The organism is Staphylococcus sp. FSL W8-0304 (assembly GCF_038006565.1).
Classification (GTDB): domain Bacteria; phylum Bacillota; class Bacilli; order Staphylococcales; family Staphylococcaceae; genus Staphylococcus; species Staphylococcus epidermidis.
In genome coordinates this window covers 1,326,446-1,441,788 of sequence record NZ_JBBOVL010000001.1, presented here as the reverse complement: position 1 = coordinate 1,441,788, position 115,343 = coordinate 1,326,446, and the positions used below count along the sequence as shown (strand labels likewise).

General features: G+C 32.0%; 83 protein-coding genes, 1 other RNA gene, 2 pseudogenes and 1 riboswitch (1 of these 87 cut by a window edge). Of the genes and pseudogenes, 11 read left to right on the top strand and 75 right to left on the bottom strand.

Annotated elements, in window-relative coordinates; translation table 11 throughout:
- The 26 genes from NST35_RS06745 to NST35_RS06620 form a co-directional block, all read right to left on the bottom strand.
- Nucleotides 1-108, bottom strand: partial view of a 2-oxoglutarate dehydrogenase E1 component gene (locus tag NST35_RS06745; protein ID WP_002457655.1) — the beginning only. The gene continues 2,697 nt to the left of window position 1, outside the view; 108 of the gene's 2,805 nt are visible here — the first part of the coding sequence; it begins with the start codon at nucleotides 106-108; the stop codon falls past the left edge of the window.
- 411 nt (nucleotides 109-519) lie between these two features.
- Nucleotides 520-1,890 carry a HAMP domain-containing sensor histidine kinase gene (locus NST35_RS06740; protein WP_340747281.1) on the bottom strand — a complete coding sequence of 457 codons (1,371 nt, stop codon included), beginning with the start codon at nucleotides 1,888-1,890 and terminating at the stop codon, nucleotides 520-522.
- Nucleotides 1,887-2,546 carry a response regulator transcription factor gene (locus NST35_RS06735; protein WP_002446427.1) on the bottom strand — a complete coding sequence of 220 codons (660 nt, stop codon included), beginning with the start codon at nucleotides 2,544-2,546 and terminating at the stop codon, nucleotides 1,887-1,889. The genes NST35_RS06740 and NST35_RS06735 overlap by 4 nt, the downstream gene beginning before the upstream one ends.
- 559 nt (nucleotides 2,547-3,105) lie before the next feature.
- Nucleotides 3,106-3,873 (bottom strand): DeoR/GlpR family DNA-binding transcription regulator, encoded by a 768-nt coding sequence (locus NST35_RS06730; protein ID WP_002457656.1) that lies wholly within the window; start codon nucleotides 3,871-3,873, stop codon nucleotides 3,106-3,108.
- A 6-nt stretch (nucleotides 3,874-3,879) separates the two neighbouring features.
- On the bottom strand, nucleotides 3,880-5,205 hold the full coding sequence (locus NST35_RS06725) for an MATE family efflux transporter (protein WP_002457657.1): 1,326 nt from the start codon (nucleotides 5,203-5,205) through the stop codon (nucleotides 3,880-3,882).
- The gene (locus tag NST35_RS06720) at nucleotides 5,192-6,046 is read right to left on the bottom strand and encodes a metallophosphoesterase family protein (protein ID WP_002446430.1); all 855 of its coding nucleotides are present in this window, start codon (nucleotides 6,044-6,046) and stop codon (nucleotides 5,192-5,194) included. The genes NST35_RS06725 and NST35_RS06720 overlap by 14 nt, the downstream gene beginning before the upstream one ends.
- Nucleotides 6,047-6,059: 13 nt before the next feature.
- Nucleotides 6,060-6,956: a carbohydrate ABC transporter permease gene (locus NST35_RS06715; RefSeq protein WP_002457658.1), complete on the bottom strand. Its 897-nt coding sequence runs from the start codon at nucleotides 6,954-6,956 to the stop codon at nucleotides 6,060-6,062.
- Between the two features lie 15 nt (nucleotides 6,957-6,971).
- Nucleotides 6,972-8,660 carry an extracellular solute-binding protein gene (locus NST35_RS06710; RefSeq protein WP_002457659.1) on the bottom strand — a complete coding sequence of 563 codons (1,689 nt, stop codon included), beginning with the start codon at nucleotides 8,658-8,660 and terminating at the stop codon, nucleotides 6,972-6,974.
- An 11-nt stretch (nucleotides 8,661-8,671) separates the two neighbouring features.
- Nucleotides 8,672-9,628 (bottom strand): ABC transporter permease, encoded by a 957-nt coding sequence (locus NST35_RS06705; protein ID WP_002470606.1) that lies wholly within the window; start codon nucleotides 9,626-9,628, stop codon nucleotides 8,672-8,674.
- Nucleotides 9,625-10,716 (bottom strand): ABC transporter ATP-binding protein, encoded by a 1,092-nt coding sequence (locus NST35_RS06700; RefSeq protein ID WP_002457660.1) that lies wholly within the window; start codon nucleotides 10,714-10,716, stop codon nucleotides 9,625-9,627. Before NST35_RS06700 ends, NST35_RS06705 begins: the two co-directional genes overlap by 4 nt.
- A 350-nt stretch (nucleotides 10,717-11,066) precedes the next feature.
- On the bottom strand, nucleotides 11,067-11,681 hold the full coding sequence (locus NST35_RS06695; RefSeq protein WP_340747280.1) for a phosphatase PAP2 family protein: 615 nt from the start codon (nucleotides 11,679-11,681) through the stop codon (nucleotides 11,067-11,069).
- Between the two features lie 12 nt (nucleotides 11,682-11,693).
- A complete protein-coding gene (locus tag NST35_RS06690; protein WP_002457662.1) occupies nucleotides 11,694-12,767 on the bottom strand; it encodes an undecaprenyldiphospho-muramoylpentapeptide beta-N-acetylglucosaminyltransferase in 1,074 nt (357 codons plus the stop codon).
- A gap of 17 nt (nucleotides 12,768-12,784) precedes the next feature.
- Nucleotides 12,785-13,288, bottom strand: a complete 504-nt coding sequence (locus tag NST35_RS06685) for a GNAT family N-acetyltransferase (RefSeq protein WP_002446437.1) — start codon at nucleotides 13,286-13,288, stop codon at nucleotides 12,785-12,787.
- Between the two features lie 334 nt (nucleotides 13,289-13,622).
- Entirely contained in the window at nucleotides 13,623-15,098 is a 1,476-nt protein-coding gene (locus NST35_RS06680; RefSeq protein ID WP_002457663.1) for a S41 family peptidase, read from the bottom strand.
- 345 nt (nucleotides 15,099-15,443) lie between these two features.
- A complete protein-coding gene (locus NST35_RS06675) occupies nucleotides 15,444-15,668 on the bottom strand; it encodes a YozE family protein (protein ID WP_001831241.1) in 225 nt (74 codons plus the stop codon).
- A complete protein-coding gene (locus tag NST35_RS06670; RefSeq protein ID WP_002457664.1) occupies nucleotides 15,668-16,168 on the bottom strand; it encodes a PTS sugar transporter subunit IIA in 501 nt (166 codons plus the stop codon). The genes NST35_RS06675 and NST35_RS06670 overlap by 1 nt, the downstream gene beginning before the upstream one ends.
- A gap of 12 nt (nucleotides 16,169-16,180) precedes the next feature.
- Nucleotides 16,181-16,609: a peptide-methionine (R)-S-oxide reductase MsrB gene (gene msrB, locus NST35_RS06665; protein WP_002446440.1), complete on the bottom strand. Its 429-nt coding sequence runs from the start codon at nucleotides 16,607-16,609 to the stop codon at nucleotides 16,181-16,183.
- Entirely contained in the window at nucleotides 16,602-17,129 is a 528-nt protein-coding gene (msrA, locus tag NST35_RS06660) for a peptide-methionine (S)-S-oxide reductase MsrA (RefSeq protein WP_002457665.1), read from the bottom strand. The genes msrB and msrA overlap by 8 nt, the downstream gene beginning before the upstream one ends.
- Nucleotides 17,130-17,231: 102 nt before the next feature.
- A complete protein-coding gene (fakB2, locus tag NST35_RS06655) occupies nucleotides 17,232-18,080 on the bottom strand; it encodes a fatty acid kinase binding subunit FakB2 (protein ID WP_002500978.1) in 849 nt (282 codons plus the stop codon).
- Between the two features lie 9 nt (nucleotides 18,081-18,089).
- On the bottom strand, nucleotides 18,090-18,575 hold the full coding sequence (dfrC, locus tag NST35_RS06650; protein WP_002457667.1) for a trimethoprim-sensitive dihydrofolate reductase DfrC: 486 nt from the start codon (nucleotides 18,573-18,575) through the stop codon (nucleotides 18,090-18,092).
- A 41-nt stretch (nucleotides 18,576-18,616) separates the two neighbouring features.
- Nucleotides 18,617-19,573, bottom strand: a complete 957-nt coding sequence (locus NST35_RS06645) for a thymidylate synthase (RefSeq protein ID WP_002457668.1) — start codon at nucleotides 19,571-19,573, stop codon at nucleotides 18,617-18,619.
- A gap of 320 nt (nucleotides 19,574-19,893) precedes the next feature.
- Complete coding sequence (locus tag NST35_RS06640) at nucleotides 19,894-20,556, bottom strand: ABC transporter ATP-binding protein (RefSeq protein ID WP_002457669.1); 663 nt, start codon at nucleotides 20,554-20,556, stop codon at nucleotides 19,894-19,896.
- A gap of 15 nt (nucleotides 20,557-20,571) precedes the next feature.
- Entirely contained in the window at nucleotides 20,572-21,621 is a 1,050-nt protein-coding gene (locus NST35_RS06635) for an ABC transporter permease (protein ID WP_002446446.1), read from the bottom strand.
- Between the two features lie 201 nt (nucleotides 21,622-21,822).
- A complete protein-coding gene (gene brxA, locus NST35_RS06630) occupies nucleotides 21,823-22,260 on the bottom strand; it encodes a bacilliredoxin BrxA (protein ID WP_002457670.1) in 438 nt (145 codons plus the stop codon).
- Nucleotides 22,261-22,311: 51 nt separating this feature from the next.
- Nucleotides 22,312-22,572, bottom strand: coding sequence for a NifU N-terminal domain-containing protein (locus NST35_RS06625; protein WP_001831110.1), 261 nt, complete (start codon nucleotides 22,570-22,572; stop codon nucleotides 22,312-22,314).
- Between the two features lie 11 nt (nucleotides 22,573-22,583).
- Nucleotides 22,584-22,778: a zinc-finger domain-containing protein gene (locus tag NST35_RS06620; protein ID WP_002446447.1), complete on the bottom strand. Its 195-nt coding sequence runs from the start codon at nucleotides 22,776-22,778 to the stop codon at nucleotides 22,584-22,586.
- A gap of 250 nt (nucleotides 22,779-23,028) precedes the next feature.
- Between NST35_RS06620 and NST35_RS06615 the strand changes: the two genes are divergently transcribed.
- Both NST35_RS06615 and NST35_RS06610 read left to right on the top strand, forming a co-directional pair.
- Nucleotides 23,029-23,733 (top strand): queuosine precursor transporter, encoded by a 705-nt coding sequence (locus NST35_RS06615; RefSeq protein WP_002457671.1) that lies wholly within the window; start codon nucleotides 23,029-23,031, stop codon nucleotides 23,731-23,733.
- 325 nt (nucleotides 23,734-24,058) lie between these two features.
- Nucleotides 24,059-24,454, top strand: coding sequence for a ribonuclease HI family protein (locus NST35_RS06610; RefSeq protein ID WP_002446449.1), 396 nt, complete (start codon nucleotides 24,059-24,061; stop codon nucleotides 24,452-24,454).
- 172 nt (nucleotides 24,455-24,626) lie between these two features.
- On the opposite strand, the pseudogene ebh reads toward NST35_RS06610, so the two are convergent.
- The 9 genes and pseudogenes from ebh to NST35_RS06565 form a co-directional block, all read right to left on the bottom strand.
- Nucleotides 24,627-55,075 (bottom strand): annotated as a pseudogene (gene ebh / locus NST35_RS06605) (hyperosmolarity resistance protein Ebh).
- 343 nt (nucleotides 55,076-55,418) lie between these two features.
- Nucleotides 55,419-56,297, bottom strand: a complete 879-nt coding sequence (locus NST35_RS06600) for a 5'-3' exonuclease (protein ID WP_002457673.1) — start codon at nucleotides 56,295-56,297, stop codon at nucleotides 55,419-55,421.
- An 18-nt stretch (nucleotides 56,298-56,315) separates the two neighbouring features.
- The gene (locus tag NST35_RS06595; protein WP_002457674.1) at nucleotides 56,316-59,753 is read right to left on the bottom strand and encodes a dynamin family protein; all 3,438 of its coding nucleotides are present in this window, start codon (nucleotides 59,751-59,753) and stop codon (nucleotides 56,316-56,318) included.
- A gap of 376 nt (nucleotides 59,754-60,129) precedes the next feature.
- Entirely contained in the window at nucleotides 60,130-60,768 is a 639-nt protein-coding gene (locus tag NST35_RS06590) for an SDR family oxidoreductase (protein WP_001831317.1), read from the bottom strand.
- Between the two features lie 167 nt (nucleotides 60,769-60,935).
- A complete protein-coding gene (locus NST35_RS06585) occupies nucleotides 60,936-62,072 on the bottom strand; it encodes a THUMP domain-containing class I SAM-dependent RNA methyltransferase (RefSeq protein ID WP_002446454.1) in 1,137 nt (378 codons plus the stop codon).
- A 190-nt stretch (nucleotides 62,073-62,262) separates the two neighbouring features.
- An RNA gene (gene rnpB / locus NST35_RS06580) (RNase P RNA component class B) lies at nucleotides 62,263-62,646 on the bottom strand.
- 68 nt (nucleotides 62,647-62,714) lie between these two features.
- A complete protein-coding gene (gene gpsB, locus NST35_RS06575) occupies nucleotides 62,715-63,053 on the bottom strand; it encodes a cell division regulator GpsB (protein WP_001831034.1) in 339 nt (112 codons plus the stop codon).
- Between the two features lie 13 nt (nucleotides 63,054-63,066).
- A complete protein-coding gene (locus NST35_RS06570; protein ID WP_002457675.1) occupies nucleotides 63,067-63,633 on the bottom strand; it encodes a DUF1273 domain-containing protein in 567 nt (188 codons plus the stop codon).
- A gap of 11 nt (nucleotides 63,634-63,644) precedes the next feature.
- Nucleotides 63,645-63,977, bottom strand: a complete 333-nt coding sequence (locus tag NST35_RS06565) for a YppE family protein (RefSeq protein WP_002457676.1) — start codon at nucleotides 63,975-63,977, stop codon at nucleotides 63,645-63,647.
- A gap of 343 nt (nucleotides 63,978-64,320) precedes the next feature.
- Here NST35_RS06565 and recU point away from each other — a divergent pair, with 343 nt between their 5' ends.
- Complete coding sequence (recU, locus tag NST35_RS06560; protein ID WP_002457677.1) at nucleotides 64,321-64,947, top strand: Holliday junction resolvase RecU; 627 nt, start codon at nucleotides 64,321-64,323, stop codon at nucleotides 64,945-64,947.
- Complete coding sequence (locus NST35_RS06555; RefSeq protein ID WP_002457678.1) at nucleotides 64,944-67,175, top strand: transglycosylase domain-containing protein; 2,232 nt, start codon at nucleotides 64,944-64,946, stop codon at nucleotides 67,173-67,175. Before recU ends, NST35_RS06555 begins: the two co-directional genes overlap by 4 nt.
- Before the next feature lie 184 nt (nucleotides 67,176-67,359).
- Here NST35_RS06555 and NST35_RS06550 read toward each other — a convergent pair whose 3' ends face one another.
- The 25 genes and pseudogenes from NST35_RS06550 to cmk form a co-directional block, all read right to left on the bottom strand.
- A complete protein-coding gene (locus NST35_RS06550) occupies nucleotides 67,360-67,692 on the bottom strand; it encodes a YpoC family protein (protein ID WP_002457679.1) in 333 nt (110 codons plus the stop codon).
- A gap of 4 nt (nucleotides 67,693-67,696) precedes the next feature.
- Entirely contained in the window at nucleotides 67,697-68,356 is a 660-nt protein-coding gene (gene nth, locus NST35_RS06545; RefSeq protein ID WP_002446458.1) for an endonuclease III, read from the bottom strand.
- Nucleotides 68,346-69,032 (bottom strand): DnaD domain-containing protein, encoded by a 687-nt coding sequence (locus NST35_RS06540; RefSeq protein WP_002446459.1) that lies wholly within the window; start codon nucleotides 69,030-69,032, stop codon nucleotides 68,346-68,348. The genes nth and NST35_RS06540 overlap by 11 nt, the downstream gene beginning before the upstream one ends.
- 93 nt (nucleotides 69,033-69,125) lie before the next feature.
- Nucleotides 69,126-70,419, bottom strand: a pseudogene (asnS, locus tag NST35_RS06535) (asparagine--tRNA ligase).
- Between the two features lie 120 nt (nucleotides 70,420-70,539).
- Complete coding sequence (locus NST35_RS06530) at nucleotides 70,540-73,248, bottom strand: helicase C-terminal domain-containing protein (RefSeq protein WP_002457680.1); 2,709 nt, start codon at nucleotides 73,246-73,248, stop codon at nucleotides 70,540-70,542.
- A gap of 24 nt (nucleotides 73,249-73,272) precedes the next feature.
- Complete coding sequence (locus NST35_RS06525; protein ID WP_002475196.1) at nucleotides 73,273-74,244, bottom strand: biotin--[acetyl-CoA-carboxylase] ligase; 972 nt, start codon at nucleotides 74,242-74,244, stop codon at nucleotides 73,273-73,275.
- A complete protein-coding gene (locus tag NST35_RS06520) occupies nucleotides 74,231-75,433 on the bottom strand; it encodes a CCA tRNA nucleotidyltransferase (protein ID WP_002457681.1) in 1,203 nt (400 codons plus the stop codon). The genes NST35_RS06525 and NST35_RS06520 overlap by 14 nt, the downstream gene beginning before the upstream one ends.
- The gene (gene bshA / locus NST35_RS06515; protein WP_002457682.1) at nucleotides 75,423-76,565 is read right to left on the bottom strand and encodes an N-acetyl-alpha-D-glucosaminyl L-malate synthase BshA; all 1,143 of its coding nucleotides are present in this window, start codon (nucleotides 76,563-76,565) and stop codon (nucleotides 75,423-75,425) included. Before bshA ends, NST35_RS06520 begins: the two co-directional genes overlap by 11 nt.
- 21 nt (nucleotides 76,566-76,586) lie before the next feature.
- A complete protein-coding gene (locus NST35_RS06510; RefSeq protein WP_001832769.1) occupies nucleotides 76,587-76,904 on the bottom strand; it encodes a nucleotide pyrophosphohydrolase in 318 nt (105 codons plus the stop codon).
- Between the two features lie 179 nt (nucleotides 76,905-77,083).
- A complete protein-coding gene (locus tag NST35_RS06505) occupies nucleotides 77,084-77,779 on the bottom strand; it encodes a zinc metallopeptidase (protein ID WP_002446466.1) in 696 nt (231 codons plus the stop codon).
- Nucleotides 77,780-77,823: 44 nt separating this feature from the next.
- Entirely contained in the window at nucleotides 77,824-78,417 is a 594-nt protein-coding gene (locus tag NST35_RS06500) for a DUF1405 domain-containing protein (protein ID WP_002446467.1), read from the bottom strand.
- Between the two features lie 11 nt (nucleotides 78,418-78,428).
- Nucleotides 78,429-78,992 (bottom strand): YpiB family protein, encoded by a 564-nt coding sequence (locus NST35_RS06495; RefSeq protein WP_002446468.1) that lies wholly within the window; start codon nucleotides 78,990-78,992, stop codon nucleotides 78,429-78,431.
- A gap of 13 nt (nucleotides 78,993-79,005) precedes the next feature.
- Entirely contained in the window at nucleotides 79,006-80,250 is a 1,245-nt protein-coding gene (locus tag NST35_RS06490) for a tetratricopeptide repeat protein (RefSeq protein WP_002446469.1), read from the bottom strand.
- A 3-nt stretch (nucleotides 80,251-80,253) separates the two neighbouring features.
- Nucleotides 80,254-81,555, bottom strand: a complete 1,302-nt coding sequence (aroA, locus tag NST35_RS06485) for a 3-phosphoshikimate 1-carboxyvinyltransferase (protein ID WP_002457684.1) — start codon at nucleotides 81,553-81,555, stop codon at nucleotides 80,254-80,256.
- A 9-nt stretch (nucleotides 81,556-81,564) separates the two neighbouring features.
- A complete protein-coding gene (aroB, locus tag NST35_RS06480) occupies nucleotides 81,565-82,629 on the bottom strand; it encodes a 3-dehydroquinate synthase (protein WP_002457685.1) in 1,065 nt (354 codons plus the stop codon).
- A gap of 27 nt (nucleotides 82,630-82,656) precedes the next feature.
- Nucleotides 82,657-83,823 carry a chorismate synthase gene (aroC, locus tag NST35_RS06475; protein WP_002446472.1) on the bottom strand — a complete coding sequence of 389 codons (1,167 nt, stop codon included), beginning with the start codon at nucleotides 83,821-83,823 and terminating at the stop codon, nucleotides 82,657-82,659.
- A 481-nt stretch (nucleotides 83,824-84,304) separates the two neighbouring features.
- On the bottom strand, nucleotides 84,305-84,754 hold the full coding sequence (ndk, locus tag NST35_RS06470; protein WP_002457686.1) for a nucleoside-diphosphate kinase: 450 nt from the start codon (nucleotides 84,752-84,754) through the stop codon (nucleotides 84,305-84,307).
- A gap of 139 nt (nucleotides 84,755-84,893) precedes the next feature.
- The gene (locus NST35_RS06465; RefSeq protein WP_002457687.1) at nucleotides 84,894-85,853 is read right to left on the bottom strand and encodes a polyprenyl synthetase family protein; all 960 of its coding nucleotides are present in this window, start codon (nucleotides 85,851-85,853) and stop codon (nucleotides 84,894-84,896) included.
- Between the two features lies 1 nt (nucleotide 85,854).
- Nucleotides 85,855-86,580 carry a demethylmenaquinone methyltransferase gene (locus tag NST35_RS06460; protein WP_002457688.1) on the bottom strand — a complete coding sequence of 242 codons (726 nt, stop codon included), beginning with the start codon at nucleotides 86,578-86,580 and terminating at the stop codon, nucleotides 85,855-85,857.
- 5 nt (nucleotides 86,581-86,585) lie between these two features.
- On the bottom strand, nucleotides 86,586-87,152 hold the full coding sequence (locus NST35_RS06455) for a hypothetical protein (protein ID WP_002457689.1): 567 nt from the start codon (nucleotides 87,150-87,152) through the stop codon (nucleotides 86,586-86,588).
- A 475-nt stretch (nucleotides 87,153-87,627) separates the two neighbouring features.
- Nucleotides 87,628-87,900, bottom strand: a complete 273-nt coding sequence (locus NST35_RS06450) for an HU family DNA-binding protein (protein WP_001043863.1) — start codon at nucleotides 87,898-87,900, stop codon at nucleotides 87,628-87,630.
- 170 nt (nucleotides 87,901-88,070) lie between these two features.
- Nucleotides 88,071-89,069 (bottom strand): NAD(P)H-dependent glycerol-3-phosphate dehydrogenase, encoded by a 999-nt coding sequence (locus tag NST35_RS06445; protein WP_340747279.1) that lies wholly within the window; start codon nucleotides 89,067-89,069, stop codon nucleotides 88,071-88,073.
- Nucleotides 89,070-89,089: 20 nt separating this feature from the next.
- Nucleotides 89,090-90,400 carry a ribosome biogenesis GTPase Der gene (gene der, locus NST35_RS06440; protein WP_002457690.1) on the bottom strand — a complete coding sequence of 437 codons (1,311 nt, stop codon included), beginning with the start codon at nucleotides 90,398-90,400 and terminating at the stop codon, nucleotides 89,090-89,092.
- A 215-nt stretch (nucleotides 90,401-90,615) separates the two neighbouring features.
- A complete protein-coding gene (gene rpsA / locus NST35_RS06435; protein ID WP_002446479.1) occupies nucleotides 90,616-91,794 on the bottom strand; it encodes a 30S ribosomal protein S1 in 1,179 nt (392 codons plus the stop codon).
- Between the two features lie 483 nt (nucleotides 91,795-92,277).
- Complete coding sequence (gene cmk, locus NST35_RS06430; protein ID WP_002457691.1) at nucleotides 92,278-92,925, bottom strand: (d)CMP kinase; 648 nt, start codon at nucleotides 92,923-92,925, stop codon at nucleotides 92,278-92,280.
- A gap of 78 nt (nucleotides 92,926-93,003) precedes the next feature.
- On the opposite strand from cmk, the gene NST35_RS06425 reads away from it, so the two are divergent.
- On the top strand, nucleotides 93,004-93,972 hold the full coding sequence (locus NST35_RS06425; protein ID WP_002457692.1) for an asparaginase: 969 nt from the start codon (nucleotides 93,004-93,006) through the stop codon (nucleotides 93,970-93,972).
- A gap of 212 nt (nucleotides 93,973-94,184) precedes the next feature.
- Here NST35_RS06425 and ypdA read toward each other — a convergent pair whose 3' ends face one another.
- From ypdA to NST35_RS06405, 4 genes are all read right to left on the bottom strand, one after another.
- A complete protein-coding gene (gene ypdA / locus NST35_RS06420; RefSeq protein ID WP_001831121.1) occupies nucleotides 94,185-95,171 on the bottom strand; it encodes a bacillithiol disulfide reductase YpdA in 987 nt (328 codons plus the stop codon).
- 132 nt (nucleotides 95,172-95,303) lie between these two features.
- A complete protein-coding gene (ebpS, locus tag NST35_RS06415) occupies nucleotides 95,304-96,710 on the bottom strand; it encodes an elastin-binding protein EbpS (protein ID WP_002457693.1) in 1,407 nt (468 codons plus the stop codon).
- A 143-nt stretch (nucleotides 96,711-96,853) separates the two neighbouring features.
- Complete coding sequence (locus NST35_RS06410) at nucleotides 96,854-98,233, bottom strand: RecQ family ATP-dependent DNA helicase (protein ID WP_002457694.1); 1,380 nt, start codon at nucleotides 98,231-98,233, stop codon at nucleotides 96,854-96,856.
- Nucleotides 98,220-99,182, bottom strand: coding sequence for a helix-turn-helix domain-containing protein (locus NST35_RS06405; RefSeq protein ID WP_002457695.1), 963 nt, complete (start codon nucleotides 99,180-99,182; stop codon nucleotides 98,220-98,222). The genes NST35_RS06410 and NST35_RS06405 overlap by 14 nt, the downstream gene beginning before the upstream one ends.
- Nucleotides 99,183-99,290: 108 nt before the next feature.
- Here NST35_RS06405 and NST35_RS06400 point away from each other — a divergent pair, with 108 nt between their 5' ends.
- Nucleotides 99,291-99,539 (top strand): ferredoxin, encoded by a 249-nt coding sequence (locus NST35_RS06400; RefSeq protein WP_001831262.1) that lies wholly within the window; start codon nucleotides 99,291-99,293, stop codon nucleotides 99,537-99,539.
- Nucleotides 99,540-99,937: 398 nt separating this feature from the next.
- On the opposite strand, the gene NST35_RS06395 is transcribed toward NST35_RS06400, so the two are convergent.
- From NST35_RS06395 to NST35_RS06370, 6 genes are all read right to left on the bottom strand, one after another.
- Nucleotides 99,938-100,477, bottom strand: coding sequence for an ECF transporter S component (locus NST35_RS06395; RefSeq protein WP_002457696.1), 540 nt, complete (start codon nucleotides 100,475-100,477; stop codon nucleotides 99,938-99,940).
- A gap of 62 nt (nucleotides 100,478-100,539) precedes the next feature.
- Nucleotides 100,540-100,675: riboswitch (FMN riboswitch) on the bottom strand.
- Between the two features lie 392 nt (nucleotides 100,676-101,067).
- On the bottom strand, nucleotides 101,068-102,828 hold the full coding sequence (locus tag NST35_RS06390) for an ATP-binding protein (RefSeq protein WP_002457697.1): 1,761 nt from the start codon (nucleotides 102,826-102,828) through the stop codon (nucleotides 101,068-101,070).
- Nucleotides 102,812-103,537: a response regulator transcription factor gene (locus NST35_RS06385; RefSeq protein WP_002446487.1), complete on the bottom strand. Its 726-nt coding sequence runs from the start codon at nucleotides 103,535-103,537 to the stop codon at nucleotides 102,812-102,814. Before NST35_RS06385 ends, NST35_RS06390 begins: the two co-directional genes overlap by 17 nt.
- A gap of 133 nt (nucleotides 103,538-103,670) precedes the next feature.
- Nucleotides 103,671-104,408, bottom strand: a complete 738-nt coding sequence (locus tag NST35_RS06380; protein ID WP_002457698.1) for a pseudouridine synthase — start codon at nucleotides 104,406-104,408, stop codon at nucleotides 103,671-103,673.
- Nucleotides 104,401-104,943, bottom strand: a complete 543-nt coding sequence (gene scpB, locus NST35_RS06375; protein WP_002500992.1) for an SMC-Scp complex subunit ScpB — start codon at nucleotides 104,941-104,943, stop codon at nucleotides 104,401-104,403. Before scpB ends, NST35_RS06380 begins: the two co-directional genes overlap by 8 nt.
- On the bottom strand, nucleotides 104,936-105,667 hold the full coding sequence (locus tag NST35_RS06370) for a segregation and condensation protein A (protein ID WP_002457699.1): 732 nt from the start codon (nucleotides 105,665-105,667) through the stop codon (nucleotides 104,936-104,938). Before NST35_RS06370 ends, scpB begins: the two co-directional genes overlap by 8 nt.
- Nucleotides 105,668-105,764: 97 nt before the next feature.
- Here NST35_RS06370 and NST35_RS06365 point away from each other — a divergent pair, with 97 nt between their 5' ends.
- Nucleotides 105,765-106,289 carry a DUF309 domain-containing protein gene (locus NST35_RS06365; RefSeq protein ID WP_020362153.1) on the top strand — a complete coding sequence of 175 codons (525 nt, stop codon included), beginning with the start codon at nucleotides 105,765-105,767 and terminating at the stop codon, nucleotides 106,287-106,289.
- Between the two features lie 52 nt (nucleotides 106,290-106,341).
- Here the strand turns inward: NST35_RS06365 and xerD are convergent, their stop codons facing one another.
- The 3 genes from xerD to NST35_RS06350 form a co-directional block, all read right to left on the bottom strand.
- A complete protein-coding gene (gene xerD, locus NST35_RS06360) occupies nucleotides 106,342-107,229 on the bottom strand; it encodes a site-specific tyrosine recombinase XerD (protein WP_340747278.1) in 888 nt (295 codons plus the stop codon).
- A 42-nt stretch (nucleotides 107,230-107,271) separates the two neighbouring features.
- Entirely contained in the window at nucleotides 107,272-107,721 is a 450-nt protein-coding gene (gene fur, locus NST35_RS06355) for a ferric iron uptake transcriptional regulator (protein ID WP_001831103.1), read from the bottom strand.
- Nucleotides 107,722-107,825: 104 nt separating this feature from the next.
- Nucleotides 107,826-108,368, bottom strand: a complete 543-nt coding sequence (locus NST35_RS06350; protein ID WP_002457702.1) for an NUDIX hydrolase — start codon at nucleotides 108,366-108,368, stop codon at nucleotides 107,826-107,828.
- 82 nt (nucleotides 108,369-108,450) lie between these two features.
- Here NST35_RS06350 and NST35_RS06345 point away from each other — a divergent pair, with 82 nt between their 5' ends.
- Nucleotides 108,451-109,359, top strand: a complete 909-nt coding sequence (locus NST35_RS06345; protein ID WP_002457703.1) for an aldo/keto reductase — start codon at nucleotides 108,451-108,453, stop codon at nucleotides 109,357-109,359.
- Nucleotides 109,360-109,571: 212 nt separating this feature from the next.
- Here NST35_RS06345 and NST35_RS06340 read toward each other — a convergent pair whose 3' ends face one another.
- Complete coding sequence (locus tag NST35_RS06340; protein WP_002457704.1) at nucleotides 109,572-110,330, bottom strand: SDR family NAD(P)-dependent oxidoreductase; 759 nt, start codon at nucleotides 110,328-110,330, stop codon at nucleotides 109,572-109,574.
- 161 nt (nucleotides 110,331-110,491) lie between these two features.
- On the opposite strand from NST35_RS06340, the gene proC reads away from it, so the two are divergent.
- Nucleotides 110,492-111,307 carry a pyrroline-5-carboxylate reductase gene (gene proC / locus NST35_RS06335; protein WP_001831307.1) on the top strand — a complete coding sequence of 272 codons (816 nt, stop codon included), beginning with the start codon at nucleotides 110,492-110,494 and terminating at the stop codon, nucleotides 111,305-111,307.
- A 49-nt stretch (nucleotides 111,308-111,356) separates the two neighbouring features.
- Here the strand turns inward: proC and rnz are convergent, their stop codons facing one another.
- Nucleotides 111,357-112,277: a ribonuclease Z gene (gene rnz / locus NST35_RS06330; protein ID WP_002446497.1), complete on the bottom strand. Its 921-nt coding sequence runs from the start codon at nucleotides 112,275-112,277 to the stop codon at nucleotides 111,357-111,359.
- Nucleotides 112,278-112,701: 424 nt separating this feature from the next.
- On the opposite strand from rnz, the gene zwf reads away from it, so the two are divergent.
- Nucleotides 112,702-114,186 (top strand): glucose-6-phosphate dehydrogenase, encoded by a 1,485-nt coding sequence (gene zwf / locus NST35_RS06325; protein ID WP_002446498.1) that lies wholly within the window; start codon nucleotides 112,702-112,704, stop codon nucleotides 114,184-114,186.
- 201 nt (nucleotides 114,187-114,387) lie between these two features.
- The gene (locus tag NST35_RS06320) at nucleotides 114,388-115,269 is read left to right on the top strand and encodes an AraC family transcriptional regulator (protein ID WP_002457705.1); all 882 of its coding nucleotides are present in this window, start codon (nucleotides 114,388-114,390) and stop codon (nucleotides 115,267-115,269) included.
- Nucleotides 115,270-115,343: the final 74 nt, after the last annotated feature.

Below are 115,343 nucleotides of genomic sequence, written 5' to 3'. Positions count from 1 at the left end.
TACGGATGATGGATCTTGTAGATAATCATCATACAAATCTAGCATAAGGCCAAGATTTGCACCGAAGTTTACAGGAGCCTCTGTAAATTCTTTCTTGTTCTTAGTCATTTAACACCCTCCACAAAAATGATGAAACGCTTACATGGTTATCATAGCATTATTTCATATATTGTTAAAGTACATTTACCTATTATTATACAAAATAGGAGCAAGACAGAATTTACTCCAAATTCATAGTCTCACTCCCGTATGATCGCTATCTCCGTCTATCAAGTTTAGATTGTCAAGTCTATAGTAAGAGAACCTTTGTGAAGAAGTTCCTTTCATTAGTATGACATGATATAGCTATTCTAATCAGCATCTTAGTATAATGTCCGTAATCTTTATTTATAATGATAGGTGTCAATGGATTTAATCATTTATAGTACTAGTTTAAGGATTGTTAATATCTAAGCCTGTAATAATTTATTTGTCCCTTGTTTGATCGTAATCATTCGTTACTTAAATAATACTATTTATTTAATTTAGTACTGGAAAACTGATTTTGAAAGTCGTGTAATTTTGTAGTTCACTTTCAACCTGAATCATACCACCGTTAAGTTGTACAATTTTTTCAGCTATTGATAGTCCTAATCCATTGCCTCCTTGACTACGTGCACGTGATTTATCTACACGATAAAATCGATCAAAGATAAATTCTAAGTCAGCTTTTGGTATACCCATACCATGATCAGTAATATCAATCATAATCATTTTATTTTTTAGTTGAGTAACAATTTTAATGTGCTTATGTTCAGTATCGTATTTCATTGCATTATCAATAAATATGAGTAAGAGTTGTTCAAACTGATGACGGTTAATTTTTAATTGGATAGGTTTAGTAGCAAGATGTGTTTCAAAGGTATAATCTGGATGTAGGTGTTGCAGTGACTTCACACGTGACTGAATCTCGCTATTTATGTCTACATTTTCACATTCCAAAACATTATGATTGACTCTATCTTTGGTAAGTAAAAGTAGTTCTTCGACAAGTTTTGTTATTCGATTCACTTCCTCAATTGAAATATTCAAAGATTCTTCCAAAACTGCTGGATCTTTTTTTCCCCAACGTTGAATTAAATTGAGATGACCTTGAATAATCTGCAGTGGCGTTCTTAATTCATGTGAAGCATCCTCAACAAATTGACGTTGCTGATTAAAAGATTCTTCTATTTGATACATCATTTCATTAAAGGTATCAATTAAATTGTCTGTTTCTTCATAATTTGTAGTTAATTCAAGTTTATTTTGAAAACCATCTCTTCTAATTTGATTCATTTTATTGGACATTGTAACTATTGGTTTAGTAATTTGCGAAGAAAAGATATAACTCACGCCGGCAGTTATAATGGTTGCAATTAATCCAAAAGCAAGTGCAACGATATAAAGTGATTTAACGAGATTATCATAATTTTGAAGAGAATGGACTAATACACTGTATCCAGAAAATTCCTTCGAACGTATAGGTTCAGTTATTACTAAGTAATTAATACCGTGGCTTCTATGAATATGTATACGTTCAGGATGTTTGAAATCAATTTTGTTATCATAAGCAAGTGCATTATCATTTGATGTTTGAATTAACTTTCTACCCTTATCATCATAAATCAATATTTCTTGAAAATTTTCTAAGGATGCATTTAAATCCAATGCAGATATATCACTTAAAGATTTTGAATGGAACAGATTGGCGATATCATTTGAACTTCTTTCAGCTTCGTCAATTTCACTACTTCGTAAAGTATCTTTTAAAAAGAAAATAATAATTAAGCAGAAAAGTAATATTGTCGTGAAGGTAATGAGCGTCGTAATAAGCATCCATTTATATTTTAATTTTTGACGCTTAATCATCGAATCACATACCCTACGCCACGTACAGTTTCTATGGATTTTTCTTTATTAAAAGGTTTGAGTTTATTACGTAAATAACGAATATAAACATCAACGACATTCGTTTCTACTTCACTATTATACCCCCATACGTGATCGAGAATTTGTTCACGTTGCATGACGTGGTTACGATTTTCAGCTAAAACATATAGTAAATCGTATTCTGTTTTAGTTAATTCTAATTGATGGCCATTAACAGTAACTTTAAAGGCATCTTTATCAATGATAATACCATTGATATCTAAAACATCTTTATCTGGCTGTCTGCGCAATACCGCTCTTATTCTTGCCAGCAATTCTTCTATATCAAAGGGTTTTACAATGTAGTCATCTGCCCCATAGTCCAACCCAGCTACTTTATCATATGTCTCGCTTTTCGCAGTAATGATGATAATTGGAGTAGTTGTTTTTTGACGAATTTGTCTACAAATTTCTAGACCATTTATGTTTGGAAGCATTAAGTCTAAAATATATAAATCATAGGGCTTAGATAATGCTTTGTCCAAACCTGCCTTTCCATCATTCTCTATATCAACAGTATAATTTTCATGAGTTAACTCAAGCTCTATAAATCTAGCAAGATTTTGCTCATCTTCTACGATTAAAATATTTGTCATATTTGCACCTCACGCTACATCTTAAACAATTAACTCGTATTTCTAAAGATGTAATTCAAAATTGTAAATGATTTGTTATGAAACTAGTATCATTTTACCATGAACCACCTTAATAGATAGTCGAATAAGTAGACTGTCTTTAGAAAAAGTCACTCTAGCATTATCATTATATTTAAATTAAATCGAAAAAATGTATATATTTCTAATTGACAATCATTATCAATCATGTATAATGTTAATTGAAAATGATTATCAATACCAATTGAAAAACATTCCCCCCACATACAAGTTGTTCTTTTGGATTGGTCATTTTCAACTATCCCCTTTTATATGCCCGTAAAAGACTAACGTTAAGATAGGACGTTTCAATAAAAGCAGTAGACCTTTGACACTTGAGGTCTGCTGTTTTTTAGTGCCACTGCAACGAAAAAATATTCATTGCTAGTGGCACTTATACTTGGGCAAAGCCTCAGGTGTTACCATTCGTAAAATTAAATAAAGCCTGAGGCGTCTTCTTTTATTTAAAAAAGACGAAGTCTCAGGCTTCATTTTCTATAAGTTAAATCTGTAACCAATGCTTCTGATTAAAATATTCTATATTCTGAGGTTTAGCATAATCAGAAATCATATAATCAATTTCGCTAAAACCATCAATACGATACGACGCATGCGCATCTCGCTTACTACTATCCGCTAAGAGATAACTCAGTTGACTTTTTTGAATCATAATGTGACTTGCATGCGCTTCTTCCAGATCAAATTCATAACAATCACTCGTATCAAACGAACCACATGAAATAAAAGCTTTATCAAATTTAAAACGTTGTAATAACTCATTCGTCATATGCCCGCGCACAACATCTTGTTCAGTATTCGTCTTTCCAGCAAGCATAATTACTTCTGCTTGAATTCGTTGCTCCTCTATAGCACGATTCAATTCATCTGCAATCTTCAGAGAATTCGTCACAATCGTGGTCTGAGTAATATCATTGAGATATTGAGGAATTCGCCCTGTTGTGGTTCCACCATCGATGACAATAATTTCTCCAGACTGTATTTGCAAAGCAGCTTTCTTAGCAATACGCTCTTTTACTTGTGATTGTTTCTGCCACTTATTCGCATATGATTTCTCTTTATTAATATGATTGTATTGTATCGCACCTCCATGTGTACGTGTAATCAATTTATCGTTTTCTAAGGTTTCTAAATCCTTTCTCACGGTTTCAGGCGTAACTTGTAAGAATATAGCTAAATCTTTTACTGCCACCTGTCCGTACTGATCAACACGTTTACAAATAAGATTCAAACGTTCATTTCTTTTATACATAAATATCTATACTCCAATCTGCTTCATTCGTGCTTGCCAACGATCATTTCGCCATCTAAGATACATAATGATAAATCTCAGCGCTTCATCAGCAATACTCACTAAAATAATTCCTGTATAACCTAATCCCCAATGAATCCCTAATAGATAACTTCCAGGTAATAATAACAACCATGTGGTCACAACACTCACGGTGACTGGATAACGTACATCCCCTGTCACGTTTAATAAATCTACAATTAGATTATTAATTGCACGTATCGGTTCTAATCCAAAAAGTATAACAAGATAGTAAATGATTAAATGATAGGTTTGTAAGTCGTGTGTTATCCAACGTCCACACATTATAAATCCTATAAATACACACGTCATAATCATGAAAGATTGTGTGATATTAAACCAAATACTTTTTATAACAACTTTCTTTAAAGTACGGTAACGTCGTCGGGATATAAATTTTCCTAAATAAATTTGGCTAGCAGCACTAAATGCCATAGCACAACTAAAAGACAGACCGCTTAAAACAGTAGAAACAGATTTTGCAGCGATGACTTGAGTGCCTAACATCGCAATAAATGCAGTTGTAAATGTCTGCGCAAAATTATAAGAAATTTGTTCACCTGCTGTTGGGATACCTAATGTCGAAACTTGATATATTTTCTTCCGGCTCAGCTTGAAGTAATGCTTGAATGGACGGAAAATTTGTATCAGCGCAAACAAAGCTAAAGTACATCCCAATAAACGACTGAACGCTGTTACCACCGCGACACCTAATACAGGATTACCTACATATTCTGGAATAATAAAGAGTACGATTCCGTTCAAAATGATATTAGTCACATTACTAATGATAGTAATGCGTGTAGCTGATGATGCATGATTCATGACACGTAATACAGTACCAATATACATGTGACAGGTCGTTAAAGTGAGTACACTCAATATAATCATTCCAAATTGATAGGTCAGTTTGAATATATCTTGAGGTACCTGAAAAAGTCGTAAGATAAGTTCGAATGCGATCCCAATCACAATCGTAAATACGATAGATACTATGCTATTGAATAACAAATTATGATAAATCTCTTGTGAAATACTTGAAGGTTGATGTTCCTTCAAATGAACAATACGTATATTTGTACCCACATGAATGATTGTAATCAGAAACGTGATGAGCATGAGTATTTGGCTTATCATTCCCGAAGCAGCAACGGCATCAGTGCTATAGCTGTTTAACATCAATGTATCAGCTTGACCCATGATGAGTATGAAAAGTTGTTCTATTAAAATAGGAATGTATAATGACCGAAACGTTCTTTTAGAAACGATCATCAAATTCTAACACTTTCGATTTATATATAGCGTCAGGTTGCAACTCAATTAATCTAGCCCCACGTTGTAAATCACCATAAGTATTGTAACCACCAACACGACCAAAGCTAAGGCGAATCCCATATAAATTAATCGTAAAATCATTGTCATGGTCATGACCGCAGAACATACCTTCAATATCACCGTTTAGTAACATCTGACTAAATAATCCGGAATTAATTTTTGAGCACGCAATAGGTTCATTGAAAATGCCATGATATTCACCAATATTCTCAACTTCTCTATATTCTTGTAATGGAATATGTGTAAATAATAAGTTATGTTGAAAGTTGTGTTGAAATTGAGTTTGATATGCTTGATGTGTTTCCCTAAGCCAATTCACATGTTCAGGTCTTATAAAATCATAATCACCTATGCCAAATGGATTATAATCTCCTCCATCAATAACATAAAGCACATGTGTGACTGTATCGTTGTTTACAACTTCTATTGTATAAGCTTCTTTATCATCAACAATGAGGCTATGATTTTTCTGTACATAGTTGGTAGAATATTGGTCCTCAATAGCGCGTAAGTCTGAACGTTTGAGATGCCCCTCTGTATCGTGATTACCAAATGTCGTTGCAATTTGCGTATCATATCGATTTAAATACTCCATTAATTTCTTATAAACGCGACCTGAATCAATGACGCCTTCAGACCAAATTTGGTCACCTGTTAATACTGTGATGTCAGGTTGATAGTGTGTCATCATATGATGAATTAAATCGTAAGTTTTTTGATCTTTTTCATCATTGTGTGGCCCAATATGTAAATCGCTTAATTGTAGAATTGTAGTCATTGTTTCGTCTCCTTTACTCTTTTGTCGAACCGATAGTTATACCTTTTACAAAATGCTTCTGAACAAATGGGAAGAGGAATAATACTGGAATTGTTAATAGTACAATCATTGCCATCTGCATTGAGTCCCCTGTAATTGTCAACTTGTCTAACATCGCATATGAACCTGACTTTTGTTTTAAAGCATCTGCAATGGCAGCTTGTTTCGTTAACATATCTTGTAAAACAGTAGCTAACGGTTTGAGGTTTGGATTACGTACGAAGAATGCACCTGTAAACCAATCATTCCACTGACTCACGGCGTTAAATAATGTAATTGATGCCACCACGGGTTTACTCATGGGTAAGACAATTTTCCAAAAGATTTGAAAGTCATGACAACCATCTACTCTAGCGGCTTCAATCACACTACTAGGTAATTGATTGAAGAATGTACGCATAATTAAAATGTTATAAACGCTATAAAGTGACGGTAAAATGTATACCCAGAATGTATCTGTTAAATGAAGTTGATTTAATAGGATATAAAGTGGTACAACACCGACACTGAATAACATCGTAAAGACTAGAAAGAATGAGATGATTCTTCGAAAGGGTAAACTTTTGATTGTTAGAACGTAAGCAGCCATAGCTGTTAATATGACGCTTAGTATCGTTCCTATGACTGTCTTTGCAATGCTAATAAATAATGCATTTAATAACGTGCCTTGTTTAAATATCTCCTTAAAATTATCTAGTGAAAATTTACGCGGGTAGAAAGTGATGCCACCTTTTTGAGCATCTACCCCAGAGTTAAATGCTAAGGCAAAGATATTAATCATCGGGAGGATAATTGTGATTACTAAGCCAATAATAATGATTAATGAGATAATACGAATGACAAGTGCACTTTTATCTTGTGAAACTTTCATTGTCTCTGCCACCTCTTAATAAATAATTTGAGTTCCTTTTTTATCTCTTTGATTTTCAACGTATCTTTCAAATTGATTTAAGCCTGCCTCTTCTAAACGTTGCTTAGCACTATCTATAATTTGTTTCGCTTCTTTGTCTGATTGAGAATAATATGCACGTTTAATAGCGTCATTATAATCATCGAGTGCAACTTCTAAATCTTCGCCATATTCATATTTAGATAAGAATGACTTTACTGTGAGTCCGTTTACGATTTTGGCGTGTTTCTGTCTTTCATCATAATGCCACATATCAGCAATCTTTTCAGGAGTCGTCTTTTTCGTTTTTGTATTATCTCCGTATTCAGTTTCACCGAAATCAGCTTTATTATCTATATCAGTATAACCAAGATGATCTGCCCAATAAGAACCCGCACCTCTAAAACCACGTTTTTTAGCTTCGTTTGGATTATTTTCAACTTCTTTTAACACTTCAGGTTTAACATGAGGGTTACCTTTCTTATCTAACGTATAGTCACGTCCTTTAATACCGTACTGACCGAGTAATTTACCTCTGCGACTTGCAAGGAAATCAGCGAGTTTAACGACGTCTTCAGGATGTTCAGTCGTACTTGGTACAGCCCAACCGTTTGCGCCTGATTTATATGGCTTTTCAACTCTAAATTTACCTTTGACTGTATTGAGTGGCCCAAGTGGAACGTATTTCATACTTTGATTTTCAGTAACATAGTTATGTAAATCTGAAACAATGCCCCATGAGCCATTAACGAGTCCTTCTTTTGCTTTATTTTCTTCCATTGTATAGAACTCTTTTGTCATTAAGCCTTTCTTCATAAGGTCTTTAACGTAATGTACACGTTTAAGTGGATATTCGGTTTGTGATTCATGTATAATTTTCTTACCTTTATTTAAAAATTTCTCATCAGACTGACCAGTCCACACAAGGTCATTATAGAATCTAGTACGATCGTCACCGCCCCATGCTGTTGGGCCAATAGGTGTGATTTCTTTACCATTATCATCTTTGAAGTGGTGTTCTTTCATCTTTTCGGCAAGTTTTTCTACATCTTTGGACGTCTTGATAGAAGCAGGGTCGATATGAAGTTTATCCATGATATCTTTTCTGACATAAGGACCACCTACAGTGCGACGTTCTTCTTGTCCTGGATGACGGTTAATCCCCATATGTACAAGGTACGTTCCATCTTGTTCTTTATTAAACATGATGTTATCTTTCGTATCTTTTGGTAAATATCCTTTTTTGAAATACTTACTATAAATTTTTGTGTTTTTAAGCATTTTCGTTAAGTCTGTGAGTCGACCTTGTTTCGCTGCTTTATTTAGTACTTTCATTTCAGGTCTTCCACTATCGTCTAAGTAATAAACGATGAAGTCGGGTAAATCTCCTGAAGCGAGTCCTGAAGTTAATGCTTCTGTGGAATCTTCATTAGAAACGGTTTGAAGTTCTAACGTGATGCCAGTCTTTTTCTTAAGTTCTTGAGCGACTTCTTTATTCTTTTTAGGGGAGGCATCGTTATCACTTTGAAACACAAGTCCTTTAAGTTTTCTATCTGCAATCCATGTATCTGGTTTACCTTTAGCATCTGCTTTTCTTTTCGCTTCATCTTGCGTTTTATCTTTGCTACATGCTGTTACGAACAAAATGACTGCAATCATTAAGATGAGCATAGACTTTCTAAACATGTACATTCTCCTTAATATAGTGATGTATCCAGTTTCTTATCTGCGAATTTATTAATAATGACGACAGCGATAAGTCCTATCACACCCTGTAATAGACTAATCGCAATTGCGTAACTGAAATCGCCTTGCTCAATACCAGTACGAATCACAAATGTATCCAGTATTTCTGAAACGTTAGCGTTACCTGGTGTTTTGAGTAGGTAAATTTGATCGAACCCTGCTTTTAAAATATCGCCTAGAGAAATGATGAATAAAATAACAATTGTTGGTGTTAACATAGGTAAGGTAATATGTATAATTTGTTTGAAACGATTCGCGCCATCAATCGCAGCTGATTCATAAATTTCAGGATTAATACTCATAATTGCTGCAAAGTAAATAATGGAATCCCACCCTACATTCTTCCATATATAACTAGAAAACATGATGGTGTGGAAATACTCAGGGTTCATCATAAAGTAAGTCGACCCGTCGCCACCAAATTGATGGATCAGTTGATTCATAAGTCCATCATCTGGAGCGAGTAATTTCTTGAAAATACCGATAACTACAACCCAAGATAAAAAGTGAGGGATGTAAAGTACGCCTTGAAATAAACCTCTGATCTTACCTAATTTAGAATCTTTAATTTCGTTAAACATAATGGCTAAAATAATTGGAAATGGTAGAGCTAAAATCAATTTCATGCCACTTATAATTAGCGTATTCATAATAATTTGAATACAGCGAGGGTCAGAGAAAAAGCGTTTAAAATAGTATAGCCCTTTCCAATCACCGCCGATGATACCAGTATCGAAGCGGAAATCTTTGAATGCCAGAACAAGACTTGTCATTGGAATATAGTTGAAAATCAAGAAAAAGAGTAAACAAGGTAAAATCATTAAGTAAAGTACTTTGTGTTCCCACATTCTTTTTAACAAAGGTTTTTGATGAGCGGATTGAAGGCTTTGTTTTTTGTTTTTACTCATGATAAAACCTCCTCTTGTACTCTTTCGCCTGAATCAGAATCGAAAAAGTGTGCATCTTCCGTTTTTATACCGAAGGAAACTGTTTGTTCTAATTCAAAATCCAAATTACTATCTACAGCTGCTATGATTTTATGCTCATTGTGATGACAGTGAAGTAATTTGTATGAACCAGTTAACTCAACTAAGTCTACAGTGAATTGAGAAAGTTGGATTGGATAATTACTTATTTCGTTATCATTAACAAGATGTAAGTCTTCAGGTCGTATACCAAGTCTGTATTGTGCATGCGATGCAAGTTGAAGTAATGTAGCATCAGCCACTTTTTGTCCATCGAAGTACCAAGCATCCATGTTGTAGGTCATTGGAACCATATTCATTGATGGGCTACCAATGAAAGTGGCAACAAATTCATTGACAGGATGACGATAAATTTCTTCAGGCGTACCAATTTGTTGTATTTCGCCTTGTTTTAATATGACGATACGTGATGCCATTGTCATAGCTTCAGTTTGGTCGTGTGTCACGTAAATCGTTGTTGCTTTCATTTGTTTATGTATTTTTATAATTTCGCTTCTCATGTTACTTCGTAATTTAGCATCTAAATTAGAAAGTGGTTCATCCATGAGAAAGATTTGAGCTTCTCTAACGATAGCTCGACCAAGTGCCACACGTTGACGTTGTCCTCCAGATAAGGCTTTAGGTTTACGGTCGAGGAGGTTTTCAATTTCTAATATTTGAGCTGCATGTTGAATTTTTTCGTCATAAATTTTCTTCTTGATTCCTCGCATTTTTAAGCCGAAAGCTAAATTTTTATAAACTGTCATATGTGGATATAATGCATAGTTTTGAAAGACCATAGCAATCTTACGATCTTTAGGTTGTAAATCGTTGATTACTTTATCGTTGATACTAATTGTCCCTTTGCTCACATCTTCAAGTCCTGCAATCATACGTAACGTTGTTGATTTCCCACATCCCGAAGGTCCTACAAATACTACAAATTCATTGTCCTCAATATCTAGATTGAAATCTTTAACTGCGTGACTACCATTGTCGTAAACTTTGTTTAAATCCTTGATTTGTATCATGTCTTTGCTCCTTTGAAGATTTAATCACAAGTTCAGTATAAGTAATCGCTATTAAAGTAAACTTTTTTCAAATTTAAGTTTTCGTAAATCAAAATTTTTTGTTTGTAATTTTTCAAAAAACAAAAGACTTAAAACATTTATAAGACAACATTTTAAGTCTTTTATTAACAAAAATGAAAACAAAGAAATTAATATAAGATAAATATTATTAACATTGAGCTTACAAACAATATTTATTTAAAAACGCCGATTTGAATATACTAAATAAACCACTAAAATCATTGTTTACTCACAATCATTTCAGTGGTTTGGTCAATACCTATTTAATTTAAAATTCCAACCGCGCTTCTTTATAAAGCGAGTTGTTTTTTCAACATTAACGTTGATAAAACAATGCAGAAGGCACCACCAATAATGCCGGCAATAATATCTGTAGGGTAATGAACGCCTAGGTACACTCTAGAAGTTGATATTAATAAAATGAAAAGTGCGCATAAACCAATTAACACGCCTTTAGAGATACCCGAATCATGACGGTTTATTACATATATAGCGCTTCCAAAGAATGAAGTTGAGCCCATAGCATGACCACTTGGAAAACTAAAGCCGGAAATGTCAATTAAACGCAATAATGTTGGACGTTCCCTATCAAAGATATTCTTTAATAGTGGATTGAGTGTACTAGATAAGCTCATTACTACTACAAAGAATAATGTCTCAATCTTGAAACGTTTTAGCATAAGGTAAGCAACTAATAATAAGGATAGCGCAACCATTGCCCAAACTTCACCAATTTTTGTTGCACCTAACATAATAGATGTGGTAATGAAACTTTCAGATGAATAAATAAATTCATATACTTCGTTATCTATCCATTTTCCAAGCCTTGACTCATGAAAAAAAGCTATTATACCAAAAATAAGTGTAAAAACAATCAGCAATGAAATGCGTTTCCATCGATTCATTATAGGTGCCCCCTACTTGTTTAATGCATCATGAATAATTTTATCAAATAAATCTTCTTTCGTGTAACTCTCTTGATATGTTTCCATTTGTTTAATAATAGATTCACGATGTAATTCAATATCATTTAATTCTTGCAATAAGTTAACTTCTGTAAGTTGATCTTCAGGAATATGACGACCATAACCCTTAGATTCAAAGTTTTTAGCATTATCAATTTGATCTCCTCTTGATTGATCAAGTCCTAAGGGGATGAGTAGCATCGGTATTCGTAGCGTTAAAAATTCATAAATTGCGTTAGAACCTGCGCGACTTATAACAGTATCAGTGATTGCTAATAAATCAGTTAAGTCGTCTTTAACAAATTCAAATTGAACATAACCTTTTTTATTAATTGAGTCATCAACAAGCCCTTTTCCAGTTAAGTGTATAATTTGATAATCATGGAGAAGTGCCTCAATATTTTGACGAATGATATTATTAAGTTTTTTACTACCTAAACTTCCACCCATGACCAATAACACTTTTTTGTTTTTATCAAAATCAGTGAGTTGATAACCTCTTTCTTTATTCCCTTGTTTTAAGTCCTCACGTACAGTAGCTCCAACAAAATCAGCTTTATCTTTTGGAAGATATGCAAGTGTATCTTCAAAGGTTGTGTATATTTTCTTAGCAAATTTTAAAGAAATTTTATTAGCTAATCCAGGAGTTAAATCTGATTCGTGTATGATAGTTGGAATTTTTAAAGAACGTGCGGCTATAACTACCGGAACACTAACAAAACCACCTTTTGAAAAGAGTAAGTCTGGTTTTTGTTTTTTAAGTATTTTACGTGCATCTAAAATTCCTTTCAAAACTTTAAAGACATCTTTTGCATTTTCAAAGGATAGATAACGACGTAATTTACCGCTTGATATTGGATAATATTGAATATTAGGGAGTTGTGACTCTATCATTTCTCTTTCAATACCATGTTTTGAACCAATATAAAATGCTTCGTGTCCTTTTTCAATCGAAGTAGGAATTAAACTTAAATTCACTGAAACATGTCCTACTGTTCCTCCACCTGTATATGCAATTTTTGTCATAATTACAACCTCTATTCTTATATGTTTTTATAATAAGCATAAAAAGGTGCCCCTCTATCAAAAGGATGATAATCTATCTCTATCTCATCAACTTTAGTAAAACCAAACTTTTCAAATAATCCTTGAGCAGGTTTATTGAGGGCAAATGTATCCGTTAAAATGACATGAATATCATGTTCATTTGCTAAGTCCATGGCAAATTGGAAAAGTTCAGTCGCAGCACCTTTATATTGTTTTGATCCAGCTAATCTGTGAATAACGTATGCTCCATTTCGATTAACAGGCCAATCAATGTCATCATACCACTCCGATTGGTTTTGGTCGATAACAATAAAACCATAAATTGTATGATCAACGTCTAAAACGTATAGTGTTTTATTTTCGATGTCTTCTTCAAAATGCTCTTTCGCGGGATATTCATCATCCCATTGGTTGTTGTTGAATTCTTCCATAATCTGTTTAGCCTCTTTGACTAATTGAGTAATACTAAGTAAATCATCTTTAGTTGCTAATCTAATCATCTTACTAAAACACCTCTTTTTTAAAATTTTAACGAGTGGTAACAATAAATTTAAATCATATTGATACTTTCAAGACTCAATCAATTAACGAAAATCTGAAAATGTTAAGAAATGATTGGGACCATACCTTAATAGGAATAACTTTTATAAAAGTTGTATTTCCAACTAATCAGAATTATCAGATATGATTAAGAGCCTGTACATATACTATATGTCTCAGGCTCTTAATTCAAACGTGAATGGTTATTAAATTTAAGAAATCCAACTCTTTAAGAATGATATTACACTTAAAGAGTTGAATGCGTTCTTTTCGTTTAATGGTTTTCTCGCAAGTTTATTTTAGTTTGTTTAGTAAATCGTTTAAAACAGTATCTTTTTTATTCGCTTTTTCAACAAGTTTTTCAGTAAATTTATCATTTGTTTTTTTATCAAAATTGCCATTAACTTTTAAATTATTGTCTTGTTGAAATGTTTTAATAGCGGATTCTAATTGTTCGTCAAATATGTTTGTTTCATTATCAATTTGATAACCTAAAGCTTTTAGACCTATTTTCATCGTTTTAACATTTTTATCTTTTTCACCCTGATGATAAGTTTTGTTATCTGGAATGACATTGAGTGATTGGTATTTTGGTGTCGAGATACTAACATCTGGTCTAATTCCTTTACCATGTATATAATGGCCATCAGGCGTTAGCCATTTCATCTCTGTATATTTAATTAATGAACCATCACTGAATTCACGAGTGGTCTGAACGATCCCCTTACCAAATGTTTTAGAACCATAAACTTTAGCTTTATGATAGTCTTTCATAGCACCTGTAAACACTTCTGAAGCACTAGCTGATCCCTCATTAACTAAGATGGATACTTTCATATCTTTTGCTTGTTTTAGTGCTTGATTAGAAGTTTTTAATTCTTCCCTATCCTTACCTTTTTCCAATTGAACGACTGTATTTCCCTTATCAATAAAGATGTTTGCCATCTTGACTGCTTCATCTAATAAACCACCCGGATTATTTCTCAAATCTAAAATGATATGACGGACGCCTTGCTTATGCGCTTTGATGATTGCAGATTTGAGTTCACCAGAAGTATTGCTCTGGAATTTATTGATTGTTAGAACGCCTACATTGTCCTTTTTCTCATACTCTACACTCTTAACGTGAATGGTATCGCGTTTAATCTTAATATCCTTTTCTTGCGAACCACGTTTTATAGTTAAAGTAACATATGTTCCTTTTTTACCTCTGACCATTTTAACAACTTGATCAAGTGGTTTACCGACTACCGAATGATGATTCACTTGTGTGACGATATCTTTAGGTTGAATACCAGCTTTTTCTGCTGGTGAATCCTTCATTGGACTAGTAACACTTATCTGTTCATTTTTCTTTTGCATTTCGGCACCTATGCCAACGAAATCACCTGATACGCCTTCATTAAATTGTTTTGTTTCTTCAGCAGTCATATATTCTGAATAGGGATCTTTCAGTTCTTTAACCATACCATCTATGGCAGATTGAGTTAATTTATCAGAACTTTGCTTTTTGTAATAATCTTTATTAAGTGTTTGATAGACATATTCAATTTTTTTTAAATTTACACGTTGTTCTTTATTTAAACCACTTTTTTGATGGCTAATTAAAATCGTTGATACTACAGTTATGATAGATGTTAAAAGAATAATGCCCAAAATAATGAGTATGAAATGCCATAATTTAATTTTTATTTGCTTGCTATTTTTAGACGGTGTTGATTTTGTATTATCATCTTGAGATGTTGCATGATTTTTTTGATAATCATTCATGGTATCACATCCTTTTACGTTCATATTGAGTTATACAAAATATAAATTCATAGGTTATATTTATACTTAATCATTAACAAGTTATTGAGAAATTTTCATCTTGTATGTATTCGAATATTTTTAATTATGATGTATGTAAGTGAAAATCACATGAGGCTTGAGTAGTACATGCTAAAAATTACTATATTAAACGTATGTTTCATTGAGAAAACAGTGTAATTATTCTGTGTGCATCTAACAAAAGTTATAACTAAAAAAGTGTAGAGTTTGAATCCCTTTACATTAAAACACCTGAGACAATGAGTCGTGTCCCAGGCTCTATCAATATTTATTAATGAAAAGAATTTAAAACTTCAACCATTCCGTATAGTCATCATACAAGTCATCAAATACAGACATTGGTAGGGTGAATTCGCTATGTGTCTCAATATATTCAGATAATGTATTAAAATCATCTTCGTGTTTTGGAAAGGCAAGGTCTTCAAAAATTTGCTCAGCAAAAACCCCTTTATCATCTTTTCTTCCACGCACGGTCATAATAAATTGATAAAATGAATAATTCTTAACCATTAGCTTACTGTCACATCAATAACTTGTGTTTCCCCTTTAACTACTGCCTTTACGTCTTCAATATGAATTGATTCAGTTTGATCAGAGTTTGTAATAATAATAGGGGAAATAATAGATTTTGCATTATTATTAATATATTCTAAGTCAAAACGTATAAGAGGATCGCCTATTTTAATGTCATCCCCACTTTCAACAAGTACTTCAAACCCTTTGCCATCCAATTGAACGGTATCTAATCCGATATGAACTAATAACTCTAATCCATTTTCGGCTTTTAACCCTACAGCATGTTTTGTTGGAAAAACATTATCGACTTTGCCTTCAATCGGTGAAACAACCTCACCCTCTGTAGGATTAATACCAAAGCCTTCTCCCATCATTTTTTGCGCAAAGACTGGATCAGGAATATCTTCAATCTTGACATACTCACCTGTCAAAGGTGCGTAGATTTTAATGTTTTTGTCAATTTCTTTACCTTTTCCAAATAACTTTTTAAACATGTAAATGCACTCCTATTTTTTGAAATGTTTAATTAAATCTCCATATCCTAACTCTTCTAGTTTATCATAAGGTATAAACTGAATCGCAGCAGAGTTAATACAGTATCTTAAACCACCTTTTTCTTTAGGTCCGTCATTAAAAACATGTCCCAAGTGGCTATTCGCTTTTTCTGATCGAACTTCAGTTCTAATCATACCAAATGATTTATCAACAAGTTCTACGATTTCATCATCATTTAATGCTTTGGAGAAACTTGGCCAACCGCAATTAGATTCAAATTTATCCTCTGAAGTAAATAATGGTTTGCCGGACAATTTATCAACGTAAATTCCTTTTTCAAAGTGATTCCAATACTCGTTTTGAAAAGGAGGTTCAGTACCATTTTCTTGAGTGACTAGATACTCTATGTCATTCAGTTCATCTTTGTTTTTTTTAATCATTTTGAGACCCCCAGTGTGATTCGATAAATGCTTTTCTACCAGATCCACGTTGGTATTGTTCATAATGCGTAGGATTCTTTTTGTAGTAATCTTGATGATATTCTTCTGCAGGATAGAAATTTTTATATGGTTTAATCGGTGTGATCACCGGTTTTTTAAAGATACCCTCTTCGTCAATTTGTTGTTTCTTTAACTCGGCAGCTTTGCGTTGATTCTCATCATGATAAAAAATGACAGGTTGATAGCTTTCACCCCTATCAAAGAACTGCCCTCCGTCATCAGTTGGGTCAAATGTTTTAAAATATACGTCTAAGATATTTTCAAATGTTGTAATATCAGGATCATATTCAATTTGTACAGCTTCCACATGTCCTGTTTGATTTGTGCATACCTGTTCGTATGTTGGGTTTTCTACATGTCCTCCACTATATCCGGAAACGACTGATTTTATTCCAGGATATGAGGTGAAGGGTTTAACCATGCACCAAAAACAACCTCCAGCTAGTGTCGCATATGCCATGTTATATTCCCTCCTTAAGTTATCTGTTTGTTTAAATTTACGCTATATTGTCGGGAATTTAAAGTATTTAACTCAGAATCTTATATGTGATTTTGTGACAACTTAGTTCAACGTATCTCTTAATACCACAAGTCCAATTGCACCTTGTCCAGTGTGCGTCGAAATCACTGGAGTTGTTACATTAATATCAAATTGGTTAAAATCAAATGATTCTGTAAATGATTTTTTGATTTTATCAACGAAATCTTTAACGTTGGCGTGAGCAATCCCTATTGATTTAATTTTATGATCTTTAACAAAATCTGTAATTTCTTTTTTTAAATATTGGACACTAGAGTTTTGAGTTCTAGAATTATGCACTAGTTCAAGTTGACCATCTCTTAAAGTTCCGATTGGCTTAATTTTCATAATGTTTCCAATTAAACCTTTTGTTTTACTTATCCTGCCACCTTTAATGAGTTGATTAAGCTGACCGATAACCACAAACAGTTGCAAGTTATCACGTAATTGTGTCATTTCTTCAACTATTTTTTCTGTTGATGTACCTTGACTTATTAATTCAACAATTTGCTTAATTTGATAGCCTAACCCAAACGAAATAGATTTAGAATCAATCACTGTAATATTACCATCTACCATATGACTCGCTTGAACAGCAGTATTATAAGTACCACTTAAACCTGACGAAAGATGAATACTTATAATTTCAACGTCATCTTGAGCTAATTGCTCATATGTTTCAATAAATCGACCAATAGGTGGTTGACTTGTTTTGACGTCTGCATCATTTTCAATATAATCGATATACTCACTTGAAGAGATATCAACTTGATCAGTGTAAGATTTTCCGTCGATTGTCAGGCTTAATGGTATAACATGAATGTTATGTTGTTCTAAATATTCATGTGATAAATCAGAGGTTGAATCTGTGACGATAATTTGTTTAGCCATAATTGCCTCCTATTCCCCTTTTCTACGCACTAAATGTAAGAATGTATGCGGTATAGTATTTTTTTCATCTAGTTGACCTTCCACTAAAGATTCGACCTCCCAGTTTTCAAATGTGTACGGTGGAAAGAAAGTGTCTCCTTGAAACTTCCCATCTATTACTGTGATATACATATCATCTACCTGGTCAATCATTGCTTCGAATAACGTTTGTCCTCCAAATATAAAAACATGACCAGATAACTCTTTAATTTCATCAAGAGAGTTTATAACATCTACCCCTTCATGGTGAAATGAAGCTTGGTTAGTGAGCACAACGTTACGTCTATTTGGCAGTGGTTTCCCGATAGAATTAAAAGTTTTTCGTCCCATTACAAGTGTATTTCCAGTGGTCAGTTGTTTAACATGCTTTAAATCATTTGGTAAATGCCATGGTAATTGATTTTGGTACCCAATGACTCTTTGTTTATCGTGAGCGACAATTATTGATAATGTCATGGTATACCTCCTTTCTGTATGCGAAATATTAATGCATCTTTTTATACCGCAATAGGTGCTTTAATAGCAGGGTGTGATTCATAATTTATCAATTCTAAATCTTCATAATTAATATCAAAAATTGATTTATCTGTATTAATTTTTAATTGAGGTGGTAGATAACTTTCTCTTGATAATTGTGTATGTATTGCATCCATATGATTGGAATAAATATGTGCATCTCCAAACGTATGAATGAATTCACCCACTTCAAGTCCACATTCTTTTGCAACAAGATGTGTCAGTAAAGCATAACTTGCAATATTGAAGGGAACACCTAAAAATATATCAGCACTTCTTTGATATAATTGACAATTTAATTTACCCTCTTGTACATAAAATTGAAACATTGTGTGGCAAGGTGGTAATGCCATTGAATCGATTTCAGTAGGATTCCATGCTGAAACAATGTGTCGTCGAGAGTTTGGATTGTTTTTAATTTGTTGTATAACTGATTTTAATTGATCATAATGATTACCATTTTTATCTTCCCAATCTCTCCATTGTTTACCATAAACATTCCCTAGGTTGCCATATTTTTTAGCAAATGCATCATCGTTTAATATACGTTCTTTAAATTTTTTCATTTCTTCTTTATACTGCTCGTTAAATTCAGGGTCTTGCTGAGAACGATGTCCAAAATCTGTCATGTCTGGTCCATGATAATCAGCAGACTGAACATAATTTTCAAAAGCCCATTCATTCCATATATTATTATTATATTTAAGAAGGTATTGAATATTTGTATCTCCTTTAATAAACCATAATAATTCAGTTGCTACTAATTTAAAAGAAACCTTTTTGGTTGTAAGTAAAGGAAACCCTTTGGTTAAATCGAAACGCAATTGATGCCCAAATTTGGAAATTGTCCCTGTATGTGTGCGATCATCGCGTCTATTCCCTATTTCTAATATCTCTTCGCATAAGCCATGATAAGCTTCGTCGAATGGATTATACATGCGTACAACTCCTTATAAAAATATGTATTATATTAATGAACATTATACTAGAAAAGATGTATCGATAGAAGAGAGAGGGTTTTGAGTTTATAAAATTTTAAACCTTTTATGTAAAATATCTCATATAAAACAAGTTAATAAATAGGAATGTGTTGAATTGGTTGTTCGATCTTGACAATATGAATTTGAGTTGTGAAATTTTCTTACATAAGATTTTTTAAAGACTCAATGGACTGTTTTTTATAAAAAAACCGAGTCACAACAAATGTTGACTCGGGAATTTCAAATATGAAATGCAAGTAATTGTGAATATTTTATTTCTATTGGAGTGAAAGAAGTCCATCCTCCATGAAATATGTTTTATCACAAAAATGAGTTAAACGTTCATCATGAGTAACAATCACACATGTTTTATTTCTTTCTTTCGTTTGTTCTTGAAGTATTTTCATTACAGCCATTGCATTATTCGTATCTAATGAAGCGGTAGGTTCATCTGCTAGTATGATTGATGGATTTGTGTAGATAGCTTTAGCTATTGCCACACGCTGTTTTTGACCACCGGATATTTGATTTGGTAATTGATTGGTAATATCCGATAAATTTAGCTGTTTAACCAACTTTTGATATCCATCTTCACTTAATGTATCTTTTTTATATTTGCCAAGAAGTTTGAATTGTTGTTCGATTGTTAAAAAAGGCACGAGATTCGTCGATTGTAATATAAAACCTATTTCGTTAATTCTTATTTTTGATAACTGCTTTTCAGATAATATTGATATATTTTTGTTGTTGATGTAAATATTTCCTGAAGTAGGTCGTTGTAAGGCGCCAGCCATAGTTAAAAATGTACTTTTCCCTGAACCTGAGGGTCCCACAATAGCAATCAGTTCACCCTGAATTATTTTTAAATCGGTAGGTTTTACTGCCTGAATTATTTGATTGCCGTCTCTGAAAGATTTGCTCACTTGTTTGAACTCTAACATGTTTATGATTCCTTTCTATCCAATTGCTTTAAGTGGATTTATTTTTATTATAGACAGAACAGAAAATAGACTGCCTAATAAAGAAATAATGATAAGAACAATTCCATATATCAACATCGTTAATAAATTAAAATGAATTGGAACGACACTCGGCAGAAATGTGCCTGTTAATAGTGTTAAGAGAAATCCAATGATTGTTCCAATTAAAGATAATATGAAAGTTTGAGCAAAAACCATTTTTGCTAAATAGCCGTTTGTAAAGCCTTGTGCTTTAAGTACACCAAATAAGTGTGTTTTTTGGAGCGTTATAACATATAAGAATACGCCAATAACTGTTGCTGAAATTATAAATAAAAAAACGATCATAAAGTTCAAAGTTAAATTTTGAGCTTTATAGCCAGGAAGATTTTTAATAAACTGCGAGATTGAAATACTTTCTAAATCTTTGTTAAGTTTATGATTTTTCCAATTTGAGTCTTTGACTACTATGGCATTTGTTTTATCTTTTGATAATTTGGGATTAAGTTTCTCAATGGTTTTATTATTAGAGAATAGCACGGGTGAAGCATTATATTTAGCACTTTCTACAATACCTACCACTTTTAGCTTTTCATCTGATTGAGATAAAGATAAGATGTCACCTATTTTGAACCCCTTATCGGCTAGTGATTGATCAATGACTACTTCATTTGAACTTTCAACTTGATGACCTTTAATTATAGGAGGGATTAAAAATGATTTGTGTGTAACGCCGAAAAGTAACGCGTTTTCTTCGTGATGATGGTTTGAGATAATGACCCCTTGTTGTTTTAATGTGGTTGATTGTTCATAAGTATTTTGCACTTTGGATATATTGAATAAGGATTGCTCTACAGTTTGATTAGCATCTTTTTTTAAAATGATAGCGTCTGCATTCCACTTTTCTATACCTTCAGTATTCATTTTAATAAGGCCGTTTGCAAGTCCAGACAGTAGGAATAATAAATAACTTATAAGTACTAATATGCCAATGACTAAACTGAATTTAATTTTATTTCTTTTTATTTCATTCCAAGCTAAAAACATGAATGATGCACCTCAATTTTTTACATAATCGTTGGTAGAGAAAGTAATCAAATAGAATGAGTTAAAGAACAATTACATTTAATATGTAAGTATGATTGTAATTGAAAAAAATAGGACAGGATTCATGTTGAATCGACTGTCCCACTCTAGTGAATGATATTAGTTTTAGTGATTCTTTGACATAGCTAGACAATATTAAGTTTATTGACAATTATCGTCAAAAGCATCTTTTAAATCCATAGCTATATCATTGATGTCGCGCCCTTCAATATGTTCTCGAGGTATAAAATGAACTAAATGTTGACCTTTAAATAATGCGTATGAGGGACTTGAAGGAACTTGTTGGATGTAATCTCTCATTGTTTGTGTTGCTTCTTTGTCTTGACCAGCAAATACTGTTACTTTATGATCTGGTTTTACTTCATTTTGTTCTGCAACTGCAACAGCTGCTGGACGTGCTAATCCTGCAGCGCAACCGCATGTTGAGTTGATTACAACAAATGTTGTGTCATCATTATCTATATTTTGCATATATTGATTGACATCATCACTCGTTTCAAGACTTGTGAATCCATTGTCTGTTAATTCAGCTCTCATTTGTTGTGCAAGTTCTTTCATATAAGCTTCGTATCCATTCATCATAAAATGCTCCTCTACTATAAATTGTTTCTAATTGTACTATATAGAAAATTAATTGCTTTTAGCGAACGTGTTTTCTATTTGTGGTAATAATTCATTCCAGTTAGCGTTATCTTCTTTATCAATTGATATAAAATCCAAAACATAAAATATTGATTTAACACCTTCTATTTCAAATAATCGGTTAATAAATTCAGGTTGACCTTCTTGAGCGGCAGTATATGTTGTAGATGAGTTATCTTGACGTGGTTCACTCAAAGAAACTTTCATTGTATTATGATTAGGTGTTTCTGAAATTGCTATAATCTCCATGTGACATCCTCCTATTGTAACTCATTACCAATTTGTTTAATTTGTTTACCGACCGTGCATTCATTTATACAAAAATGATGTGCTTGTGTTTTACCGTGAGTTTTTCTATTGTGCTTTTTTAATGGACATTGGTGACAATAAATATTCATCAATTGGTCGATGTGTTGAATTGCTTGTTGTTCTGTATAAGTGAGTATAGCTTCCACTTCCCTTAGCTATAGACTATTTATAATATATACTCATTTCACATGTTTGTATTATAGCATTTATAAGTTGGGAATTTGAAATAATCAATTTTAGTTTTGAGAAAATTGATAACTTAGATGTTGGTTTAAGTTAATATTTATTTACTCTTTTTTTTAGCATTGCATTAAAGATAAATTTTAAGTAAACTAGTATAGTTAATTTTGGCGGTTTCTAAACACCCGCTTTAACAAAATTTAGGAGGAAAATGATATGTATAATGAAATATTTGGTATTGCGTCATTTATTGTTACATTCGCTTTAATGGTACTGATGTATCGTTGCTTTGGTAAACAAGGACTAATTGCTTGGGTAGCAATAGGAACGATTATCGCTAATATACAGGTCATAAAAGCAGTTCATATTTTTGGTATTACGGCTACACTTGGAAATGTCATGTTTGCTTCGATATATTTAGCTACTGATATATTAAATGACATCTATGGTCGTAAAGTTGCTAAAAGAGCAGTGTGGCTTGGTTTCTCTTCAACCTTAGTAATGATTATAGTCATGCAAATGTCATTGCATTTTATTCCTGCTCCAGTAGACAATGCGCAAAACTCATTAAAAATGATTTTTGATTTAGTGCCTAGAATTGCTATAGGTTCCATTATTGCTTATATAATAGGCCAACATATTGATGTATTTATATTCAGTATGATTAAAAAGATATTTAGCTCTGATCAAACCTTTATTATTAGAGCATATGGTAGTACCATTTTAAGTTCTATTATTGATACCGGTTTATTTGTTTCAATTGCTTTTATTGGTACTATGCCAGGTACTGCTGTTTTTGAAATATTTATTACAACTTACCTGTTAAAATTAGTGTCAACAATTTTTAATGTACCATTTGGATATATTGCTAAGTCTCTATATCGAAAAGGAAAGATAGAACAATTAGATAATGGGTATTAATATTTATTGTATTCGATATGTAGATATACAAAAAACGAAACAGAATTCCTTGTGCTGAACTAGCTTCGAAATTCAATTTGATTTGTCCGTAGAAATTCCAAGTGAAATTTTCAATGATAGGACGTACGACCAAAGTTAAATAAATCTTAATAAAAGGGCTCAATATAGACATCAATGCCCTATTTGTTAGCAGAACCTCTAGTATATATGTTATCTTAGGTTCTGTTTGTTTTTGATTTAATTTTTAGCGTTTCGTCTTTTTAGTTTGATACAATATAATAGATACATTTTAGCGAGTAGACAATTCTGAAGAGGAGTAAAAGTAATGGCTAAAATACATTTTGATGCTGCGACTAAAGGAAATCCCGGCCGAAGTGCTTGTGCGATTATTATAAAAGAAAATTCACAAAGATATGCATTTACCCATGATTTAGGTGAAATGGATAATCATAGTGCAGAATGGGCAGCAATGTTGCACGCTTTGGAACACGCACGCGAATTAAAAGTATCTAACGCGTTACTTTATACTGATTCAAAATTAATTGAAGATAGTATGCTACAAGGTAAAGTTAAAAATGCTAAGTTTAAAGTTTATTTTGAAAACATAGAAATCTTAGAGCAAAGTTTTGATTTGATGTTTGTGAAATGGATTCCACGAAAACAAAATAAAGAAGCGAATCAACTTGCTCAACAAACACTATACAAACTTACATCACAATAATCTAAAGTGTTAATATGATATATTACGTATTTAATTGTTTGTTCAACCTCACCAATAAGATTTCGGCTTTGAAAAGCTTATTATAATACGTTCGTACTCAATAATCGATGATTAACACAAAAACAAGCCCGAGGCATTAAGTCCCGGGCTTGTTCTGTGTTAAAGATATATTTTACTTTTTAGAACGCTTTTTGTTTTTTACAACTTTTTTAGTTGATCGAGGCGTTTTCTTCTTTTTAGAAGCAACTTTCTTCTGTTTAGTATCATTGTTATCACTATTTAGTTTACGTTTAACGACGGGGATTGAATGAATATCCTCTTCACTCAATTGCTTTTCTTTAGATTTCTTATGTTTAGCAACAGGAATTGAATGTTTGTCATCGTTTTGTATTTGTTCTTCTTTATCTATTTTACGCTTAGTTATTACCATTGGATCTATTTTATCAGTATCTGAAAGACGAATGTCTTTGCGATGATTTTTTATCGATTGTTTTTCTTCTTCTTCTTTTTTACGTCTTTTAGCTAAAACTAACCAGAAACTAGAAAGTAAACCAGTTAATGTAATAACACCTACAGTTTTTCCAAAATTATCAACTAAATGTTTGAATAGGCTATCATTATCATTCTTATGAAGTTTTGGTTGCTGTGTCTCTTTATTGTTTTTTCCTGGTTCAACACCCGTTCCTTTTAGAACTTCTTTGAATGATTCAGTTTGTACGATATGATTTGCAACATCCTTTTCCCTTAATCTAGCATCAAGTTTTGATTGAAGATCATTAAAGTTATGCAAAGAATCCTTGAAAGATTGATTTGTAATATTTACATTTACTTTCATGATTTGCTCTATACCTTGTAACAATGCTTTGTGTACATCTTGTACGGTATGTGCATCACGAATTGAATTCATCGTTTCTAGTTGAATTTGTTTAATTCTATCAAGTGCCCATTGTTTTATTAAGTAAGAAGCAGATTGATTATTTAATATTTGCTGAGTTTTATTTATTACAACATATCCTAATTTATGTTCTGCTATATGTTTTTCACCTAGTAAATGTGCCTTGTTTATAATATGTTCATATCTATTATTAAACTCTTGATGTAATTGATTTAATTCTACTAAATTATGAGCATGATCGACTTTTGCTAAAAATTCTTTTTGTAGTGCAGTTAACTGTTTATCAAACTGAGTTTTTTCTTTAGAAGTCAAACCTTTTATTGTTTCGATTTCTTTGAAACCATTTTGGATTTGAGTATTAACATCAGTAATGATATCCTTTTTAGCTTTATTTAGCGTAAAGCGTTTAGGATCAAATTGATCTATTTCTTTAAAATCAGTTCGTTTTACTGTTTCAATATCTTTAATCGATTTTGAATGATTCACTTTATCGATAGCTTGCTTTTTCAATCTTTCAATTTCAGCTTTTGCATCTTCACGTTGAGTAGACGTTAATTCGTTATTAGAATCTATATCTTTGATTTTTTGTTTTACCAGAACATCAATTATTTTTATAGCATCATTTTTAGCTATTTGTAATTCTTTTTCTACAACTTTCACTGGAACATTTACAGTGATATATGAGCCATCAGCTAACATAACCTTAACTATAGCGGTTAAGTGATCAGCTACTTTATCAGTCTTTGGTAATGAAACAATATTTGCTTTAAGTTCATCAGTTAAAGTCATAGCTCCAATTATAGCTTCTAATGAAATCGTTTCATCTCTGTGAACAACCACCTCACTTGTTACTAGAGCATTTTGAAGGCTCAATTCAGGTAGTTCAAAAACTAATGGTTGTTGATCAGTATCCCAAATAACAATATGAGCTAAAGTATTAAATGCATGCTCTTTATTGTTATTGATATCATCAATTGAATTAGAATTTTCGATATGTTGAAGTGCATCTTTTTCTGTTTTATCAATATCTGCTAAAGCATGTGCTTTTTGAGAAGGTGTTAAATCAGTGTTGTTATTTATTGCATCTCGTTTCTTTTGTGATAACTCTTTTATCACTTGTTTAGCTTCTGCTTTGGCGATAACTAATTTTTTAGTAGTATCAATGATTCCATCTAGTTTTGTTGTAGCATTTTCTATTTGTTGTTTATTTATAGCTTGATGAATTTCATTCTTAATTTCATTTACTAACTTCTTAATTTGAGATATTAGTTTATTTTTTCTTCATTTGATAAGTTTGGATTTTGACTAATTAAGTGATTTATATCTTCAACTTTTTGGTCAATCATTTGATTAGCATCTAGTTTTGCTTTAGGCAATTCATCTGCATGTATGTGTTCAATTGCAGATTGCCCTTCATCTTTTGCTTGATTAACTAAATCATTTGATGTTGCGTCATTAATATTAGAAAGCGCTTTTCTAGCTTCCTCATTTACCATTTGTTTAGCTTGATCTTTAGAATTTGATGTTGCATTAGCATGTTCAATTTCATCAAGTTGACGTATAAGCGTTTCTTTAATGTCATTATGTGCTTTTGCTTGAGCATCTTTAAGTCTTGCGATTCCATTTAAAAGTGCTCTAGCATCATCCATATTTTGAATCATACCAATTATGATATTAATGTCTTTATTTGTACCGTTTTCTTTGTCAAGAACATTATTCGCTAAGTTGATAGCGTAATCATATTGTAATTTTAGGTCTTCATCGGCATTTAAATATTCGATGTTGTCTCTTGTAGTTGCTGTTAATTGAGTTACATGTTCTTTTAAACTTTGCATAGCATCATTTAATTCAATTGCATTATCAACAATTTGGTTAATCATTTTAATGTCTTTAGACGCTCTAATCTGATTAATTACTGCAGCTTTTTGAGCATTATTAAGTATATCTAATTCTTTAATAACATATACTTCAGATTTTTGTTGATGTTCTTTTAGACGTTGTTCACCATTTAATTGATCTTTTGCATTATCTATTTGTGTTAAAAGATGCTGAATGTCATTGATATTGACATTTGTACCGCTATTTTTATTTAACACGCCTTTAGCTTCTTTTAAAGCTTTGTTAAATTGACGTTTTAAATTATAATCAGCATTTCTATAATTTAAACTTGCCTTAACGGGATTTACTAAAGTTTTAAGTTGATCTCTCAATAATTTCATTTTATCGTTTAATTCTAACGTTGATTGAGTGAGCTGAGATAACTCTGTTAAAGTATTTGCTGCATTTACCTTGTTTGTGACATCTTCAAGTTGCGCTTTATTTAAATCTTTTAATCCTTTTATTAATTTTAGATCTTTGCTTTTCTCAGTTGCAAGTCGTTGTTCACCATTTAATGTATTTTTTGTATCGTAAATGGCTTGACTAAGGCCTAATACTTCTTCAATCGTTGCTGGATTTTCTGAAGTTTTAGAGCTTGTTGCACTTGCTTGTTGTAGTGCCTCATCAAATTCAATTTGTAAATTCTTATCTGCATTAATATAATTCACACTATTTGGAACAGAAGATGAATTACTTTCTATAGTATCTTGTAAGTCTTTCATTGCATTATCTAAATCACTAGCATTAGATAATGTATTTGCTAAAGATGATAAATCATCAGAGGTGTGAATATTATTTTCAGCAATATGACGTTGTGCATCATTGATATAAGATAAAGATTGTACATATTGAATTGCTTTATCTTTAGCTTTTGATAAACGTTGGATACCATTTAAAGCATCTTTAGTATCCTCAATCACTTGTTTGAGTCCCTCAATTTGTATTTCATCTAAGTTTTTACCAGTTTCTTTTGCAAGTACTTTTCTAGCATTACTTAAAGCATGGTCAAATTGTTGTTTTAAATCTTCATCTGAATTTATATAATTTGAGCTTGCTTGGACAGGAAGAGCTTGATTATTAAGTGCATCTCTTAAAGATTTCATTGCATCATTTAAATCAAATGCTTGATTCACGATTCTAGACAATTGTGCAATAGAATTAGTATTCATAATTTCATCGTTTGCATGTGTGAATTGAGCTTTATTAATAAATTTTAAACTATCAATTAGTTTTTCTGCTTTTGATTTTGCAGCTGTTAAACGTTCAATACCATTTAGTGCATCTTTAGTCTTGAATATATCATCTTTAAATGTATCAATTGAATTGAAATCTAAGTTCTGACCTTGAGTTTTGTTAAGCACATCACGTGCATTGTTGATAGCTTGTGTAAAGTTATCTTTGCGTAGGTTGTCGGCGTTAATGTAATTTATACTTGCTTTGGTTTGAGCATAGTTATTAACGATTGCCTTAGCTAATTCACCCATAATGTCATTGAGGTTTGTACCTTCGTTGACAAGATGTTCTAATTCTAATAAATCATGCGATTGCGTTACTTTATCCTCTAAAGCAGACTTTTGAGCATTGTTTATTTTATCTAGTGATTTGATATATTCTAAAGCTCGTGGTCTAGCATGATTTAATCTTTCGAAACCATTTAACGATGTTTCTGCATTTATTAATTGTTGTAACGCCTGTTTTGCTTCATTTTGGGTTGCGTTAGTTTTTTGTATATCTTGTCCATGTTCTAGTGCTTCATCATAAGCGATAATTTTGTCATCGTCGGCTTGTCTATAATTATCACTATTTTCAACAGAATCAGCATGATTAATGAATTGTTCTAATTTACCCATTACTTTGTTTAATGCCTGAGCATTGTTACTAGCAGTAGCGATTTCTTCTAGTTTTGTTGCGTTTTTAACACTTTCTTTCGCAGTTTGTTGTTGTAATGAATTAAGATGTGTTAATTGGTCAATTGTTTGATTAGCATGAGCTTTAGATTCTTCAACTCGCTGATCACCATTTAGATTTTCTGATGCTTGAGTTAATTGTTCTAGTGCTTGTTGTACTTGATCTAAACTTACATTTGAGCCATTTATTTTATCAATGATTGCTTGAGCATGTGAAACAGTTTGGTCTACTTTTTCCTTTTTATCCTCTGAAGCTTCAGTGTAATTAGGCAAAGTAGTATCTGTAATCACTACTTGAGTTTTATCTTCAAGTGATTTCATGGCTTCATCTAGGACTTTAGCTTGTTGCAGAAGTTGCTTAACTTCAGTTCTTAAAGCTGCGTGAGAAATCATATCTTTTATAGATTGCTTTTGTGCATTATTAAGATAATTCATATGTTTAATTTCATCATTTGCATTTGATTTGTCATATGATAGTTTTTCTGCACCAAATAGTATTTTTTCGTTAGCTAAGACATTATCTTTAACAATATCGACCTTATATGGTTCTAATGTTGGATTTGTTGTCTGATTAAGTAGTTGTTCAGCATCAGCAATAACTCGATCATATTGTTGTTGATATTTTGAATCTTCATTTAAATATTTACTATCGTTCAATATATTATTTTTATGAGCAACTACTTGTTGTAGTGCTTCCATAGCTTTATCAAGAGCTTGAGCATTATCTAAGTTCTTCGCAACTTGTTCGCGTGTTGTAGCATTTGTATTCGCATTTATCATGACATCGCGTTGAGCAACATTAAGATGAATTAGACCATTAATTGCATTAGCAGCATCTTGTTGTGCATGAGTAAGTTTCTGATCACCATGTAAGTTATTTTGAGCAGTTTCAAGTTCATAAGTTATGCTATTGATTACTGTTGGATCCATTTCAGGATTTGTTTGTCTATGAATGATTGAATCAACATGATTTTTAGCTTGTTGATATGCCTCTTTTTCGGGTTGATCTTCGTTAATGAATCGACTACTATCTAACACTTTATCTACATTTTTATAAAGTTTGTTAAGTGCTTTCATTGCATGATTTAATAATTTTGCTTTTTCAATCGCTTGCGCAACTTCTGTTCTCGTTTTAGCAGTATATATTTGATTAGATATTGAACTGCTTTGTTGTGATGTTAAATCATCCAATTTACTTAATTCTTTATCAGCTAAATCGATAGTTTGATAAAGTTTTTGTTTACCTCTGAGTTGTTTTTTTGCTTGATTAACTTCGTTGATAGCATGCTCTATATCTTCAATAGATAACGTTGGATTTACTGTTTCGTTAAGTATTTCTGTCACATGATTAACGGCGTTATCATATGTTTCTTTAACATCAGGGTCTTCGTTAATATAGTTACTTGACTGTTTAACTTGCTCTTTATCTTTGATACTTTCTTCTAAATTCTCCATGACTTGATCGAGTAGTTTTGCTTGGCCAATAATAGCAGCAACTTCAGTTCTGGTAACTGGGCTATTAATTTTCTCATTTAATACGTTTTGTTGCGCTTGATTTAAGTGCGTCAATGTAGGTATAGATTGATGTGCGTTTTGCTTATCAGCATCTAACAATTCAACGCCATTTAAGTCATTATTCGCTTGATTTACAGCATCCGTTAGTTGCTTAATTATTTCTTTATCCAGTGTTGGATGTTGTTCATTGATAATATTTTCGACTTCTCTAATTGCGTGATTATATTGCTCTTTTTTATCATCACTTGCATTAATATATTTGCTCTCTTGTCTTACAGTTGATTGATTTTGAATGCTGTTTCTTAAATGCTTCATAGCATCATTTAGAGCTTGCGCACTTTGAAGTTGTTCAGCTATTTTTTCTCTTGTTTGAGCTTTATTAACCAATCTATTTATGGCATCTCTTTGTGGTGCATTTAAATCGTTTAAACTATTAATCAATAAGTTTGCATTTTCTTTTGCTTGTTGTAATTTATGTTCTCCATCGAGTGCATTGATGGCTTGCTTTATATTATTGATTGCATTCTCTATTTCGTCATGAGACATCGTAGGGTTTGCTACTTGATCAATGATTGATTGTGCATGATTAACTGTATCGTTGTACATATTTTGAGGTGTACTATCCTCGTTTATATAATTGTTTGATTGTCTCACATTATCTTGTTGAGCAACGATATCTTTAAGTTTTTTCATATCATTATTTAAAGCTTTCGCTTTGTTATAGATATTATTTACTTGTGAAACTATAGTTGCTTGTTCAATTTCATGAGTTAATGCTTCTTTTTGAGCTTGATTGAGGTTATCTAAGTGATTGACTGCAAAAGTTTTTGAATTTTTATTGTCATTCAATTCACGTTCACCATGAAGTGCATCTTTAGAAGTTTTTACATTTGATGCTGCATGTTCCACCTCTAAAGGATTCATAGTTGGATTAGATGTTTGATTGATTATTTGTTTTACACGATCAACGGCATTGTTATATGCAGTTTGTTTACCAACAGTTTCATTAATGTAGTTACTTGTTTGTTTAACATTATTTTCATCAGTGATACTTTGACGTAAAGTATTCATTGAATCGTTTAAAGCTTGTGCTTTATGAATTACTTGATGTACTTCAGAACGGGTATGAGTTTGTTGAATTTCTTGATTTAATTGTTCTTTTTGAGCTTGGTTTAGACCAGCCATTTGATTAATAGTATTGATGGACTGTTGTTGAGCTTGTTCTAGTTTTTGTTCGCCATGTAAATCATTTTTAGCTTCAGTAATTTTATCAGCAATAGTGTTAATATTAGCTGGAGACAAATTTGGATCTGTTTGTTCAGCAACTATGTTTTTACCTCTATCTGTATATTCATCAAAGTTAACTTGTTGAGAAGTATCCTCATTAATATAATTACTCGTTTGTTTTACTGCGTCATTACCAGTTAAAGCATCTTCTAATTTTTTCATCGCTTCATTAAGTTGATTTGCTAATTGAACTACTTTTTGTACTTCTGGTCTAGAATTAGAGTTTTGAACTTTAGTTTCAAGATTACTTCTTTGCGCTTGATTTAAGTGATTTAACGCATTTAATGTTGCTTGAGCGTTTGTCTTGTCATTAGCAAGTTTTTGATCACCATGTAAATTATCTTTAGTTTGTTTAACTTCATTTAGTACACTTTGAATCGCATCAATTGCCATTACTGGTGTTGGTTGATCATTAATTATATTTTTAGCTTTATTAACAGCTTGATTATAAACATTTTGCTGTTCAGAATCTTCATTGATGTACTTACTACTTTGTAAAACATCAATATTATCAGCAATAGATTCTCTAAGTGCTTTCATTATATTATTTAATTGTTTAGCACTTGCAATTTTTTCTCCTACTTGATTTCTTGTTGATGCACTGAAAATATGATCTAAAATCGTATCTTTTTGTCCGTTCGTCAAGCTATTCAGATTTTGTAGTTGTTCTGAAGCTTCTTTTTTATCTTCTAATAGTTTATTACTACCATGTAAATCATTAAGTGCTTGTTTAATATTTGCAATAGCTTGATCTATTTGATTTTTATCCATGATAGGAGGATGAGCATTTATCAAATCTTTTGCTGCTTGAATTGCATGATTATAAGCATCCTGTTGGCTAGAATCTTCATTAATGAAATCACTATTTTGTTTTACTGTATTGTCATTGTTAACAATTTGTTGTAGTTGATTCATAGAGTTATCTAACTGTTTAGAGTTATTTACTATATCATCTACATACTGTTTAGTTTGAGCTTGATTAATTAAATCATGTTGTTTATCTTTTTGTGATTGTGTTAATCCTTGCAAATGGTCGATGCTTTGATTTCCATCTGACTTAGCCTCTGCTAATTTAGATTGCCCATTTAAATTATTTTCAGCATTTTTAATCGTTTGAGTTGCTCGATTTATTACATCTTTATTAAGCTCTGGTGGTTGAGTAGTTGTAATAATTTGAGAACCATAATTTAATGCAGAATTGTAATTTGCTTGAAGACCACTATCAGCATTTATATATTTACTATCAGCCTTGATTTGTTCTTTTTTATCTATTTCAGTTTTCAGTGCTTTCATAGCTTCATTAAGTTCTTTTGCTTTTTGTAAGGCTTCTTGAACTTCTGGTTTGGTTGATGCTTGGTTAACTAATGTTTTTTCAGCAAGAACCTGTCCAGGATTTAATGCTTGTAAATGATCAATTTCAGCAACAGCTTGATTTTTAGCCTCTTGAAGTTTTTGCTCACCATGTAAACTTTCTCTAGCGTTTTGCAATTCTAATAAAGCATCTTCAATTGTAGCTTTATCTATAGTGCTAGTTGGAACTCCATTGATAATGTCTTTAGCTTTTTGAAGTGCAGTACTATATTCATTTTGTGCCGATTCATCTTCATTGATAAAGTCGCTTAATTTTTTAACACTGTTTTCAAGAGCAACTTCATTCTCAAGTTGACGCATAACTTCATTAAGTGCTTTAGCATGATTTAAATCATTAGAAACTTCAGTTCTTGAAGGCGCAGAGTTAATCTCATCATGCTCACTTTGTCTTTGAGAATTGTTTAGGTTTGTTAAATAGTTTAATTCATTATTTGCATCTTGTTGTGCTTTTTGTAATTTTTGCTCACCATGTAAATCGTTTTTAGTTAATTGAATGTTTTGAATGGCATCTGCTATTTTATTGTTGTTTAAAACATCATCCGTAGTACCGTTTAATATTTCTTGTCCTTTTTGAATGGAGTCATTATAAATATTTTGAACTTGTGGATCTTCATTAATATATTTACTTTGCTGATGAACTTTTGACTGTTCTTCTACGAGTGTTTTCAGTGTGCCCATATCATTATTTAACTTATTAGCTTGTGCAATAATTTCTGCCACTTGTTGTTTAGTTTGAGCATGATTAATTAAGTCATTTAATGCTTGCTTTTGTTTATCATTTAAGTTTGATGATTGATTTATTATTGAATTTGAATCTGCTTGATTTTGTGCTAGTTTATTTGCACCGTGCAATGAATCTTTTGCTTGAATGACTTTTTCAGTAATAGCTTGAATATTACTTATATCCATAGTCGGGTCGTTAAGTTGATTTATGAGTTGTTCAGCTTGGCTTACAGCATTATCGTAAGCTAACTTTTTCTCAGAATCTTCATTGAGATAGTTACTAGAATTTAGAGTAGCATCCTTATTGGCTATACTTTGTTTAAGTTGTTGCATAGCTTGGTTTATAGCTTTTGCTTCTTCTAGTTTCTGAGTTACTGCAGGTTTAGTTATTGTTCTATCTATATCTTGGATTAATTTTGTTATTTGAGCTGAATTTAATCCGTCTAAATTTTGTATTTCATTCTTTGCAGTTTCCTGTGCTTGTCTTAATTTATTTTCGCCATGAAGATTTTGTTCAGCGACATTAATTTCTTGAATGATACGATTGATATCAGTACTACTTATTGTTGGATTATTTTCAGCATTAATTATTTCCTGACCCTTTGCAATAGCTTGTTCATATGCTTCTTTTTCAGAGGCATCTTCGTTAATATAGTTACTATTTTGTCTTACTAATGGCGCTTTGGAAACTGCAGCTTTTAATTCTTCCATTTTTCCATTTAAGAATTTGGCATAACTTAACTGTTTAGCAACATTTGGTCTACTTGTTTGTTGGTTAATGATGTTTTTCAATGCTTGTTTTTGTGGTTCAGTTAAACCAGTAAAGTTAGTAATTTGTTGATTAGCATCTGTCTTTGCATCTTGAAGTTTTTGATCTCCATTTAATCCATTTATAGCTGTATTTAAATCTTGAGTTGCTTTTTTGATTATTTGAGGATCCATCGTCGCATTGTCTTCACCAATAATGCTATTTATATTGTCAACTGCATGATTATAGGCATTTTGTTGAGCTAAGTCTTCATTAGTATAATTGCTATTTTTACGAATTTGCTCTTGATTCATAATGCTATCTCTCATTGCTTTCATAGCATCATTAAGCTCTTTTGCTTTTTGCAATTCTTGAGCTAAACTTTCTAGAGTTGTCACATGGTTAATGTTATCCTTAATAGTTTGACGTTGTGGAACATTGAGACTATTTAAGCCATCTACGTCGTTTAGAGCATTGTCTAATGCCTGTTTAAATCTAGATTCTCCATTTAACTCGTTATGCGCTTGGTCTATCTTGTTTAATAAATCTTGTAATGCTTTATGATCTAATGTATCTGGATGATTATGAATTAAATCCTCAGCTTCTTTAATAGCATTATCATAATTTTGTTTTTTATCATTATCAGCATTAATGTAATTGCTTAAATGTTGAATTTGATCTTTATCATTTATGACTTTATGAAGTGTACTCATATCACCATTTAATTGTTTAGCAATCTCTAGTTGTTTATTTACTTCATCACGAGTATCAGCATTATTAATTAACGGTTTAAAATGGTTCTTTTGTTCTTCGGTTAAGTCATCTAAACGATTTAATTGATTATTAGCGTCTTGTTTAGATTGAGCTAATTTTTGATCACCGTGTAAATTATTCACTGCATCTTTAATATTTTGGAGTGTATCAGCAATTTTTTGTTTATCTAAGGTTGGATTAGATGTTTGATTAATTATATCTTTTGCAGCCTGGATTTTATCATTATAAATTTTTTGTTTGTCTGAGTCTTCATTTATGAATGGGCTGCTATTTGAAATTTGATCATCTTGATTCACTTGGTCTTCAAGTTGTTTCATAGCTTCATCAAGCTCTTGGGCCTCTTTAAGTTTTTCAGCAACTTGGTCCCTAGATGTAGCTCCATTAATAGCTTGTATAAGCGCATCTTTTTGAGGTTGATTAAGATGATTTAAGTTACCGATCGCTTGATTAGTTGTATTTTTGTCTTGCTGTAATTTTTGTGCTCCATGAAGATTATCTTGTGCTTGTTTAATATTATTTAAAGCATTAGTAATGTCTTGCGCATTTAAGTTAGGATTTGAGCTGTTATTAATAATGTCTTCCGCTTGTTTAAGTGCATGATTGTACGCATCTTTTTGTGCAGAATCTTCATTTGTATAATCACTGTTAGCATGAACACCATCTTTTTGCGCAACTTGTTCTTTAAGTTGTTTCATTGCGTCATTTAGTGCTTTTGCTTGCTCAATTTTTTGTTTGATATCATCTCTACTATTTGAACTATTAATTTGTTCTCTAAGTTTTTCACGTTGTGCATCTGTTAAATCTGTTAATCCATCTAGTTCAGTCGAAGACGTTTGTTTGTCTTGATTTAATTTTTCAGCACCATGTAAAGCTTGTTCTGCATTTTGAACTGATTGAGTTGCTTGGTCAATGTTTGCTTTAAGTAATTCAGGATTTTGAGTTGCGTTAATAAGACCTTCAGCACGTTGAACTGCATCATCATAGTTTTGCTTAATTTGTGGATCTTCATTTAGATATTTACTATCTGATTTCACTTGATCTTTGTTAGCAATACTATGTCGTAACTCACCCATAGCATTGTCTAATTGTTGAGCGGTTTGTAAGTTTTGTTGAACTTGTTCTAATGTTGATGCGCTATTAACTAGATTTTTCTCTGCATCTTTTTGGGCATTGTTCAAATTAGATAGATTTGTGATTGTTTGATTAGCATTATTTTTAGCTTCCTCTAATCTATGATCACCATCTAAAGCATCTTTTGTATTGTTAACGGCTTGCGTTGCTGTATTGACATTACCTTTATTAATAGTTGGTTGATTTGTTCCGTTTATTATATTTTGAGCATTTTGTACAGCGGCATCATATGCTTGTTTTTTAGATGGTTCCGCATTGATGTAATTACCGTTTGAAACAATATTAGCGTTATTTTTAATACTCTCTTTTAAGGCACTCATTAATCCATCTAAAGCTAGAGCTTCTGTTAAATCGTGTTGGACTTGCGTACGTGTAGATTCATTATCAATTAAAGAATCTTCCATATGTTTTTGAGCTGAATTCAAATTCTGTAATTGAGCAATCGTTTGTTTAGCACTATCTTTATCGTGTTGTAGTTTAGTATCTCCATGAAGATTAGATTTAGCTTGAGTTACGGCATTTGCTAATTGATTGATTGTATCTGATCTTAACGTTGCTTGAGTTTCATCGATAACGTGTTGAGCATTATTTACAGCATTGTCATAAGCTTGTTGTTCGTCATGATCCTCATTGATATATTTACTACTATTTTTAGTATCGTTTTTATCTTTAATGTTTTCACGTAAACCATGCATTGCAGTATCTAATGTTGTTGCTTCTTGACGAATATTACTCACTTCATTACGTGTTGTTGCTGCAGTAACTTTAGCTACTTCAGCATTTTTCTGAGGTTCATTGAGACTCGTTAGACCACGTATTACAGTTTCAGCAGCTTGTTGGTCTTGTGTCAGTTTTTGAGCACCATGTAATGCATTTTTTGTAGTGTTAACAGTTTGAGTTAAACGTTCTATAGCTGATTTGTCTAGAACAGGTTGAGCATTGTTGTTGATTGTAGCTTGAGCTTCATTGACAGCATTATCATAATTGTGCTGTTCAGGTTGATCTTCATTAACATAATTGCTACTTTGTTTCACTTTATCAATGTGTTGCACACTATCTCTTAACGCTTTCATCGCATGGTTCAATTCAGTTGCTTTGTTTAATTCTTCTTGTACTTTTGTACGGGTATTTGCTGAATTGATTAATAGATTTAATTCACGCTTTTGACCGTCATTTAAGCTAGATAGTCCGTCTACATTTTGAGTTGCTTGATGTTTAGAGTTTGCTAATTGTTGAACGCCATCAAGATCTTGCTGAGCTTGTTGGACATGAGTTAACGCTTGTTCAATTGTAGCTTTATTAAGCTCTACGTTTGGTATGGCATTAATGATATTTTCTGCGTTCTGTAGTGCTTGATCGTAAGCTGTAACTTTAGCTGGATCTGCGTTGATATATGCACTGCTACGTTTGATGTCCTCTTTATTTTGAATGCCATCTCTTAAATTACTCATAGCAGAATTTAATTCTTTGGCTACAGCTAACTTTTGAGCAACTTCTGTTCTAGTAGTTGATTGGTTTACTAAACCTTTTTCAGCATTAATTTGAGCTTGGTTCAAACTAGATAGTCTCTCTATTTGGCTATCAGCATTTTCTTGATCAGTGTGTAATTTATTTTCTCCACTTAAAGCTGTTTGAGTCGTATTGATTTGATTAATAGCCTGCTCAATTTCATTTTTGTTCATGATTGGATCTTGAAGTTTATCAATAATAGTTTGACCGGCTTGTACAGCATTATCATAGTTATGTTTTGGTTGTTCATCTTCATTGAAATAATTACTTTGTTGATGAACGTTATTTTGTTGGGCTATTTTCTCTCGTAAAGCTTGCATTGCAGTATTTATTTCTCTATCCGAAATTAATTGTTGATTAACTTCGGGGATTGTGTGCTGTGCTTGAACATTTTCAATAGCTTTTTGACGTTGTGCATCATTTAATGCTGTGAGTTTGTTGATTTCAGAAATAGCATTATTTTTAGCATTTTCTAAAAGATGTGAACCTTGTAACGCATTTTGAGCGTCAGTCAATTGTTGTAACTTTTGTTCAATTTTCGATTTATTTAATGTTGGATTAGCATTTTCATTAATAATATTTTCTGCTTCTTGAAGTGCCTGATCATACCCACGTTGATGTTCAGTTGAATCATTAATGTAATCGCTACTTTGTTTGATATTAGTCTTTTCAGCTACTTTATCTCTTAATTGCTTCATAGCATTATTTAATGCTTTAGCTTCATTAAGATGCTCTTCTACTTCAGAACGTGTATTTGAACCGTTAACTAATGCTTCTTCACCAGATCTTTGTGGATTATTTAAATATGCTAATTGTCCAATTTCTTGGTTAGCAGTGCCCTTATCTCTTTGTAACTTTTCTGCACCATGTAAATCATTTTTAGCTGTGTTAATTTGGCTAATCGTTTGATCAATAGTAGATTTATTTAATTCTGGATTGTGTTGACCAGTTATATATGTCGAGCCATTATCAATTGCATTATCATAAGTATTCTTTTGAGTTGAATCCTCGTTAAAATAATTACTTGTTGAATGGATTGCATTTTGATTGTTAACTAAGTCACGTAATGTTTGCATTGATTGATCTAATGCTTCAGCATCACGTAATTTATTAGCAACTTGATCTCTTGTTTCTGCATCATTAACAGCTTGATTTTCTTTAGCTTTTTGCTCATTAGTTAATCCGCTTAGGTTATTTATTGAAGCAACAGCATCTTCTTTAGCTTTAGTCAGTTTGGCTTCACCGTTTAGATTGTTAATTGCAGAGTTAATATTATTAATTGCTTGTTCAATGTTAGCTTTATCTAATTCAGGATTTTGAGAATTGTTCTTAAGTGCTTCTGCAGTAGCAATCGCATTCGTATATGCTTGTTGTTGATTCGCATCTTCATTGATAAATTTACTGCTATTTATCATTTGGTTTTTACCGTTGATGAGATTGTTCAGTTGCTCCATCACCTTATTTAGTTCTTTAACTTTTGCTAATTGAGAAGCAACTTCTGTTCTAGTTTGAGAACTATTGACTAAACCTTTTTCACTGTTTCTTTGTGCATCAGTCAATTGATTTAACGTATTGATTTCTTGATTGGCATTTTCTTTAGCACGACGTAATTGATCTTCACCGTCTAAAGCATTCTTAGTAGTGAGAATCGCTTGTGCTTTCTGATTAATTAAATTGGCATCAAGAGTGGCTTGTTGTTCATTAACAATTTCTTTAGCATTATTTAGAGCCTCAGTAAACGTATGTTGTTTTTCGGGTTCAGCGTTAATATACTTACTTTCGTTTGTTACTGATTCGTTGTCAGAAATGTTTTGTCTCAATGTGTGCATTGCACTATTTACTTGATTTGCTTTACTTTGCTCTGCAGTTATATCAGTTCTTGTATGAGCAGTGTTAATAGCTGTTTTAATAGACTCTTTCTGAGGAGTGTTTAAATCAGCTAATGTATTAAGTGCATTAATTGCTTCCGTTTTAGCAGTTGCTAATTTTTGTTCACCATGTAGTGCATTCTCTTTGGTTGAAATGCTACTAACTGCGTTATCAACTAAAGTTTTATCAAGTACTGGATCAACTGTTTTATTAATTATAGTTTGTCCCATTGTAATGGCATCATTGTATGCAGATTGTTCAGGTTGATCCTCGTTAATATAGTTGCTTGTTCTTTGTACTTCAGGTTGTTTAGCAACGAGTGATTTTAACGTGCCCATAGAACTATCTAGTGACTTAGCTTGGTTAAGTTGTTCTTGTACTTCCGTACGAGTTTGTTTACTATTTACCAGTTCCTTTTCTTTAGCTTTTTGAGTATTAGTTAAGTTTGGTAAGTTACCGATTTCTGTATTAGCACTAGTTTGTGCTTGTTCTAACTTTTGTTGTCCATGTAAATTCTGATGGGCAGTATTTACTGCTTCTGTTTTTTGATTTACTACGTCACGGCTCATTTCAGGGTTAGATTGTGCATTTATCAATGTTTGAGCATGAGTAACGGCTTGATTGTAAGCTTCTTTTGGACCATTATCTTCATTTATATAATTGCTATTTGCTTTAACATTGTTAACGTCGTTCACACTGTTACGTAACGCTTGCATAGCAGTATTCAATTGATTGTAATCTTGTAACTGACTCGCAATATTTGTTTTTGTAGAAGCTTTGCCTACATTTTCTTTAGCTTTGTTACGTTGAGCTTCATTTAGATAAGTTAAACCATCGATGGTTGTATTAGCATCCCTTTTAGCTTCAACTAATTTGTCATTACCATTTAGATCATTTTTAGTCGAATTGACTCTTTGTGTAACTTTATTAATTTCAGCTGGATCAAGTTGTGCTTGATTAGCATCAGATTGATTAATCAGTTGTTTAGCATTGTTAACAGCGTTATTGTAAGCATCTTGTTTGTCTTTATCTGCATTAATGTAATTGCCGTCATGCAATTCATTGTCATAGTTAGCAATAGTTTGTTTCAGTTGAGTCATTGCTGTGTTAACAGTATTAGCTTTTTCTTTAGCTTGATTCACTGAATTGATGTTTGGAGAGTGATTTATAGTATCAGTTAAAGCTTGTCGCTGAGCATCGTTTAAATCATTTAAGGTATTTAAATGAGCGATTGCTTGTTGTTTAGCTTCTTCTAATCTATGATTTCCGTCAAGAGCATCTTTAGTACGTTTTACTTCTTCAGCTTTTTGATTAATCACATCAACACTCATAGTCGGACTTTGAGTTTGGTTGAGAATTCCTTTAGCCGCATTGACTGCATTGTCATAGTCTTGACGTTTATTGTTAGATGCATCTAAATAATTTTCTTGTTGTTTTTGATTCTCGTAATCTGCTAAACTTTCACTTAATGCTGTCATAGATTGATTCAAAGTATCTGCCTTGTTTTTAATCGTTTCTAAAGCATTATGATTAGGTGCTGAGTTAACTTGAGCTTTAAAATTATCTTTTTGCGCGTTATTTAAATGACTTTCATTATTTATATGATTGATATATGGCTCTCTATTTAATGTAAGTTGAGAACGAGCAGTGTCTAACGCTTGTGTATGACTATTAGCTTCGCTAGTGTTCTGTCTTATTTCAGCTACAGTAGGTTGGCCGTTTAAAACTTGAGTGATTTTTTCAAGATTTTGTCTAGCTTTAGTTAATTTATCATTGTAATTATTAAGTGAATCTTCAGTCATACCGTCAGTATCTGTTTGTTGGTTAATACTATTTTCTAATCTATTTTTAGCTTCTTGAAGTTGAGTTTTGTCTGGAACAAGTGAATTACGAGCATTTTGTAAATCTTGTATAACTTGTTGTGCATTAGCAACGCTTTCTTTAACTTGTGCTACTGTCGGATTACGTTTAAGTAATTTATTTACTTTGCCTTTTTCTATAATTGCTGCACTTAAGCTATCATTATAGTTATCCACTGAATCTTGAGTCATTCCATCTGTGTTAGTACCTTGATCAATTTCATCTTGTAGTTGTCTTTTTATTTTTTCTAAAGGTTGAGTATCAACTTGTAAGTTATTCTTAGCTTGTGTTAAATCATTACTGATTCGTTCCGCTTCTGCTTTATTTGTTCTAATTGCATTAACATCAGGATTGTTAGCTAAAACGTTATTAATTGTGTTAATTTCGCTTTTAGCTATTTGTAGTTTTTGATTATAATTAGCAACTGATTGCTGAGTCATACCATCTGTACTAGGTACCTGGTCGATGTTATTTTGTAACGCTGTTTTAGCGGTTTCTAATGGTTCTTTATTAACTGTTAACCCATTGATTGCTTGAGTTAAGTTTGTAGTTTGCTGATTGACTCGGTCTGTTTCAGTTGTAATTTGTTGTTCAGTGGCATCGCCATTGTTAATTAATGCTAAAGCAGTGTTAGATTCATTTTGGGCTTCACGTTTAGCGTTTTGATAAGCGTCTACAGATTGTTGCGTCATACCGTCAGTTTGTACTGTTTGATTTATTTTATTTTCTAACTCTAATCTTGCAGCTTTTAATGCATCATTATTTGATAGCGACTGAAGTTGATTAATTGCTTCAGTTAATTGTTGATTCAACTGATTCACTTGTTGTAATGCATTATTTACTTCTTGAACAGTACGTATAGGTTTTTGTATCACAGCGTTGGCATTATCTTTAGCAGACGTAATTTGTGTTTCTAATGATTGAATTGCTTTATTATATGCACTGATACTTCTTGGCTTTTTATTATTTATATCGCCTCTTCGGTTTAATTGTTGAACAGCTGTTTGTAATTGACTCGTGTCTGCAGTCAATTGTTGTTTAGCCTCATTCAAATGTGCTAGTGCTTGTTCAACTTTAGATTTCTCGTCTGAAATTTGTTTTGCTGATGCATCGCCATTGTTGATGACAGATTCTGCATTTCTGATAGCACTTTGAGCCTCATTTCTCTTAGCTTCATAGTTATTAATAGAAGCTTGAGTCATACCTGTTGTTAATGGTTGATCATTAACTGCTTGTTGAAGTTGATTTTTTGCTGTGACAAGTGCACTGTTATCTTCTTTATCTTGAAGCATATGAATCGCGTCGTTAACTTTAAGTTGTACGGCTTCAACTTTTTGTAATGCTTGTGCTACTTCATTAACTGAAGGGTTACCATTTTCAAGAATTTGATGTGCTTCTGATTTAGCGTTATTGTATTGTGTCTCAATGGCTTGTAGAGCAGCTTGGTATTGTTGAATACTTGCAGGTTTTTTATCATTTGTATCAACATTTTGTATTAGTTGGTTATAAGCGTGTTCTAATTGAGACTTATCAGCACGTAAATCGTTTTTAGCTTTATTTAATGCATTAATCGCTTGATTTACTCTATTTGTTTCGTTACTAATTTGTTGTTCAGTGGCATCGCCATTGTTAATGATTTGTTGAGCCTTTTGTATTTCATCTTCAGCTTCACGTTTTTTGGATTTATAGCTATTAGCAGTATCTGTTGTCATGCCTTGTGTTGGATCTGCTTCATTAATAATTTGTTCAAGTCGTTGTTTTGCTTGAACCAATGCATCATTGTTTTCTTTATTCTGTAATAATGCGATTGCTTTATCTAGTTCAGGTTGAACGGATTTTATTTTGTTTAACGCAGCAGTCACTTGTGATACTTGAGGATTGTCATTTGTTAAAACACTGTTTGCTTCATTTTTAGCTGAATCAATTTGAGATTGAATACGAGACTTAGCTTCATTGTATTTCTTAATACTTGATGGCGTTTTACCACTCGTATCAATATTTTGAGTTAATTGATTATATGCATTTTGAAGTTCCTCTTTGTCTGCTCTTAAACCAGTTTTTGCATTATTTAATGCTTCTAAAGCGCGTTCAACATTTGTTTTTGCGTTAGAAATTTGTTGTGTAGTCGCATCGCCATTATCGATAACTTGTTGTGCTTTTGTTATTTCTTGTTGAGCAGCTTGTTGTTTTGAATTGTAATCATCTTTAGTTTGTCGCGTCATTCCTTCTGTTGAAGGAACTTGATCAACCGCTTGTTGAAGTTGATTTTTTGCTCGAACTAGTTCGTCGTTGTTTTCTTTATTTTCTAAAAGTGCTCTGGCTTCGTTTAATTTTTGTTGTACTTCTCTTACTTTATTTAGTGCATTGTTGACGTTAGCTACACTTGGGTTTTGCTCTTTTAAAATTCGGTCAGCATTTGTTTTAGTATTGTTCAATTCATTACTAAATTGTTGATATCTTTGATTGTACGCATTGATAGTAGCTGGTTTCTTATTATTTAAATCCGTTGGTTGAATCAACTGGTCATATGCATGCTGTAATTCTTCTTTATCAGCTCTAAGCGCTGATTTGGCGTTGTTTAATTCATTGAGTGCTTGCTCTACCTTAGATTTTTCATCAGACACTTGTTGTACGCTAGGTTGAGCGTTTTCAATTACTTTATTTGCCTTTTGAATAGCTTGCTCAGCTTTTTGACGTTTAGCGTTATAATTTTGAATTGTTGCTTGAGTCATACCAGTTGTATTTGGTTGATTATCTAGACTTTGTTGCAAAGCAGTTTTTGCATTAATCAATGGTTGTTTATCAACAGTAAGACCTTGTTTCGCTTGTGTTAACGCGTTATTGATTTGTTCCGCTTCAACTTTGTTTGTTCTGATGGCACTAACATCTGGATTGTTAGCTAAGACATTATTAATTGAATTTATTTTATCTTTAGCTTCTTGTAATTTACGTTGATAGCTTTGTACAGATTGTTGCGTCATACCATCAGTGCTAGGTTTTTGGTCAATATTTGCTTGTAATTGATTTTTAGCAGTTTCTAAAGGTTCTTTATTAACTGTTAAGTGATTGATTGAATTTATTAATTCAGACAGCTTTTGATTTAATTTTTCTATTTCTGTAGAAACTTCTTGATCAGATGCATCACCATTATCAATAAGAGTTTGTGCAATACTAGATTCATTTTGAGATTTTATTTTAGCTTGATTATAATTCTCAACAGATTGTTGAGTCATACCTTCTGTTTGAACGGTTTCGTTAATTTTACTTTCAAGTCGATTACGAGCTTCTTTTAAGCTTTCTTTATTCGCTAAAGGTTGTAGTAAGTTAATCGTATCTGTTAAGCGTTGGTTCAATTGGTTTACTTCATGTAATGCATTATTTACTTCTTCAACAGAACGAATAGGCTTATTGATGATAGCATTTGCTCTATTTTCAGTCTGTGTAATTTCAGATTGTAGCGAATGAATAGTATTGTTATAAGCACTAACACTGCTAGGTTTTTTGTTGTTTGTGTCGCCTCTCCTACTTAATTTTCGTACTTCAGTTTTTAACGAAGTTGTATCTGCAGTTAAATGTTGTTTTGCTTCGTTAAGTGCATTAGTTGCATCTTCAACTCGAATTTTATTTTCTGTTATTTGTTCTATAGATGCATCTCCATTATTAATAATAGTCTCAGCAGAACTTGCTATATTTTGTGCATCTCTACGTTTTGCTGTGTAATTATTAATAGATTCTTGAGTCATACCAGTTAGTGATGGTTGACTATTAATGGCTTGATCCAATTTTTCTTTTGCTCTGACGAGTTCGCTATTATCTTCTTTATCTTGAAGCATATTAATAGCTTTTGTAACCTCTGGTTGAATTGCATTTATCTTGCGTAGAGCATCCTCTACTGCATTTACAGTAGGGTTTGTATTTTCAAGAACATTATGAGCTTCGTCTTTAGCGGTATTATATTGGTTTTCGATATTTCGTCTTGCAGACTTATAGTTTTGAATACTAGATGGTTTTTTACCATCGGTATTAACATTTTGTATAAGTTTATTGTATGCAGTCTGTAATTCTCTTTTATCAGCTCTTAAGTTATTCTTAGCATTTTGTAATGCTTGTAATACTTGCTCTACTTTAGATTTTTCAGAAGAAATATCTTGAGTTGTAGCATCCCCATTATTAATAATCGTGTTCGCTTTTTGTATTTCATCTTGAGCTTCTCGCTTTTTAGCGTTGTAATTATTAATTGTTTCTTGTGTCATACCGTGTGTTGGATCTGTATCATTTACTGCATTTTCAAGTCTGTTTTTAGCATTGACTAATTCTGTATTATTTTCTTTGTTTTGAAGCATGTTGATTGCTTCGGTTAATTTTGGTTGAATAGCTTTGATTTTGTTCAATGCTTGAGTTACTTGCGATACTTGTGGATTATCGTTACCTAAAATTCGCTCCGCTTCATTTTTAGCATCATTAATTTGATTTTGTATTCTGGCTTTGGCTGTTTCGTATTGACGTATACTCGCCGGTTTTTTACCGTTGATAGATACGTTCTCAATTAATTTGTTATATGCTGTCTGTAATTCATTCTTATCAGCTCTCAGATTACTTTTAGCATTAGTTAATGCTTGCATTGCTTGCTCTACTTTAGATTTTTCAGAAGTAATTTCTTGAGTTGTAGCATCCCCATTATCAATAACTCTTTGTGCAGATGTAAGTGCTCTTTCAGCTTCACGTTGTTTGTCATTATAATTATTAATTGTTTGTTGGGTCATACCTTGTGTTTGAGGTATGTCATTTACAGCGTCTTGTAAACGTTTTTTAGCTTGTACAAGTACTGAATTATTTTCTTTTGGTTGAAGTAAAGCAATTGCTTGATTCACTTTAGGTTGAACAGTATTTATTTTATTTAAAGCGTCTCTAACTTGTTCAACGGAAGGATTAGTGTTTCGCAAAGTACTACTTGCATCAGCTTTAGCTGTATCTAATTCACTTCTAATATTTGAAATGGCCTCATTATAGCGTCTTACAGATGCTGGCTTTTTATCATTTGTTAACACATCTCTATTCAACGTATCATAAGCACTTTGTAACTGTGACTTATCAGCACGTAAGTTGCTTTTGGCTTCAGCATATTCTCTCTGTGCCTGTTCAACTGTGTTTTTAGCATCATTAATTTGTTGGGATGTCGCGTCTCCATTATTTATAACGTCATTTGCATGTTGTATTGCTTGTTCAGCAGCTTGGCGTTTATTGTTATAGTTCCTTGTGCTATCTTGAGTCATACCATCAGTTGAAGCGGCTGGTTGAATCGTTTGTTGTAATTGTTCTTTTGCTCTCACGAGTTGACTATTATCAGCCTTGTTTTGTAATAATGCTTTAGCTTCATTTATTTTATTTTGTGCCGCTTGAACTTTGGATAAAGCTGAATTTACTTGTTGAGGTGTTGCAAATTCTGTGCCTATAACTTGGTCAGCTTCACTTTTAGCGGTATTAATTTGTGATTCAGCACGATTCAGAGCTTGATCAAAGTTTCTGATACTTGATGGTGTTTTATTCTCTTTACTAATTTCTTCATCTAGGCGACGACGTGCATTGATTAATTCGGTTTTATTAACTTTAGTTCTAACAGTCTCAGTAGCTTCTTCAGAACTTCCATCACTGTAATAAATAACTACTGGAATATGTGATGTACTACCACCAGCTAAATTTGTTGGAAGAGCGTTTCCTTGTTTAATCGTAACTCTATTTTTATTTGGCACTTGAACCGCATTATTAATATCATCATTAGTCACATTTTGACCCTGTTCTTTAACAATTTCATTGATTGTTAAAGTATGTTGCGCAGGTGCTTGAATTACAGTAGGATTTGTGTTTTCAGTGTTACCCTGACCTGCTTTAGGAGTTATTGTAATTTGAGAATTAGGTTTAATTGTATTGGCTGAAAATACAACTTTACCGTTATCCTGATTGAACTCGACATAATTTGGTTTATTATTTATCGTCCATTTGCCGTTGTTATTTTTAGTAATAGTGAATGATTTTTGTGTTTCATTGCCATTTAATTTTTCAGTGTAATTAATTTCGACACGTTCAGTTGGATTTAAAGAATTACGTGAATTGTCAGGTAATATATCGAATGTTCCATTATCATAAGTATGAGTTGCTACTTGCTCAGGTTGTGGAGCTTTGACAATATAAATTTCACTAGTTGCTGAAGTACTTATAGTTTCTCCGGAACCTTCAGTCGCTATTGCTTCTATTGAATCCCCAGGTCTAACTGCTAATCGACTTAAAGATATAGCAGTTCCGTTATTTGTTGGTCCGATACCATTTATGTCAGGTGACCCAGTTTCAACAGTCCAACGGCCATCATTATTTTTAACAAATGTAGTTAATTTATTTCCATTTTTATTAATAACAATCTTATCTGCAGATGCTTGGATATAATCATTTGTCCCACTAATTAGTATATTACGCACAGCCCCAGGTGTTACTGTTACATCACCAGTTTTAGACTGGGTTATGGTTGGTTGATTAGGTTTAGCATTTGTAACTATAAATTTAGCTGATTGTGATGTTTGCCAAACACCCCAATTGCTAGGATTAACGACATCATAAGTACCAGTTTTAACAAAAGGAGTTCTAGTATATGCTAATGATTGCCATTGATCACTAGTAGTTCCCGTACTTTGCTGGTTCCAATAAAATTTCCAACCATCTATTGGTAATCCATCACCATTTTCAAGATGTTTGTAATAGCCTACCCATGTTCCTTTAGGGAATGTATCCCCTACTTGAATTTTGTAGATAGGTTGAGGGAAATCAAAATTATATACCCACACTTTAACAGGAACTTCTAATGGTGTAGATATGCCAGGATAATTAACAAGTGCAGTTAAATTTTGTACACCGGCTATGTTTTTATCAGGTTGACGATTGTCTTTCCAAGAAGCTGTTCCTCCAAGACGGTTATTATTTTCAAAAATAATATAATTATAAACGTCAGTACCATTGGTTAAGTTTCGCCCTTTTTGATCTCTTACTGGATTCTTAGCTGTAACTGTTGGATAGATTGTTATTGGAATATCTACAGTTCTCGTACCTTGATGATTAGGTAGAGTAACTGTAACAGTTTTTGTTGTAGTACCAATGTTGTTTTTCCAACTATTAGGCTCCTCGTTCCATGTAAGAGTAGAATGCGCTGGTATATTACTTATGAAACTATTGAAGTCATTAAAATTATAGTTTGTACCTTTAATTATTTTAATACCATCATTTTTAGCTTGCATGCCAGCGGTAACATTTACTTGATCACTGTTTTCTGAAAAAACACTTATATCTTCAGTTGTATTTGAAGCAATTCCACTACTATTTTGTTTAGTGTACGTTACATTATTTGTCATTGAGGTTTTAGCAGTAATATTTCCGGTTGGTAGAGTGCCTTGAATTGTTACAGTAGCTATACCGTTAGAATCTATAGTTGTACTTGTATTAGGAATAACAGTTCCATTTGATTGATATAGAGTGACTTGTGCATTTTGTGGAACATTTCGAACTAAAATTTGTTGACCATTCAATTGTCCTTTTGAAATCACACTATTACTATCAATAACAGGTTTATTTGGTTTGACTTTGAATAGTACATTAACGTTTTCAGTTTGGCCGTTTTGATAAGCTACCGTAACTGTTTTAGTAAATGAACCTGCATTACGAGAACTTGGTGTACCTGATCCTTGGGCCCATCTGAAGTCCATATGTTCTGGCCAATATTGATTTACTGCTTGAACAAAATTTCCTGGATATGCATCGCCTGATGAATTAAATCGACCATTGATAGTTGTTTCATATACTTGCTTTGGAATAGATTGACTAAGTTTGTAAGTCGTATCTTTTCTAATTGGTGTTGTTTCACCATCAAAGAATATTTCAGCGTGTAATGTTAAATCTCTACCAATTTGATTACTGTTTATATCGGGTCCCTGATTATTAACCCAAACTATTCTCGCATCAACTGGACCTCCCGTTCTTAAACTAAAGAAATCATTTGGGGAAGTTCCTTTGCCGGTTGGAAATTGTTGTCCTCTTACTGTTGTTCTAGTAGTAGGTGCAACCTCTAATAACACATGTTTAACTGGAACAGTTATTGTATTAGTTGTGCCATCAGAAAATGTAGTTGTAACATTAACTGTAGCATTGTTTCCACTTCTATTTACTTTACTTACAACTTGACTACGAACGTCATTATTTGACTCGTTGACATAATTTCTTGTACCTAAAGTTTTAGTCATGCTGAGTGAAGATTTTACTCTATTTTGATCTTCAATTGAAAGGTTAGCATTGTTTTGAATATTACTAATTCTCACTGGTGTTTGATTGCTTGATGAAGTTGTTATTCTATATTTCTCGTTTAATGGTTTTATATTTACTGTGAACGAAACAATATTTTCATTCCCACTTTTATCAGTGGCTTTAACTTTTACGATTTTATTTGTGCTATTAGTAACATTAGGAGCCTGACCTACTAACTCGTTGTTGTTTCTGGTCATAGTAATTGCACTATCACTTGTAGAAGCTACTGTATTTAATCCATAATTATCATTTACATTGATAGTATTTTTAAATGTTTCACGAGAATATACCGTATGATGGTCGTAATTACCTACAGTTATACTAGGATTTACTTTATCAGAAGGCACAAAATAAACATTAATCACGTTATTGGTATTGCTTAAATTTTGACCTAATTTTTCAATGTAACCTTTTGGACTGTATGGTGCTAAGTATAATTGTGCCTTATAGATAACACCCATAATACCATTATTTGCCGCATTAGCTTTAACAACTTTATCAATATTAAAAGCGGATGCCCCATTAGCTTCTGGAACCTGACCATTTACGATAGTGGAATTTTTTTCATTATATACAACGTTAGAATGACTGACTTGTCGTCCACCGTAGCCGTTTTCTGGTTCTACTAAGTCTAATACTTGAATAGGATTTGAGTTAAGTAAATAAGATCTCTCACCATCATCTCTAATTATAGATTTAGAATACCCATTAGCACCTCGTTCTGCTAACTGTTTTTCATTACTATTAATATTTGAACGTAAATTTGAACTTTTAGCTGTTGCTTGAAGTAAAGTTAACACGTCATTAGTATTTATTTGTCTACCTAATGTTGCATCATATTTATAAATAAGTGATTTATGATCTGGTGACCATTCTAATCCACCATCTGTATTTCTACCTTGAATCTTACTAGAAGTCCACGAAATGGTATAATCATCCCTTATATTAACCCAACGTAAGAAATTCATATTATTGAGATTTGATGAAAACTCTTTTATCAAATCGCCCTTACGTATAGTTACTGTCACACTACTAACATTTCTATGATCGAAGTTATTCGAAACAGTGATATCGTTATCGTTTAAATTAAGTCCAGAATTAGCTGCTTTAAATGCTTGTTTGATTTTATTGATTTCATCATTAGTTAAATTATAAGTACTAACTCTATATACACGATTATTACCAGTAGGTGCATTAACATCTACTATTTTAAGTTTTAAATTAAGTTCTTGTTGAGTCTTATGATAAGCGTTTTTAGCATTAACTCTATAGTTATAATTTCCAACATTGAGTCGACTAATTTCACTCGATGAAGGTAAAGATCCAATAGCTGATATAGAGGTGAAATCTCTATTAGGTAAATCCGAACCATTACTTAATGAGAAATATTTTCTCAAGTTTGGACCAATGGAATAGTTTTGTCCTCTAGCAATAGTGATTACTGCTTCTTTTTTATTTGTATTACCATTTTCACTGAAAATGGATTTTCTTTCGGGCTCATATGTGATTACATTTTCAGCATCAATAACATCTACAGAACCATCTCTATAATAAAATGTAACGTCGCCGTTTACTCCAGCGAGTATTGGGTTATTTTGTAATAAATATGATCTTATATTAGCATTTGCTTCACTTATTTTTCTTTTTACTTCTTCTCGTTCTGAATTAGATAATGAAGAAGGGTCTGTCACTAATTGTAGTTGATTTCTAGATAATCCGACTGGATTTAAATCATCAGCCAACTTACCAACATTTAAAATAAAGGTTTTAGCTGGATTTGTTGTATTTCCAGAATTATCAGTTGCAGTTATATTGAAATGATATGTCGTATTATATGCTTCATTACTAGGAATATTACCAATTAACTTAAGCGTACCCTCAGTATTATTATTAGGATTGATTGTAAAAGATTTTGTCCAACCTTGAGGTAAATTGACGTTTACATCTCTTAAACCTGAACCGCCAGCATTATCAGTGACTGGAAGAGTAATTTCTACATGATCTCCCCTGTAATACTTATGAACTAATCCTGCTGGTTCATTAATTGTAGGTGGTGTTGTATCACTACTAAACGGAACGCTATTACTAAAGTTTGATTGTACATATTGATTGTAATAAACAATTGCCTTTAATTCACCGCTTAATGGTAGATCTTTAAGGTAGTCTGATGAACGGAATGTTAAGACCCCATTTTTACTTGGATCATTATCATGGTATGCTTCTGCAACTACTGTGTAGTTCTCAGGGACAGTATATGGATTTATTTCTGGATCATGATCACCATCGGTTCCGCCCATCACAAGTTTGATTTTAGCAGTAGTATCATTTGGTATATCTGTTACTCTTATTTCAGGCTTGTGATTAGGGTTTCCACGTAATTCATTAGCAGTTGTAATGATTCTTGGTGGTGTTGGTTTTGATCTAATTTCAAATTGTTCTACTTTATCACCAAACTTAACAGTGATGAAATAATTTCCTGGATCAATATGACCAACAAGAGCTAAGTTTTTTTCAGTAGCATTATTTGTTCTACCCACAGCGTTTTGTAATGTAAGCGTGTTAGGATATCCTGTAATAGACCATTCACTATCTTTAATTGGTTCATTACTAGTAAGTTTGATACGTATCTCTTGTTGATAAGGTAATATTCCTGATCCTACAGTGTTATGAAGCGTTCCACTCATTACTTGGAAAACACCATGGCCCGCTCGTTTCGATACTGAAAATTCTTTTCTATTTTGTTTTTCATTATCGTGATATAACTCAATTGTATGTTTTAACTCAGGTTTTACATATAAATTTACTGGTAAAAGAGTTTCAGGGTTATGATGGCTATCTTCAACATCAAAACCTACAAGAAATTGAATTGGACGGCCTGAACGTGCTGCATTTTGAAGATTTTCTTGTGAAAAAAGTTCTTCAATTTGATAGGCATTCATGGCATTAGCTCCCTGCCATCTTTCCTGATTATAAGGAAGATAAGATGGATAAATACCTAGGACTGTACCAGTCACATTCTTTACATAACTTAATGGGTCGTATACCGAATCAATACTTCCGGAACCGTCACTATCCAAAATAGGAACATCAGTAGTTCTCTGTAATGTAGGATCGAATTGTCTGATTGTTCTTTTTAAATGAAGTGTACGATTTTTAACTTGGACATTTGACTGTACTCGATTTCGATAATTCTTATAAGGTTCGACATAGAGTTGGTTATAGTTCGTTGCTTGTTTATATTCACCAGAACGCGCGCCAGCAGCATAATACAATCTTGCAGTTGGAGCTCCTTGAGTTTTAAATGAAATACGATAACTTACATCACCACTACCTTTAAAACTATATATTGTATCTAATCCTCTTATTTGATCTGGTTTCTCACTATTTAACATTGCGAAGTTTTCATCGCCATAATATTTATTAGTTTGTGTAGCGCCTTCTCTGTCGAAGTATAATTCTCCCCCTCTAGCAAAGTCAGAAAAATTATTAACACCATCATAAAATGCATAATTTGTAGCGGAGCCATGTTTAAAATCATTCGCTACGCTAGAATTAATAGCACCTGCTGATCTCCAAAATTGAGGTAGTGGTGCACCTGATCCAAATCCCACTCCACCAGTAGATGTACTTGAACCATCACGGTTAATAATAGTGAAAGTTACAGGACCAGTTGGTGTTTGATCACTTGGAAGTCCAAACCAATAGTACATATATTCATGACCTTTATGATTACTATTAAATAAAATATCCCATTGATATCCATCTTTAAGTCGTTTTGTAGTGATATAAGCATTACCTTGTACATCAGAAGCACGTAAGATGTTCCTAGATCTTGGTAAATTATAAGGCCATCTTCTATTTGAAGCATGGAAGAAAGTACCAGGAGGGAAACCAGAATCATCATCATCTTTTGAAACATAATATTCAGTTCTTGCATCTAAGTAATCGCTTCTTGATGATCGTTCCTCAACAACACTTCTCGTACTTCTTCTACCACGTTTTTCTGTAGTAGATCGTTGTGGTAACGTACGTGCAAGTTCTAATGCTTTTTCTAATTGTTGATATGCCGAAACAAGCTGTTCTGAAGGAATATTTTGATTATTACCTAGTAGGTCATTGACGTAGTCAAAAGCAGATTTGACTTTTTGATATTCTGTTGTATCCGCACGATCTCTATCAATCATTCTGTAATTGTAGTATGATGCGTCAAAAAAAGCTTGTAATGCATTTTTATCTAATGGTGGCTGTACTTGCTGTGGTTTATCTTTCTCTTGTAGATTCTCTTTTTCTTTGTCATTTTTACTTGCTCGGCTTTCCGCAAGTACATTTTCTGTTAGTTTATGATGTTCATTTCCAGAAGTATTTCCATTGCTATCGCTTACTTTTTTACTATGTGCTTGCATAGTACTATTATCAACTTGCAATGGTTCGTTATTCATATTTGTTTCACTATGCGATTGATTGATACTATCATTAGAAACATTTGTAGGTAATTGTTGCGATGTTTCATTAGGGTCTTTGACTTGATCCGACAGTCGTGCATTTGCTTGATTATGACTAGTTGATGAACTTAATGATTCAGTCTGCCCAGCTGAATTTTGTTTGTTATTTTCGATTTCTTGACTATGCGTATTTGAATCATCATCATCTGTTTGATTTAATTGTTTAATTAACTTTTGATTTTGATTCAACTCGTCGGCACTTGCATGGTTTGGATTGATACCCATGAACACAAGTGTTGCAATCACAGTAGAAAATGTTCCAATTGCGTATTTTCGGATACTAAATTTTTGTAATTTATCACGATTATTCAAAGCTATTGCCACTCCTATTCTTGATGTTTTTTCTTTGTTGTTTGATGTGATTTGAAAATTATACGTATTTAATGTTGATAATTTTGACAATGAATAACTTATACATTTGCTCAATAAAAAAGAGCAGATGTTCCGACCATTTGATTTCGGTTTGCTCTTCATTTATCACAATAGCATTTTGAACAACAATTTATTTGTTCTAAACAATAATATCAATTTAAGATAACTTTGTGAAATTAATTCACAAAGTTTTAATAAAATATTTATATTTTTGATGGAGATGCTTATTGATATTAAAAAAACCAATGAACAATATCTAAATGAAATGTTCATTGGTTTATGGTTAGAGGTGACTTGCAATATATTTACTTGAAACGTATAGTTCATGTTCATTACAAATGGATAAAATCTCATTTAGTGTATGAGCATATGTCATCTCTTTAAAAAGTTTGTCTGTTTCAATTGGAACTTTCGTATATATTTCTGCGAGTGACTTTGATAAATGCAGATGATTTAAATTATTTGTTATTTTTTTCTGTTGAGCGGGAGTTAGTGATGATAAATTGTTCACTACATTTTCGACAGTTCCATGATTTTGAATCAATTTAATTGCCGTTTTTTCACCTATCCCTTTTACACCAGAATAGCCATCTGCAGTATCACCCATAAAAGCTTTAACATCTATTAATTGTTGAGGATTAAGCCCGTATTCATCAATGAAACGATCAAGCGTGTAACGTTGATAGATTGTAAAACCTTTTTTAATAAGCCAAACCTCTACATTATGATTAATGCATTGGAGTAAGTCTCGGTCTCCGGTAATGATATAAACTTCATGTTCTTGTGAATATGTTTCCGCTAAACTGCCAATAATATCATCAGCTTCATAATTACGCTTACCAACATTTACAAAACCAAACTGATGGGATATTTCTTTAACATAATCAAATTGAGGAATAAGTTCATCAGGAGGTGCTGGGCGATTTTGTTTATAGCCATCATACATTTCATTTCTGAATGTTTCTTGCCCCATATCCCAACAAACTGCTACGTGAGTAGGTTCGATTTCCTTGATAGCGCTAAAAATATGTCTTACAAAACCTTGAATACCATTTGTAGGAATTCCTTTAGAATTGTACATAAATTGATTGTGTAAGCTTGTTGCATAAAAATGTCTAAATAATAAAGCCATTCCATCAACGAGCAATACTCTTTGAGGCATTTTTAATCCTTCTTTCTACTATAAAATATTGTCTAATTGTGTCGTTTTCAATTCTAGTTGTTGTATTAATGTATCATCGATAGTGAATGAAAGTAACTCATCAATTTGTTGTTGAATGGATGTCTCCAACATTTGAAATTGATGTTCGGCAAGTTGAGTCATCTCATGGATATAATCATTTAATTGTCGGCGCAATGAGTTCAAATCATCTTGTAATAATTCAAGAGTTTGATTAGCTATGTGTACTTGTATATCCTTTTGTGACTTTGGATTAACTATTTTACGTTTAGTTAACTGTTTTGGTAGTGATTGCAACATTGAATTAAGTTCAATTTGAAGTAACGCCGTATCAACGAGTGATGGCTCAACATTAAATTTTGCATTTATAATAACATGAATCTGATTTAACTTTTTCATGACTGGTAGGATTTGTTCTTCTAGTTGTGAATTAAAATATTTTTTAATCCTTTCTGTGATAAGTGATTGCTCTAAGAATAAGCGTTGATGAATTTGATCTAAATATATTTTAGTTGAAATTTTCTTTTCCTCATTAAAGTCGTTATTTTGTGTCATCTGACTATTAAACACAGATTTAACCTCATCTAAAAGTTGTAGTTTTAACCGTTCATTTAGATGATATACTTGTTCTTCTACTTCATTGAATGTACGTTGTGCAGTTGTATCAATCAACTCTTGATTTAATAGGGTTTGGTTTTTATAGTGATTTAATTTATGTTGTCTAGCTGTTAATTTTGCGTTGTCATCGTGAAAATCTTTAATCATTTTTTTAAAGGAGTTATTCATTTGTTGCAATTGATAAGTCATCTGTTGCTCTAAAATTGTTCTAGATTCAACCTTTGCAAAGTATTGTATACTTTCTCTTAATTCATTTATGCCAATGTTATTCCCATTTAAACTTTGACGACTTGAAACACTATATATATCAGAGTGTAAGTTAACTTGCCCCAGTGCATCTGCAACATAATCCTCAACGGCTTGTATATCCTGTTTATCTTCAGCTAGGTCAACCGCATTAATTATCATTTTAAAAGCTTGATTTTCATTTAATTGATTCATATCTTTCATATGTTCGATAAAGGCTTTGTCGTTATCTGTAAATGAATGATTGAAGTAAGTTACATACAAAATAAGGTCAGAAGAAGTGAGAATTTGTTCAGTTTCATTCGTGTGTCTTTGATTATTGGAATGTAAACCCAGTGAATCAATAATGATTTTACCCTTAAGCCAATCTAAAGGTAGCTTAAGGTGTACAGTTTTCACGAAAGTGGCATACTCATCCTCGGCACTCCACTTTTTAATTTCTTCAAGCGATACTGTGTGTATAAGTGAATGTTCTAGCATTGACGTGTACATTTCATAATGTTTCTCAATTGCACTAATAAATGCAAGTTGGTTCTTTTCTAGTTTCGATTTTAACTTCTCTAAATCGCTCTCAATAAAGTTGTCTAAGGTGTTAAATGATATTTCATAAAATTCTAGTACATGATTAACTTCCTCTAGTAATTGCTCTTTAGATTTTAATGTGATTTGACTCTCTTTACCATATGATAATTCCGTCGTTGCCGCTGTTGTTGGATTAGGAGAACTAACTAAATAGTTATCACCTAGTAGAGCGTTGATTAAGCTGCTTTTACCTGCGCTAAATGTACCAAAAACACCTACTTTTGTTATTTGATTATCGAGTCTCTGAATGGTATCGGTGATATCTTGTTTAGTGCGATCAAATAATGGTACATCTTTAACGATATCTAATGCACGCTTAATATCTTGATTAGATGTAACAAACTCTTTACGATGTTGTGTCTCATGTTTACGATGATAAGCAGTCGAATTTTCTTGTTTAAGTTCAAAATGAGTCTCTGTTCTTCCAATTAATTTATCTAAAGAATCGTCTAAATGGATATAGTAATGTTTGTAGTTGTGGGATGTAAGCGAATCCTTTAATGTGTTAAGTTCAATGTATCTATCATATTCATACCTATCTTCATTTTCATCACTTGATAATTCATTAACTTGTACATGATTGACAGCTTCTTCAAATAGTGGCGTTGACTCATTTTCTATTTTTTTATTCAAAGCTTTTATAACTTCATCTGAAAATGTTAAAACGTATGTGTTGCTAATGCTCGTTTGAGTTTGATATAGCTCTGATATAAGTGACGGAACGACGTCATAATCTTGATTTAGTATTTTTTCATTCACAGCATGTTTATTTATGAATCTAGTTAAAAATGACATATCTTCACGAAGTGGTTGTCGTACTTGTTGATTAACTTTCTCTTGCAATTGAGTGGTCGCCTCATTAAGTCGTTTGATTTGTTCTTCTTCTTTTTTCTTCCTTTTATTAAAAAATCCATTCACTTTAAAATCAGTTGCCATGCTTTCTAAATAATTCCGTAAAGATTCACGCATATCGTACGTCATGATATAAGCATTATCTAATATATCTTTACGCTTCTGTTTTAAATAATTAAATAATTGATTAGAGTCATTGAGCAATTGTGCTTCTGCGCTGACTTCTTGATTTTGTTGAAATTGAATATATGCTTCCTCGAATTGTTCTTCATTAATTTGAAGGGTGTCAAGAATAGATTGCATTTCATTTTGAATGTATATGTATTGTGCATCGGTAATGAATTGAATTGTTCTATTAACATAGTCTTCTGTTGATTCACGATGTTGATCCATAAATACTAGAAAATTTGAAAGTTTGTCAATTTCATTCTGTGGATGATCAAACTTTGAAACGTAATAAGTATCTTGAAGTTTGATATCCCAGTCTTTGATTGATTTTTCGACTCTTGATTTAAAAGTTTCAAATGTAATTTCTTCTTCATTATGTTTATCAATCTGATTAATCACAAAAATAATTGGTATACCAGCTTCATTAATACGTTTCATAAATTTAAAGTTCAACGCTGATTGGACATGATTATAGTCTACTGTATAAAACAACAAGTTACTTGTATACATAAATTGCTCTGTACTCGACTGATGCGTTGCAACGTTAGAGTCAACACCCGGTGTATCTTGAAATGTAAACCCTAGATTAAATTTGTTTGATGGAAAATTAATTTCTATCGATTCTACATCGACATTTTGTCGATTCATTTGCTTAACATCGTTGTACGTTTTTAATTTTGTATATTGTTGTTGCGTAAGATTGGCAATGATTTCGTCTTCCTTGGCTACTGAAACGATAGCTGTATTGCTCGTTGTTGGTACTGGAGAACTTGGTAGTATATCTTGTTCTAATAACAAATTAATTAACGTTGATTTTCCAGCTGAGAAATGTCCTACAAATGTTGCGGTGTATTGATTTAAATAAACTTTTTTTATTACTTGATTAATAGTATTAATTAAAGGTCTGTTATTAGATTTTTCCAATTCTTTTTTTAATTTATATAAAGTATCTAATTGTTCATTTATTGCCATAAGTATTACCCCTTTAGTTCAGTGATAAATCACAGTATTTTTACTCGATTAAAGTAACAAAATCAGAATTCAAAATTATTTGAAAGGTAAATTAAATTTAAATGAAAAGTATCTGTAGCTAAATAATTATTATGACTTTCATCAAAGATATTAGAAGTATAATTAATGAATTCTATCTTGTTTTTATAATTGAATGAAAGATAATCCCCTGTTTGAATTTAAGTAATATTGTACAATTTATTTTATGATAATTAGCAATAAATTCAAAAAAATAAGGCAGCCATGATGACTTGCCCTAAATTAAAGCTTATTTATCTATTTCAAATTCTATCATAATATTGATTGAAAACCCATGCATGTAGATACAAACTTTATACTAATTGAACCAAGCAGGTTTATTACCTTCTGTATTAGGTTTATTCACACCAATATTTTCTTTAGAGTGTAGTTCTGGGTTTTTGGCAATTTGTACTGCTAAAGATGCTACACTTTTACGTGATACTTCAGTACCTTTAAATGTTTCGTTCTTTGCTGTGATCTCATATACATTTTCATTTTTATCTGTAAGCCAGCCTGGACGTATTATTGTGTAATCTAAATCTGAATTTTCTATAATATCAGATGCTTTGCGGTAGCGATTCAATTTTTCGCCAAATTGTTCTTTATTCCATTGATTGAATGGTTCTGGTAGTTCATCATAAATACCAGGTGCTGCTACAAAAATCAGTCTCTTAACATTTTTGTTATCCATGGCTTTTACGATAGTTTCAGCTTGTTTATCAAGTGATCCCGATAAACTTGCAAAAACAACATCAACATTGTTTAAAGCACTTTCTAAATCCTCAATATTTTTAGCGTCTCCCTCATAAACTTTAATTCTATTAGAGGCGTAATCAGGTATACGATGCGCATTTCTCAAAAATAAATCAACATTAAATCTTGAGTTCTCTAGGAAAATTTTTGTCGCTTCGATAGATACTCTACCATTTGCGCCTACAATCAAAACAGTCTTCATATTTAAAAGCCCCTTTCTAATTAAAATATGATACATTTTTAGTATATGACTTATTTTTTAATAAAATTAAACACTCCTATTTAACTGTACTACAGTCAAGATAAGAGTGCGAATAAATAGTACTTGAATAATTACTATAATTACACAAGTATTATAAAATGTAAAATTTAATTTTTATTACTTTGCTTTTTACCCCAATACTGATAGTACGTACATTCAATATACCCGTTGAACAACTTACGTCTTTTAGTCGCTTTTCGATTAACTAAGTATTCAAATTCTTTGTTACTTGTTAATATGTAGGCCGATAAATGAGGATGTTGTTTCAAAAGTGTACCTATATAACGATACATTTCTTCAACTTCTTCACGATCTCCAATTCTTTCACCATACGGTGGATTGCCAACAAGTGCTACAGGCATGTCGGTATCAATAGACAAAGTATTCACATCTTTAACATTGAACTGTATGATATCTCCGAGACCAACTTCTTCTGCATTACGTTTTGCAATTTCAATCATTTCTGGATCAATATCAGAAGCATATACTTGTATGTCTTTATCATAGTCAGCCAATTGATCAGCTTCATCACGAAATTTGTCATAAATATTAGGTGGCATCATATTCCATTGTTCAGATACAAAATCCCTATTAAAACCAGGTGCAATATTTTGTGCAATAAGACATGCTTCAATAGCAATGGTGCCTGAACCACAGAAAGGATCAATTAAAGGTGTGTTACCATTCCAATTTGCTAAACGAATGAGGCTTGCTGCCAATGTTTCTTTAATGGGTGCTTCACCTTGAGCAATGCGATAACCTCGCTTGTTGAGTCCAGAACCAGCAGTATCAATGGTCAATAATACATTATCTTTTAATATTGCTACTTCTACAGGATATTTGGCGCCTGTTTCACTTAGCCATCCTTTTTCTTGATGAGCATGCTTAAGTCGTTCTACTATAGCCTTTTTAGTAATTGCTTGGCAGTCAGGTACACTATATAATGTTGATTTTACACTCCGCCCTTGAACCGGGAAATTACCTTCTTTGTCAATTACGGTCTCCCATGGTAATGACTTTGTTTGCTCAAATAATTCGTCGAAAGTAGTAGCATTGAATCGACCCATTACAATTTTTATTCGGTCTGCGGTACGTAACCATAAGTTACATCTAACAATAGCACTTTCATCACCTTCAAAAAAGATACGACCGTTTTCTACTTGTGTATCGTAACCTAATTCTTGTATTTCTTTAGCTACAACTGCTTCTAATCCCATTGGACATACTGCTAATAATTGAAACATGACCGAGTCTCCTTTTAATTTATTGAATCAATATATGTATAATTTTAATATTTATAAGTATTAATTAATTTAATTTTGAAGCGGAAAACCATAAATGTAAAGTGTATATTGTAACAAATTATTCTAAATCAATTATGATTTCAATTAAAAAAGCTCTCCATAAATGGGAGAGCTAAACTAGTGATGATATTTCTGTAAGCCATGTTCTGTTCCGTTGTACTCATAATGTGTACTAGTTACACTGGTACGTCGGTGGTAACCATCTGTCTACATATTTTTACTTTCGCGTAAAAATCGTCTCGTTTATACGTTGAATTCCGCTAAACAAGTGCTCCTACCCAATTTGGATTGCTCACTCGAGGGGTTTACCGCGTTCCACCTTTTATATTTCTATAAAAGCTACGTCACTGTGGCACTTTCAAACTATTCTAACCATATCAAATGACTTAGGTTATTTCATTGCCGTCAAATTAATGCCTTGATTTATTGTTTCATCAAGCACGAACACTACAATCATCTCAGATTGTGTGAGCATGGACTTTCCTCTATATTGCTATAGCGATTACCCGAAATATCACTTTTGAGATTATAACATAATTTTAAGTGTAAAGTCATAAAATTTATACGAAATAAGTAAAAATTTTATTTACCGAATACTGCTTTTTCAAGGTTTGAAATACGTTTTAAAATATCTACATTATTTGAAGCACTGCTTGAATTATTTGAAGAAAAGTTTTTATTGTCTTGTGGTCTTGATGTAGCAACACGTAATCTTAATTCCTCAAGTTCTTTTTTTAATTTGTGATTTTCTTCAGAAAGCTTTACTACTTCATTGTTCATATCCGCCATTTTTTGATAATCTGTAATGATATCATCTAAAAAAGCGTCTACTTCTTCTCTTCTATAGCCTCTTGCCATAGTTTTTTCGAAATCTTTTTCATAAATATCTTTCGCTGATAATTTTAATGAAACATCTGACATCTTTTTTTCCACCTCATTCGAAACTTTGATCTTGAGACCACTGCAAGTCGTTGATGAAGTCAGTGAGTTCATCAAACGTCACAATATCACAAGTATAGTTTGTTTTTTCCATAAATTCAACTAACATATCCTTAAAGTATTTAGGGCTTGCCTCTTGTTCATCATCATAAATTAAAATAGTGTAATCGGTATGATCAAGCATGAATTGATCTGCTTGTTTAAATTGATAGGCACCCATATACTCAGTGTGATGAATGCTTTCAGTAAAATCGGCTTGTTGTATAATATTTGTATACTTAGCTTGATTCTTATCATTCCATCGTTGTGTATGACCTAGAAATGGCGTAATTATACCTAGTTTAATATCTGGGAAGTCTTTTTTTAGTTCAATCACTACTTCAGCAGACCATAATTCTATACCCATTTGTCCTTGTATCAATACCCACTCTAAACCTTCATCTAGAAGATGTTTTAATTTATGAGCTATAAATTGCTTTAAATAATATACTTCTGGTGCATCATCTTTATAGATATTGAGTTCAAAAGATTTATAGCCAGTAATATAAACAGTTTTAACCATTTTTTTCCTCACTAAACATAATTCGATAAAATATTTTTTAAATCGTACTGGGCACTTTTAAGTTTTTCGACAAATAATTTACGGCTCGTTCTAGGAAAATGACAATCTACAGAAAGCTTTTGTATATTTAATATCAATAAATCTAACTTTTGTTGGCTCATATATTGTGTTTCTGTAATGCTTTTTGAGTAACAGTTGAGTGCCTCTAAATGATTATCAATATTTTTGACATAGGGTTCAACATCTTTATAAAAATCGAATGAACCGCCGTTAATTTTTACATGTTGATACCTATAATTCATTTCATCAATATCCTCTAACAATTGTTTAATGATTTGATACATTTAGATGCCTCCTACTTAATTAATTTAACATATTATAAATCCGAAAGTCATGGAAATATACATAGAGTAAAAAATTAGAAAATGATATTTTTGGTTTGTTAAATTCTATTAGTAATACTAAATAAAAAAATATGAAATTTATGGAATTTTATTAACTTGAAGATTACATTTATCTTTCATTTATGAAAGAAATCGTGACAGATTGGCATAAGCAAGTTAAAATAGTGATTGATGTATGTTTTCTTTGTGACATATACATTCAAATACGATAGTTTGTTTTAATTTTATAATTTTAAATAATCATTTAGTATAAAATAGGAACAAACTTGTGTGGTGAATTATGATGAATTATCCAAATGGTAAACCATACTCTAAAAATAAGCCTTTGGACGGACGTAAGAGTTCGCCATTTTCAAGTAATATTGAATATGGTGGACGAGGTATGACACTTGAGAAAGATATTGAACAATCGAATACTTTCTATCTTAAAAGTGGCATAGCAGTTATTCATAAAAAGCCAACTCCGGTTCAAATAGTTAATGTTCACTATCCGAAACGTAGTAAGGCTGTAATAAATGAGGCTTATTTTCGCACTCCTTCAACAACTGATTATAATGGTGTCTATAATGGATATTACATTGATTTTGAAGCTAAAGAAACTAAGAACAAAACTTCATTTCCACTCAATAATATTCATGCACATCAAGTAGAACATATGAAAAATACATATCATCAAAAAGGAATTGTCTTTTTAATGATACGTTTTAAATCGCTTGATGAAGTGTATCTTTTACCCTATTCAAAATTTGAAAAATATTGGCACAGATACATTAATAATATTAAAAAGTCGATAACTGTTGAAGAAATTCGGAAAAATGGTTACCATATTCCTTATCAATATCAACCAAGATTGAATTACCTCAAGGCAGTTGATAAGTTGATATTAGATGAAAGTGAGGACCGCGTATGACGGAAAATAAAGGGTCTTCCCAACCTAAAAAGAACAACAATGGGAAGTCCAATGGAAAAAAGAATAGGAATGTAAAGAGAACGATTATTAAGATTATAGGTTTTATGATTATTGCCTTTTTCGTTCTATTGCTACTCGGCATCTTGTTGTTTGCTTATTATGCGTGGAAAGCTCCAGCATTTAGCGAATCAAAATTAGATGATCCAATTCCAGCAAAGATTTACGATAAAAACGGAGAACTTGTAAAAACACTTGATAACGGACAGCGACATGAACATGTGAATATCAAAGATGTTCCTAAAGACATGAAAAATGCTGTTTTAGCTACTGAAGATAACCGTTTCTACCAACATGGAGCATTAGATTACAAACGTTTATTTGGTGCCATTGGTAAAAACTTAACAGGTGGATTTGGTTCTCAAGGTGCGTCTACACTTACACAACAAGTTGTAAAAGACTCATTCTTGACACAACAAAAATCTATCGGTCGTAAAGCACAAGAAGCTTATCTTTCTTATAGATTAGAACAAGAGTACAGCAAAGATGAAATATTCCAAGTTTACATGAATAAGATTTATTATTCGGATGGCGTTACTGGAATTAAGGCCGCCGCTAAATATTACTTCAACAAAGATATGAAGGATTTAAATTTAGCTGAAGAAGCTTATCTAGCTGGTTTACCTCAAGTTCCTAACCTTTACAACATTTACAACAATCCTAAGGAAGCTAATAATCGTAAAGATACTGTGCTTTATCTTATGCATAAACATAACCGTATTAATGATAAACAATATGCGAATGCTAAGAAAATTGATCTTAAAGCTAACTTAGTTGAACGTACTAAAAAAGAACGTCAAGTCACTGGAAATGAAAAAAATCCTGAGTATGATTCTTACGTTAATTTCGTTCAATCTGAATTAATGAATAACAAGTACTTTAAGGATAAAAATTTAGGTTCAGTTCTTCAAAGTGGTATAAAAATTTATACTAATATGGATAAAGATGTTCAACAAACGTTACAAGACCGAATTAACAACGGTTCTTTCTACAAGAATGAAGACCAACAAGTTGGTGCAACAATTCTAGATAGTAAAACTGGTGGATTAGTTGCGATCTCAGGTGGACGTAATTATAAAAATGTTGTTGAAAGAAACCAAGCTACTGACCCTCACCCTACTGGTTCATCATTAAAACCTTTCTTAGCTTATGGACCTGCAATAGAAAATATGAAGTGGTCAACGAATCATGCGATTCAAGACGAATCATCATATTGGGTAGATGGTTCTCAATTCAAGAACTATGATACGAAAGGCCATGGAACAGTTTCTATCTATGATGCATTGCGTCAAAGTTTCAATATTCCAGCTTTAAAAACTTGGCAACAAGTTAAAAGTCAAGCTGGTAATGATGCACCTCAGAAATTTGCATCTAAATTAGGATTGGATTATAGTGGCAAAATTGGACCTTCAGAAGTATTAGGTGGATCTTCATCAGAATTCTCACCTACTCAACTAGCTTCCGCTTTTGCAGCAATAGCAAATGGTGGTACTTATAATAATGCGCATTCAATACAAAAAGTTGTTACTCATGAAGGAGATACAATTGAGTATGAACATACGAGTCACAAAGCTATGAAAGACTATACATCATATATGTTAGCTGAAATTCTTAAAGGTACATTTAAAGCATATGGTTCGGCTTATGGACATGGTGTGTCAGGCGTAAACATGGGTGCGAAAACTGGTACTGGTACGTATGGACAAGAAATATACGAAAAGTATAATTTACCTGATAATGCTGCCAAAGATGTTTGGATCAATGGTTTCAGTCCAGAATATACTATGTCGGTATGGATGGGCTTCAATAAGGTTAAACAATATGGAACAAATTCATTTATCGGTCATTCAGAACAAGAGTATCCACAATACTTGTATGAAGATGTGATGTCTAGTATCTCATCTAAAGATGGTGAAGATTTCAAAAAGCCTAATGATGTACAAGGAAGTTCACCGGACAGTCTATCTGTATCAGGTCATTCTGATAATAATACTACTAACCGTAGTGTTCATGGAAGTAGCGATACATCTTCTTCATCAAATGGTGGCTCTAACTCAGCATCAAGTGGAAACAGCTCGAATAGTACAAATGGTGCCAGTCAAGGTAACTCAGGCAATACATTTACACGTCTATTCAATTTAAACTCTATATTCGATTATAAAGTTTCATAAATAATTAAACTTAAAGCTCCAATTTCAAGAAAATGAAATTGGAGCTTTTTCTGTCCTAGAAAAGTAAATTTAGCATGTACAGTAATAATCTGAGTTCTCTAGTTATTAATTAATTTGATTAACTACATCGAATGTGAATTATGAATGTTGATATAGGTATAAAATAGAATAATTAAAATTAAATTTATTTTTGTTGACGTTGCTTTCTAATTAGATAAGATGCATTCATTTTTATTAATTCTGATTTCAATGTTTTCATTTGACGATAGCCCATAAAATGGTGTTTACGTGCAACCATATAATGATAGCGTTCATCAAAATTCATTGGAACCACTGGATATGTATCGAGTTGATTAAAATGAATTTCATCTATGTTATTTATTTGTTTAAAATAGTTAATGATTAAATCGAAATAAGTATCTAAAAGTTCCCTAGCTTCTGGTGTTTTGAGTTGTTTATTACTTGCTAGTTGATCAAGTTGGTCTTCTATATGATTGAAATCCTGTTTTTCAATCATATCATCACGCCTCCTTTATCTTTGCTTTATGTCGTTTTTGCCCTTCTCTACAATCATTTAACAATGGACATATCTCACATTTAGGTTTTCTAGCAAGACAATGATATCTCCCAAAAAATATTAATTGATGATGGCTTTTATTCCATCTATCTCTTGGGATAATATCACATAATCGATCTTCTACTTGTCTTACATTATCTTTCCAACGATTAATTCCCAAACGTTTAGAAACTCTCTCAACATGAGTGTCGACAGCTAAAGAAGGTTCTCCAAATGCAACACTCATTACAACATTTGCTGTTTTACGTCCCACTCCAGCTAGACTCTCTAATTCTTTATGTGTTTGTGGGATTTGACCATTAAATTGTTCAATTAAAGAGTGACATAATTTTTTTATATTTTTGGCTTTATTGCGATATAATCCAATAGAGCGTATATCATTTTGTAATTCTTCATCACTCACATTTAAATAATCTTCGGGTGTTCGATATTTTCTAAATAATGATTGCGTAACACGATTGACTAGATTATCAGTACACTGTGCTGATAATAATACAGCTATTGTAAGATCAAATGCATTTCTATGGTTTAACTCACATTCTGCATTAGGAAACATATCCGCTATAACATCAATCATTTGTAATGCTTTTTTCTTACTTATCATTAGGATTCTCTCCATTCAACCAGTCAAATTTAGGTACCTTTTTAACAACATGCTTCATTTTTGGTTTGTTAAACTGTTCTCTTATTTTCTTTGAATCGTCAACTGTTTTCACATTATTCTTTTTCCAATTTAATAAAATACGATCAATATATTTAAAACTAAGTTTATTTTGGCTAAGTGCCTCATCAAGAGCGGCTTGTATAACTGATAAGTCATGGTGATCGACATCAATCCACTGATTTAATGTTTCAATTTCATACGGCGATAGTGGTCTGCCGAACGATTGCTCAACTAACTGAAACAATTGCTTAAATTGCTCTTTTTTATCTTGTTCCTCATGTTTTAAGTATTGATGTTTTAATAATTGATTTAATTTGTGATAGAAGGGATCTAAATTCATGTATTCAGTGAATTTACCTTCTTCGTCTTTATTAACATTGAGTTCTAATAATTCTCTTTGAATTAAGTTTTGTATTACGGAAGTAATTTGACGAGGTTCCATAGTTGATCCTTTTTGAAGAAACTCAATAGAAGGTTGCTTATTAGAAGTTTCAGATGCATATAAAAGTTTTATCAAAATAACTAAATCTTGTTCATCCAAACCTAACTCTGAATAATGATCAAACAATTCTCGTCTTATAACAACAGGTCTTGTTTTTAATTGAATTAGATCCATAATATTACTACCTCCTATTTAAAATGAACGCCCAGCCTTAAAATGACTGGACGTTTCAAAAATGGTATTTTGAACATAAATACGAATAATCAATTATGGATATAAGCGATTAAGTAAACGTGGGAATGGAGATGTTTCACGAACATGTTCAACTCCAGAAATCCAAGCTACTGTTCGCTCCAAGCCTAAGCCAAAACCACTATGTGGTACGCTACCATAACGACGTAAATCTAAATAATAGCTATAACTTTCTTCATCCAATTCGTGCTCATTAATGCGTTGTTCTAATAATTCTAAATCATTAATACGTTCGGAACCACCAATAATTTCACCGTAACCTTCAGGCGCAATTAAATCAGCACATAATACTGTATCTTCATTGTCCGGATTTGGTTGCATATAGAATGGTTTAATTTTAGTTGGATAATTTGTAATGAATACTGGTAAATCATAGTGATTAGCGATTGCTGTTTCATGTGGTGCACCAAAGTCTTCACCCCATTCAATATCATTGAATCCCTCTTTTTTCAAGAATTCGATAGCATCATCATAAGAAATTCTAGGGAAAGGTGTAGCAACTTTTTCTAGTTTAGTTGTATCTCTATCTAAAGCTTTGAGTTCTAATTGGCAATGATTTAAAACAGATTGAACAATGTGAGACACATACTGTTCTTGTATTTCTAAGCTTTCTGCATGATTTGTAAAGGCCATTTCTGGTTCAATCATCCAGAATTCAATTAAATGGCGACGTGTTTTAGATTTTTCTGCACGAAAAGTTGGGCCGAATGAAAAAACACGTCCGTGAGCCATTGCGGCTGCTTCCATATACAATTGCCCACTTTGTGATAAAAATGCATCTTCATCAAAATATTTTGTATGGAATAACTCACTTGTCCCCTCTGGTGCACTTGCTGTTAAAATAGGTGGATCAATTTTAGTGAAGCCATTTTCATTGAAAAACTCATATGTTGCACGGATGATTTCATTTCTTATTTTCATGACAGCATGTTGTTTTTTTGAACGTAACCATAAGTGACGATGATCCATTAAAAATTCTGTTCCATGATTTTTTGGTGTAATAGGATAATCATGTGCTTCATGTACAATTTCGATTGATTTAACTTGCATTTCGTAGCCTAAATCAGAACGATTATCTTCTGTAATCGTTCCTGTGATATATAAAGATGATTCTTGAGTAATATCTTTTGCTAGTTTGAAATGTTTCTTCATCTACTTCAGATTTTACTACTACTCCTTGCATAAATCCTGTACCATCGCGTAATTGTAAGAACGCTATTTTACCACTTGAACGTTTATTAGTTAACCAAGCACCAATTGTTACTTCTTGGTTAAGATGTTTTTTCGCTTGTTTAATCGTAGTCTTCATAACCAAACTCCTATATTTTTCTTTTTAAATACTCATTTATTTTAACAAAATATGCCTTTAACTTCTACAAGTTGAGTAACTGGAATCATACGATATGATTTATTATAAATTTCTAAAAAGCTAGCTTTTACTCTCATTATCGATAGACCTCTGTATTTGATTCAGTAATTTATTAAACTGTTTAATGTTACCTTTTCGTTGTTTAAAATGTTCTAGTGATTGAGCAAAAAAGTTTTTATATGTGCTATTTACTAGTCGATCATCAAATGACACAATAAGTCCTTTGTCGTCTTCGTGTCGAATAAGACGTCCGAGACCTTGTCTAAACCTAGTCACAGCATCAGGTAATACATAATCTTTAAAAGTTGATGTGAATTCAGAGTCCATGAGCCAGTATTTAATATTATGTTTATTCATAAATGGTAATTTAGCTATCATTACACATTTAAGGCCATTGGCTTGAAAATCAAAACCTTCAAAAAATGTTGATGTTCCAAGAAGTATTGATTTATCAAAGTTATTAAACTGTTGAACAATTTTATAATTTTGGTTTTGCTGTTGGGTTAAAATGACATAATCTTCTAATTCAGGTAATTCATTTAACAAATCTTGAACCATATGCATCATTTTATAGCTTGTAAATAAGACAAGACATTTCGACTGTGTTACTGTAATGTATTCAACAATATAGTCAACAATTGAAGCTACATAATCGTCTAAATTTTTATAATTGTACGTTTCAACATCATTGGGCACAAAAACATTTGTATGGTTGGATGATGTTAAAGGTGTTGATATTTCAAATGTATTAAAGTCTATATCTTCATTAAACCAATTTTGAAATGCTTTAAATGAGTGATTGAAAGCTAATGTGCCTGATATAAATGTAAGAGACTTAAATTTTTCAAGTACTTGTTTCGTCAGGATATCCTTAACATCATAATCCTTGACTAAGAGTCGGATTGTTGATTTTTGTGCTAAATTTTTAATTGAAATAAAGCTAGTATGGTGATCTTTTATACTTTGTTCGATAAGTTTAAATTTGTCATGTAAGTATAATAATTGTTTTCGTATGGACTTGATTGTTTTGTGATTCATTCCGTTAAATATTTCTATTGTTTTATTTAATTTATCTATGATTGAACGTAAATCTTTTAAAATCTCACTCGTTTCAAACTCATAAACGTAATGATACTTATGAATGTCATCATCATAAACGTCTGATGTTTGAATAATGTTATAAATTGTAGTGAATAGTTGCTCATTTAAATCATGTAACTCATTGATATTTATTTTTAGACCAAAAACGTCTATAGGTGCAATATCTAGTTTCTCTAAAATACGTTGTTGCTCAAGTTTGTCTACTGCTTTAAGTAGTTTTTCATTTTCATTTTTGCCAATAAGTCCTAATTGATATTTAACATCTGAATAATTTAAATCATTGGTAACTTGATTTAGCGCATAGTCAGGCAATCTATGTGCTTCATCGATGATGCAATCATCAAATAGTTGATATATAGTGTTTTCGCTGTCTGAATGAATTAAGTGCGCATGATTAGTGATACCAATTTGTATGTTTTGAGCATTCCTTTTTATATAATTGTAATAATGGATATCATGACGAACTGGAACGTATGTTTCAATTTTTTGGTCAACATACATTTTTTGTCCACCTTTAAGATTTAATTCTTGTATGTCCCCAGTATTTGTTTCAGTTATCCAAATAAGTAACTGCATTTTAAGAATATTTACTTCATAATTACTTGTATCATCTTTAAGAATTTGGCTGATAAGACCAAGAGATATATAATCATTTTTACTTTTGATTAATGACGCGTTAATTTTAAAATCTAAAACATCATTGAGTAATGGTATGTCTTTTTCTAATAGCTGACTTTGTAATAATTTTGTATTTGTTGAAATCATTACATGACGACCGGTTTCAATATTATACATTGTTGCTGCAAGCAGATAAGCAAGAGACTTTCCACTACCTAAAGGTGCTTCAATCATTGCTTTATCACTATGCATCAACTGATCAAGTATAATTTCGGCTAGGTATAACTGTTGTGGCCGATATGTAAGATTTAAAGATTGAGTAACATTTTTATATAAATCTTTTAAGGTACCATCAAAATTGACAGCCGGTTTTTTTAAATCAATTTGTTTACGGTAAATAATTTGTTCAAATTGTTCAAATTGGATGTTAGGCGGTTTAGTTTGATAATTTCTAACCATTTCAAACAAAATATGATAAAGATCATACTTGAGATTTTTACTTAAATAGTACAGTTGTTTTTGAGTATCTAAATGCAATTGCTCGAACTTCTCAAAAGCTTTAATCATCAATTTAGCAGTTGTTGTTGCATCTTCATCTGCTCTATGTGCATTATTTAACGGGATATGATGTGATTCAGCCAATGCGCTTAACTGGTAGCTTTTGTCTGTAGGGAATGCGATTTTAAACAATTCTAAAGTATCCATGACTCTTTTAGGTTTAAATTGAATATTACATTTTTCAAAAGCTTTTTTTATAAAATTAAGATCGAATGAGATATTATGTGCAACAAAAACACAGTCTTTGATAAGTTGATAAATGTCATCTGCGACCTCATTAAAATAAGGTGCCTGTACCAACATTTCTTCTTCTATAGAAGTTAAGGCTTGGATAAACGGTGGAATTTCTAAATCGGTACGTATCATTGAATGGTATGTATCAATGACTTGATTCTGACGTACAAATGTAATGCCAATTTGAATGATTTCATCATAATCCAGTTGATTTCCAGTTGTTTCTAAATCCACAACTGCAAATGTTGCTATTCCCATAATGTCCGCTCCTCATTTTTGTGTTTATAAATCTATATCTGCACTCATAAGTCGATGTAATTGACCTTCTTCATCTTTAACTATAAGGAATCCATCTGAATCAATATCTATGGCCTCCCCCAAAAATTGATGATCATTTTCAGTGAATTTAAGTTGACGATGCCATATATTTGTAGTGTGAATATATTCTTCTCGAATTGACTCAAAAGTTTGATGTAAAAATTGATCAAATCGATGTATAATTTGAGTTAATAATGTAGTTAAAAAAGTATATCTATTAATTTTACTATCTGAATGCATACGTATACTTGTTGCTTTATCTTTAATATCCTCATCAAAATCACTTTCAACATGATTCATATTTATACCTATACCACAAATTATTGCTTCTATTGCATCATAGTTAGCAACCATTTCAGTTAAAAATCCACAAATTTTTTTATTACCAATATATATATCATTTGGCCATTTAATGGTTACACGTTCGTTCGAAAATTGTTGAATAGCATCTCTAATACCTAAAGCAATAAATAAATTAAATTTAGGTATCATAGAGAAAGGTACGTCAGGTCTTAGTACAAGTGACATCCACAATCCTTTTCCTTTAGATGATTCCCAATTACGATTGAATCTACCTCGACCTTCTGTTTGTTCATCGCTCAAGATTAAGAATGTATCATTATTTCCAACGAGTGCTCTCTTTGCTTTTAATTGGGTTGAATCTACAGTGTGATAAACTTCTAGATGATTAAAAAGGCCAAGTTCATCAAGAATGGGTTTTACAATACCGCTATACCACTGATCAGGTAATGAATTCAGTTGATGGCCTTTGTGATTTATTGACTTGATATCACAACCATCTTCTTTTAATAGGTCAATAACTTTTTTGACACCTGCCCTAGAAATATTGAGTTGATTGGCAATATATTGCCCTGATATGTAATTTGATTGATGTTCATACAACATTCTAATGACATCTTGACTATATTTTGACATGTGCATCCACCCATTCTAATATTTCTTCTTTAGTGTTGGCTATTTGATTTGATATGACTGCGATTTCTATTTCTCTAAGTGTATCTTTTAGCCATGGTCCTGAATTTTTATTCGTATGATTGAGTATATCTTTACCATTTATTGCCAATTCTTTTCTGCAATGGATAGGTAATTTTTTATTTGCTTCGCGAACACTTATTTCATTAATGATTAAGTGATTGGCTGTTGTAAGCCCATTTTGTTTAAGCAAATGATGTAATGATAATAGGATTTCAATATCTTTTAAATTGTAATCATATACTAATGTTATTAAAGATTGCTTTGACTGTATCTTAGGCAATGTTTGGATGAGTGTAATCCATTTTTTGATAGTTGCTTTTTCTTGATTGCTAATTTTCAAGGAGCTTAATTGTACATCTTTTGGTTGTTGGACGATTAAGATTGCAATCCAAAGTTCAAATGTGATGGGCTCATCTATATGAAGATGAGACATCTCAAATGATTTGAAAAAAGGTATATAATTAAATGCTTTCATGTTTTGCATGACTTCAAAGCTTTGTTTAACATTGTTTCCCATGATAAGCTTTTTAAGCTCTACTACTACACGTTCAACGGATAAATATTGTATATCTGAAATATGAGAAGACATTGCATGTAATGTGTCTGAATCAATTTGAAAATTAAGTTGTGATTGAAAACGTAATCCTCTAATGATACGAAGCGCGTCTTCTGCGAACCTTTCACTTGGTACACCAACAGTACGAATTACTCGATTTTTTATATCTTGTTGACCATTAAAATAATCATACAACTGGTAATTTAGATCCATTGCTATAGCATTCATTGTAAAATCTCTACGTTGAACATCTTGATATAAATCTCTTACAAAATACACTTCACTGGGCCTACGATGATTGATGTATTCATCTTCAGATCTAAATGTAGTGATTTCATAATTGTCATTTTGAAAGACCACGTTGATCGTACCGTGTTCTTTACCCACTGGTATGGTTTTATCAAATATAGATTCTATTTCGTCAGGCATTGCACTGGTAGTAATATCAACATCATGTATAGGTCGTTGCATGATGTAATCACGTACTGATCCACCAACGAAATAAGCTTTAAAACCTTTATTTTGAATCTTTTTTAAAATAGGTTTTGCTTGTTCAAATATCTCATGACTCATTGCTGTTCTCACCTTGTTCTAGCATCTTTCGATAATAGTTTTCATATTGGTCAGTAATTAAATCTGAACTAAATCTTGCTTCAATATCTTTCAGCATTTGGGATTGCATTTTTTGATATAATTCTGGATTTGATAAAAGTTTAATAGCATACTTTGCAGCTTGTGTACTATCTCCTATATCTACTATAAATCCAGTTTCTTCATGTCTGATGACCTCTTTAATACCACCTGCACGACTCCCTATAGGTAAGACGCCTGTTTTCATTGCTTCTAAGAGAGTTAATCCAAAACTTTCTTTCTCACTTAAGAGTAATACTAAATCAGATAGTTGGTAGAATGCGCTTACGTCATTTTGTTTGCCTAAAAAGAGTACGTGTGCTTCCACATCGAGCTCTCGTGCTTTATGTCGCATATCGATTAATTCTGGGCCATCTCCTAAAAGTATCAACTTGGACGGTATACTCTCATGAACTTTTGCAAATGTCTCAATCACTGTATCAATGCGTTTTACTTTTCTGAAATTAGAAACATGTATCAGTACCTTTTCTTCAGAAGAGATACCATAACAATCTTTTAATTCTTCATTATGACGAGTTGGGAATTCATTTTCCCGTACAAAATTATATATAGGGATGATTTCCTTTTGAGTATTGATAATTTCATAAGTTTGCTGTGCTAGTGAATGACTAACACTTGTCACAATATCACTTTGTTCTATGCCAAATTTTATCGCGTTTTGTAAAGTATGGTCATAACCTAACACTGTTATATCAGTGCCATGTAGTGTTGTCATAATTTTGACGTCTTTACCTGACATTTGTTTAGCTAATATACCACATACAGCGTGAGGTACAGCATAATGCATATGCAATATGTCTAAATCATATTCTTGTATAACGTCAGAAATTTTTGTACTTAATGTAATATCGTATGGTGGATATTGGAATACGGCATATTGATTGACTTCAACTTGGTGGAACGTCATGTTAGGTAAAGGTTTGCGTATTCTAAAGGGTATATTTGAGGTAATAAAGTGAACTTCATGGCCACGTTCTGCCATTTTAATACCGAGTTCTGTAGCAATAATGCCAGAACCACCCATGGACGGGTAACATGTTATACCGATTTTCATTTGTGCCCATCCTTTCTTAAATTATTTTCTTTCAAAGCGATTTTTATCTCTTGTATTAAACTTATTCATCGTGTCATTAAAGCTTTCTGTCATATCTATGTTCAGAGAGTTTGCAATACACAGTAAAACAAATAAATTGTCTCCCAATTCAGCTTTAATTGTATTATCTTCTTCAGTATCTTTCTTTTTTTTCTCTCCAAAATGATGGTTTATTTCGCGTGCTAATTCTCCAACTTCTTCTGTCATTCTTGCAAGATTGGCAAGTGGTGAAAAATAACCAGCTTTAAATTGACTGATATAGTCATCAACTTCTTGTTGCATTTGCTCCATAGATTTCATATGAAAGTACTCCTTTATCGCTATTCTTATATAGTATATTACAAAATAAAGTGCCTTGCATTTCAAGTGCAATGTTTAATATGTATTAAAAGATAGGCTTTTGTCACGTATTCAAATAAAAAAGGTAACCATTACAAATCAATTGTAATGATTACCAGGAACTGCGTTGTTATATATGATTAATCACTTGATCTCGCAATTAATATAATACGAGCAAGTTCAGCTAACGCAACTGCAGTAGATGCCACATATGTCATTGCTGCTGCAGATAAAACTTTTTTCGCGTGTTTGTATTCTTTCTCATTAACGATATTTAAAGCCGTTATTTGTTTCATTGCTCTTGAACTAGCGTTAAACTCGACAGGTAATGTCACGATAGAGAATAAAACTGCAAGTGACATTAAACCAGCACCAACCCATAGAACTGTAGAGCCAAAGACACTACCGAGAGCTGTTAAAACAATACCTACCATAATAATAATGTAGCTTAAAGAACTACCAATATTAGCTAATGGTACTAATGCTGTTCTAAATCTTAATGGTGCGTAACCTTGCTGATGTTGAATTGCATGTCCTACTTCATGGGCTGCAATTGCAGTACCAGCAACTGATGGTCTATCGTAGTTTGCAGGAGATAAACAAACAACTTTTTTATTTGGGTCATAGTGATCAGTTAAGAAGCCTTCGCCTTTAACGACGTCAACATCGTAAATGCCATTAGAATGTAAAATTTCTTCAGCTACTTCACGACCAGTTTTACCACTTGTGGATCTCACTTGTGAGTATTTTTCATAATTAGATTTAACTTTATGTTGAGCCCACATTGGAATGACCATTAATATTACGAAATATATAATCATTGATATTAAAGACATTAAACTCACTCTCCTTTATTTTCATTTTACTGTCAAATTTATCTTTAATCAAATGTTTTAACTTTCAACCACTTTTGTAATTTTAAAAATAAAATATACGATATGATAGTGAGACTATAAGCCAACACCCCTACTTCAATTAAATGTTTGGCGATAAAATTATAGTATGGATATTGTCCGTATATGTAATCTATTACGTCATTGACAGTCACCCATATGAAAGTCATCAATCCAGCCAACTTAGATATTTTAAAACGAGGATAAAAATAGATAGCTTCTAACATCATAATTGCGTGAGATATGAGCAACATAAGTCCGTTTATAGCAACATCATTCATTTTTATGAACATCAAAATATTCATAATTACAGCCCAACTACCATATTTAAATAGAGTTATAAAAGCTAAAGCGTCAATCAGTGCATTACGCTTATTAAATAGTATGAGTAATAATGATAAACATAAAAATAATGTAGCAGTGGGACTATCTGGAACAAATAATTTAAAATAATTTGGCGTGTTAGCTAATTGACTACTATACCAATGATAACCGTATATCGTACCAAATATATTGCAAACTAAAATAAAAGAAATCAACCATTTTTGATAAAGTGAAGTTTCCCAAAGCCATTGATTCATCTTAGTATGGGCTACCTATCATTTAAAGTTGATTGAATATCTTTTGATTTTAACACATTAAGTATTTGTGTGAGTTGATAAAAATAATCAGGTTCATTCATTTGTAAACTTAAATCAATATTGTTTTGTAAGGTTTGAATAATAGTTGTTTGTTTTCTTTTATCCATAGAAATTGAATACAAGTCTTGTACATAAGATGAATAACTAGGTGAATGAATGAGCTGCATTAATATTAAATCATCTAAGCGAGGTTCTCGCGCGTGACAATGAGCAAAATGTATTTGTATATCTAATCTTAATGTATGATTTGCAATATAATTAAAAATTTGATTTGTATTAATATAAGCTTTATTATCCTTGCTCAATTGAATTGCAGAAGCAGTTGTATCCACTTCTGCAATTTCTAAAGTATAATGATTATTGATTTTACTATTTACGAAATGTACATTATTTAGCTTATCTTGATTTGCCTTTAAATAATTTAATACCCACACAGTAATTCTTGATTTAAAACGATAGTTAAACAGAATATATTCTATAAAATTTTGTTTGATACGAATAAGAGAATCATTCATTTAAGTCACCAACTTACATTTGCAATCTCATTGACTCATCATGCCAATTTTCATTGCTTGGATCAATTTCTAATAATTGATTTAAAATCAAAAGTGCTTTTTCTTTTTGACCAATTTCTAATAAATAGAAGTAATAATCGCTTAAAAATTCAACTTGGGTTTGTAATGTTGGATATGCTAATTCAAAGAAATGTTGCGCTTCTTTATCTCGTTCTTCTTGACCGTATGCATATGCTAAATGCCACATGAAAATAGGATCTAAATCTTCTTCGTCTACATAAGTCAACAATTGTATAATTGATTCATAGTCTTCTTCATTACGATATAAATCACTTAAAATCAACAATGGTTCATGATATGCATTATCGACCTCTAAGGCTTGTTTTAACAATTCTACACCTTCATTTGCATCTCCATGCTCTATTTCTAAGCTACCTGTAGAAACCATTAATTCTTTGTAAAATTGACTTAAACGTAATCCTTCCTTACCAGTTTCTATAGCATCAGGATAATTTTTTTCATTTTCAAATAGAGATTGAAGATAAAAATATCCTTGTATAAAATCAGGATCTTTTGAAAGTAATGTTTGCATAATTTTAATTGCTTCTTGCGTTAAATCGTTTTTTTCATAGGCAATTGATTTTTTAAAGTAATCTTCAGAATTCATCTCTTCTTCATTAATTTCATCAAATAAGCTAATAGCATCTGAATAATTACCACTTTGTAAACTACAATCTGCCATTCGCGAGAAAAGATTTACTCCATTCACTTCATATTCACCTGTTTCCAATACTGTTTCATACTCTCTTGTAGCTCGTAAGTATTGCCCATCGTAGTATAATAGCTCTGCTAAGGCGAAGTGAATAATTGGATCATTAGGTTCAAGATCTAATGCTTCTTGCAATTTGTCAATTGCTACTTCTAACATATTAATTTGTTGATATAAATCGGCTTCAAGCATCAACTTTTCGGTAGATGGTTCTACTTGTGCTAAATATTCAAGTGCTTCGTCAGTTTGATTTTCAGACATGAGACCTTCGATAAAGTAAATGAGTAATTCACTTTCATCTGGGTATTTATGATATAACGTTCTAAAAACTTCTAACCCTTGAGGTGTAAGACCGAAATTATATAAAGTTTCACCAAGTATAAATAGCGCATCATCATTGTTTGAACTCAATGCCTCATTTACTCGAGAATCTAAGTTTTCTATTTTTTGTAGATTGATATCGTCTATAAGTTTATAGATATCTTCCATTTTTTATTTTCCCTCATTTTCTAAAAGCTTTAGTTTAGGTAAAAAACCTGGGAAGGAAACATTAACAGCGTCAAATTGCTCTATTTTGAGTGGTTCTGAACTAAGTAGTGAAGCTACAGCTAACATCATTCCTATGCGATGATCTGTTTGACTATCTACAGTTGCATTTGATCCAAACTCTGATGGATGTATAATAAGTCCATCATGTGTGGGTTGTAAATTAAAACCAAGTAAATTTAGCATGTCTGCAGTAGTATCTATACGATTTGTTTCCTTCACTTTTAATTCCTCTGCGTCTTTGATAATACAAGAATTTGAAGCTTGTGTGCAAAGTAATGCAATAACTGGCAATTCATCGATAGCTCTTGGAACTAAGTCGCCTTTAATTGTAACAGCATTCAAGTTCGGTGTATATGTTACATGTATTGATGCAGTTGGTTCTGCACCTTTGCTTACATTACTTAATTCAATGTTTCCTCCCATTTGTTTAACGATATCTATGATACCTGAACGAGTGGGATTAATGCCAACATTATGAATTGTAATGTCACTACCGGGCGTAATTAGAGCTGCGACTATGAAAAATGCAGCAGATGAGATATCGCCTGGAACATGAAAGTCTCTAGGCTGTATATGTTCAATTGCATAAGGTAAGGTTTGGATTGTCTTACCTTGAATTGATATAGGAATATTAAAGTGTGCAAACAATGTTTCTGTATGATTTCTACTAACATCAATTTCTGTGAGTGTCGTTGCTTCTTTTGAAAATAGGCTAGCAAGTAAAATAGCACTTTTAACTTGTGCACTTGCAACTTCCATTTGATAATTTATACCTTTAATGGTTGAAGGCTTAATAATAAGCGGTGTGTAATTATTATCAATTCCAGATATATTAGCGTTCATTTTCAGAAGAGGTTTCATCACTCTATCCATGGGTCTTTTGCCTATAGATACATCACCAGATAACACACTTTCAATACCTAATCCGCTTAAAAGACCAGCAAGTAATCGTGTAGTAGTACCAGAATTACCAGTATAGAGAACTTGGTGTGGCGTTGTGAAATTTTGATATCCTGGTGAATTGATTATGATAGAATTGTCCTGCTCTTCAATTGTTACACCCAATTGTTTAAAGATATCCATAGTACGTCGACAATCTTCTCCCAATAATGGTTCATAAATGGTTGATATACCTTTAGCTAATGAAGCTAACATAATAGCGCGGTGTGTCATCGATTTATCACCAGGTACTTCTATTTCACCTTTGAGTGGTCCATTAATATTAATTATTTCACTGTTATTCATTTGATTCACCTACTTAAAATAAGATTGTAATTCCTCGAAAGCTGATAAAAGCGTATCCTTATCAACATGAGTGACAACTGGTTTCCCTAAATTTTTAAGTAAGACCATTTGAATACCATTGTAATCATTTTTTTTATCTAGAAGCATAAAATGGTATGTATCTTCAAAATGAAGTTGTTTGATGATAGATAATGGATATTTAAGTTTTTTCATATAATTAATATAGTGTTGAATGTTATAATTTGACTCGAATAAGTGATTCGCAACAATAAATTGATAAAGAATACCAATCATAACTGCATGACCATGAGGAATTTTATGCTCATATTCAATTGCATGACCAAATGTATGACCAAGATTAAGAAACTTTCTTTTACCTTTTTCTTTCTCATCTTCAACAACAATATTTAGTTTTGTTTTTATACCCTCAAATAAATAATAATCTAGATTTTTTAACGCTTGTAAATTTTTATTTGAGGTAAAATTAGATTCGATATTTTTTGTTGAATCCTCGCCGTTTAATAAAGCGTGCTTATAGACCTCAGCATACCCACTTAGTATTTCAGAATATGGTAGAGTTTCTAAAAAATCTAAATCATAAATGACAGCTTTGGGTCGATAAAAAGCACCAATTAAATTTTTACCATGATCAGAATTAATTCCAACTTTACCACCTACACTTGAATCGTGGGCTAAAATAGTTGTCGGTACTTGGACAAATGAAACGCCTCTAAGTAAAGTTGCAGCAATAAACCCTGCGAAATCTCCTGTAGCACCACCACCAATGGCAACAATACACGTTTGACGTGTTAATTGATGGCTTAGTAAATATTCAATAGTACGATGATAATGTTCGAATGATTTTGACGTTTCTCCAGAAGGGATTACGATACATTTAGCATCAAGTTTTTGAGCCAAAGCTTCAAGTTTATCTACAAATAAATTATAGACTTGCTTATCGATAATGAAAAATCGTTGTTCTTCATTTTTAATGTATTTTTCTAAAGAGTTAATTGCGTGATGTTCAACGATAATGGGATAATTATCACTTGCATATGATGTTTTAAGTTCCATGCTTTCACCTCAATCATTCTAGGGTAATTAAAATTCTATATTGAGTTGTCGACGCTCTTTAATTTGTGCTATGAGTTGGTCCATGTGGTTAGATTGAAACTCTTCGAGTACTGCTTTTGCTAATTCAAAAGCGACAACGTGTTCACATACTACGCTAGCTGCGGGCACTGCACAACTATCTGAGCGTTCAATAGTAGCTTTGAAGTCTTCTTTACTGTTAATATCAACTGAGTTTAGTGGCTTATATAAAGTAGGGATAGGCTTCATCACACCATTAACAATGATAGGCATCCCATTACTCATGCCTCCTTCAAATCCACCTAAGTGATTTGTAGCTCTAAAATAGCCTAAATCTTGATTATAATGAATTTCATCTTGAATTTCGCTACCAGGTTTTTCAGCTGCTTTAAATCCTTCACCAAAACTTACACCTTTGAATGCGTTGATACTCACAACACCCTGTGCAATGCGTCCATCTAATTTACGGTCATAATGTACATAACTTCCCACACCAATAGGCATGTTTTCAGCCATTACTTGAACTACGCCTCCGATTGAATCTCCGTCTTTTTTCGCTTCATCTATTTTATCTCTCATTTGTTGCGCAATATTTTCGTCAACTACACGTACATCATTTTTATCTACATTATTTTTGAACATATCTACATCATATAAACCTTTGTCTTTAATACCACCAATTTCGACTACACGACTGTATAAGTGGATATCTAATTGTTCTAAAAGAATTTTTGAAACAGCACCCACAGCAACTCTTGCTGCTGTTTCTCTAGCAGATGAACGCTCGAGCACATTTCTTAAATCACGATGATTATATTTCATACCGCCTACAAGATCAGCATGGCCTGGTCTAGGTTTTGTAATGGTACGTTTCATATTTTCTCTTTCTTCATCGCTAATTGGTGCGACGCCCATTATTTTTCTCCAATGAGTGAAATCGTCGTTAGTAACTACTAAAGTTATTGGACTTCCCAAAGAAAAGCCATTTCTGACGCCTGACACAATTTCTATAGTATCTTTTTCAATTTGCATACGACGACCCCGACCATATCCCCCTTGACGTTTAAACATTTCCTTATTAATATCTTCAGCCGTAATTTCTAAATTAGCTGGAACACCTTCAATGATGACTGTAAGTTGTGGTCCATGTGATTCACCGGATGTGAGGTATCTCATGATCGCACGCCCCTTTCTATTCTTCAATACATTAAATTGTAATATGTTTAATATATTATCATATTCAATCAAACAACATAAGTCAGTTAGATAAACAAGAAGATTTTTATTTTAGCAGTTATAAATATTTTAGAAAGAATAGCACCAAGATGATTGTTATTCGTAGTGACATTATACAAATTAAAAATTAGTCTACTGAAAAAAATCAAAAGAGCTAAATCATTAGATACATGAATGAAATACTAAAAAATACGTCATTACTTAATAATGAATACTCAATTGTCAAAAAATAAAAATTGCTACATAATCGAACATTTTATGCTGTTACATCGTTTAATCCCTAGATAAAAATTTAAATAGACTAATTCAATAATTATTATTTTAAACAAATGGCATTTGGTTAATCAAAAAAATGCCTGAGACACAAATGTGCGTCACAGACATTAACGGATAAAATGAATTTCATTATTTGATATTTTTATTACTCGTATAACCAATCTTCTCTAGGTTCTTTATAATCAGCAATTTCACTACTTGTAAACCATAATTTAACTTCACGTTGTGCTGATTCTGTTGAATCCGAACCATGTATAATATTACGACCTAGATTTAAACCATAGTCGCCTCGAATTGTACCAGGAGCTGCTTCACTTGGATTTGTACTTCCAATAATTTTACGAGATACAGCTACAGCATTTTCACCTTCTACTACCATAGCAAAAACGGGTGCAGAAGTAATGAATGAAATTAACTTGTCGTAGAACGGTTTTCCTTTATGTTCACTATAATGTTTTTCAGCTAGTTCCATAGGCACTTGCATAAACTTACCGCCAACAAGCTTAAGACCTTTCTTTTCAATGCGAGATATAATCTCACCAATTAAATTTCTTTGGACAGCGTCCGGTTTAATCATCAAAAATGTGCGTTCCACTTCGTGTGTCCCCCTGTGCATGTGTTTCATTCATTTTTATAAGTATGTAAAAAACTTAAAACATTGCAAGCTATAAAAATATCCTGCTACTTAGTATGGTAACAGGATAATGAAGCGCTTTCAACTTTTGTCACAAAACTTACTTATTTCGACTTCCCATTTTTTTAATAAGCTTTCTAAATAGTTCTTTATTAGGACCATCCTCTAATTCATCGATTAAATTGATTGCTTTATTTAAATATTTTTCACTTATTTGTTTTGACTGTTCTATGCTTTCGGACTGTCTAATTATTGTTATACAAGTTTCGAAAGCATGTTGAGGACTGTCAGGATTAAGTTGTGAAACTTTATCTTTAAAAGTCTTATTTTTTCGCATTTCTAATAGTACAGGTAATGTAATATGACCATTCATAAGATCACTACCAACCGGTTTACCAAGTTTCTTTTCAGAACTGGTAAAATCTAACACATCATCTATAATTTGGAAACTCATACCTATATAATGTCCGATCATTTTTAATTTACGAATAACGTCATTTGACGCATTAGAAGTAATCGCACCAACTTGTGTAGACAGTTGAATAAGAAGTGCTGTTTTACGGTTGATACGACGTAAATAATTAGTAATTGTTTGATTGCTATTAAATTGATCTTGAAATTGAAATAGTTCTCCTCTACACACATCAACAATTGATTTAGAAATGGTCGTATGGACACGAGTATCACTGATTTCAGATAAATGCTTGAGTCCCATAGCAAGTAAGAAATTTCCAGTTAAAATAGCTGTACTTTGGTCCCATTTTTTTGAAATAGTGAGTCGGCCTCTACGTTTATCACTTTTATCTATCACATCATCGTGGACTAAGGTAGCCATGTGAATTAATTCTAAAGCTACTGCTACACGATACGTGTCTTCTGAAGTTTTGTTGTTAGAGCCAAATTGACCACTTAAAATAACAAAAGCGGGTCTAACTCTTTTTCCACCTGAAGATAGTAAATGGAATGAGGCGTCTTGTAATGTTTGATCAGAACTTATAATTGCTTCTTCAAGTCGCTTTTCTACTTTCTTTATTTCGTTGTTAATGTTTAACTTTGCCACGTTAATCACCTTTGCTAGAACTGTTTTCTTTATAGCCAAGGTGCATTGCAGCAACGCCACCTGTAAAGCTACGTACAATGATATCGTTAAAACCTGCTTCAAAGAATAGGCCTTTCAATGTTTGTTTGTCAGGAAAATTAAATGTTGATTGTTGCAACCACTCATATTCCTCTTTAGACTTAGCAAACATCTTACCGAAAATTGGCATCACAAATTTAAAGTATAAACTATAGATTTGTTTGAATAATGGCAATGTCGGTTGGCTTGTTTCAAGACATACCACCATGCCTCCTGGTTTTAAAACTCGATGCATTTCTTTGAGTGCTGACAAATAATCCGGTACATTGCGTAAGCCAAAACCAATAGTAACATAATCAAATGAGTTATCATCAAATGGTAAATTCATAGCATCACCATGAACAAGCTGGATATTGTCCAATGAAGCAGTTTTCTGTTTACCTACCTCAAGCATATTTTCACTAAAATCAAGACCAGTTACTTGACCTTTTGAGCCTACTGCTTCGCTTAATGCAATAGTCCAATCAGCGGTACCACAACACACATCTAAAGCTTTACTACCTTTTTGTACATTCATAGTACTCATAACATGTTTTCTCCATACTTTATGTTGTTCGAAACTTATGATGTTGTTGAGTCGATCGTATTTTTGAGAAATATTTTGGAATACTGTATGAACTTGTTCTTTTTTAGCTTGATTTTCAGCCATTTTCATTACCTCTTCTTTTTATAACTTTTGCTAATTTCTTGAATATATTTATCTATTTCATGTCTGTTAAACTTACCCAGATACTCAGGATGGTAATCTTTATATTTAGAAGTCAATTCAGTGAATAATTTGATTTTATCAATAGAACTTCCAAAATGGTTAATTGTAAGATATGGAAATAGTATTTCGATATCTAGAATCGCATCTTTCAATTCTTCATCAGTGAGATCATTTTGATTAATTGATGATTTATCCTCATTGATTTTAACAATGGCCTTGCTCATTGTAAGTTGAAAAGTGGAATCTTGAATATTTGCTAATAGAGTATAGAAATGAGCACTTAATAGGTCCCCTATTAATATTGCTTTCTTAGATAGATGATTATCACCGATAGCATCCAAATGACGCATAGATGTATCAATTGTGAGGCAAGCAATCTTAGCTTCATCTGGGATAGAGTACATATCTAATAATTGACTTAAAGAGCTATTGATTTCAATAGACTCATACTCATTAATGCCCTTAAGCAGTTGTTCTACATGTTTGTTCAGTTTGCTTATTGTCGTTTCCATGTTCACACCTCACGATATTATCATTAACAATATTAACATTATATGTAAAAAAATAAAATCTATTGGATTAAGTCTTTTAAAATAAATAGTTATTCTATACAAGTGGCTTGCGATTTTAGGAATAAAACTCATTTTACCAAAGATCTAGTAATTACTAATATGATAATAATTACTAGATGGCTTTATATAAATTTTTTAACTAGATGATTACTAGCTAGTATAGCTAGATAAACGAGCTTAATTAAATAGTAAATGAGTATATCAACCCAAACTCATTCCTAAATATATATGTAATTGATTGAAATGACGTAATTTATCAAATTTTAAGACTAAGACAGTCGATAATATAAATATTTTTAATATTGATACAAGTTATGAAGTGTTGAATCTACTTAAAAATAAAATATATAGATTGATAGACTATTGATCTATAAGTTAAAAAGAAAAAGCCCTCAAAGGGGCTTTTTTAAGTAAATTATTTTACAGCATCTTTTAATGCTTTACCAGCTTTAAATGCTGGTACTTTACTTGCAGGGATGTCAATTTCTTTACCTGTTTGAGGGTTACGACCTTTACGAGCAGCGCGTTCACGTACTTCAAAGTTACCGAAACCGATTAATTGTACTTTTTCACCTTTAGCAAGTGAGTTTTGGATAGATTCAAATACAGCATCTACTGCTGAACCAGCTTCTTTTTTAGTTAAGTCAGCTTGTTCTGCAACTGCATTGATTAAATCAGTTTTATTCATTATGAATTCACCTCCTGAGGTTTTATAATGATATTCATTATATCATTATGTTTTGACTTTAACACAAGGGTTACTGTCATCGCAACGATTTATGCAATAGAAACGTTGGTTTTATGCGATTTATGACGAATTTTTTTAATATTCGCTCATAAAAAGTAATATTACACTATCTATTCTGCTTTTTTGTCTCTTTCCATAAGTGTTCTGACACTTTTACTTACAGGAACATCTTCAAATAAAACTTCATATAGTGCGTTGGTGATAGGCATTTCTACTCCTTCTTGTTGAGCAAGATGATATACTGACTTAGTTGTATAAATACCTTCAACTACCATTTTCATCTCTTTTAAAGCTTCTTCTGCTGTTTTGCCTTGCCCTAATTTAAATCCAAGTGTGTAATTTCGTGAATGTGTGGACGTACAAGTTACGATCAAGTCACCTATGCCACCTAGACCTAAGAAAGTCATTGGATCTGCTCCAAGTTTCTCACCAAGTCGACTGATTTCGGCTAAACCTCGTGTCATTAAAGCAGCCTTGGCATTATCACCGTAACCCATGCCGGCAACGATACCACTAGCTATAGCTATAATATTTTTTAAAGCACCACCTAGTTCTACACCTACTAAATCATTATTTGTGTAAACACGTAAATAGTTGTTCATAAATAAATCTTGAATAAGTTTGCTCACATTATTATCTTTAGATGATGCAGCTACAGTTGTAGGTTGTTTGATAACAACTTCTTCAGCATGACTTGGACCTGATAAGACACCGATTCCTCCATTATGTTCTGGCAAGATAGAATCCTCAATCATTTCAGATACGCGCTTAAATGTACCGTTTTCAATGCCTTTAGCAACATGAATAAAAGTCTTTTTAGATGTGAGTAATTGATCGATATCTTTTGATACTTCTCTTATTGCTTTTGTAGGTAGAGCCATAAGATAGATATCTGAAAATTGCACTGCGCTATTTAAATCTGCAGTTGCTTTTATAGATGAATCTAATTTAGCATCTTTAAGATAACTTTTGTTCATATGATGTGTGTTAAGTTCATCTACATTCTCTACATTTTTGCCCCACATTAAAACATCATGACCATTTTGAGCTAATACATTAGCTAATGCAGTACCAAAACTACCCATACCAAAAACTGTAATTTTTCTCATTATTGAATTCCCCTTTGTTTTTAACTTCTTTTTCTTGGAATAATATGAATAGGTGTTCCTTCAAAACCAAAAGCATTACGTATTTGGTTTTCTAAATATCTCCTATAAGAAAAATGCATTAATTCGACATCATTAACAAATACTACAAATGTCGGTGGTTCAATTGCAACCTGAGTTGTATAGAATACGTTAAGTCTTCTACCTTTGTCAGTAGGTGTTGGATTCATTGAGATGGCATCAGTAACAACTTCATTAAGTGTCGAACTTTGGACACGCTTTTTATGATTTTCACTGGCTTGATTGATATAAGGGAATAATGTTTTTAATCTTAGCCCTTCTTTTGCTGATACGAACGCAATTTGAGCATAATCTAAAAATTGAAATTCATTTCTAACATCATCAGTGAATTTTTTCATTGTCTTACTATCTTTTTCGACTGTATCCCATTTATTTACTACAATAACAATAGCTTTACCTTCCTCATGTGCATAGCCAGCTACACGTTTATCTTGTTCAATTATACCTTGTTCAGCATCAATAACTACTAATACTACTTCTGAACGCTCAATCGCTTTTAATGCACGTAATACAGAATATTTTTCAGTCGATTCATACACCTTTCCCTTTTTTCTCATTCCAGCAGTATCAATCAATACATAATCTTGTCCATCATAAGAGTATTCGGTATCAATGGCATCTCGAGTTGTACCAGCAACATTAGACACAATAACACGTTCTTCGCCTAAAATAGCATTGACCAAGCTAGATTTACCAACATTAGGTCTACCTATGATGGAAAGACGTATCGTATCTTCGTCATAAGGATCTTCTGATTCTTTATTAAAGTTTTCAACGACAGCATCTAGTAAATCCCCAAGTCCTAATCCATGTGAACCAGAAATAGGATATGGATCTCCAAAGCCTAAAGAATAGAAATCATAGATATCATTACGCATTTCAAGATTATCAACTTTATTCACAGCTAATACAACAGGTTTCTTAGATTTATAAAGCATTTGTGCGACCATTTCATCACTTTGTGTAAGTCCTTCTCTAACATTGACCATAAAAATGATGACATCTGCTTCTTCAATTGCTATTTCTGCCTGTGCACGGATTTGAGTTTGAAAAGGAGCATCTCCAATTTCAATACCACCTGTATCAATGATGTTAAATTCATGAGTCAACCACTCGCCAGATGAATAAATACGATCACGAGTAACGCCTGGCGTATCTTCTACTATAGATACACGTTCGCCGACAACTCTATTAAAGATTGTAGATTTTCCCACGTTTGGTTTTCCTACAATTGCTACTATCGGTTTAGTCATAGGATAAACTTCCTCTCTTTTTTAATCTACATAATTTTATCACAAGAGCAGATTTATTCAAAACTTGAATATGTTTATTTTACATGTTCGAAAATATATATTTTGTACAGTATATCATTAAAAAAAAGACTCCAATTATTACACGTAAATTTGATTTTAAGCTTACGCGTAAATTGGAGTCATTATATTTTATATCGCAAATGATTTTATTTTAATTAAAATTTAAGATCTTTAAATTTGTCACCAAAAACGTCGCCTAATGTTGGTTTATCTTCATCATTATCATCTTCAAGATATGATTGAGTTGTGGATGCGTCACTTTCAATGACATTCTCTTTTGGTAATGTTGCTTTGATTGATAATGAAATTCTTTCATTATCTTCATCGATACCTAATATTTTTACATTAACTTGTTGTCCGGGTTCTAATACTTCGTTAGGAGAACCGATATGTTTATGATCGATTTCAGAAATATGCACTAAACCTTGGACGGATGGAGCAATTTCTACGAATGCGCCAAAGTTCGCCAAACGTACTACAGTACCTTCAATAACATCATCTTCGTGAAATTTCCCTTTAATGTTTTCAAATGGTGTTGGTAAAGTGTCTTTAATAGATAAAGAAATACGTTCAGAATCTTTTTCTACAGATTTAACTTTAACTTTGACTGCTTCACCGACTGACACAACTTCTTCTGGTGTTTGAACATGTTCATGAGATAATTCAGATACATGAACTAAACCATCTACACCACCAATATCAATGAAAGCACCAAAGTTAGTTAATCGAGCAACTTTACCATCAATAACATCGCCTTCATTTAAAGAATCTAATATTGAAGCTTTTTTAGCATCGTTTTCTAACTGTTCCACAGCTTTACGGCTTAAAATGACTCTATTATTTTCAGGATCAAGTTCCTCCACTTTAATACGGATTGTTTGACCATCGAATACAGAAAAGTCTTCAATGAAATCAGTTGAAATTAGAGAAGCAGGTACAAACCCTCTTTGACCAACGTCAACGACTAAACCACCTTTAACTACTTCAGTAACTTCAGCTTCAATCACTTCATCGTTATTTAGTTTTTCTTGTAAATATTCATAAGATTTTTCAGTTTCAAGTTGTCTTTTTGATAAAATGTATGCCCCAGTATCGTTTTCTTCATCGAACTCGATTTTAGTGACGTACGCTTCAACTTCATCACCGACTTTTACAACTTCACTAGGGTTTTCGATATGATGTGTTGAAAGCTGGCTAATAGGAATAATTCCATTAAATTTGCCACCATTAATATGCACAACAACTTGTTTATCCTCTACTTGTTGAACTTCACCAGTGACTTTGTCACCTTCTTTAATATCATTAATCATTGATTCATTGAATTCTTCAGTCATCTTGTATGCCTCCTTATACACTACATAATTATAACATCTTATAAACAAGTTAAATTGTCAAGAGATACCACTTTATATGAATAGGTTGCATCTATCTTTAATTTATAACAAAAGTTTAACAGAGCACCTAGTTAAGTGATGGTCAATTTAGTTTGTAGTATATTTAATAACATTGTTATTTTTATTGTAACATAAATTTCATGGCAATTAATCCTAAGCTCATAATAATATGAGGAATAAAATTGAAAAAGATATATCAGAATTGGTAATAAACATTGTATTACTACTCTATCGAGGAGACTTGGTTAAAAATAAGATTATTTACATAGTTCTCAATGGTCAAAAATAAAAGCCAGAGACAGAGCGTCCGTGGCTTTTGAATAAATCAACACTAATAATTTTAATATGTTCTAGTCATTGATTATAAATTCTACTACACTTAAATGTTTACAATAAACAATATTAGAATTTTAATTTTAACATTTAAAGTAGAGACAATATTTCATTTGTTACCTCTTCTATAGATTTACCAGTAGTATCAAGTGTAATAGCATCTTCGGCTTTTTGTAATGGCGAAATTTCACGATTCATATCATAGTGATCTCGTGCTTCAATTTCGTCTTTTAATTGTTCTAAATTTGATTCAATGCCACGTTGTTCATTCTCTTTTTGTCGTCGTTCAGCGCGTTCAGCAACAGATGCAATCATATAAACTTTTAATTCGGCATCTGGTAATACAACTGTACCAATATCTCGGCCATCCATAACGATACCTTTTTTAGCAGCTAATTCTTTTTGTATTTTCACTGCAAAGGAACGCACTGGTTCTTTAGAAGCAACATAAGATACGTGATGTGTTACATCATTTTCTCTTAAATAATCAGTGACGTCTTGATTGTCTAGTATGATTCTTTGCCCTTTTGCTTCATCATAAGTAAGCTCAAGTTTAGTGTTATTAATTAGATAATCAAAATTTTCGGGTTTGCCATTTTGTAAATATTTATATGTAATGGCACGATACATTGCTCCTGTATCAACATATATCATAGATAGACGACTGGCTACACGTTTAGCAATAGTACTCTTACCTGCAGCAGCTGGGCCATCTAGTGCAATATTAATTGAACTCATTATTTGATAACCTTCCTTGTTGTTTTATAGATATTATTTTATCATAAAAAAGTAAAGAATAAATAGGAGGAATACGTAATGAAACGTCTACTTGTCATACACACTGGTGGCACAATAAGTATGTCACAAGATCAAACTAATAAAGTGATAACGAATGAAGAAAATCCAATATCTCAACATCAAAATATCATTGGTCAATATGCAAAAGTTGACGAAATCAATCTTCTAAATATACCCTCGCCGCATATGACAATTTCGAATGTTGTGCGATTAAGAGACGAAATCATTACATATTCTAAAGAAAATATATATGATGGATTTGTTATTACTCATGGAACAGATACACTTGAGGAAACAGCTTTTTTAATAGATTTATTAATTGATATTCAAGAGCCCATAGTAATTACTGGAGCAATGAGATCATCCAATGAAATTGGTTCCGATGGTCTCTATAATTTTATTTCTGCTATAAGGGTTGCTACTTCATCTGAGTCTAATCATAAAGGTGTAATGGTTGTATTTAATGATGAGATTCATACTGCTCGTAATGTGACAAAGACACATACTTCGAATATAAATACATTTCAAAGTCCTAATCAGGGGCCTCTAGGTGTACTTACCAAGAATCGAGTACAATTTTATCATCATCCCTACAGACAAACTACCTATCAATATATCGATGTAAATTTACGTGTTCCACTTGTAAAAGCATACATGGGTATGGAAGATGATGTACTATCATTTTATGCACAACAGCACGTTGATGGTATAGTCATCGAAGCACTAGGACAAGGTAATCTTCCAAAAAGTTGTCTTAATGGACTACAGCAATGTCTAAAGAATAAGATTCCTCTAGTTCTCGTATCTAGATCATTCAATGGCATTGTTAGTCCTGTATATGCTTATGAAGGTGGTGGCGCAGATTTAAAAAATAATGATGTTATTTTTTCGAATGGTTTAAATGGACCAAAGGCAAGGCTAAAATTACTAGTTGGTTTGAGTCAGAATATGACTCATAATCAATTAGAGCGATATTTCGAAGAGTAATTAAAAAGAGTGGGACAAAAATTCTTATCGAGTTCATTGTCACACTCCGATTTCTATTAGTTGCGTGCATTGTCTATGAAATTTCTTTAGTGCAATTATACTCTAATTAAGGCTTACCTATCATTAATATGTGCATTTTAATTGAGTCATTGATTACCAATACATTAAGAAAGCTTGGGACATTGTTTAGTATCCCAAGCTTTTTGTAGGCTCTATGTTTCAAGTGGTGTTTGTTTTTTTGTCAAAATGCTTTGTGTAATGACACCACCATGGTATTTACCATTTTCGATAAAAATAGTATTTGCATCATTACCCGCAGCAATAACACCAGCTATATAACAATTTTCGACGTTTGTTTCAAATGTTTCTCGATTATAAACAGGAGCAGTACCATATTCATTGGTATGGATATCTATACCTATCGTTTTTAAGAAATCGTAATCTGGATGATAACCAATCATAGCAAAAACGTAGTCATTATCAATTTCTATAAGTTGACCATCTTTTTCATAAGTCACTGAATGATCGGTAATTTTGGTTACTGTCGCATTAAATTCCATCGTTATTTTTTCATGATTGACTAATGATTCGAAATTAGGTAATATCCATGGTTTAATTGCTTTAGGATACTGTTCACCACGATATAAAACAGTTACATTAGCACCAGCTTTTTCTAATTCTAACGCAGCATCAACAGCAGAGTTTTTGCCTCCAATAATAACAACATTTTGATTAAAATACGGATGTGCTTCTTTAAAGTAATGGAATACTTTAGGTAATTCTGCCCCTTCCGCTTCTAAAGTATTATGTTGACCATAATAACCCGTAGCAACAGTTAAATATTTACATTCATATACACCTTTTGTGGTTGTAATTGCAAATTTATTATTTATTTTTTTAACTGTTAAAACTTCTTCGAACGGATGTATGTTAAGTTGATGATGTTTAACGACTTCCCTATAGTATACAAGCGCTTGATTGCGTCTTGGCTTACTATCTTCAACAATAAAAGGAATATCTCCGATACTTAATTTATCACTTGATGAGAAAAAAGTCTGATGTGTTGGATAATTATAGATTGATTCAACAACATTACCTTTTTCAATTACTAATGTTTCAATACCTTTTTTCTTTTGTTCAATTGCTGCGCTTAATCCACATGGACCGCCACCTATAATGATGCTTTCAATAGTTTGCATACTTATCCTCCTTTAATCACCAAATAATTATATCAGTTATTCACTATTTTAGCTAAGACCTGAATTTTGAATTAAATAAAAATATAGCCCCAATATTGGTGTTTGTCACCAATACTGAGACTATTAATCATGTTATTGAGGAATAACTAGTGTTTGACCATTATGAATATTATTACTGCTTAATCCATTCGCACGTTTAATTTTATCTACGTTAGCTTGAGTTCCTTCTCCATAATATTGTATGGCGATACGATATAAGTTTTCTTGACCGTATACTGTATGTGATTGTTGTCCATGAGTTGTCTGTTGATTATTGCTATTTTGTTTTGCATTATCTTGTTGATTTTGGTTTGTATAATTTGAGTTATTATTAGCTACATTATCGTTATTATTAGTTGAAGTAGCGTTAGGATTTGAGGAACTATTATCAGAGTCATCATTAGTGTTCTTATCAGAATCATCATTAGCGTTCTTATCAGAATCAGATTTTTTGTCTTTTTTACTATCGTGATTTTTGTCTTTGTTATCTCCGGATTGCTCACCATCTTTTTTATCTGAGTCTTTCTTACTTTGATTCGCTATTTTTTGGTCATCACTTTTACTGTCGTTGTGATTATTTAGAGCCATACCACCGAATATTGCTATTGCACCTAGAATAAGAATGGCTGCTATGAGTGGTAACAAGATTTTCATGAAACCACCTTTTTTCTTATCATCTGAGTGGTTATTGTACTGATTGTTTTGACTAGAATTTTTTTCCTCATTATGATGTTTATTTTGTTTGTTATGATGCGCAGCACCAGCCGCACCAACTCCTGCAGCTGCGCCAGCACCGACTGCTGCTTTCTTGCCTTTTTTAGATTGCTTTTTGTCATCATTTTTAACAGATTTTTCGTCATTCTCATGATTTGACTGTTTAGAATCTTGTTTATCTTTTTTATTATGATGGTGTTTGGATGTTTCTGCTGCACCAGCAACACCAGCTGCACCAGCTATTCCAGCTCCTGTAGATACTTTTTTATCTTTGTTTGTTGAAGATTTTGATTGCGTACTTTCTGATTTATCCTTTTGTTGTTGAGCTTTAGGGCCGGGTCTATTTTGTGTTGATTTTGATTTATGTTCTGAAGACTCAGATTTTCCATTTACAATAGCTGCATCTTTTCCATCTATCATTCTACTATCTTGTGATTGTTTTTCAATTTTATTTTGCTGTTGCGAATTATCATGTTGTTGCTGTAACTGTGCTTCGTCATAACGGTCATCTAATGAACCTTCTTTAGTTTTAGCGTCACTATTTTTTTGATGCTTGTCGTCTTGATGTTTGCTTTGATTTGTAGCTGTCTCTCTGCGTCTTTTTCGTCGTTGTGCATTTCTTGGTGGAAATTGCTGATTTGAGTTATTAGATACACTGTTTTGAGAGTCTACTTCTTTATTATTTTCATTTGTTTTATCATCTTCTTTTAAATCTCTTTGATGCTCGTCTGGATTAATAGATTGACGATTCTTTTCAAAATCATCTTTAAAATTATTATTAGACACAACTATCATCCCTTCTATTTTGATTAATTACTCTATACCCACGTTAAAATTAAATATGTAAAATAATTAAAAGTATTTAACACTGCTTAATTGGGTCTACATATTGATTATAGCTTGTTAAATTTCAGTAAGTAAAGCGATAGCTAGGTTTCGAACAAATTATATAATTTTTCATTAAAACTTAGTTTTCTTTTCACCTTTTTACGATTCAATATCTGAATAGATTCTAAGCTTGAATCTTGATCACAACATTGTTTTGGACTTTGAGGATGTTCACCAAAAAATTCCAGCAAGTATTTGCGTCTACATTGATCTAAATTTGTATACCCCATCATTCTCATATAACCTAGTCGCTTACGTTGATATGATTGATGAAATATATCTTTAAGTTGGCTAAATGTGAATTGTAAGTTTAAAGTACTTAAAATTTTTTCCTTTTCATCTGGTAAGTGGTTTCCCATCTCAAACATTGTGATATCGTCATCAGTGATCATATCAGTGAATAGTAATGTTTCTAGAATAAAACTATCATCAGGTTGAAATAAGCTAATGGCTTGACTTTGTTTACCATCTCTACCAGCACGACCAATTTCTTGTAAATAGTTAGATGGTGAAGATGATAAATGAAAATGTATGACTGTACGAATATCTTTTTTATTTATTCCCATTCCAAAAGCACTTGTTGCTACTATAACTGGTATGTCATTATTAAAAAACTGTTGTTGAACTGTTTGGCGTTCCTGATAACTTAAATCTCCATGATATATACCTGTTAGATATCCTGAATCATAAATCATTTGGGCTAGTTCTAAACATCTTTTTTTAGAAGAAACATATATAATTGTAGGCCCAGAATTAGATAAAAATGGTAACAGCCATTCAATCTTCCCCTCATCATCATTAAAATTAAAGTGCTGTAAGCTAATATTTTTTCGATTCATACTTTTTTGAACTACATTTAATTTGAGTGATAAAATGTGAGATAAATCAGTTTCTAATTGAGGTGGTGCTGTAGCTGTTAGTGCTAACACTGTTGCTGAATTAAAATGATGAATAATTTTACCAACTAAAGCATAGTGAGGTCTAAAATCATACCCCCACTCTGATAAACAGTGTGCTTCATCTAATACTATTAATCCAAAGTTGATATGAGCGATGTACTTAAAATTATGGGGTTGCAATATATATTCTGGACTTAAATAAATAAATCGACTTTTACGTAGTCGTTTAATATTGTTTCTTTTTTCTACTTCGTCCATGCCAGAATGGATACATGCAACATGTGTTTCGCCTTTTAACTTCATTTGCATTACTTGATCATCCATAAGTGAAATGAGTGGTGATATAATTAATGTTGGTTTTTCTAATATATATGTTGGGAGTTGATAACATAAACTTTTACCACTACCAGTTGGTAAAATTCCAAGTGTATGCTTTCCATGAAGGACGCTATCAATAATTTCTTCTTGCCCCTCTTTAAATTCATCAAAACCAAACCATTTCTTTAAATTATCTTTCAGCAATTAAGTCACCTCTTTCTATTCCTACTATAACTAACTTAATTTGAAAGTAAGTCCAATCAGTAAAATGTTCTTTATGAAATTTTAATCGTTTACCTCGATGATTTTGATAGTAGTTTATAAATTCGAGAATATCTTTTTCATTTATAAATAATGTATAGTCAATCAGATAACCCTTAATATACATTTCTAGAACATGATCTTCAATTGTGTTAAGTTTTACATTTTGTAGTTGAGCAATTTCTTTTAAATTGAGCCCAGATTTTAACTTTTGATAGCTTAAGTATGTATTTGATTGTAATGGTGAAAAAATGATAGCTTGAGAAAGTATTGGATATTTCGTTGAATCTTTTAATTGATTCAATAAGGCAATCAGTTCATTCATTTCTCGTTCAAATAGTTCTAATTGTGGTATACCCTCAATTAAACTTATTTGTTGTCTAGTATACATAGATTCCTCATATCCTTGTAAATAATAATGAAGAAATGTATGGTTGGCTTTATTATTTAAATTCTCAAATAATAAATATATTTCGTCTATAGTTTTTGATACTTGATTTGATTCAATGACCTGTTGATAAATTTGTTTGACCCTTTGTTGAACATAGGTATTTTGAACAATTGGAATAAATGTATTTGACTCCTTGCGTTTATGAGATAACGTTTGGATAAGTAATTGTATGCAACTAAACGTTTGAGTGAGACTATCATAAGTGTATTGTGGATGTATTTTTACTTGAATTGATTTTTCAAAATCATCCTTTTGGAGTATAAATTGCTCAAAAGTTGAATACTTCAAATTAGGTAAACTATGATATAATGACAAAAGTTGTTGGCTTGACGCATCAAAAAACGTTTGGTGTGACTTCTTGCCTATTAAAATATTATAGATACTTTTATTGGTTTTGTAGTTAAATGCATGACTCATGGCATATGATAGTATATTGTACAAATTAAACCCTCACTCTATAAAACGAATAAATTGAAATGTAATCTATCGATGTCTACAATTGTATTTACAATACTAGTGTAGCATTTTTATCAAAGGAGGCGAATAAATATGGCAAAATATACAATCGTTGATATGGATACATGTATAGCATGTGGTGCTTGCGGTGCAGCTGCTCCAGATATATATGATTACGATGATGAAGGTATTGCATACGTAATCCTCGACGATAACCAAGGTACTGCTGAAGTGCCTGAAGAGTTATATGAAGATATGGAAGATGCACTAGAAGGTTGTCCTACTGACTCAATCAAAATTGAAGACGAACCATTTGATGGTGACGCACTGAAATTTGAATAATATATGATTCTTAGAATACATAAAAATTAATCTAAATAATTTATTACTATTTATAGTATATCAATTTGTATGAGAATTAATTGTTAAGTTAACTAACCATAAACAATAAAATAATAAGCTATTAGATGAATTGATCCCCAAATGAATTGTTTAATATGATTCATTTGGGGTTGTTTATTAGTAATTATTGATGACATTTTATATGGCTCATTAAAATCAGTGTTCTATTTGATAAGAAGTTTAAAATCATAATATCTTAAAGCGTTACGCTCACTATTGTTAAATTGTTTATGTGTTACATTTCTTTATATCTTTAGAAATAACATAAAGACAATGTCCACTTTTGAATATGAACATTGTCTTTATAATGGATAAATCAAAATAGTTTAAAATGTTTTTTATTTAATGATATGTCTTAGTCTTCTAAATAACAACACAAATATAATGGAAATGATTATGCCTTTAATTAAATTAAAAGGTATGACTCCAGACACAATAACAATTTTTACGTTATTAAGCACATCACCTAAATTAAATATCATTCCATATAATGGAAGTAACACAAAATAATTTAAAATGCTCAAAACAATAGTCATAACGATTGTACCTGTAATTAATCCATAAATTAAAGAACGATTATTTCTTCTTTTTCTATAAACATAGTATGATGATAGCAAAAAGCTGACACCTGCTAAAAAGTTAGCTACTGGTCCAACAGGATCCCCTATATTAAATAGAAAATTTAAAATATTTTTGATGAGTGCAACGATAATCCCAGCAATAGGACTTAAGAGGAATGTTGCTAATAACGTCGGAACATCACTAAAATCGAGAGTTAGATACGGTGGAATAAATGGCAATGGAAACTTGATGAAAGTTAACACAAACGCTACCGCACTTAACATACTAATTGTAATCAAACGTTTGTTTTGTTGCATATATAATTTTCTCCTTCCATTCATCTTACTTAGAAAAGGAGGAAATTTGTACAACAAAAAACCTCCATCTTCTCCCATCCAGACTATACTGTCGGCTTCAGACTTTCACTGAATCAAGACAAAGCAAAAATTAATACGTTGTCGTCGCAGGCTTAAATTACTGCCGGTTGGGAATTACACCCTACCCCGAAGATGAATATATCAATTTTATTTTAAAATTATAATACATGATTAGTTTTAAAAACTCAATATTTCTGCTTACTGTTAAAATAATTTTTAGACTTTAATAACAAAATATGAAGTCAATATATAACTTGGATTTAAGTTTTAACACATAAAATATTTACCAATAAATAAATAGACTTTATTGATTCTGAAATGATATCTTTAAACTTGTAGAAGTTATTCAAATATAATGATAATTAAATCTATGATCAATATAGTTATCGACTGATTATATACAAAATACGCCTGAGACATCACTCTGTGTCTCAGGCGTATTTCATATATTAATTTTGATGGGTAGCATTATAATTTCTCTGTTTTCAAAATAATCATTGAAACTGACAATTTATGATACTTTTCGGTTTCTAACTAATTTGTTTTGATTTAGGTAGTCTAATAATAAATGAAGTACCTTTGCCTAATTCGCTCTCAACATCAATACGTCCACCGTGTTCTTCAATAATCATTTTACAAATGAAAAGACCTAACCCAGTGCCTTGCTTACCTCTTTTTCGAGCAGCGTCTACTTTATAAAAACGGTCAAATACTTGTTTCAGATGTTCCGGCGCTATACCAGTGCCTGTATCAGTTATTGTTAAAATATTGAAATCTGAATCTTCATCAATAGAAATCTTTATAGAATCACCAGCTTGCGTATATCTTGTTGCATTATCAATTAGATTAGTTAATACTTGATCCATTCTATCCATATCATAGTTCCATAATTGTTCTTCATTATTAGAATCAAACGTCATTGTTAAACCTAACTCTTCACTTTGCATGCGATATTTAGACTCCATTTTATCAAGAAGATGCTGAATAGGTTGTAATTCCTTCTCAACTGATAATCCTTCAGCATCCATACGAGCTACATTTAGTAATTCATTGACTAAACGATTAAGTCGCTTAGATTCATCTAAAACGATTGCTAATGAGTCACGTATTTCATCTGGTTCGGTAACTATACCGTCTACTATGGACTCAGTGTAACCTTGTAATAAAGAGATTGGCGTACGTAATTCATGTGATACATTTGCTATAAAATCTTTTTTCATTTGATCAAGATTATGTTCATTTGTCATATCACGGATGACCATGACAATACCACTTCTACCATTCGTTTGAATTCTATCTATATAACTGGAGATAAATACATAGTATCTTGTATTAATTTCTAATTCTAAATACTCATTCTCTTGTGATTCAAATGTTGCTTCAATTTGCTGTTCAATAGATTCTTTTGAAAAATCATCAATGTGACGCATAATATCATCAGCCATCTTGTTCGACAATATGATTTCACGTTGATTATTAATACCTAGAACGCCTTCTACCATAGAGTTTAATAATGTATCTCTTATATTCTTAGATGAAGAAATTGCTTTGATATGTTCTTGAATTTCAACGTTCATGTTGTTAAATGCACGTGATAAATCACCTATTTCATCTTTAGTTGCGACTGTTGAAATTTGACTATAATCTCCTTCAGAAACTTTTTGTGCTTGAGTTTTTAATTGACGTAAGGGTTTTGTTATTCTATTAGATAAAAAGAATGCAAATATTGTGCTTGCTATAGTAAATATAATAGCAGTTATTAAGATAATAATTGTAATAGCATTATTTGTATCTTCGATAGATTTCAAATCTTTATATATAAAAACACCACTATAATGGCTCTGAGCACCCTTTTGAGCTTTCATTGGGTATCCTAACAAAAGATAAGATTGAGAATTACCTTTATTTTTTATTGTAATATTTTGGGTTTCATACTCACCTTCTTTAAACACTTTTTTAAATTTAGTACTCTTTTTTATTTCATTGAACATTTGTTTTTTAGTGTCTTTATATGATGAGTCTGGTTTCTCGCTCATGTCGTTCATAATAATGAGACCACCCGGTCCATCAATGAGTGTTTGGCTATTTTGGATAGCTAACGTTTTGTTATGAGACTTCTCAACAAGTGAACTAATTCTTTTGGCATCTTCTTTAATCGCATATTCTGTTTCTTGCGTAAAGTAATATTGTATAAAAGTGATTAATGAAACGCTTAATAAAATTAAAACTGTCGCTACTATTAAAATAATAGTTAACCACAGTTTTATAACAACACTATTTAGTCGGTTCATCACTAGGTTTTACCTCAAATTTATAACCGACACCCCACACAGTTTGTATCATTTGTGCAGCATCACTTGATACTCGATTTAACTTTTCTCTAAGTCTTTTGACATGAGTATCTACTGTACGCAAGTCCCCATAAAATTCGTAATGCCAAACCTCTTTAAGTAACTGTTCTCGATCAAATACTTTATTTGGAGTTTTAGCTAAATAGATGAGTAATTCATACTCTTTAGGTGTTAGATTCACTTGTTGATTATCCGCAAGGACCCGATGAGCGTCATTATCAATCACTAGATGACTAAATTCAATAATATCGCGTGCGTGCGGTTCGCTTTGCTCAGTGTTTGCAGTTTGTGTGCGTCTTAATAACGCCTTTACTCTCAATACTACTTCTCTTGGTGAGAAAGGCTTCACAATATAATCATCTGCTCCCGATTCAAATCCTTCAACACGATTTGTTTCTTCACCTTTTGCAGTAAGCATGATGATAGGTGTATCTTTATGTTCTCTAAGTTTAGAGGCAACTTCAATTCCATCCATTTCAGGAAGCATTAAATCTAAGAGGATGCACGCATAGTTGTTTTCAAGAGCAAGCTCGTAGGCTTCTTTACCATCTCTTGCTTCATGAATTTCAAAAGATTCTCTTTCTAAATATAATTTAAGTAATCTTCTAATTCTATCTTCATCATCAACGATTAAAATTTCGTTAGTCATACTTTTTACTACCTCCTACACTTGCTGTTAAATACATTTGTCATTATATCATAGGTTAACGATGTTGAGTGACTCAAAGGTTAACCTTGTGAAAAAAATATCAATCTTGATGGTAATTACATCTTTTTAGTGTTTATTTACCGTTTTCAGCCAAATGTCTTAATGTTTTTACTTCATGTGGTGTAAGAACTCTTCCTTCACCGGCGTTCAAACCTTTTAAATCTATGGGGCCAAATTGAATTCTTGCTAATTTATTAACTTGATGACCGAAATACTCAAACATACGTCTAACTTGTCTATTTCGCCCTTCACTAATTGTAATTTCAACTAAAGTCGTATTTTTCTCTTTATCTTGCTTTTTTATTTTAACTTGTGCTGGTTGTGTATATCCATCTTCTAATTCTATTCCTTTTTCAAGTTGCTTAATTTCCTCTCTCATTAAATAACCTTTTAATTTAGCGACGTATTTCTTTTTAATGTGATATCGAGGATGTGTCATCAAATTAGTAAATTCTCCATCATTAGTTAATAATAAAACTCCAGATGTGTCATAATCTAATCGTCCAACCGGATAAATACGTGATTCTAGATCATCAAAGTAATCCGTAACCACCCTACGTCCACGATCATCAGAAACACTCGTAATGACTTGAGTTGGTTTATAAAACAAAATATAAATTTTGTCTTCTTGTTCGATTTTAATACCATCAACTTCAACTAAATCTGATGGCATCACTTTGGAACCTAATTCTGTTACAGTTTGTCCATTGACTTTAACTCGTCCTTCAGTGATAAGTACTTCTGCTTTTCGACGAGATGTATACCCGCTTTTAGCGATTCTTTTTTGTAATCTTTCTTTTTCTTTACTCATTTGACTCTCCTTTTTGGTTAACTAAATTACTAAAGAATTCATCCATTTCTGCTTCATCATCTTCTGTAGTTGGTAATGCATCTAAGTTTTCGATTCCAAACACATTTAGAAATAAATCTGTGGTTAGTAAATGATGGCTTCTAGAATGATCAACATCTTTTGCTTCTACTAATCCTCTAGCAATTAAAGTTTTTACAGCTCCATCCGAATTAATTCCTCTAATCATTTCTATATCTCCACGAGTCAGCGGTTGATTATATGCAATAATAGAGAGTGTTTCCATTGCTGCTTGGGATAATTTCATTTTAGACTTTTCTTTGACTAATTGTTCTATGTATGTAAAAGTTTCTTTTTTTGTTGTAAGTACATAAGTTGACCCATATCTCTGAATTGTTAAGCCATGTGAATGATATCTACTAACTAAATCTTCTAATTGATTGAGGTTGATGTCTAATATGTCAATAATTTGTTTTTGCTCTAATCCTTCATCGCCGGAGGTATATAGTAATGCCTCAAGTATTGCAATATTATCCAATGCTATAGTTCACTCCTCTTATTATGTCAATATCATCAAATTGTTTTGTTTGTTTGATATTAACTACTCCTGATTTTGACATTTCTAAAATTGCCAAAAAATGAGTAACAACTTGTTCGACCGGTTCATGAAATGTAAATAAACTGAAAAAGTTAAACGATTCATGTTGTTTTAATCGTTCGGTAACCTGGGCTGTCGCTTGTTGAATCGTAAATGTTTCTTTTTTAATTTCTACAGATTTAGGAGTGTTAAGTTCAACCCGATTTTTAACTCTTTGATAAGCTACAATCAATTCAGTTAAATCAATCGTTTGATTAGGATCCCACGATTCATTTGTCTCTAAATGAGTAAGGTCCGTCGGATGTTTAGTAAAATAAAGATCGCGTTCTTCTTTCATAGTATTTAATATTTCAGTATATTCTTTATAGTTTTGATACTCAATAAGTCTTCCTACTAAGTCCTCACGAGGATCCTCTTCTATATCTTCTTCGATGCTCGATTGAGGCAATAGTAATTTACTTTTAATCATTAATAATTCTGATGCCATAACTAAATATTCACTAGCAACATTAATTTCTAGTTGATTCATCGCATGAACATATTGCATGTACTGTTCAGTTAAGGCTTTCATAGGGATATCATAAATATCAATTTCATATTTTTGAATTAGATGCAATAATAAGTCTAATGGACCATTAAATGCATCGAGTTTTACTTCATACATTACATCTACCTCTATATCAAATTGCGTCGTTAATGCATATTTCACTAAATTATTATAGCATGAATACATATAACTTTTAAATTATGGGTGAAATCTAATGGAACAATCATTAATGGATTATTATTATCAGTTTCATAAGCATCAACATTACTTTCTATGTCATGATATTTTAGAAGATGCTTGGAAATCACAAAATACTTTTTCAAAACATGATGCAGTGGTAAGTCTGATTTTGTTTGCAACAGCTAATTATCACTATCGACGTGGGAATTTAAAAGGCGCATTAAAATCTTTTGAAAAAGCGTTATTAACTATCAACCACGCTAAAGATGCGACTCAATTACACCTTAATATCAATGAATTTAAACAACTTATTATGAAAAGGATTGAAGCAGTTAAATTACAAAAACAATTTACTCCGTTACAATTACCTATTGAACTAGAGTTTCGGACACTTATTAAACGTAAATATCCGGATTATTTATTTACTTCTCAAATAATTAAGGAACCATATATTGTTGATCATCATATTAAACGTGACAGAACTGAAGTGATAAAAAATAGAGAACGTGCTCTATTCCATAGACAGTATCGAAATAGAAGTAATAAAAAAGACCAGTAAATTTATGGTTGGCTATTAAACATAAATTTACTGGTTACAAATTCCTATATTACTAAGCTCTTGGATGAAACTGCGTATACATTTTTCTGATTTGTGATTTGGATACATGTGTATAAAGTTGTGTTGTAGAAATGTCAGAGTGACCTAACATTTCTTGTACGGCTCTTAAATCTGCGCCATTTTCTAAGAGATGTGTTGCAAATGAATGCCGTAAAGTATGTGGTGTAAGCGTCTTATTGATATTAGCTTTCAAACCATATTGTTTAATGATTTTCCAAATGCCTTGTCTTGATAAAGATTTTCCGTGCATGTTAAGGAATAGCGCTTGGGTTGTGGTTTGTTTCAGTAATTGAGGTCTTACGGTTTCGATATACGTAGTTAAATATTCGATGACAGTATCTCCTAAGGGGACGATTCTTTCCTTATTCCCTTTTCCGAACACTCGTACAAATCCCATCATTAAGTTTACGTCTTCAACATCCAATTGAATAATTTCAGTTACACGCATACCTGTGGCGTATAAAAGTTCCAATATCGTACGATCACGATATCCATTATTCTTAGCTAAATCAGGCGTTTCCAGTAATGCTATTACTTCGTTTATTTCAAGCACATCTGGCAGTTTCTTTTCATATTTGGGCGTTTCTATTAAAACAGTTGGGTCTTTGGCAGCATATTTTTCGCGTAATGCAAACTGATGAAAGCTTCTTATTGTAGAAATAAACCTTGCGAGAGATTTTGAAGATTGCCCCATATCTATAAGGTGGCCAAGACACTCTTGGATAATTTGTCTATCAATAAAATCGATATGTGAAATCTTGTTATCTTCAAGATAATCTTTATATTTTTTCAAATCTCTTCGATACGCCCCTATAGTATTGTTACTTAATCCTTTTTCAATTTGAATAAAATTTAAATATTCGTCAATGATATTATTCATGTTAGCACCCCTATTGAAGCGGTAACTTGTCTATTGGCTAAGTTATTGCTTATTTTTGGCTTGGCATTCAGAACATACACCGTGAAACGTTAAACGGTGATCTAAAATCTTAAAATTAAACTCATTTTCAACACGATTTTCAACCTCAGGTAATAAATCTTCTTCAATTTCTTCGACTTTACCACATTCCATACAAACAAGATGATGATGGAAATGCTTGGCACCTTCTTTTCTTAAATCAAAACGAGCTACACCATCACCAAAATTTATTTTATCTAGCACTTTTATTTCAGCTAGCAATTCTAAAGTTCTATAAACGGTTGCTAACCCTATTTCTGGAGCCTTATCTTTGACTTTTAAGTACACATCTTCTGCGCTAAGATGATCTTTCTCATTTTCAATTAATACTCTAACAGTTGCCTCTCTTTGTGGAGTCAATTTATATGATGATTGTTGTAATTGCTGCTTCACGCGATTTAATCGTTCTTCCACGGAAGCCTCACTCCTCTACTAAGAATTATAATCATTTTAATTTAATCCATGGTTCATTTAATAAAATACCAATATTGTCGGTAAAAAGCAAGAAGATTTGCTTGTTATTTAGAATGATTATAATTTAATAATAGATGTTGCAACGCAATGATTGTTTTGGCATCCTCAATTTTATTATCTTTTAGCAATGAATCTATTTGACTTAAAGGTACTTTTTGAAGCTCGACAAATTCATCAGCATCTAAATTGGTTTCTCCAATCGTTAATTGGTCTGTAAAGTATATAGAAAGTTTTTCACTTGAAAATCCAGGAGACCCGTACATATTAGTGACAAATTGCAAATCTGAAGCAATATATCCTGTTTCTTCTTGTAGTTCTCTAATAGCCGCTTCTTTACGATCTTCACCCTGTTCTAATTTACCTGCAGGAATTTCCAAAAGTGGTTGATCTGCAGCCTTACGAAATTGTTTAACTAATAAAACTTCATTTTCAGGTGTTATTGCACACACTGCTACCGCACCATGATGAAACACAAGTTCACGTTTAGATGTACTGCCATCGGGTAATTCAACATCATGTACTTCTAAATCAATAATACTACCATTGTAAATAACCGTTCTATCGATTGTTTTTTCGTTTAATCTCATATTTAAACACGTTCCTTTTAATTGTTTTTATAAATTGATAAACTGAATTCGTCAGTTAAAGTGTATCGAAAGGAGACTGGACATGCAAAAAAATATTCTAAAAAGTGGCATCGAAATTTCTGAACTTGGGTTAGGTTGCATGAGTTTAGGCACAGATTATAAAAAAGCCCAACCTATTATTGAAAGTGCAATTGATAATGGTATTACGTATTTTGATACTGCAGATATTTACGATCAAGGAGTTAATGAAGAAATTGTTGGTAAAGCATTAAAAAAATATCAAAATCGTGATGACATCGTTATCGGAACTAAAGTTGGAAATCGATTAACTGACGATGGACATATGACGTGGGATCCTTCGAAAAAATATATTAAAGAAAGTGTTAAAGGATCTTTGAAACGATTAGGATTAAACCATTTAGACTTATATCAATTACATGGCGGAACAATAGACGATCCTCTGGACGAAACTATTAGTGCATTTGATGAATTAAAGCAAGAAGGATATATTCGCGCATATGGAATTTCATCTATACGCCCTAACGTGATAGACTATTATCTTAAAAATAGTCAAATTGAAACACTTATGTCCCAGTTTAATTTAATAGATAATCGTCCTGAAAGTCTTATTAATGATGTTCATGATAAGCAAGTTAAAATTCTAGCACGTGGCCCTGTATTTAAAGGTTTATTAACTTCAAAAAGTGTTGATGTTATAGATGAAAAATTTGAAAACGGTGTGTTAGATTACACTCAAGACGAATTAGGTAGCACGATTGCTTCTATTAAAGAATTGGAAAGTAATTTAACCGCGTTATCATTTAAATATTTAACTTCTCATGATGCTATGGGGTCAATTATTGTAGGAGCTAGTAACGTTGAACAACTTGAAGAGAATGTCCGCAATTATTATAAAGAAATTAGTTTAGATCAAATCAAATCCGCACGTAATAGAGTAAAAGATATTGAATATACACAACATTTGAAATAAAAGGATATTAACCAACTTGTTAAATACCTAAATGACTATACTTAAATAAAGAGATCCAACAGATAAAACGGTTAAATGACGTCTGTAGGATCTCTTTATTTTAAGGCAATACTAATACCAAAAATCATATTGACCACGTTGATAAAATCCGAAGATGAGGTTTTGAAAGATCATTTGTAAAAATGTCCATTCAGTCAATGTTGTTTTTTACCTTAAACTTTATTTTTTAATAGTTTTGGACAAAATTTTTCTAGTGTACGTGGACATAATTGATAAAATTTAAGCATTATTTGCATCCATGATGGTTGATTAATTTCAATTTTATTTAGTATTATTCCTTCCACTATTCGCTTGGCAAGTTGTTGTGGTTGCATCATCATGTGTCTATAATTTTTAAAATACTTAAGAGTAGGATCTGCGTTTTTATGGAATGGTGTATCTATTGGACCGAGCTGTGCATTGAGTACTTTTAATTCCGGTTGTTCTAATCTCAATGCATTAAGCACGGCGCTAAACCCTGCTTTCGATGCACCGTAATGGGCCGCATTAGCCTGAGAAACTAAAGCAGCTTGACTAGATATACCAACGATATATGCTGCTTTTACTAATTGGGGTTGAATCACTTTGTATAACAAATTAAAATTTGTAAGATTAATCTCGTAAGTTTCTAATATTTCACGAGTTGAATGTTCATTTATAGACTTAAAATATCCGACACCTGAACTATAGATGAAACCATTTATAGGTGTGGTTAAAAACGCTTGTAATGATTCAATATCTTTTCGTTGCATTAAATCACATTTAATCACATTGATATGTTCAGGTTTAAAATAGTTTTCTTTGATTCGATTGAACTTATCGATATTTCTTGCAAGTATAGTAACGTGGGCGCCTCTTTGAAGTAATTCATTGGTTATTGCATATCCTAACCCACTCGTTGCTCCAGTTATAATAAAGTGTTTACCTATCACGTCGCTCCTCCTTTATGTATATTTTAATAACAAGCTTAATAAAGTGTGATAGCATTCAATTTTATTTGTGTGTAATATTACTTAACTATGATATATGATACTATATATGCATAACTTTAAGTCAATGAATAGTATTCAAAATTGAAGGAGTTGAGATGAATATGAAACTTGTATTTTATGGCGCTGGTAATATGGCGCAGGCAATTTTTACTGGAATTATTAATTCCAACAATTTAAATGCAAATGATATTTATTTAACTAATAAATCCAATGAACAAGCATTAAAAAGCTTTGCAGAAAAATTAGGGGTTAATTATAGTTATGATGATGAAGCATTACTCAAAGATGCCGATTATGTATTTTTAGGTACAAAGCCCCATGATTTTGAAAATTTAGCTAATCGTATTAGAGAACACATTACGAACGATAATAGGTTTATTTCTATAATGGCAGGTTTATCTATTGATTATATTCGTCAGCAACTTAATACCAATAATCCACTAGCTCGTATTATGCCAAATACAAATGCTCAAGTTGGACATTCGGTTACTGGAATAAGTTTTTCAAATAATTTTGATCCTAAATCTAAAAATGAAGTGGATGAATTAATCAATGCATTTGGATCAGTTATAGAAGTCTCCGAAGAACATCTACATCAAGTTACTGCAATTACAGGAAGTGGGCCGGCATTTTTATATCATGTATTTGAACAATATGTAAAAGCAGGTACTGAATTAGGTTTAGAACGAAATCAAGTCGAAGAATCTATACGCAATTTAATTATTGGAACAAGTAAAATGATTGAGCGTTCAGATTTAAGTATGTCTCAATTAAGAAAAAATATTACATCTAAAGGTGGTACTACACAAGCTGGACTTGATGCACTATCTCAATATGATATTGTGTCGATGTTTGAAGATTGTTTAGGTGCAGCTGTGAATAGAAGTATGGAATTATCACATAAAGAAGATGAATAAATAAAAACGCTTTTCTCCTAAGATAGTATTCTGAGAGAAAAGCGTTTTATTATATTTTGAAGGTATCGAAATCTTTAACGAAATAAAAATGTGGAGAAGTTTGATCAAGGGATAACTCATTGTATATTGATGTAACTTCATCAATGTTATATCTGTTACTGATATGAGTGATAAGACTTTTATTTACATTGGCTTGCTTAATTAGATTAAATACATCGTCTATATGACTATGATGGTAATTATTAGCAAGTTTCTTATCTCCTTCAATGTAAGTTGCTTCATGAATCATTAAATCAGAGTTGTTTGCTAATTTATATTCATTTTCACACGGTTTTGTATCACCAAATATACTGATAATTGGACCAGGTTTAGCTTTACCTTTAAAATCATCTGAATTGTATATTAATCCTTTATATTCGAACGTTTCTTGTAATTTAACTTCCTGATATTTTGGACCAGGTTCTAGTCCAATATCTCTCAAGGCATCTACATTGATTGTACCAGGCGTGATTGGGGCTTCAATACGATATCCGAATGAAGGAATGCCATGGTTAAGCATTTCAGCTTGTACAGTAAAACCATTGTGGTGATACGCTAATTGTTGATTGATTTCGATATAGGTAATCGAATAATTTAAATGCGATTCAGAAAGTTGTAAAGATGTTTCGATGTAATTTTGAATCCCTTTAGGCCCTATAATAGTAAGGGGTTTATTTTCTCCACCTTGAAACGAACGACTTGTTAGTAGTCCAGGGAGACCAAAAATATGATCACCATGCATATGTGTTATAAAAATATGATCTATCTTCCCTAACTTAATAGAATGTCTTAAAATTTGATGTTGTGTTCCCTCGCCCACATCAAATAACCATATCGAATTTGAATATGGTTCTAGATTTAAAGCAATGGATTGTGTATTTCTCTCTTTCGTCGGTAACCCAGCACTTGTACCGAAAAATGTAACTTCCATGCTTCATCCTCCTCTTCTTAACTCATTTTATCATACGTAAGAATAATTTCTATATCAAGAAATAAAATATAATTATAAACTATTATCGCATAATCATTTTTGATATTATTTTATTAAGCGCAAACTTGTGTCTCATATTTGTTAAAGTTGATTTTTTGAGTCATAAAGCATTTTTCAATTTATTTTACTTAACTTTAAGCAAATATAATGACCTTAAGTTGTGATTATCATATAATAAATTAATCTAGTATGTTTTGATATGAATTAAAATTACATTCCTATCAAATGAAATCCATAAGCATATTTAACTATGTGATTGATTTACTTTTAATACTACGCAATAAAAGTATCGTAACTAAAATTATGTTTAATCATAAAGTATATCATCTTTTATTATATTTATTTAAGAATTGAGGTTTTAATCTTGAGTACTAAACAAAAACACATTCCTTGTTTGATTACAATATTCGGTGCCACAGGAGATTTGAGTCATAGAAAGCTATTTCCTTCTATATTTCATTTATATCAACAAGATAATTTAGATGAACATATTGCTATTATTGGTATAGGACGTCGCGACTATAATAACGAACAATTTCGCGACCAAGTTAAAGCGTCAATTCAAACTTATGTTAAAGATACAGATAGAATTGATGAGTTTATGACGCATGTTTTTTATCATAAAACTGACGTGAGTGATAAAGATAGTTATCAGTCATTACTTCAATTTAGTGAGCGACTAGATTCAGAATTTGCTTTAGGTGGAAATCGTCTGTTTTACTTAGCTATGGCACCACAATTTTTTGGAGTGATCTCAGATTACCTTAAATCTTCTGGTCTTACTCAAACAAAGGGCTTTAAACGCTTAGTTATAGAGAAACCATTTGGCAGTGATCTTAAATCTGCTGAATCATTAAATAATCAAATAAGACGTTCGTTTAAAGAAGAAGAAATATATCGGATAGATCACTATCTTGGCAAAGATATGGTGCAAAATATAGAAGTATTACGATTCGCAAACGCAATGTTTGAACCTTTATGGAATAATAAATACATTTCAAATATTCAAGTTACATCATCAGAAGTATTAGGTGTCGAAGATCGTGGTGGGTATTATGAATCTAGTGGTGCACTTAAAGACATGGTACAAAATCACATGCTACAGATGGTTGCTTTACTTGCAATGGAAGCACCGATAAGTTTGAATAGTGAAGATATACGTGCAGAAAAAGTCAAAGTACTTAAATCTCTTAGACAATTAAAACCAGAAGAAGTTAAAAAGAATTTCGTGCGTGGTCAATATGATCAAGGCACTATAGATGGTAAACAGGTTAAGTCATATCGAGAAGAAGATCGTGTAGCAAAGGATTCGGTTACACCTACATTTGTATCGGGTAAATTAACAATTGACAACTTTAGATGGGCTGGAGTTCCTTTCTATATTAGAACAGGTAAACGCATGAAATCAAAAACGATACAAGTCGTAGTAGAATTTAAAGAAGTACCTATGAATTTATATTATGAAACTGACAATTTACTAGATTCCAATTTGCTAGTCATTAATATTCAACCAAATGAAGGAATTTCATTGCATTTAAATGCTAAAAAGAACATTCAAGGAATTGATACTGAGCCCGTGCAATTATCATACGCAATGAGTGCCCAAGATAAAATGAATACCGTAGATGCATATGAAAACTTATTGTTTGATTGTCTTAAAGGTGATGCGACTAATTTTACACATTGGGAAGAATTAAAATCTACTTGGAAATTTGTAGATGCAATCCAAGATCAATGGACAATGGTTGAACCATGTTTCCCTAACTATGAAGCGGGCACAAATGGCCCTCTTGAAAGTGATCTTTTATTAAGTCGCGATGGGAATCATTGGTGGGATGATATCCACTAATATGAATTTTATATAAATATAGATTAGTGTGAATGATGATATCTTAATTTACACAACGTTCAAAAGAACTTGTAGTGATTAAGACTATAATCATTCACATTTTTTATATTTTTGCAAAAAATTAATCTAGCTTTAAGATGTATAATATTTAAAAATAATGTACAATAAAGATTATGATTGAATTTAATTGGAGTGAAAGTTTTGGACGTTATCAAGCAAATACAACAAGCAATTGTATATATTGAGGATCGTTTGTTAGAGCCTTTTAATTTGCAAGAATTAAGTGATTACGTTGGTCTTTCGCCGTATCATTTGGATCAATCTTTTAAGATGATTGTTGGTCAGTCACCAGAGGAATACGCACGTGCACGTAAAATGACAATAGCAGCAAACGATGTTGTTAATGGAGCTAGTCGATTAATGGATGTTGCTAAGAAATATCGTTATGCGAATTCAAATGATTTCGCAAATGATTTTAGTGATTTTCATGGTATCTCACCTATTCAAGCTACAACAAAAAAAGATGAACTAAAAATACAGAAACGATTGTATATAAAATTATCAACGACTGAAAATGCACCCTATACATACAGGCTTCAAGAGACTGATGATATATCTTTAGTTGGCTATTCAAGATTTATTCCTACTAAGCAATTATCAAATCCATTTAATATCCCAGACTTTTTAGAGGATTTATTAGTAGATGGTTATATTAAAGAACTTAAACGTTATAATGATACGAGCCCGTATGAATTATTTGTAGTCAGTTGTCCTCTGGAACAAGGTTTAGAAATATTTGTTGGTGTTCCGAGTGAACGTTACCCTTCACACCTTGAAAGCAGATTTTTACCTGGTCGCCATTATGCATTGTTTAATTTACAAGGTGAAATTGATTATGCTACAAACGAGGCTTGGTATTATATTGAATCTAGCTTACAACTAACTTTACCCTATGAGCGAAATAGTTTATATGTTGAGATTTATCCACTTGATATTTCATTTAATGACCCGTTCACTAAGATTCAACTATGGTTACCTATTAAACAAGAAATCTATGATTTAGATGAGGATTATCAAAATTAAGATGTGACATAGAGTTATGAGGTTATCAGTATTATATGAATTGTGTTTTGAATTCCAACTCGATAGATTTGTTG

What these genes read in the sequence shown, in the direction of transcription:
- proC (WP_001831307.1), top strand. Translation starts at nt 110,492, where the DNA reads ATGAAACTTGTATTTTATGGCGCTGGTAATATGGCGCAGGCAATTTTT.
- NST35_RS06710 (WP_002457659.1), bottom strand. Translation starts at nt 8,660, where the DNA reads ATGTTTAGAAAGTCTATGCTCATCTTAATGATTGCAGTCATTTTGTTC.
- dfrC (WP_002457667.1), bottom strand. Translation starts at nt 18,575, where the DNA reads ATGACATTATCAATAATTGTCGCTCACGATAAACAAAGAGTCATTGGG.
- NST35_RS06680 (WP_002457663.1), bottom strand. Translation starts at nt 15,098, where the DNA reads ATGAATGATTATCAAAAAAATCATGCAACATCTCAAGATGATAATACA.
- NST35_RS06720 (WP_002446430.1), bottom strand. Translation starts at nt 6,046, where the DNA reads ATGACTACAATTCTACAATTAAGCGATTTACATATTGGGCCACACAAT.
- NST35_RS06635 (WP_002446446.1), bottom strand. Translation starts at nt 21,621, where the DNA reads ATGTTTTTAGCTTGGAATGAAATAAAAAGAAATAAAATTAAATTCAGT.
- xerD (WP_340747278.1), bottom strand. Translation starts at nt 107,229, where the DNA reads ATGAATAATATCATTGACGAATATTTAAATTTTATTCAAATTGAAAAA.
- brxA (WP_002457670.1), bottom strand. Translation starts at nt 22,260, where the DNA reads ATGAATGGATACGAAGCTTATATGAAAGAACTTGCACAACAAATGAGA.
- aroC (WP_002446472.1), bottom strand. Translation starts at nt 83,823, where the DNA reads ATGAGATACCTCACATCCGGTGAATCACATGGACCACAACTTACAGTC.
- NST35_RS06380 (WP_002457698.1), bottom strand. Translation starts at nt 104,408, where the DNA reads ATGAGTAAAGAAAAAGAAAGATTACAAAAAAGAATCGCTAAAAGCGGG.
- NST35_RS06740 (WP_340747281.1), bottom strand. Translation starts at nt 1,890, where the DNA reads ATGATTAAGCGTCAAAAATTAAAATATAAATGGATGCTTATTACGACG.
- NST35_RS06495 (WP_002446468.1), bottom strand. Translation starts at nt 78,992, where the DNA reads ATGAATGATTCTCTTATTCGTATCAAACAAAATTTTATAGAATATATT.
- NST35_RS06400 (WP_001831262.1), top strand. Translation starts at nt 99,291, where the DNA reads ATGGCAAAATATACAATCGTTGATATGGATACATGTATAGCATGTGGT.
- NST35_RS06705 (WP_002470606.1), bottom strand. Translation starts at nt 9,628, where the DNA reads ATGAGTAAAAACAAAAAACAAAGCCTTCAATCCGCTCATCAAAAACCT.
- NST35_RS06690 (WP_002457662.1), bottom strand. Translation starts at nt 12,767, where the DNA reads ATGACAAAAATTGCATATACAGGTGGAGGAACAGTAGGACATGTTTCA.
- NST35_RS06460 (WP_002457688.1), bottom strand. Translation starts at nt 86,580, where the DNA reads ATGGCTGAAAATCAAGCTAAAAAAGAACAAGTTCATACAGTATTCCAA.
- NST35_RS06510 (WP_001832769.1), bottom strand. Translation starts at nt 76,904, where the DNA reads ATGAAATCTATGGAGCAAATGCAACAAGAAGTTGATGACTATATCAGT.
- NST35_RS06555 (WP_002457678.1), top strand. Translation starts at nt 64,944, where the DNA reads ATGACGGAAAATAAAGGGTCTTCCCAACCTAAAAAGAACAACAATGGG.
- aroB (WP_002457685.1), bottom strand. Translation starts at nt 82,629, where the DNA reads ATGGAACTTAAAACATCATATGCAAGTGATAATTATCCCATTATCGTT.
- NST35_RS06590 (WP_001831317.1), bottom strand. Translation starts at nt 60,768, where the DNA reads ATGAAGACTGTTTTGATTGTAGGCGCAAATGGTAGAGTATCTATCGAA.
- NST35_RS06350 (WP_002457702.1), bottom strand. Translation starts at nt 108,368, where the DNA reads ATGAGATTAAACGAAAAAACAATCGATAGAACGGTTATTTACAATGGT.
- NST35_RS06370 (WP_002457699.1), bottom strand. Translation starts at nt 105,667, where the DNA reads ATGTATGAAGTAAAACTCGATGCATTTAATGGTCCATTAGACTTATTA.
- recU (WP_002457677.1), top strand. Translation starts at nt 64,321, where the DNA reads ATGAATTATCCAAATGGTAAACCATACTCTAAAAATAAGCCTTTGGAC.
- NST35_RS06610 (WP_002446449.1), top strand. Translation starts at nt 24,059, where the DNA reads ATGGCTAAAATACATTTTGATGCTGCGACTAAAGGAAATCCCGGCCGA.
- NST35_RS06385 (WP_002446487.1), bottom strand. Translation starts at nt 103,537, where the DNA reads ATGACTAACGAAATTTTAATCGTTGATGATGAAGATAGAATTAGAAGA.
- NST35_RS06595 (WP_002457674.1), bottom strand. Translation starts at nt 59,753, where the DNA reads ATGGCAATAAATGAACAATTAGATACTTTATATAAATTAAAAAAAGAA.
- msrA (WP_002457665.1), bottom strand. Translation starts at nt 17,129, where the DNA reads ATGGCATATGCGACACTAGCTGGAGGTTGTTTTTGGTGCATGGTTAAA.
- fakB2 (WP_002500978.1), bottom strand. Translation starts at nt 18,080, where the DNA reads ATGGCTAAACAAATTATCGTCACAGATTCAACCTCTGATTTATCACAT.
- NST35_RS06585 (WP_002446454.1), bottom strand. Translation starts at nt 62,072, where the DNA reads ATGTTTCAATTATTAGCAGTATGTCCAATGGGATTAGAAGCAGTTGTA.
- ypdA (WP_001831121.1), bottom strand. Translation starts at nt 95,171, where the DNA reads ATGCAAACTATTGAAAGCATCATTATAGGTGGCGGTCCATGTGGATTA.
- NST35_RS06490 (WP_002446469.1), bottom strand. Translation starts at nt 80,250, where the DNA reads ATGGAAGATATCTATAAACTTATAGACGATATCAATCTACAAAAAATA.
- NST35_RS06645 (WP_002457668.1), bottom strand. Translation starts at nt 19,573, where the DNA reads ATGTATAATCCATTCGACGAAGCTTATCATGGCTTATGCGAAGAGATA.
- NST35_RS06500 (WP_002446467.1), bottom strand. Translation starts at nt 78,417, where the DNA reads ATGAATCAATGGCTTTGGGAAACTTCACTTTATCAAAAATGGTTGATT.
- NST35_RS06530 (WP_002457680.1), bottom strand. Translation starts at nt 73,248, where the DNA reads ATGGGAATAGCAACATTTGCAGTTGTGGATTTAGAAACAACTGGAAAT.
- NST35_RS06565 (WP_002457676.1), bottom strand. Translation starts at nt 63,977, where the DNA reads ATGTATCAAATCATTAAACAATTGTTAGAGGATATTGATGAAATGAAT.
- aroA (WP_002457684.1), bottom strand. Translation starts at nt 81,555, where the DNA reads ATGAATAACAGTGAAATAATTAATATTAATGGACCACTCAAAGGTGAA.
- NST35_RS06425 (WP_002457692.1), top strand. Translation starts at nt 93,004, where the DNA reads ATGAAACGTCTACTTGTCATACACACTGGTGGCACAATAAGTATGTCA.
- NST35_RS06615 (WP_002457671.1), top strand. Translation starts at nt 23,029, where the DNA reads ATGTATAATGAAATATTTGGTATTGCGTCATTTATTGTTACATTCGCT.
- cmk (WP_002457691.1), bottom strand. Translation starts at nt 92,925, where the DNA reads ATGAGTTCAATTAATATTGCACTAGATGGCCCAGCTGCTGCAGGTAAG.
- NST35_RS06640 (WP_002457669.1), bottom strand. Translation starts at nt 20,556, where the DNA reads ATGTTAGAGTTCAAACAAGTGAGCAAATCTTTCAGAGACGGCAATCAA.
- NST35_RS06730 (WP_002457656.1), bottom strand. Translation starts at nt 3,873, where the DNA reads ATGTATAAAAGAAATGAACGTTTGAATCTTATTTGTAAACGTGTTGAT.
- NST35_RS06445 (WP_340747279.1), bottom strand. Translation starts at nt 89,069, where the DNA reads ATGAGAAAAATTACAGTTTTTGGTATGGGTAGTTTTGGTACTGCATTA.
- NST35_RS06670 (WP_002457664.1), bottom strand. Translation starts at nt 16,168, where the DNA reads ATGTTTAAAAAGTTATTTGGAAAAGGTAAAGAAATTGACAAAAACATT.
- NST35_RS06390 (WP_002457697.1), bottom strand. Translation starts at nt 102,828, where the DNA reads ATGAACCGACTAAATAGTGTTGTTATAAAACTGTGGTTAACTATTATT.
- NST35_RS06725 (WP_002457657.1), bottom strand. Translation starts at nt 5,205, where the DNA reads ATGATCGTTTCTAAAAGAACGTTTCGGTCATTATACATTCCTATTTTA.
- NST35_RS06395 (WP_002457696.1), bottom strand. Translation starts at nt 100,477, where the DNA reads ATGCAACAAAACAAACGTTTGATTACAATTAGTATGTTAAGTGCGGTA.
- NST35_RS06675 (WP_001831241.1), bottom strand. Translation starts at nt 15,668, where the DNA reads ATGGTTAAGAATTATTCATTTTATCAATTTATTATGACCGTGCGTGGA.
- NST35_RS06505 (WP_002446466.1), bottom strand. Translation starts at nt 77,779, where the DNA reads ATGTCTTTAATATCAATGATTATATATTTCGTAATATTAATGGTCATT.
- NST35_RS06365 (WP_020362153.1), top strand. Translation starts at nt 105,765, where the DNA reads ATGGAACAATCATTAATGGATTATTATTATCAGTTTCATAAGCATCAA.
- NST35_RS06700 (WP_002457660.1), bottom strand. Translation starts at nt 10,716, where the DNA reads ATGATACAAATCAAGGATTTAAACAAAGTTTACGACAATGGTAGTCAC.
- NST35_RS06450 (WP_001043863.1), bottom strand. Translation starts at nt 87,900, where the DNA reads ATGAATAAAACTGATTTAATCAATGCAGTTGCAGAACAAGCTGACTTA.
- msrB (WP_002446440.1), bottom strand. Translation starts at nt 16,609, where the DNA reads ATGATTAAAAAAAACAAAGATGAACTGAATGACATAGAGTATCTAGTC.
- NST35_RS06715 (WP_002457658.1), bottom strand. Translation starts at nt 6,956, where the DNA reads ATGAAAGTTTCACAAGATAAAAGTGCACTTGTCATTCGTATTATCTCA.
- NST35_RS06570 (WP_002457675.1), bottom strand. Translation starts at nt 63,633, where the DNA reads ATGGTTAAAACTGTTTATATTACTGGCTATAAATCTTTTGAACTCAAT.
- NST35_RS06520 (WP_002457681.1), bottom strand. Translation starts at nt 75,433, where the DNA reads ATGAGTCATGAGATATTTGAACAAGCAAAACCTATTTTAAAAAAGATT.
- NST35_RS06695 (WP_340747280.1), bottom strand. Translation starts at nt 11,681, where the DNA reads ATGAATCGATGGAAACGCATTTCATTGCTGATTGTTTTTACACTTATT.
- NST35_RS06455 (WP_002457689.1), bottom strand. Translation starts at nt 87,152, where the DNA reads ATGGAAACGACAATAAGCAAACTGAACAAACATGTAGAACAACTGCTT.
- bshA (WP_002457682.1), bottom strand. Translation starts at nt 76,565, where the DNA reads ATGAAAATCGGTATAACATGTTACCCGTCCATGGGTGGTTCTGGCATT.
- NST35_RS06345 (WP_002457703.1), top strand. Translation starts at nt 108,451, where the DNA reads ATGCAAAAAAATATTCTAAAAAGTGGCATCGAAATTTCTGAACTTGGG.
- gpsB (WP_001831034.1), bottom strand. Translation starts at nt 63,053, where the DNA reads ATGTCAGATGTTTCATTAAAATTATCAGCGAAAGATATTTATGAAAAA.
- NST35_RS06735 (WP_002446427.1), bottom strand. Translation starts at nt 2,546, where the DNA reads ATGACAAATATTTTAATCGTAGAAGATGAGCAAAATCTTGCTAGATTT.
- der (WP_002457690.1), bottom strand. Translation starts at nt 90,400, where the DNA reads ATGACTAAACCGATAGTAGCAATTGTAGGAAAACCAAACGTGGGAAAA.
- rpsA (WP_002446479.1), bottom strand. Translation starts at nt 91,794, where the DNA reads ATGACTGAAGAATTCAATGAATCAATGATTAATGATATTAAAGAAGGT.
- rnz (WP_002446497.1), bottom strand. Translation starts at nt 112,277, where the DNA reads ATGGAAGTTACATTTTTCGGTACAAGTGCTGGGTTACCGACGAAAGAG.
- NST35_RS06625 (WP_001831110.1), bottom strand. Translation starts at nt 22,572, where the DNA reads ATGGAGATTATAGCAATTTCAGAAACACCTAATCATAATACAATGAAA.
- NST35_RS06685 (WP_002446437.1), bottom strand. Translation starts at nt 13,288, where the DNA reads ATGATTAGATTAGCAACTAAAGATGATTTACTTAGTATTACTCAATTA.
- NST35_RS06525 (WP_002475196.1), bottom strand. Translation starts at nt 74,244, where the DNA reads ATGTCAAAATATAGTCAAGATGTCATTAGAATGTTGTATGAACATCAA.
- NST35_RS06600 (WP_002457673.1), bottom strand. Translation starts at nt 56,297, where the DNA reads ATGCCTCAAAGAGTATTGCTCGTTGATGGAATGGCTTTATTATTTAGA.
- NST35_RS06540 (WP_002446459.1), bottom strand. Translation starts at nt 69,032, where the DNA reads ATGGATCTAATTCAATTAAAAACAAGACCTGTTGTTATAAGACGAGAA.
- nth (WP_002446458.1), bottom strand. Translation starts at nt 68,356, where the DNA reads ATGATAAGTAAGAAAAAAGCATTACAAATGATTGATGTTATAGCGGAT.
- NST35_RS06550 (WP_002457679.1), bottom strand. Translation starts at nt 67,692, where the DNA reads ATGATTGAAAAACAGGATTTCAATCATATAGAAGACCAACTTGATCAA.